This is a genomic window from Pseudarthrobacter sp. TRD_SC_9 (genome assembly GCF_055361265.1).
This window is the reverse complement of record NZ_CM143956.1, coordinates 1134636-1248239: the sequence shown is the minus strand read 5'-3', so window position 1 is coordinate 1248239 and position 113604 is coordinate 1134636. Positions and strand designations below refer to the sequence as shown.

Below are 113604 nucleotides of genomic sequence, written 5' to 3'. Positions count from 1 at the left end.
ACAACCGCGCCCGGTTTCACGTGCATCCGCACTCCTGCGCCGGCCTGGACAGCGTCTTCCTTCCGTGCCCGCCCTGCACCGAGGCGCCAGGCCGCGACGCCCACGGCCAAGGCGTCGAGTTCAACCAGGACCCCGTCAGCCGGTGCATAGATGGTTTCTGATTCCCGTGCCACCAGCAGTGCGGCCCGCGGATCGCCGCCCTGGGCTTCGATCATTCGGTTCCAGACGTCCATCGCCCGGCCGTCCTTCAGTGCCGCGGCAGGATCCGCGTCAGGCACTCCAGCGCAGGCCAGCATCTCCTCGGCCAGCCGGACGGTCAGTTCGACGACGTCTTCCGGACCGCCGCCGGCAAGTACCTCCACCGATTCCTCGACTTCGATGGCGTTCCCGGCCGTCAGGCCCAGCGGCGTATTCATGTTGGTGAGCAACGCAACGGTGTTCACGCCGGCATCCTTGCCCAGCTCCACCATGGTCCGCGCGAGTTCGCGGGCCATGGCTTCATCCTTCATAAACGCGCCGGAGCCCACCTTCACGTCCAGGACCAGTGAGCCGGTTCCCTCGGCGATTTTCTTGCTCATGATGGAGGAGGCAATTAACGGGATGGCTTCCACCGTTCCGGTCACGTCCCTGAGGGCATACAACTTCTTGTCCGCCGGGGCCAAACCGGCACCGGCAGCACAGATCACGGCGCCCACGTCCTGGAGCTGGGCCAGCATCTCGTCGTTGCTCAGGGACGCCCGCCAGCCCGGAATGGACTCCAGTTTGTCCAGGGTCCCGCCGGTGTGCCCCAGGCCGCGGCCTGAGAGCTGGGGAACAGCCACGCCAAAAACGGCAACCAGCGGCGCCAGCGGCAGCGTGATCTTATCCCCCACACCCCCGGTGCTGTGTTTGTCGCTGGTGGCTTTGACGCCGCCGTCGGGCCTGCGAAGGCTGGAGAAGTCCATCCGCTCGCCCGACGCAATCATCGCCTTGGTCCAGCGCGCAATCTCGTTGCGGTCCATACCGTTGAGCAGAATGGCCATGTTGAGGGCCGCCATCTGCTCGTCCGCGATCGCACCGCGCGTATAGGCATCGATAGTCCAGTCGATCTGGTCCGGGCTCAGAGTACCCTTGTCCCGCTTGATGCGGATGATATCGACGGCGTCAAAGGCCTCGTGGCCAGTCTTGCTTGATGATGCGCGGGCTGCGCTGTTGTCAGTCACCGGGGATCCTCCAGGTGTTCGGGACCGAAGGCGTCAGGTAGCACCTGGTCCATGCTCTTAATGCCTTGGGTGGTCATAAGCTCCATGTTGGGAGCCCGGAATTCGTACAGGAGTTGACGGCAGCGGCCGCACGGCATCAGGACGTTGCCGGCCCCATCCACGCAGTAGAAGGCCCGGAGCCGGCCACCCCCGCTCATGTGCAGGTTGCCTACCAGCGCACATTCGGCGCACAGCGTCAGGCCATAGCTGGCATTCTCCACGTTGCAGCCACTGACAATCCTGCCGTCAGTGGTCAGGGCTGCAGCCCCTACCGGGAACTTCGAATACGGGGCGTAGGCATACTCCATGGCGCTTTTAGCCGCAGCCTCCAGCGCCGCCCAGTCAACGGCGGTGGTCGAGTCGCCTTCCGCGACCGCACCGGAGACATGCTCTGCATGCTCGCTCGAGCCTGTCGAGACCTGGTTCCCCATGGCCGTCAACCCTTCACATAGGGAATACCGCTGGCCGCGGGTCCCCTGGATCTGCCCACCAGCCCGGCCACGGCCAGTACCGTGACCAGGTACGGCAGCATGGCCATGAACTGGCTGGGTACGGGAGTTCCAATGATGGTGACGATGCTTTGCAGGTTGTCTGCGAAACCGAACAGCAAGGCCGCAAAAAACGCACCGATGGGGTTCCAGCGGCCGAAGATCAGGGCTGCCAGGGCAATGAAGCCACGGCCACCGGAGATTTCCTTGGTGAAGCTGTCGATGGCCACCAGGGTGAAGAAGGAACCCCCGATGCCGGCGATGGCACCGCCAAGCGTCACGTTCCAGAACCGGGTGGCATTGACCTTGATGCCCATGGTGTCAGCAGCCTGCGGGTGCTCCCCCACTGCCCGGACCCGCAGGCCCCACCTGGTCTTGTAGAGCCCTACCCACACCACGGCCACCGCCACGTACATCAGGTATCCCACCAGGGACTGCTTGAACAGGATAGGTCCGATGATGGGGATGCTGGAAAGCACCGGGATATCGATGACACCCAGGCCCGGTGGCGAGTTGAAGCGTCCGGAGTTCTCCTGCATTACCGTGCTGAAGAGGAACCCTGTGATACCGGAAACCAGCACGTTGAGTACTACACCCACGATGATCTGGTTGACCAGATATTTGATGCTGAACAGTGCCAGCACCATGGAAACGATGGCTCCGGCAATGGCCGCGGCCAGCAGTCCAACGAAGGCGTTCTGCGTGATGCTGGCAACGATGGCGGCCGTGAAGGCGCCGCCCAAAAGCTGGCCTTCGATGGCGATGTTGACCACGCCTACCCTCTCGCAGAGCACTCCGGACAGGGAGCCGAAGACCAGCGGAACTGCCAGCGTGATGCTGCCGGCGATCAGCCCGGCCAGGGAAATGCTGGGAGTGCGGGCGCCGCCGACAACCCAGACAAGGAACGCGGCCGCGAACAGGACAACGAAGACAATGACCACCCAGACCGGCGTGGACCGGTCTTTGATTTTCAGGTAGACGGAATACGCGGCGAGCCCCAGCATCAGGGCGGACAGGACGATGCCGCCGGCAAGGGCATTGATGTCCAGCGCAGGCAACTGGAAAAAATCACTGCCCGTGGAGATCCCGAACGTCGCCGTCCGGTTGGGAGCCATCAGGCCGAAAAACACCAATGCCACGATGCCCAGCGCACCCAGCAGGACGGGGGTTTTCCAGGTGACGGGCTTGGCGGACGTGGACTGAAGCTTTCCTGCCTCAGCGGCCTCTGGCCGGGGTGTTCCCGGGCCGGGCGATGTTGCTGTAGTGCTCATGCTGCACCTCCGGTGGCTGCTGCCTTCTCTGCCTGGCGGGATTCCGGACTGAATCCGGTTTTGCGCGGCTTATTGCGCTTCTTACGCGGGTTCAATCCAAAGACGGCCCGGACCAGCGGCGGAGCCGCAATGAACAGGACGATGAGCGACTGGACCACGAGCACGATATCGATAGGTGTGCCCGTCTGAATCTGCATCTGGACAGCCCCGGCGCGGAAGGCTCCAAACAGCAGGCCTGCAGCAAAGGTTCCCCACGGCGTCGAACGCCCCAGCAGTGCGACGGTGATTGCGTCGAAACCGTAGGTTGCGGCAACGCCGTCCGTGAGCACTTTCTCCGTACCCGCTACCTGGGCTACGCCGGACATGCCCGCCAGGCCGCCGGCGAGCGCCATCACCAGGATGGTGGCCCGCGGAACATTGATGCCCGCAGTCTGTGCCGCCTGCGGATTTGCCCCCACTGCGCGGAACTCGAAGCCCACGGTGGAGCGGTTCAGCAACCACCAGACCCCTACAGTGGCGGCGATGGCAAGAACAAAGCCCAGATGCAGGCGGTACTGGGAGCCCAGGATCTGCGGATACACAGCGGACGCGTCCAGGATGGGCGAGATCGGGTTGGATACGCCCGGCCGCTGGAATGCCGGAGTGCTCAACAGGTAGCGCAGGAAGTACAGCGCGATGTAGTTGAACATGATGGTGAGGATGACCTCGTGGGCGCCGGTACGTGCCTTGAGCAGGCCAACCATGCCGCCCCACACCGCGCCGCCGATGATGCCCGCCACGAGGACCAGGAGAAGGTGCAGACCGGCCGGAAGATGCAGGGCGAAACCTACCCAGGCAGCCAGGATGCCGGCCATGATGATCTGGCCCTGGGCGCCGATGTTGAACAAGCCGGCCCGGAAAGCAAGGGCAACGCCGAGGCCCGCCGTGATGAGCGGCGTGGCAATGGTCAGTGTTTCCATCAGCGGTGCGAACTGCAACGCAACGCCATTGCCTCGGGGGTTGAAGACAGCTCCCTGGAAGAGCGCTATGTAGGACCGGGTAGCGGCGTTCCAGACAGCCCCCAGGAAGTCGGTGGGCCGGGCGAACAGGTAGCTGGCAGTCGCGGCCACCCTTGCATCGGTGCTCGCGATCAGGAGTCCGCCGATGATCAGTGCCAGGAGCACTGCCAGGACGGAAACCATGCCGCTGCCCGTAAAGATTTTCCGCATGAGGCGGTCATCACCGCCGGGCAGTTGCCCGCTCTGTGCAGTGGCAGGGACGGCGGAAGGTGCCATGGCACCACCGGCAGTGTCTACGGAAACGACGGCGGCCGTTTCTTCCGCTGTCGCACCGGTGTCCTGCGTTGTACCTGCATCGTCTGCAGCATCCTGGCGTTTCTCAGGCATGGTCGCCTCCTTCGGCGCTGGCGGTGGAGGTGGAGCTGCCCGATGGGGCAGCTCCGGACGGCGGGTTGGAGTGGACAGCGCCGGGGTGGACAGCGTGGGTGTGTGCCGCTTTGGCGTGGGCGGCGTCCTCGGGCCCGATGCCGGCCATCATCAGGCCCAGCACGTCGCGGCCGGTGCCGGCAGGAACAATCCCCACCAGCCTGCCTTTGTACAGCACGGCAATCCGGTCCGCCAACTCCATCACCTCGTCGAGCTCGGTAGAGATGATCATGACGGGTGTTCCCTGGTCACGCTCGGCAACGATGCGCCGGTGCAGGAACTCGATGGAGCCTACGTCCACGCCACGGGTGGGTTGGGAAGCAATAAAGAGTCGCAGGGGCCGCGACAGTTCACGGGCCATGACCAGCTTCTGCTGGTTACCACCGGACAGCGTGCCGGCCGCCGCTCCTGCCGAAGGGGTCCGGACATCGAACTCCTCGATGCGGGACTTGGCGTTCTCCAGTACCTTAACCGGGCTCATGCTGATGCCTTTGGCGAACGGAGCCTGGTCGTAGAGGTCAAGGACCAGGTTCTCGGCTACCGAAAAAGTCCCTACCAGCCCGTCCACCTTGCGGTCCTCCGGCACGAAGCCAACCCCGGCGCGAAGCACTTCCTTGACCGAGCAGCCCAGAAGTTCCTTGCCGTCCAGCGTGACAGAGCCGGTAACCCGGTCCTGCAGGCCCAGGATGGCTTCCGTGAGCTCGGTCTGGCCGTTCCCCTGGACACCGGCGATGGCCAGGATCTCACCCCTGGCGATGTCGAAACTGATGCCGTCCACCGTGTGGGTTCCGTTGGGGGCGATGACTGTGAGGTCGCGGACCTGAAACGTGGTTTCTTGCGGCTTTGCCGGGGCCTTGTCCAGGGTGAGGTTCACGGCGCGGCCCACCATCATTGACGCGAGCTCGGTGGTAGCTGCCGACGGATCAGCCGTACCCACCACCTTGCCGCGGCGGATCACCGTGATGGTGTCCGAGACCGCTTTCACCTCACGGAGCTTGTGCGAGATGAAAACGATGGAGGTGCCGTTGGATTTGAGCTGGCGCATGATGTCCAGCAGTTCGTCGGTTTCCTGAGGCGTCAGCACAGCCGTCGGCTCATCAAGGATCAGCACCTTGGCGTTGCGGACCAGCGCCTTGATGATTTCAACACGCTGCTGGACGCCCACGGGGAGGTTTTCCACCAGAGCGTCCGGATCGACGTCGAAGCCGTACTTGTTGGAAATTTCCCGGATCTTGCGCCGGGTGTCTTCCAGGTTAAGGAAGCCGCCGGCCTTGGTGGATTCGGCACCGAGTGCCACGTTCTCCGCGACGGTGAAGACGGGGACCAGCATAAAGTGCTGGTGGACCATTCCGATTCCGGCCGCCATGGCGTCACCGGGACCCCGGAAGGAAACCGGGGCCTCGTCAATGAGGATCTGCCCCTCCGTGGGCTCATACAGCCCGTACAGCACATTCATCAGGGTGGATTTGCCGGCCCCGTTCTCGCCCAGCAGACAGTGGATCTGTCCGGGTTCAACCACCACGTCTATGTGATCGTTGGCGAGCAGGGAACCGAAGCGTTTGGTGATCCCTCTGAGTTCAAGTTTCACAACTCTGACCATTCTCGAAGCGTCCGTGACCCGGACAGGATATGCGGCTGCAGCACCAGCCTAGTGGACTTGTTCCCAACGAAAAGCGCCACCGCCCGGTCGGTCAGTGACCAACCGGGGGTGGCGCCTGGCGTTGCTGGTCAGCCTTTAGGGCTGGCGGCTGACTCGACGGTCAGCTTGCCGTCGATGATGTCCTTTTTGATCTGCTCGAGTTCGGTCTTCAGTTCGGCGGGAACCTGGGACTCAAGGTCATGGAACGGGGCCAGGCTGACGCCGTCGTTCTCCAGCGTGCCAACGTACGGCTCGTTGTTGAAGCTGCCTTCCACGTCTTCCTTCACGACGTTCTCCACGGCGTCGCCCATCTGCTTCATCACGGATGAAAGCATGATGTCCTTGTACTCGGGAGCCGTCAGGAAGCCATCGGAGTCAACCCAGATGAGCTTGACGTCCTTACCGGCCGCCTTGGCTTCCAGGAGGGCTGCCCCTGCGCCGCGGCCCACCGGACCGGCAACCGGCATCACAATGTCAGCGCCCTGGTCCAGCAGGTTCTGGGTGAGCTGCTTGCCGACGTCCTGCTTCTCGAAGTCGCCTGTGAAGCTTCCGTCCTGGGATTCCTTGTTCCAGCCAAGGAGCTTGACGTCCTTGCCCTTCTGTTCGTTGTAGTACTTCACGCCGTCGGCGTAGCCATCCATGAAGATGGTGACCGTGGGGATTTTGATGCCGCCAAAGGTGGCCACGGTGCCGGTCTTGGTGGTGCCGGCTGCCAGGTAGCCGGCCATGAACGCTGCCTGCGCGGTGTCATAGATGATGGGCTTGACGTTCTCGATGGGCGTCTCGTACGTGTAATCGACGATGGCGAAGTGGCTGTCCGGGTTGGCCTCTGCCTGGGTCTTGGTGGCGTCGCCGAGGAGGAAGCCCACGGTTACCGTCAGGTTGCAGCCGGCGGTGACCATGGCTCGCAGGTTGGGCTCGAAGTCGTTGTTGGTCTTCGATTCGACCTGGTTGATCTTGATGCCCAGGTCCGCCTCAGCCTTCTTCAGGCCTTCGTAGGAGGACTGGTTGAAGGACTGGTCGTCGAACCCACCGGAGTCGGAGACGATGCAGCCGGTGTAGTCGCTGGCGGCCTCGGTAGGCCCGCCTGTCTCCGGGGCTGCGCCACAGCCCGTGAGCAGGAGTGCCGTAGCACCTACGGTGGCCATTCCGGCCGTTGAACCGCGTTTGAGGGTGGCACGCAGTGATGTCTTCAATTTTCCTCCATGATGAAGAGAGTGGCGCTACGACCTGAATTCAATGAGTGTCCGTTTCTGCACTGAAATTCTGTTTTCACTGAGGCTTCGCAGCACTGCGCCGAGGCGCACTGATGAATGCCACTGTAGTGCGCTGCGCCACGTGGCCTATCACACATTGCCGGGAATCCGCAGATTGATGAGAATTTGTTACCAAGCAGTAGGGCGCAGGCCGGTGGCCCGCGCCCTAAGGCTTAGAGGCGCACAAGCATCTTGCCCGTGTTAGCGCCGTCGAGGAGATCCATGAAAGCCTGCGGTGCGTTCTCGAGGCCGTCCACAATGGTTTCGTCGTAACGGACCGTCCCGTCCGCCAACCAACCGGCCATCCGCTCGGCGAATTCGGCGCGATGCTGGCGCTGTCCGCCCACCAGGAAGCCACGCAGCGTCAGTTGCTTACCGATCGCAAGTGCCAGGTTCCGCGGCCCCGGAGCGGGTTCCGTTGAGTTGTACTGCGAGATGGCTCCGCACATTGCTACCCGGCCGCCGACGTTCAGTGTGCTCAACGCGGCCTCGAGGTGGTCCCCGCCGACGTTATCGAAGTAGACATCAATGCCACCCTCGCCGGCGGCAGCTTTGAGCTGCTCCCGCACCGGCGCCTCCCGGTAGTTGAACGCCGCATCGAAGCCCAGCTCCAGGATCCTGGCAAGCTTTTCCGGAGTCCCCGCACTGCCGATCACCTTGGACGCGCCCATGGCTTTGGCAATCTGGCCAACCAGCGAACCGACTGCCCCCGCAGCGCCTGAAACGAACACGGCGTCGCCGGGTTTGAATTCGGCTACCTTAAGCAGGCCGGCGTAGGCCGTCAGGCCGGTCATGCCCAGCGCTCCAAGGAACGCCGATGCCGGGGCCAGGTCAGTCCTCGCCACGGTGGTGCTGCCGGCGTCCAGGACCGCATACTCCCGCCAGCCCAGGGCATGAACGACGGCGTCACCCACCTTGCGTTCCTCGGACCGGGACGCGATCACCTCACCCACAGCACCGCCGTCGAGCGCCGTATTCAGTGCGAACGGGGCCGAGTAGGACTTGACGTCGTTCATGCGGCCCCGCATGTAGGGGTCAACCGACATATAAAGGTTGCGGACCAGGATCTGGCCCTCCTCCAGCGCGGGAACCGGCGATTGCGCCAGCGTGAAGTTCTCCGGAACGGGACGGCCTACCGGACGTGAGGCGAGCCGGATTTCACGGGACGTGGCGGGCAACCCTGGTTTGGCGCTCATGCCGCGAATTCCAGGATCTTGATGTTAACAGTGATGTTGCCGCGGGTGGCGTTGGAGTACGGGCAGACCGCGTGCGCCTTGGCAACAAGAACCTCGGCCGTAGGAAGGTCCAGTTCGGGCAGGGCAATTTCCAGTTCGACTGCCAGGCCAAAGCCGTCACCACCGTCCAGGGCGCCGAGGTGGACACGTGCGGCCACGGCAGAGTCTGTCAGGTCCGCCTTCGCCTGTCGCCCTACCAGCCGGAGGGCTGAGTGGAAGCAGGCGGCGTACCCTGCGGCAAACAGCTGTTCCGGGTTGGTCCCATCGCCGTTCCCGCCGAGTTCAACTGGGCTGGCCAGCGCAACATCAAGTTTGCCGTCGCTGCTGCGGGCATTGCCGTCCCGGCCTTCGCCGGAAGCAAGGGCGTGGGCAGTGTAAAGAGTCTTCAAAGGAAAGTCCGTCCTGTAGGGATATGTGGAAGCGGCACTGCGGGGTTTGCAGGCCTAGCGTGAATGGTGCAGGGCGGCAGTGAGCCGTTCCAGGGTGCTGTGCAGCTGATCCAGTTCGGCGGCGGACAGCCCTGCTGCCTCCGCGAGGCGTTGGGGAATTCCGCCGGCTTTGCTGCTGAGGGCCTGGCCAACAGTAGTGAGGTGGATGGCCACGCGGCGTTCGTCCTCTCCGGACCTCCGCCGTTCCACCAAACCCAGGGCCTCGAGGCGTTTGAGCAAGGGTGACAGCGTGCCCGAGTCCAGGCCCAGTTCTTCACCCAGTTCCTTGACGCCCCGCGGCTGGTCCTCCCACAGAACCAGCATCACCAGGTACTGCGGGTAGGTAAGCCCCAGATCCTCCAGAAGCGGACGGTACAGGGCGGTTGCTGCACGGGATGCCGAATAAAGGGCAAAACAAACCTGGCGGTCCAGGCGGGGAGCTTCGGTCATGTCAAGAACACTAACGCGCAATTCAATTGTGCACAACTCAGTATGGGAGAAGTGTGCGGGGCAGGAAGTTCCCTCTGTCGTTGCTAGAGGTCGCGGATGGTGCGCAAGGCTGCGGCTGTGAGGACCTGGATGCCGTAGCCCAACGCGCGCTCGTCCACAACGTAGTCGCCACGGTGGAGGTCGAATTCCTCACCGCCGGGAGTCATGGTTCCCAGACGCATCATGGCACCGGGGCGTTCTGCCAGGAACCAGGCAAAGTCTTCGCCACCCATGGACTGCGGTGTGAGCACCACAGCCCCTTCTCCCAGTTCTGCACGTGCGGCGGCTTCGATGAGCGCGGTTTCGTGCTCGGAATTGACCACCGGAGGCACTCCCCTGGTGTGCTCCAGGCGCACTTCCACGCCATACGGCGCTGCGACCTGTTGTACAACTTCGTCCAAAAGTTCGCCGGCGGAATGCCAGGCATCGCGGTCAAGGCAGCGCATGGTGCCGGCCATGTAGCCAGTCCCGGGGATGGCGTTGGGCGCGGAGCCCGCAGATATCTGTCCCCAGACCACTGAGACACCGCTGCGTACATCAACGCGGCGGGACAGGACTGCCGGTACATTGACGGCGATCTGGGCCAGGGCGAACACCAGGTCCTCGGTCAGGTGGGGACGCGAGGTGTGGCCACCACGGCCGCTGAGTTCAATTTTGATAGTGTCCGACGCGGAAGTGATGGCACCAATACGCGTACCGATCCGCCCAACGTTGATCCTGGGATCACAATGCAGCGCCAGGATGCGCGGCACACCTTCCAGCACTCCCTGTTCGATGCAACTCAAGGCTCCGCCGGGCATGGTTTCCTCGGCGGGCTGGAAAATGATCCGGACACGGCCACGCAGCGGGGCTTCCAAATTTATGCGCTGCAGCACCAAGGCCACGCCCAGCATGGTAGCGGTGTGAATGTCATGGCCGCAGGCATGTGTGACGCCGTGGTTTCGGGAGGCGAAAGGCAGCCCGGTCTCTTCAATGATGGGGAGGGCGTCAATGTCGCCGCGGAGTGCCGTGGCGATAGGGCCTTGGCCGATGTCGACTGTAACGCCCGTGCCTTCAAGCCGGCGCGGCTTCAGGCCGGCGGCCGCGAGCCGTGCCACCAGCCTGTCAGTGGTGCGGAATTCCTTAAAGGACAGTTCAGGATGTGCGTGCAGATCCCGGCGGAAATCGATCAACTCGGACAGCAGTGGTTCCAGCCACGGGCCCACCAGGACGGTGGGTTCGGCTTCGGTAGTGTAATTGCGCACTAAGACACTCTAGCGAGCCGCCCGCCAATAGCGGCATCACCCGTGGTGCGTTACGGCGCGCTAGCCGGTTTTGCGGCCAGGCGGACCCGAGCTGGAACCTAACGATCCGACCTAAAGGACGTCAGTGTCGCCGCTGGCCTTAAGCGCTGCCACAGCCGCCTTCACGCGCTGCGAGTTTGCCATGGTGGTGACCAGAAGGGCATCGGGCGTATCCACGATGACTACGTCCTCGATGCCGATCAGCGCGATCACGCGCTTCGTGTCCGAAACCACCACGCCACTGGAGTTCTCGGTGAAGACGCGCGCGCCCACACCAAGGACCGTGACGTCGTCGACCTCGCGGGCACTGTTGAGGCGGCCCACCGAAGCAAAATCCCCGACGTCGTCCCAACTGAACGTGCCCGGCACCACGGCTACATCACCGGCGGCGGCAGCGGGTTCGGCGACGGCGTAATCGATCGCGATCTTGGGCAGCTCCGGCCAGACCCTGGCGGTTACTTCGTCCCGCGCCGGAGTGTCCCAGGCCTGGGCAATTTCCTGCAATCCGGAGAACAGCTCAGGCTGGTTAGCTTCAAGGTGCTTAAGCATGAGGGCCACCGGGGCTACGAACATGCCGGCATTCCAGACGTATTCGCCGCTTTCGACGTACTGGCGGGCCACGTCCTCATCGGGCTTCTCAACGAATTCGACAACCGCCTGCGCGCTGGGCGCCGAAGGCACGCTCAGGTTTACTCCCGAGCGGATGTACCCGAACCCGGTTGACGGGTGTGTGGGCATAATGCCGATGGTGACGATCTTGCCGGTGGCTGCGGTATGGATTGCTTCCCGCACAGCTTCCTGGAAAAGTCCGTCAGGGCTGATGACGTGGTCTGCAGCGAACGAACCCATGATGGTATCCGGATCGCGTTGGTGAAGGATGGCGGCGGCAAGCCCAATGGCGGCCCCGGAGTCCTTGGGTTCGCTCTCCAGCACCAGATCGGCGTCGTTAACCTCTGGAAGCTGCCTGCAGACCGCGTCACGGTGGGCGGTGCCGGTGACAACCAGCATGCGGCTGCCAGCCAGGGGTTCAAGCCGATCATAGGTAGCCCGAAGCAGCGTACTGCCGGAGCCCGTCAGGTCGTGAAGGAATTTGGGAGCCGCTGCACGCGAAAGTGGCCAGAGTCGGGTTCCCACGCCGCCCGCCGGAATAACCGCTATAAAGCGGTCCAACGGTGATGGCTGGCCTGTCGTGTTGTCTGTAGTCATCAAGGCATACTCTAGCCGACTCCCTGCTACGCCCCGGAAGTGAAGCTGCGCTCAGCCCATACCTCCTCACTGCCCGGCCACCAAATGTGTCTTTAGTCTCAAACCGCCGAAAAACCGGCCGCCAGCCAGTGACCAAGGGGTTCCTAAATTGAATAAGCTGTGAGCGAAGCCTAGATTTAGGCTTGAGCTACGAGTGCTCTCGCAGCAGGCGTTTCCCCGCGTGGATCCCATGCCAGCGCCGCTGTGTTGCAGGGAGGTTTATTCAGTGCCGACGAAACCAGCTGGCACCTTGTACCGCGGCCGTGAAGGCATGTGGTCCTGGGTTGGACACCGGATTACGGGTGTCGTGATCTTTTTCTTCTTGTTGGTCCATGTGCTGGACACATCATTGGTCCGGGTTTCCCCGGAGGCCTACAACGCCGTGATCGGCACCTACCAGAACCCGCTGATGGCGCTGGGTGAAACCGGCCTTGTCGCCGCAATCGTCTTCCATGCGTTCAACGGCCTGCGGATCATCGCGGTGGATTTCTGGAAGCAGGGCGCCAAGTACCAGCGCCAGATGCTTTGGGTTGTCCTTGGACTCTGGGTCGTCACCATCGCGGCGTTCGCGATCCGCCACCTGTCCCTCGCTTTCGGAGGTCACTAAGCCATGACTGCAACGATTCCCAACCCACGCAGCGCCCACGGCGGCAGTGCACACAACAAAAACGGACGGATCGATCCGCAGTACCGCCGGACCGGCGCCTCGAGGGGCAACTTTGAGATGTTTGCCTGGTTGTTCATGAGGCTCTCCGGCGTTGTACTGGTTGTCCTCATCTTCGGCCACCTGTTCGTCAACCTCCTGGTAGGCGAAGGTATCCATGCCATCAACTTTGGTTTTGTTGCCGGGAAGTGGGCGGATCCGTTCTGGCAGATCTGGGACCTCGCCATGCTGTGGCTGGCCATGCTGCACGGCACCAACGGCGTCCGCACGATCATCAACGACTACGCCGAAAAGGACGCCACGCGCATGTGGCTCAAGACCGTCCTTTACGCGGCCACCATCGTCATCGTGGTTCTTGGCACCCTGGTCATCTTCACCTTCGACCCCTGCCCCGTGGTGAATGGCGTGCCACTGCCGGGCGGCTTCTGCCCAGCCTAGGCTCGGGCCCCGCTGTCTCCATGCAGCGATTATCCGGGGAGTATTTTGCGGTGCCGGCAACGCCGGCCCGTGGTTTTATAGCGAATTTTGAGAGAAAGAGCGTCTGGTATGCAGGTCCATAAGTACGACGTCGTGATCGTTGGTGCCGGTGGCGCTGGCATGCGCGCAGCGATTGAATCCGGTCAGCGGGCACGAACAGCAGTACTGACCAAGCTTTACCCCACTCGCTCGCACACCGGTGCGGCACAGGGTGGCATGTGCGCGGCACTGGCCAACGTCGAGGAAGACAACTGGGAGTGGCACACTTTTGACACCGTCAAGGGCGGTGACTACCTGGTGGACCAGGACGCAGCTGAAGTCATGGCACGCGAGGCCATCGACGCCGTACTGGACCTGGAAAAAATGGGCCTGCCGTTCAACCGCACCCCGGAGGGACGCATCGACCAGCGGCGCTTCGGCGGCCACACCCGTGACCACGGCAAGGCTCCGGTCCGCCGCGCCTGCTACGCCGCCGACCGCACCGGCCACATGATCCTGCAGACCCTGTACCAGAACTGCGTCAAGCACAACGTCGAGTTTTACAACGAGTACTACGTCCTTGACCTGTTGACGGTTGAGGAAGACGCTGTACGCGAGGACGGCACCCCGTACAAGCAGAAGCGGGTTGCCGGCGTCGTGTCCTACGACCTCGCTACCGGCGAGTTGCATGTCTTCCAGGCGAAGTCCGTAGTCTTCGCCTCGGGCGGAGCGGGCAAGGTCTTCAAGACCACGTCCAACGCCCACACCCTCACCGGAGACGGCATGGGCATCGCCTTCCGTCGCGGCATCCCCCTGGAAGACATGGAGTTCTTCCAGTTCCACCCGACCGGCCTTGCCGGTCTGGGCATCCTCCTGTCGGAGGCCGCCCGCGGTGAAGGTGCCATCCTCCGCAACTCAGAAGGTGAGCGCTTCATGGAGCGCTACGCCCCCACCATCAAGGACCTGGCGCCGCGTGACATCGTGGCCCGGTCCATGGCCAACGAGGTCCGGGAAGGCCGCGGTTGTGGCCCGAACAAGGATTACGTCCTCCTGGACCTGACCCACCTGGAGCCGGCGCACATCGACGCCAAACTCCCAGACATCACCGAGTTCGCCCGCACCTACCTTGGTGTTGAGCCCTACACGGAACCCGTTCCGGTGTTCCCGACGGCGCACTACGCCATGGGCGGGATCCCCACGAACATCACCACCGAGGTGCTGCAGGACAACGACACCGTGGTTCCCGGCCTTTACGCCGCCGGTGAAGTGGCCTGCGTTTCGGTGCACGGCTCCAACCGCCTTGGCACCAACTCCCTGCTGGACATCAACGTCTTCGGCAAGCGGGCCGGTATCGCCGCCGCCGAATACGCCAAAACCGCAGACTTCGTCGAGCTTCCGGAGGACCCGGAGGCTTACACGATCGAGCTGCTGAACATTGCCCGCAATGGCACCGGCACCGAGAAAGTGGCAGCGATCCGCAAGGACCTGCAGGACACCATGGATGCCAACATGCAGGTGTTCCGCACGGCGGATACGCTTAACCAGGTACTCAAGGACATCGATTCCTTCGAAGAGCGCTACCGCAACATCAGCGTCCAGGACAAGGGCAAACGCTTCAACCTTGACCTGCTCGAGGCCGTGGAACTGGGGTTCCTCCTGGAACTGGCCAAAGTCATGACCGTGGCAGCACTTCACCGTGAAGAGTCCCGTGGCGGGCACTTCCGTGAAGATTTCCCGGAACGCGACGACGAGAAATTCATGAAGCACTCCATGGCGTACAAGGACGACCACGCTCCGGCAGACGGTTCTGCAGAAGCTATCGCGGGAATCCGGTTGGCCACCAAGCCGGTGGTCTTCACACGCTACGAGCCGATGGTGAGGAAGTACTAACATGACCGCTGAACTCGCTGAGCCAGCATCCAAAATCGAACTGCCCGCCGGCGTTGGCGGTGGCGGGGAGATCCCCACGTTCAACATCACGCTGCGTGTGCGCCGGTACAACCCCGAGGTTTCCGAGGAAGCCACGTGGGAGGACTTCGAGCTCACCATGTACGGCACGGACCGTGTGCTTGACGCCCTCCACAAGATCAAGTGGGAGCACGACGGCAGCGTTTCCTTCCGCCGCTCCTGTGCCCACGGCGTCTGCGGTTCCGATGCCATGCGCATCAATGGCCGCAACCGCCTGGCCTGCAAGACGCTGCTGAAGGACCTGGACACCTCCAAGCCCATCACGGTGGAGCCCATCAAGGGCCTGCCGGTGGAGAAGGACCTCATTGTGGACATGGAGCCGTTCTTCCAGTCCTTCCGCGAAGTGATGCCGTTCCTGATCAACCGCGGGCACGCGCCCACCAGGGAGCGCCTGCAGTCCGCCGAGGACCGCGAGCGGTTCGACGACACCACCAAGTGCATTCTGTGCGCCGCGTGCACGTCGTCCTGCCCGGTGTTCTGGACCGACGGCCAGTACTTCGGCCCTGCCGCGATTGTCAACGCGCACCGGTTCATCTTCGATTCCCGTGATGACGCCGGCGACATGCGCCTGGAAATCCTGAACGACAAAGAAGGCGTGTGGCGTTGCCGCACCACCTTCAACTGCTCGGAAGCGTGCCCGCGGGGCATTCAGGTCACCCAGGCCATTGCCGAGGTCAAACAGGCAATTCTTTCCCGCAAGATTTGATTCCGTCCCGGTGACGGGAAAGCACGACGGCGCCGCCCACCAACTATGGTGCGCGGCGCCGTCGTGCTTTCCACCCTTAGGGCCGCCGAGTGGCCCTGTATTGAAAGGCATGCAATGTCCCGTTCAGTGAAAGTACAGTTCGAAGGCACCACCGGCGAGATGCTGTCCGGCATTCTGGACCAGCCCGACGGGCCGGTCAAGGGCTGGGGGGTCTTCTCGCACGGCTTCACGTTGGGCAAAGACAGCCCCGCGGCGTCACGGATCTGCAAGGCCCTCGCAGACAGCGGCGTTGGCATGCTCCGCTTCGACAACCTGGGGCTGGGCGAATCTGCCGGCACCTGGGCGGAGGGATCGTTCAGCCACAAGGTGGCAGACACAGTCCGGGCTGCAGGCTTTATGCGTGACAGCGGCAAAGCCATCTCCATCCTCGTCGGACATTCCTTTGGTGGTGCCGCCGTCCTGGCAGCCGCCCGCGAGATCCCGGAGCTTGATGCCGTCGCCACCATTGGTGCGCCGTTCTCGCCCAAGCACGTGGCTCACGTGTTCGATGCAGCACTGGACCGCATCCTCAGCGAAGGCAGCGCCGAGGTAGACCTGGGCGGCAAGCGTGTGGAGATCCGCCGGCACTTCGTCGAGGACCTGGAGAATGCGGACCTGACCGAGTGCATCAAGGGCCTGCACAGGCCACTGCTGGTGCTGCACTCCCCCACTGACAACACCGTGGGGATCGAGAATGCCAGCACGATTTTCCAGACTGCCCGGCACCCGCGGAGCTTCGTCTCACTGGAGGGCAGTGATCACCTTTTGACGGGCAAAGGGCAGGCGGCGCGGGCTGCAAGAATTATTGCTGCCTGGACAGACCAGTACCTCGACGCCGGACAGTAGCCCACTCCGGCCGGTTTTCCGTACCCTTGTGTTCTCCGGCGGCACCACCCTGGGGCACTCGTCCGGGCTGGACCCGGCGTGCCCCCCAGACGGAGGCAGGTCCGCCGGCTGCGGACGTCAGGTCGGCTTGGCGGACAGCGGCCCAGGAACCGGCTACCAGGTAGACCTGGCTGACCAGATTGAACCAAATAAGCAGGCCAATGATGATCGCGAACGGCGCCAGCACCGGGTTCCTGCCCGCCCCTGCCAGCAGCTCAGTGCTGAAGATCTGCAAGACACTGGTTCCGATGGCAGCAAGGATTGTGCCCTCCAGCAGTGCCCGCATGGCCAGCTTCAGGCCGGCCACCAGCCTGAACATTAACAAGGCAGTGACCCAGCTAAGCACCAGCGGCACGCCGATCTTGATTGAGGTAGTCAACGGTCCGGCCACAGCGTCGTCCAAGGCCAGGAAATCTGCCACCCAGCCGGCCGCGGTCCCGAAGATCAGCGATGCGCCCGAACTGACAACCACAGCCATGCCCAGCAGCACCAAGATGCCGGCGTCGCGCAGCTTCAAGACTACGGGGTTCACTGTCAGCGGTGGCAGCTGCTGGACTCCGCGCAGGCCCTCCCGTACCCGGGCCAGCCAGCCGAGCGAGGTAATCACGGTAACGACGGCGGCAATTGCGGCGGTCCAGCCCAAGCCGATGGGATCAAGCAGTTCCTGCGGGTCCACGAGCCCCTGACCGCCATTCACCTTCAGCAGCCCGGGGGCCGCCTCTGCCACGCTGGCCACGACCCGGTCCAGCAGCACCTGCTGCCCCCGAAGGAGAAGCCCCGCAATCGAGAAGCCCGTGGTCAGGAGGCCGGTGATAGAGAAGAACATGGTGAAGCCGATTCCTGCGCTCATCAGCGGTCCGCGTTGCCTGGTGTACTGCTGCATGGCGCGCACTGGCCGGAGGGCGTTGAAGGACGCAAGGAGCCACTGCAGCAAGGACACGGCTTCACCGGCGAATCCCGCGCCTGACCTGCGGGCACGGCCCCAGTCAATCCTGCGCTGGATGACCGCCAGCCTCAGCTTGGCCCGCTCAGTGGGTAGTGGTGGGTTCGCCGCTGTCTGCGAGCCATGGCGCGTCGTCGTCCGTTTCTGTCCCAAAGTCCAGCTCTTCCCGTAACTGCCAAATTCCATCCGCGTCGTGCTCGTAGAGTCCCATGCTAACCACAGGGAACGTGGCCCTGTAGTCACGGAGCGCCGTTTCGGCTTCATCGAGGCTCTCGGGGGCAACGTCATGGGCGATGGTGACGTGCGGGTGGTATGGGAAGGGCAGCTCGCGTTCCAGCGGGCCGGACTGGAGCTTCTCATGGAGCTCCACGCACGCTCCGAAGCCGTCCTCTACGTTCAGGAACACCACCGGGGATACGGGCCGGAAGGAGCCCGTACCGGAAATGGTGACCATAAAGGGTTCCTGCTGGCGGGCAACCTCACGAACGTGGCGGTGCGTTGCTTCCCAGTCCTCGGTGAGCGTCGTGGTGACCAGCGTGATATGCGCAGGGATGACGTCCGCCATGGGATCGCCAAAGGAGGCCCGCCAGCGCTGCAGTTCTTCGGCGATGGCAGGCGGGAAACCCAGGATGACCCCTACATTCGCTCCCTCGCCGGCACTGCTGTTGGACGTCATGGGCCTAGCGGACTCCCAGGGTGCCGCCATAGGGAAGGAACCCTACCTTGGCATAGACATCACGAAGGGTGGCCGAAGCAATTTCACGGGCCTTGTCGGCACCGTGGGCCAGGAGCCGGTCCAGTTCCGCAGGGTCCGCCAGGAGCTCGTTGGCGCGTTCCCGGATCGGGGCGAGATGGCCGGAGACAAGTTCCGCCAGATCGACTTTCAGGTGCCCGTACATTTTGCCTTGATACTCCGCAACGATCTGCTCCACCGGCCGGCCCGCAATCGCGGAGTAGATGCTCAGCAAATTGGAAACACCGGGCTTGGCGTCACGGTCGAAACGAATCTCCGTTTCAGTGTCAGTGACGGCGGACTTGATGCGCTTTGCCGTGACCTTTGGATCATCGAGCAGGTTGATCAGGCCTGCGGGAGACTCCGCGGACTTGGACATCTTGGCCGTGGGGTTCTGAAGGTCATAAATCTTGGCTGATTCCTTCTGGATGAAGGGCTCCGGGACCTGGAAGGTCTCGCCAAAGCGGCTGTTGAACCGGTTGGCCAGATCGCGGCTGAGTTCCACGTGCTGGCGCTGGTCCTCGCCTACCGGAACTCCGTGGGGCTGGTAGAGCAGGATGTCGGCGGCCTGGAGGATGGGGTAGGTGAAAAGCCCCACGCTGGCGTGGTCCGATCCCTGCCTCTGGGCCTTGTCCTTGAACTGCGTCATCCGGGCTGCCTCGCCCATTCCGGTAATGCAATTCAATACCCACGCCAGCTGCGCGTGCTCAGGTACCTGGGACTGGACGAACAAGGTGCACTTCTCCACGTCCACTCCGCCGGCTATGTACTGGGCAGCAGTGATGCGGGTACGGCGAGCCAGTTCCACGGGATTCTGCGGCACCGTGATGGCATGCAGATCAGGGATAAAGAAGATGGCATCGTATTCATCCTGCATGCGGACCCAGTTGACCAGGGCGCCCAGGTAGTTGCCCAGATGCAAGGAGTCAGCCGACGGCTGCATGCCCGAAAGCACGCGGTGCTTTTGGCCGGCGGCCAGCTTGGTGGAAGATGCCGGCACGGGGGCGGCATCAGGTTCTGTAGTGGTGAAACTCGTCATGGAAGAGCCTTAAAACTAGAGCCGGTAATCCACTACCAGCGGAGCATGGTCAGAGAAGCGGGTATCCCACGACGGCGCCCTGTCAACAACAGCGGACAAAGCGGCGGCTGCGAGCCCGGGGGTGGCCAGGTGGTAGTCAATGCGCCAACCGGTGTCGGTGTCGAACGCCTTGCCGCGCTGCGACCACCAGGTGTAGGGGCCATTGACGTTCCCCGCCAGGCCCCGGTGCACATCCTTCCAGCCGATCTCTTCGCCGAAGAAGCGATCGAAGTAGGCACGCTCCTCAGGCAGGAATCCCGCTTTTTTGACGTTGCCCTTCCAGTTCCTGATGTCCAGTTCGGTGTGGCCAACGTTCAGGTCCCCCACAACGAGCGCGTGGTCGCTGTGCTTGGTCAGCTCCGGCAGGCGGGTGGTCATGGCATCCAGGAAGCGGAACTTGTCCACTTGTTTGGGCGTGCCGACCTCACCGGAATGCACGTAGGCACTCGCCACGGTCAGCTGGGCAGGGGTACCGGACATTGTGGGCACCGTGAAATCCGCTTCAACCCATCGGCCTGCCGTGGCGAAGTAATCGTCGCCGATGCCGTTGCGGGTCAGAGTCGGTTCCTGCCGGGAAGCGACGGCAACGCCGGCACGGCCCTTTGCCTCGGCCTCAGCGTGCAGGATATACCAGCCCTCGCCCAGCAGCTGGCGTACCACCGCGTCAGGCGCGCGGACCTCCTGAAGGCAGAGGATGTCAACATCGCGCGGCTCCAGCCACGCCGCCATACCGTTCTTGTAGGCAGCCCGGAGGCCATTGACGTTGACTGATGCGATCCGAAGGTGGTCCTTCTCCAATGCCGAGCTCACCCGCTCTACTCTAGTCGATGATGGTGCCGCTGACCGGCTCGTCAGTGCCGCCCGAGGACTTGATCATGTCCCTCGCATTGGTGGCCGTAATTTCGATGGTTTCCAATGCCCTGTTGATGGTGTCCTGGTTCGCGGCAGCACCCTTGGCCCGTTCGTCATTGATGACGCGGACCTGGACCTGGACGATCTTGAACGAGTGGTCCAGCTTCAGGTCCCGGACGCCGTCAGCGCGGGCCTCCGAGACCACACGGGTGCCGCCGTGGTCCGAGGACTCCGAGGACGGCGCGCGGCCGGCAGCACTGTTGAAGGCGTTCTGGGCCTCGCTGAACTTGGCGCCGGCCTTGCGGGCAGCTTTCTGGATGCTGAACACCACAAACGATGCCAGCAGCAGCCAGAACAGCGCGATGATGGCCACGACCCAGCCAACAACGTCGTTCTGGTTTGCGGCGAAGATGACCGCCACCAGGAAGGCGATGATAAAGACCGTCATGCCCAGTCCACCGATGCGGAACATGCCGCCCTTGGCCGAACCGGACGAAAACTTTGAAGTGCCCACAGATTGCATGGCTCTATTCTCTCAAACCGGCAGGCCTCCTCCGGCCACCTTCCACCCGGGGCGAACATGCCAAAGTCCGACGGCGGCACCCCAGCCGGGTGCCGCCGTCGGACTTCAATTCACTTCATTTCACGCAGGTGAGCGCTGGCCGGCTTGCGCCACCATGCGCTCTGCGGTTTCCACCACGTTGGTCATCAGCAGCGCCACGGTCATGGGACCCACACCGCCGGGGTTCGGTGAGATGAAGCCCGCCACCTCGGCTGCCGCGGGATCGATATCCCCGTACACCTTGCTCTTGCCGGTTTCCGGATCCACTTCCCTGGTCACACCAACGTCCAGGAGGGCTGCCCCTGGCTTCACGTCGGCAGCCTTGACGATGTGCTTGACGCCGGCCGCACCGACGATGACGTCCGCCTGACGCAGCAGTTCGGACATATTTTCGGTGCCGGTGTGCGTCAGGGTGACAGTGGCGTTCACGGCCCGGCGGGTGAGCAGCAGGCCAATGGATCGGCCGATGGTCACGCCGCGGCCCACCACCACAACATGCTTGCCGGCGAGGCTGTAGCCGTTACGCTCCAGCAGCTCGATGACACCACGTGGCGTGCACGGCAACGGCGAAGTGATTTCGCCGTTGACGTTGAGCACCAGGCGGCCCAGGTTGGTGGGGTGCAGGCCGTCCGCATCCTTCATGGGATCGATCCGTTCCAGGATCGCATCCGTGTCCAGGTGCTTGGGCAGCGGCAACTGCACAATGTAGCCGTGGCAGGCGGGGTCCGCGTTGAGGTCGTCAATCAACGCCTCCACTTCCGACTGCGTGGCATCTGCCGGAAGTTCGCGCTGGATCGAGTTCATACCGATCGCCGCGGACTGCTTGTGCTTCATGGACACGTACAGGTGCGATGCGGGGTCGGCTCCTACCAGGACGGTGGCAATGCCGGGCGTCACACCCTTGGCCTTGAGCGCCGCCACCCGTTCGGCGAGCTCCGTCTTGATTTGTGCTGCAGCGGCCTTGCCGTCAAGAATCGTGGCGCTGGGCACGGCTGCCCCTACCACTGCTCGTGCTGCGGGTAGAGCGGGAAGTCAGCGGCAAGCTTGTCCACCCGGGCCTGAAGTGCCTCAACCTCGGTGGCCTGGCCGGACTTCAGGGCGCTGGCGATGATCTCCGCCACCTCGGTGAACTCGTTGGCACCGAAGCCACGGGTAGCCAGTGCGGGGGTTCCAATCCGCAGGCCGGAGGTGACCATGGGCGGGCGGGGATCGAACGGCACGGCATTGCGGTTGACGGTGATGCCCACCGAATGCAGGAGGTCTTCGGCCTGCTGGCCGTCAAGCTGCGAATTGCGCAGGTCCACCAGAACAAGGTGAACGTCCGTACCGCCGGTGAGCACCGAGACTCCTGCCTCGGCCAGGTCCGGCTGGTTCAGGCGGTCGGCGATGATGCGGGCGCCTTCAAGGACGCGCTCCTGGCGTTCCCTGAATTCCTCGCTGCCGGCGATCTTGAAGGCCACTGCCTTGGCCGCGATGACGTGCATGAGCGGGCCGCCCTGCTGGCCCGGGAACACGCTGGAGTTGAGTTTCTTGGCCCATTCCTGCTTGGCCAGGATCACGCCGGAACGCGGACCCGAGAGGGTCTTGTGCACGGTGGAGGTGACTACGTCGGAGTACGGCACCGGGCTGGGGTGCAGTCCGGCGGCCACCAGGCCGGCGAAGTGGGCCATGTCCGTCCAGAGCAGTGCGCCGACTTCGTCGGCAATGGACCGGAAGGCCTCGAAGTCCAGGTGGCGCGGGTAGGCAGACCAGCCGGCGATGATGACCTGCGGCTTCTCGGCAATGGCCTGCTCGCGCAGCTTGTCCATATCGATGCGGAAGTCGCCTTCTTCAACCTGGTAGGCGGCGACGTTGTACAGCTTGCCGGAGAAGTTCAGCTTCATGCCGTGGGTGAGGTGTCCGCCGTGGGCGAGGGACAGGCCCAGGATTTTGTCGCCCGGAGTGATCATGGCGGCGAGCGCCGCGGCGTTGGCCTGCGCACCGGAGTGCGGCTGGACGTTGGCGTACTCGGCGCCGAAGAGATCCTTGACGCGGTCGATGGCCAGCTGCTCGGCAACATCGACATATTCGCAGCCACCGTAGTAGCGGCGGCCCGGGTAGCCCTCAGCGTACTTGTTGGTCAGGACGGAGCCCTGGGCTTCCATCACGGCGCGGGGGGCAAAGTTTTCGGAGGCAATCATTTCCAGGGTGCCGCGCTGGCGGCCAAGCTCCTGGTTAAGGACTGCCGCGATCTCGGGGTCCAGTTCGGCAAGCGACTGGTTGCTGACGGACGCGGACGTGGCGATAGTGGTCACGAATAACTCCTGGCTGGGGGTACGGGCACTGCTTAGGTCAGGCTACCGGTTGGCGCGTTTCCACGCCCGCTTGATGACGGGAATGGCGTTAAGAAGCGGCTGCCGCGGCTGCTGCAGGAATCCACCGGCAAAACATGACCCTCGGCCCAGGCGTACGATCCGTGGTCTTCGTGATTGCCGCTCCCTGGTGGTAAGCCACCCAACGCCAGTTGCGACGCCCCCAGACTACCAAAAACCGTCGCCGTGCGCGGGTACGCTGGTACGTGTGAGTGATGAGCAACTGAACGAAGCGTACGTACTGACCCTGTCCTGCCCGGACCGTCCCGGAATCGTCCACGCCGTGGCTGGTGCCTTGCTGGTTGCCGGTTGCAACATCGCGGACTCCCAGCAGTACGGCAGCCCCGCCACCGGAAACTTCTTCATGAGGGTGGAGGCAACCACGGCAGCGTCACATGCAGAGCTGCATGCCGCCGTCGAACCCGTTGCCCAGGCGTTCGGGATGCAGTGGAACCTGTTCCCGGTGGGGCAGAAAGTCCGTACTCTGCTGATGGCCAGCAAGTCAGCACATTGCCTCAACGACATCCTGTTCCTGCAGCGCTCAGGCACCCTGCCCATCGAGATTCCGGCGATCGTGGCCAACCACCGTGACCTTGCCGGCCTGGCCGAGTTCTACGGCATCCCTTTCCACTACATTCCCGTGACGCCGGATACCAAGGTGCAGGCGGAGGACAAGCTGCGGGCCATCATGGCGGAGCACGACGTCGAACTGACCGTCCTGGCCCGTTACATGCAGATCCTTTCCGACGAGCTGTGCAACGAGCTGACCGGCAAGGCCATCAACATCCACCACTCGTTCCTGCCCTCGTTCAAGGGCGCCAAGCCTTACCACCAGGCGCACGCCCGCGGCGTCAAGCTGATCGGCGCCACCGCTCACTACGTCACGGCAGCGCTGGATGAGGGGCCCATCATCGAACAGGAAGTCATTCGGGTGGACCACGCGCGCACGCCCGAGCAGTTCGTGCAGATGGGCCGGGACGTCGAAGGCCGCACCCTGGCCCAGGCTGTTCAGTGGCACTCCGAGCACCGGGTCCTGCTGGATGGCAACCGGACCGTGGTGTTCAACTAGCACCCTCCCCGGATTAGGGTGGGGACATGGCTCCCCTATACCCCTTTGCCGGCCACGCGCCGGAGATCCACGAATCTGTGTTCATCGCACCCTCCGCGTCGATCATCGGCAACGCCACAATGGCCGAAGACTCCAGCGCCTTCTACGGCGTTTCGGTCCGCGCAGATACCGCCGCCATCAGCGTCGGCCCCGGCACCAACCTGCAGGACAACGTGGTACTGCACGCGGACCCTGGCTTCCCCTGCAGCGTGGGCGCGCGCGTCAGTGTGGGACACGCCGCCGTCGTGCATGGCTGCACCGTGGAGGACGACTGCCTGATCGGGATGAGCGCCACCGTCCTCAACGGTGCAGTGATCGGCACCGGTTCACTCGTGGCCGCCGGAGCGGTGGTCCTGGAAGGCGCCGTCATTCCGCCGCGGTCCCTGGTGGCCGGCGTGCCGGGCAAGGTACGCCGTCAGCTCACCGACGAAGAGTACGACGGCGTACTCAACAATGCGGCCCGCTACCGGGAGCTGGCACTCGCGCACCGGGAACTGCACTAGGTTTCGACAAGCTCAACCACCGGGTTTCGACGGGCTCAACCACCAGGGTTCGACAAGCTCAACCACCGTTAGTCGAGGCTGATCGGGCCGATCTCGTCCAGCAGGTCGCCGGGACCGGGATTGCCCGGAGCCGAGGAGCCGCCGAGGTGGTTCACCACTCCCCAGACCGCATTCAGGCCGGTGGTGACGGCGCCTTCGGCCCAGCCCGCCGTGAAGGAGACGTCATCCCCGGCCAGGAAGATTCCGCGCTGGGAGTCCGGCAGTTTGTCCTGCTTGAAGTGCGTGAACAGCCGCTGCTGGTAGCGGTAATGGCCCGGTAGGTTGGCCTTGAAAGCACCCATGAAGTTGGGGTCCGCTTCCCAGGAAACCGTGATGGGCTGGCCAACAATGTGGCTGGCAATGTCCACACCCGGGTAGATCTGTTCCAGCGAGTGCAGCATCAGTTCCACGCGCTCGTTCGCGTCCAGCGCCAGCCATTTGAGGGCGTCATCGTTCCAGGTGTAGGAGAGCAGGATGACGGCCGGTTTGTCGGGACCGTCATCGAGCAGATACGTGGCGCGGTTGAGCCGGTCCGTGAGCGTCATGGACAGCACCTCGCGGCCGGTCTCCGGATCAATGTCCTTCCAGAACGGCCTGTCCACCATCACAAACGTCTTCGAGGACTGCATATAGTGCGAGCGCTCAATGGCCGTCCACAGCCCGGCCGGGAACAGCGCTTCCTCAGTGTGGATGCGGGTGGACAGCAGCCAGGACTGGCAGGTTGTCACCACCGCCGGGTAGCTGGCTTCGCGGCCCCAGCGCTCGGCGACCCGCAGGTCGCCGTTGGGATCGCGGCTGATCCTGCCCACTGCGCCGCGGGGTGCTCCCGAGTGCAGTGAGGCCAGGGAGGTGCCTTCCGGCCAGTGCACCATGTCCGACGGCGAGTGCTGCCAGAGTGCCTCGGGGAGCCGCTGCGCTCCCCCGCTGATGAGCCGGTGCTGGTCGTCCGCGTCGGTGTAGACAACGCGGAGGATTTCGAGGATGGAGTTGGGGAAGTCGGTGTCCCAACCGCCTGTTCCGAAGCCCACCTGGCCGAAGGCCTCACGGTGTGCGAAGCCGGCCTGCTTGAAGGAGTCGCTGCCGGCGATGAAGCCGTAGAAGGTCTGTTCGTCCATCAGCGGCAGGAGTTCGTTCCACAGTTCCTTGATCCGGGCGGCGTCCCGGGCGCGGATGGCTTCCTGCATTTCCTGGAACCTGGCGCCGTCATTGACTGCCGCCTTCCAGGCGTCAGCCACCTCGCGGAAGAAGGGCGGAAGGTCCTCGGTGGTGGCGGCGTAATGCTTTTGGCCGGCAAGTTCGATCACCGTGCTGGACGTGACGGGGGCCAGCGGGTTCGGGAAGTCCTGGGTGTCCAGGCCCAGCAGGTCCACATAGTGGTAGAACGCCTTGCCTGAGACGGGGAACCGCATCCCGCCGAGGTCCGCCACAACGCCCGGCGCGGAGGGGAAGCTCGCGGTCCGCAGCCGCCCGCCGATCTGGTCCGCCTCGTAGAGCACCGGGCGCAGGCCCAGCTTCATCAGCTCGTACGCAGTCACCAGCCCGGAAAGCCCTGCGCCAACCACTGCGACCTCGGTGCCGTAAAGCCCGGGCGGCACAGTGCCCAGTCCGTCCGGGTGGGCCAGGTAGTGGTCATAGCTGAACGGGAAGTCCGGATTCAGCATGGTGATGGGCGCGGCAGTCCCGCCGTCGAAGGGTTGCTCGGGTGCCAGCAGTGTTGAGGTGCTGGAGGGGTCGGAAGCCGGCAGTTCGGTGGCGATGGTCATGGAGTCTTAGCCTTTGTGGGGTTGGAGTTGGACGGTGTTGAAACTGCTTCTCCGCTCAGCTCACGGTATTCGTCATCACCCAGTGCCGCCACCCTGGAGTTCCGGCGTCCGTAGCCGAAGTAGGCTGCCACGCCCACCAGCATCCAGATGCCGAAGACGAACCAGGTGTCAGCGCCGAGGTTGAGCATGAGGTAGCCGCACATGATGGCGCCAAGGATTGGGGTCAGCGGAAAGAGAGGTACGCGGAACGTACGCTCCAGTTCAGGCCGGCTGCGGCGCAGGTAGATAACGGCCACGTTGACCAGGGCGAAGGCGAACAGGGTGCCGATGCTGGTGGCGTCGGCCAGGGAACCCAGCGGAACCAGGCCCGCGGTCAGTGCGACGGCGGTGCCCACCAGGAGTGTCCCGGCAACAGGGGTGCCGGTACGGCGGGAGACACGGCTGAAGACCTTTGGGATAAGGCCGTCACGGGACATGGAGAGCAGGATGCGGGTCTGCCCATAGAGGACGGTGAGCACGATGCTGGCGATGGCCAGGACGGCGCCCACGGCGAAGACCAGTGCGATCCACGGCTGTCCGGTGGTTTCCTCGAGGATCTTCACCAGGGCGGCTTCGGTGCCGTCGAACCAGCCCCAAGGGCGGGCACCGATGGCGGCAACGGCCACCAGGACGTAGATGGTGGTGACGATCAGCATGGACAGCATGATGGCCCGGGGCAGGTCCTTCTTCGGGTTGCGGGCTTCTTCACCGGCGGTGGAGGCGGCATCGAAGCCGATGTAGGAGAAGAATACGCGGGAGGCTGCGGCGGAAACGCCGGCAGCACCCATGGGCAGCAGCGGCTCAAAGTTGCCGGCGTTGAAGGCGGTGAACGCGACGGCGCAGAAGAAGAGCAGGATGCCCACCTTGACCACAACGATCGAGGTGTTGATCCAGGCGCTTTCCTTTGCGCCTCGCACCAGCAAGATGGTGGCCAGCAGCACGATGACAACTGCCGGAAGGTTGAAGACGCCGCCGTCGCCCGGGGGCTGGGACATGGCGTCCGGCAGGACCTGGCCGAACACGGCAAGGCTTTCGTTCACGTATTGCCCGGCACCGACGGCAACCGCAGCAACGGACACGGCGTACTCAAGGACCAGGCACCAGCCACAAATCCAGGCCATACCCTCACCCATGGTGGCGTACGTGTAGGAGTAGCTGGAACCGGAAACCGGGACCATTCCGGCCATTTCCGCGTAGGACACAGCTGAGAGCAGGGCGGCGAGTCCGGCGATGGCGAAGGAGATCCAGATGGCCGGTCCGGCAAGCGGGACTGATTCGCCCAGGATCACCAGGATGCCGGTCCCCAGGGTGGCGCCAACGCTGATCATGGTCAGCTGCAGGACTCCGAAGCTGCGGACCAGCCGCGGTCCGCCGTGTCCGCTGTCGGCTTCCCGGACCATTTGGGCGATGGGCTTACGGCGCAGCAGCTGGGCGGCCAGTCCGGGACGGCCTGTAGGTCCGGTCGCGTTGCCCGGTGCCGGCCCGGTGAGTGTAGGCACAGTCATCGTTGACGTCCGTTCGTGAGTAGTTGGTCGAATTCCCCTCATCAACAGTAGGGCTGTGACCCGAATCTCAAAGAGGTGCAAAGTGACCTATAGTTTTCAGTCATGAGACAAAATGCACCAGCTGAGGGTGGGCTTCGCGGTGGGCCTGCCGCCGCTCCGGAACCTTCTTCTCCGCCCTCCGGACCGCTGGACGCTGTGACCCTGGGGCAATTCCTGGACGCCCTGCCGCCGGACCTTTCGGTGCTTGTCGACGGCGGCAACGGTGCGATGCCGCTGCGCTGGGTGGAACCCAGCGAACTTGAGGACCCTACGCCCTACCTGCTGGACGGCGAGTTTGTGCTCACCGCCGGACTGCCCTTCCTTGATGGCTCCACCGGGCCTGTTGTTGCCCCGGCGGACACTGCCGATGCTTACGTGCGCAGGCTCGTGGAAGCCGGAGTGGCGGCCCTCGGCTTTGGGCTGGAGCCGTATTTTGACGATGTGCCCGAACCGTTGGTGTCCGCCTGCCGGAAACACGGCCTGACCCTGGTGCGAATCCCCCACACCGTGCCGTTCGCAGCATTGGGACTGGCCTTTTCACAGCTGCTGGAATCCGGAAATGCGCGGGTCTTCCGGCAGCTGGCCGAGACCAACAGGCAACTGATGCGGGCAGTGCTGTCAGCCCGGCCCGAACACGAACTCTTGTCTGCACTGGCCCAGCGGGTTCCGGTCTGGGCGCTCCTGATCGGGGCAGACGGGCGGGTGCGGGCCAGGGCGGCAGCGGCCGCAGCGCCACCCGGAACGGTTGCGCGGGGCATCAGCGCAAGTTCCGGCGTCGAGCTTTCCGCTTTGCAGCCCCTGCTCAAACGGCTGCTCACCGGCAACGGCCCGCGCGTGGAGACAGAATCCTTCGATGCTCCTGGTTCCGCCCTGGTGTACGGCCACCCGCTGCGCAGTGCCAAGGACGCCACGTTGGGCGGACTGGTGCTGGGCACCGATGTGCCCCTGACGCCCGCACAGAACAGCGTGGTGTCCTCGGTTGTGGGACTGCTGGAACTACTGGTACGCCAGCGCACCAGTGGATCGCTGGCGCCCAGCCAACTGGCCACGGCACTGCTGCTCCATCCGGAAAGCCTCGCCTCGGGCGGCAGCAGGGAGCTGAACAACCTGAAGGATCTGCTGGCCCAGAGCGTCTCCGGTACCAGGTCGGGTGCGCTCAGGGTGGTTCAGGGCGTGCGTGCTGAGGAACAAGGGGCCGCTGCAGCTGATGGCCCCGTCCGTGAACTGCTCCAATGGCGGCGGCTCTTTGATACCAAAATGGTGGAGCTGACGGACTACGGGTTTGCGGCCGTGACCAGGCTGAAGGTGGATGATGCCTTGCTGCACGAGGTGGAGCAGCTTGGCTGGCGCCTGGTGGTGGGGGAACCCGCCGAGCTGGCAGACCTGCCTGCCGCGTACAAGCGGGCCACGTCGTTGCGGTCCAGGGTCAGGGCCACCGGCAAGAGCCTGCGGGTGGATGAGGTCACGTGGACTGTCACGGGATTATTGGGGCAGGAAGCCGGCGCCATGCTGGCCGGCCGGTTGCTGGAACCGGTCCTGAACCAGGAGCCCGAACGCCGCTCAGCCCAGCTTAAGGTGCTGAAGTCGTGGCTGGGCGAGAACGGAAACTGGGACGCCACGGCCAAGGCCCTGGGCCTGCACCGGAACAGTGTGCGCCGCCAGATCACCGCCCTGGCAGAGTTGCTAGAGCTGGATCTTGGTCAGGCCCAGGCGAGGGCAGAACTGTGGATCGCCTTGCAATACGTTGACGCACTGCTTCCGGAATAGCCGTTCTCCTCAGTGCTCCCAGGCGCGGTAGAGATCCGGGCGGCGCTCGGCCAGATATGGAACAGCCGCACGGGCCCGGCCGGCCATCTCGGCGTCCACCTCGGCGAACAGGAGCTGGCCGCCTTCCCCCGCCGCTGCCAACAAGGCGCCATCCGGACCGGCAATGACGCTGCCGCCGAGGAATCTACAGCCATCTTCAACACCGGAATGGTTGGCGTAGGCGATGGCCAACTGGCTTTCCAGCGCTCGCGCCCGCAGCAGGATCTGCGGCACGGACTCGAAACCGTGGGCGAGCGCCGTAGGGACCAGGAGCAGTTCCGCTCCGCCGTCGGCTGCTGCCCTGACCGCCTCCGGGAACTCCACGTCGTAGCAGATCACCATGGAGGTCCGGATTCCGTTGAAATCCACGACGGCGGGGCGTTCCGTTCCGGGGCTGAACGCGGAACGCTCGTCCTCACCAAAAAGGTGGACTTTCGCGTAGTGCAGGAGCGTGTTGCCCTGCGCGTCCAGGAGCGTTGAGCTGATGTTCCACACTCCACCGTTGGTTACGGCAGGAAGACTGTAGACCAGGCCGATATTGTGCGTTCGGGCGATCCTGGTAAGGGTGTCCCTGATGGCAGGAAGCCGGGAGGGGTCAAGTTCGGCGCGGAGCCGCCGCGGAGCGTAGCCCACCGGGAAGAGCTCGGGCGTGACCAGCACGGAGGCACCTGCAGCGGCCGCGGTCCGGGCAGCCTCGTCAAGTGCGGCACAGTTGGCTTCAATATCCAGTACGGCAGAATTTGCCTGCATCAGCGCCAGCAGCACCGTAACCACCTCACGACATCGGGGCGGGCGCAGGAAAAGCGTCCGCTCGTCACAGCCTAGCCACTGCGTTCGGGCTTCTTCCGGGTCCATTTGCACCTGGAATGTGGCCGGGCAGGACGTTTTACCCACCACAGGACGCCTTCCCGTCCCGCTATGCGTTAACTTCTTGACTACAAGCTGCTGAATAGGGCACGCTTCTTTTCATGGCCGCCACATCACGCCCAACGAGGAGCAAGGCCGGGAATCCCGGATCCCAGTCCGCGCTGCGCCATCTCAACCAGCAACGGATCATCGAAGCGCTGATGGGCGGGCCGGCCACCCAGGCGGAGCTGGCCCGGCAGACAGGGCTGTCCACAGCGACGGTCTCCAACATCGTAAAGATCATGCAGGAATCCGGACTGGCCTCCACCGAGCCCATCACCAGTTCGGGGCGGCGGGCGCTGAACGTCCGGCTCAACAGCAATGGTGCAGTAGCGGTGGGCATCGACTTTGGAAGACGGCACCTCCGGGTGGTCCTGGCGTCCATGAGCTACCACATCATCGCCGAGGACTCCGTAGACCTGCCGCTCGGCCACCACGCCGAGGAGGGCATCCGGGCGGCAGTACAACTGCTCTCCCGCCTGCTCTCTGATTGCGGTGTGGAGCGGAACGCCCTGGTGGGTGCCGGCGTCGGCATTCCCGGCCCAATCGACAGGCGAACGAGTACTGTAGCCCAGGGCGCCATCCTGCCGGAATGGGTTGGCATCAACATCCTGGACCACCTCGAGGAAACCCTGGAGATGCCGGTGTATTTGGACAACGACGCCAACCTTGGCGCCCTGTCCGAGGTCACTTGGGGCAAGCACGGATCGGTCAGCAACCTGCTGTTCATCAAGATCGGATCCGGCATTGGCGCCGGGCTGATCCTCAACGGCGCACCGTACTACGGAACAGTCGGAATCACCGGCGAAATAGGCCATGCGACGATCAACGAGCAGGGCCTGATCTGCCGTTGCGGCAATCGGGGCTGCCTGGAAACAATCGCGTCGACAACCACCATGATCGAACTCCTGAACCGAAGTTCGGGCGGACAGCTAACCCCTGCGGACCTCGTCAGGCTTACCCTGGCCCGTGATCCCGCGACGCTGCGGGTGCTGGACGATGCCGGGCTTGCCGTTGGCCGGTCCCTGGGCAATGTCGCCAACCTGATCAACCCGGAAGTGATTGTGGTGGGAGGCCCGCTGGCGGACCTGGGCGACCTGCTGCTGGACCCCATCCGGCGCGGTCTGATCAGGCATGCCGTGCCCGTGATCGGGGAATCCACGATCCTCACCATGTCATCGCTCGGGGACCGTGCGGAGGCCCTGGGAGCAGCTGCCCTGGTGTTCCAGCACGCGAAGTTCCGAACGTCCTGACGCCAGATCGTTATCCAGGCATTGCGTTCAAGAGTTGACGACAATCGTCCTGATCAAGTTTACTTTTTCCTCAGACGGCCTTCGCGACCTGCGGGGCGACAACGAAGTCATACATTGGAGGCGCTACGGCAATGTCCCAAGGAACCCACGGAGACCCCGTCATCCTGGAGATGCGTTCCATCACCAAAGAATTCCCCGGCGTGAAGGCCCTCGCGAACGTCAACCTTCAGGTGAAGGCGGGCGAAGTCCACGCCATCTGCGGCGAGAACGGGGCCGGGAAGTCCACCTTGATGAAGGTGCTCTCCGGCGTTTACCCCTACGGAACCTACTCGGGTGACATCGTGTACCAAAACGAGGTTCAGCGGTTCAAGGACATCCGTGCCAGCGAGGCCGCAGGCATTGTGATCATCCACCAGGAACTGGCACTCATCCCGGAACTGTCCATTACCGAGAACATCTTCCTGGGCAATGAACCCGCCAGGCGCGGGGTCATCGACTGGGCGGAAGCCCGCCGTCGTTCCCTTGACCTGCTGGCACGGGTGGGACTCCGCGACGACCCCGATACCCCCATCAAGGAAATCGGCGTCGGCAAGCAGCAATTGGTGGAAATCGCCAAGGCGCTGAACAAGTCCGTGAAGATCCTGATCCTGGACGAGCCCACGGCAGCGCTGAACGAATCCGACTCCCAGCACCTGCTTGACCTGATCCTGGGCCTGAAGGCCAAGGGCATCACCTCGATTATCATTTCGCACAAGCTGAACGAGATCGAACAGATCGCTGATGAAATCACCATCATCCGGGATGGCAAGTCCATCGAGACCCTCAACGTCAAGGCTGACGGTGTGGACGAGGACCGGATTATCAAAGGCATGGTGGGCCGGTCCCTGGAGTCCCGGTTCCCCGAGCACGTCCCCAACATCGGGGAAGTCCTGTTCGAGGTCCGTAACTGGACAGTGGGACACCCCCAGGTGCCGGATCGGCTGGTCTGCAAGAACGCGAGCTTCACGGTACGCCGGGGGGAGGTTGTTGGCTTTGCCGGGCTGATGGGGGCAGGACGCACCGAACTGGCCCGGTCCTTGTTCGGCCGGTCCTACGGCAACTTCATTTCCGGCCAGGTTTTCAAGAACGGCAAGGAAATCCACATCCGGAACGTACCGCAGGCCATCAAGGCCGGACTCGCCTACGTCACGGAAGACCGCAAGAGCCTGGGCCTGAACCTGCTGGATGACATCAAGACCACCACTGTGTCCGCCAACCTCAAGGCCATCACCAAGGGACTCGTGGTGGACGAGCGCGAGGAATTCACCGTTGCCGAGGGTTACCGGAAGAGCCTCCGGACCAAGGCCCCCACCGTCAACGAAGGCGTTGCCAAGCTCTCCGGTGGAAACCAGCAGAAGGTTGTGCTGGCCAAATGGATGTTCACCGACCCGGATCTGCTCATTCTCGACGAACCCACCCGGGGCATCGATGTTGGCGCCAAGTACGAGATTTATGGCATCATCCAGCAGCTGGCCCAGCAGGGCAAGGCCGTCATCGTGATCTCCTCCGAACTACCCGAACTGCTTGGACTCTCAGACCGCATCTACACGATCTTTGAAGGCACCATCACAGGGGTCCTGGATAAAGAACAGGCCAGCCAGGAAAACCTGATGCGCCTGATGACCTCAGTTCCCCGCAACGGCACCAACGCTGCTCCCACTGCGCACATCGCATAAGCCCCAGAACGGAATCATTATGAATGCACTAAAAAGGATCTTCGGCGGTGACACCCGCCAGTTTGGCATGATCATTGCCCTCGTGACGCTTGTCTTGTTTTTCCAGTTCTTCACGGGTGGAAAAGTCCTGACGCCGACCAACATGATCAACCTGTTCAACGGCAACTCCTACATCCTGGTGCTGGCTATCGGGATGGTTCTGGTGATCATCGCCGGCCACATCGATCTTTCGGTGGGGTCCGTCGCGGCCGCCGTCGGAATCGTCGTGGCCATTGCCATGCGTGACTGGGGCATCCCCTGGTACATGGGCATCGTGCTGGGGCTGGTGCTCGGCGCCGTCATCGGGGCATGGCAGGGCTTCTGGGTTGCCTACGTCGGTATCCCCGCCTTCATCGTCACGTTGGCGGGCATGCTCCTTTTCCGTGGCCTGAACCAGTTCGTCGGCAACTCCCTCACGGTTCCCGTGCCTGATGAGTTCCGGGTCATGGGCGCTGGCTTCCTGCCTGAAATTGGTGAGTTCGCCCGGTACAACGCTCCCACTGTGATCCTCGGCTTCCTGCTGATCGCCGTCGTGGTGTTCTCTGAGTTCCGCACCCGGCGCATTGAGGCCCGCACGGGATCCATCACGGATCCGATCTGGGTTCCCGTCACCCGGCTGACCCTCCTGGCAGCTGCCATCCTCTACGTCACGTGGCTGTTCTCGACTGGCCGTTACGGAACCTCATTTCCCGTCTCCGGACTCATCCTTGTGGGCCTGGTTGCCCTGTATGTCTTCATCACCACCAAAACCGTCCTGGGCCGGCATGTTTACGCAGTGGGTGGCAACCGCCACGCGGCGGAGCTTTCCGGCGTCCAATCCAAGAAGGTCAATTTTATGGTGATGATGAACATGTCGATCCTGGCGGCACTGGCCGGCATGATGTTCGTGGCCCGGTCTACCAGTTCCGGCCCGGCCGACGGCGTCGGCTGGGAACTTGATGCGATCGCAGCCGTCTTCATCGGTGGCGCGGCCGTCAGCGGCGGCGTCGGCACCGTCATCGGTTCAATCGTTGGCGGCCTGGTGATGGCCGTCCTCAACAATGGCCTCCAGTTGCTCAGCGTCGGGGCGGACATGCAGTCAATCATCAAGGGCCTCGTCCTGCTGATCGCCGTCGCCATCGACGTGTACAACAAGAGCCAGGGACGCCGCTCGCTGATCGGCATGATGATGAACGGTCTGCGCTCGAACCAACCGGCCACCACAGCCACGGAAGTCACCAAGACCTCCGAGGTCATCGTTCCCGAACCCGCAGGGACCACTAAATAGACCGCGACGGCGGCCGTACAGCTGGTCGCCATTGGACCGAAGAAAGAGAAATCCACATGCGTAAATTCGCAAAAACCCTGACCGTCCTCGCGGCTGTCACCACCTTGACGCTGACAGGCTGCGGCCGGTCCGACGTCGACGCTGCAGCGGCGAAGCCGGGAACCGCGCTCTCCGGATTCCCGCAGGATTCCGTGATCGGCGTCGCGCTGCCCAAAAAGACCAGCGAGAACTGGACCCTGGCGGAAACCCTGTTCAACGAGGGCCTCACCTCGGCCGGATTCAAGCCGAACGTGCAGTTTGCCAACAATGGCGTGTCCGAGCAGCAGAACCAGATCTCCACCATGATCACCTCCGGCGCGAAGGTTATTGTGGTCGGTGCCGTGGATGGCGCGCAGCTGGGAACCCAGCTGCAGCAGGCCAAGGACGCCGGCGCCGTCATCATCGCCTACGACCGCATGTTGACCAACACGAAGGCGATCGACTACTACGTCGCCTACGACAACTTCAAGGTTGGCGAACTGCAGGGCCAGGCGCTGCTTGAGGGGATGGCAGCCAAGAAGGCAGGCCCCTACAACGTTGAACTCTTCGCCGGCTCCCCGGATGACGCAAACTCGAAAGTCTTCTTCGACGGTGCCATGAGCGTGCTCCAGCCCAAGATCGATGACGGCACACTCAAGGTTGTGTCCGGGCAGGACGATTTCACGACCGCCGTAACCCAGGGCTGGACGCCGGAGAACGCCCAGCGCCGGATGGACTCGCTGCTCTCAGGCAGCTACGCCTCCGGTGAGCTGGACGGCGTGCTCTCCCCCAACGACACCTTGGCACGGGCCATCATCACCTCGGTCAAGAGCGCCGGCAAGTCCGTCCCAGTGGTCACCGGACAGGATTCGGAAGTTGAATCCGTCAAATCCATCCTGGCCGCCGAACAGTACTCCACCATTAACAAGGACACCCGCAAACTGGTGGAGCACGCCGTCACCATGGTGAAGGACCTCCAGGTTGGCCTGGCCCTGGAGATCAATGACAACCGCAACTACAAGAACGAATTCAAGCGCGTTCCGGCCTACCTGCTGGAACCGGTGATCGTCACCTCGGCCAACGTGAAGACGGCCTACGTTGATGATCCGATCCTGGGACCGCTGACCAAGTAGCAATCAGCCCTTAGGCAGTACCCGGAGAAGAGCCCGGCCTCCCCGTCGTGAATTGTTCACGGGGAAGCCGGGCTCTGCTGCTTGAAGTAGGCGGCAGGGCTAGCTGCCCGCCGGTGCCTTGACCTTCAGCACACCGGTGCCGGCAAATTTCAGTGCGTGGTCCTTTACTGATTCATACTCCGTGAAGGCCTTGTAGTCGTAGAAGGAGGCCGGGTCCCAGCCCACGTCCGTGCTGAAGTCCCAAGCGGCCCAGTCCGGAGCCACGGTGCCGTCTTCCGCGGCTTCGGCAAGGGCCTTGGCCTTGTTCGCTTCGAATGATGACTCTGCGATCGCGTTCAGGTCCACGTCGTCGCCGTTATACCAGGACCCCTGGTCGAAGAACCGGTGGCCGTTATAGCTGCTGACAGCCACTGACGGATCTGCACCGGGGCCGGTGTAGTCGAATGCGTTGTTCTCAGAGAAGATCCGGGAGTCGTAGCCGGCACCGAGGAAGTAGCTGCTGCCGCCTTGGGCCTCACTGATCATCGGATAGTCCGGGTGGTCCGTGCTGCCCACGAAATAGTTGTTGAGCACGTGCACCTGGCCGAAGCGGACCCGCGGCCCGCGCTGCTGGATGTTCTCCATCAGGTTGCCGATGTAGCTCACACGCAACTTCCCGCCGTCCTTGCCCACGTGCTCGTCGCCGGAGCCCAGCAGCATGGTCTTGTCGTGGTTCATGATCCGGCTGTTGGAGACGGTGACGTAGTCCGTTCCGTCCTTGAGATCCAGGAGACCGTCGTGCCGGTTGGCTGGCTTGCCGTGGAAGCCGATCGGCGCTTCACTGTCCGGGTACCGGCCGTCGCTCAGCGTGACGTGGTCAATCCACAGATGATTCGAGGTCACGGAAGAGACGGCGTCGAACCGTGCATTCCAGGCACCGAGGGCGCCGTCGTCGGGTGACCAGCTGGTGAAGAAGTCCACGGGCGCCTCCACGCTGACGTTGCGCAGCACCACATTGGTGGCACTGAGGATCACGATATTCGCCCCCACGAATCCGGCGTCGCCGTCGAGCCCGATGATAGAGGTGTTGGAGGGCAGGCTCACTTCGATCTGCCGTTTCATGTTGTTGCTGCCGGTCTGCCGGAGCTGGCGTTGGGACTTACAGTAATCGAAGGTCTGGTCGCTCCAGGTCTTTCCCTCCGGCCCGAAGCAGGACATGTATTTGTGGATGTCGTAGCCGGGCGCGTAGTCCTGCTCGCCCATGATGCGGCCGTCCGGCCGCTGGTTTCCATCGATGGTGCCGCGGATGTAGATGATCTTCGGAGCCTTGGGTTCGCCATGGTTGGCCAGGGCGGTCTTCAGTTCGGCGAAGGTTTCCACCACATACCGGTTCGCGGCAGGTGCGCCGGCACCGCCGTTGGTGACACCGTCGACGGCGGCCCAACCGGTAGGTGCGGCGTCGTCGGGACCAATGATGCCCCCGCCGGGCCAGGCAGCCGCGGGCGCTGCGAGTGCCAGCCCGGCGGCGAGGGCTACGGTGGTGCAGGCCGCTCCCCAGGCCGCCGTCTTTTTGCGGAACGTCGGGAGGGAAAGCGGCTGTGGGGATGGTGGAGTTTTGCGGATCAGGGACGTCATTGGCCTTTTTTCCGGCATGCCAAATAAACCACATGCCTTGTGGGTGCGGGTGTTCGGGTTGGAGACCTGTCGGTGAGAAAACGCTTTCTCTGGTGACGCTTCATTTCTACGTCCGTTGTGACAACTATGTCAAGGGGTTTCCAGCGCCGCTTCTTACCGTTCCGGGACAACCCGGCATGTAGTGGCAAGATAAGCGCATGACTTCACCTATTGCAACGCCATGGCTTTCGGGCCAAGCGGACCAGGACCCGCGTTCCGCCACGGGCCGTACCCTCCGTTGGGGCGTAATCGCCACCGGGAGCATTGCCAATGCTGTGGCTGCGGATCTGGCACTGCTGTCCGACGCGGAACTCTACGCTGTCAGCTCCCGCAGCCAGGAGAAGGCGGACGAATTCGCCTCGAAGCTGGGCTTCACAACGGCGTACGGGAACGACGGCGGCGTGCACGGCTATGACAGGCTCCTCGCCGATGACGCCGTAGACGTGGTCTATGTGGCGTCACCGCACGCCCAGCATTACGAGATTGTCCAGGCCGCGCTTAACGCCGGAAAGCACGTGCTCTGCGAGAAGGCTTTCACCATCAACGGCCGGGAAGCCGGTGAGCTCATCGACCTGGCCAGGGCCAGAAACCTGTTCCTGATGGAGGCGGTGTGGAGCCGGTTCGTGCCCGGCATGCAGCGGGCCTTCCAGATTGCTGCCTCCGGCGAACTGGGCGATGTGCACTGGGTAAGCGCGGACCTGGGCTTCCCTGCGCCGTACTCCCCTACCGCCCGGCTGTGGGCCAAGGAAGACGGCGGCGGAGCGTTGCTGGACATTACGGTCTATCCGCTGCTGTGGGCGGTTGGCACTATGGGCTTCCCCCAGACGGTCAGCGCCTCCGGCTTTGTCAACGATGACGGCGTGGACGCCCAGAATGCACTCACACTCGGCTACCACCACGGCGGCCAGGCGCAGCTCACGTCCTCACTCCTGGCGCACGGCCCGCGGACCGCCACCGTGTCCGGCAGCCAGGGCTACCTGCAGGCGATTGGCTCCATCAACAACCCCAGGGAAATCCATGTATCCATCGGCTGGGACGGCGACCGGCGGACTGAAAAGTTCGACATCGTGGGCAAGGGCTACACGTACGAACTCCGTGAAGTCACCCGGTGCATCCAGCAGGGGCTCACCGAAAGCCCGGTGATGCCGCTGGAGGACACGTTGGCCACCATGCGCCTCTTCGACGGCGTGCGGGCCCAGCTTGGAACCAGTTACCCGAACGACCAGCACTGATGGCCCGGCGCTGACTGCGGCTGCGTTCATCCGCGCACAAAGCACCCCGGCACACGCAAAAGCGCTGGCGGCTCCCGGAATTCGGGCGTCACCAGCGCTTTCGCGTGTCACGGAGGAATATCCGCGCCGACTACCTGCTAGCTGAGCGTTGCGAGGACCTTGTTCAGGGTCTCCGACGGACGCATAACGGCGGCTACCTTGGCAATGTCCGGGTGATAGTAGCCCCCGATATCCACCGGGGATCCCTGGACCGCTGCGAGCTCGCCGACGATCGCGTCTTCGTTGCTGCCCAGTGCCTCGGCGACCGAAGAGAACGCGGCGGCCAGGCCGGCGTCGTCCGCCTGCTTGGCCAGCTCTTCGGCCCAGTAGCGGGCCAGGAAGTAGTGGCTTCCGCGGTTATCCAGCTCGCCGGCACGGCGGCTTGGTGACTTGTTTTCCAGCAGGAAGGTGCCGGTGGCCTTGTCCAGTGTGTCGCCGAGGATCTGCGCGCGGGCATTGCCCGTGGTGCTGGCCAGGTGCTCAAAGCTGACGGCCAGCGCCAGGAACTCGCCCAGGCTGTCCCACCGAAGGTGGTTTTCCTTCAGGAGCTGCTGGACGTGCTTGGGTGCGGATCCACCGGCACCGGTTTCGAACAGTCCGCCACCGTTCATGAGCGGAACGACGGAGAGCATCTTGGCACTGGTGCCCAGTTCCAGGATGGGGAACAGGTCCGTGAGGTAGTCCCGGAGCACGTTGCCCGTAACCGAAATCGTGTCCTGGCCTTTGCGGATGCGTTCGAGGGTGAAGGCTGTGGCATCCACCGGGGACATGATCTCGATCTGCAGGCTCTCGGTGTCGTGGTCCTGCAGATACTCGCGGACCTTGGCGATCAGCTGGGCGTCGTGCGCGCGGGTCTCATCCAGCCAGAACACTGCGGGCGTCGCGGAGGCGCGGGCGCGGGTTACGGCCAGCTTGACCCAGTCACGGATGGCGGGGTCCTTGGTCTGGCAGGCGCGCCAGATGTCGCCCTCGAAGACCTCGTGCTCCACCAGGACGTTGCCGGAACCGTCCAGGATCTGGACCTTGCCGGCTTCCTGGATCTCGAAGGTCTTGTCGTGGCTGCCGTATTCCTCTGCAGCCTGAGCCATCAGGCCAACGTTGGGGACGGTACCCATGGTGGTGGGATCGAAGGCACCGTTGGCACGGCAGTCGTCGATAACAACCTGGTAGATGCCCGCGTAGGAGCTGTCCGGGAGGACCGCCAGGGTATCGGCTTCCTTGCCGTCCGGGCCCCACATGTGGCCGGAACTGCGGACCATGGCAGGCATGGAGGCGTCCACAATGATGTCGCTGGGGACGTTGAGGCTGGTGATGCCCTTGTCCGAATCGACCATGGCCAGGGCGGGGCCTTCTTCGAGGCCCTTCTTGATCAGCGCCTGGACACCTTCGCGGACGTCTTCGGGGAGTTCCTCCAGGCCACTGAGGATGGCGGCCAGGCCGTTGTTGGGGCTGAGGCCCGCAGCGGCAAGCTGCTTGCCGTAGGTCTCGAACAGCTCGGAGAAGTAGGCCTTGACCACGTGGCCGAAGATGATGGGGTCCGAGACCTTCATCATGGTGGCCTTCAGGTGGGCGGAGAACAGCACACCCTCTTCCTTGGCGCGGGCGACCTGGGCCTTGAGGAATTCATCCAGGGCAGCGGCGCGCATAACGGTGCCGTCGATGACTTCACCTTCGAGGACGGCGAAGTCCTTCTTGAGCACCTTGACGCTGCCGTCCTGGCGGACCAGCTGGATGGAGATGGTGCCATCGGCCGGGATGACGAGCGACTTTTCGTTGGAGCGGAAGTCGTCTTTGTTCATGGTGGCCACGTTGGTTTTGGAGTCCGGGGTCCAGGCGCCCATGGAATGCGGGTTCTGGCGGGCGTAGTTCTTGACGGACAGTGGCGCGCGGCGGTCCGAGTTGCCTTCACGCAGGACCGGGTTCACGGCGGAGCCCTTGATTTTGTCGTAGCGCGAGCGGATGGCCGTTTCCTCGTCCGAGGACGGGTTGTCCGGGTAGTCCGGGAGCTGGTAGCCCTGCGACTGGAGTTCGGCGATCGCTGCCTTGAGCTGCGGGATGGAAGCGCTGATGTTGGGGAGCTTGATGATGTTGGCTTCCGGCGTCTTCGCCAGCTCGCCAAGTTCGGCCAGGGCGTCGCCCAGCTGCTGCTCCTTGGTCAGGTAGTCACCGAAGACGGCAATGATGCGTCCAGCCAGAGAAATGTCCCGGGTCTCCACCGCCACACCCGCAGTGGAAGCAAAGGCCTCGATGATCGGAAGGAATGAATACGTGGCGAGCATCGGCGCTTCATCGGTGTGCGTATAGATAATCTTGGACATGCGCGGGCGTCTCCCTGGAGGTCGGCTGTAGATGGAAATCCGGTCTTAATGCACCACGTATAACTTACCCGAGCGGGCCCCGCAGACGCCCGTTCGATGGCCTTAATCACGTGACGTTACTCGCGTTCCGAGGCCGCTCAGCGTCCGGTCCAGCCCACCCACATGCAATTACATGAGATGTCACTACTATTTACAGGCTTGTCACACTGGGATAGATTCTGTCCATCACGCGGCGGTCCTACCCATCCAGATGGCCGCCGCACCTAACAGTCAGGAAACCTTATGACTTCCAAGATGCTGGCAACCAGCCTGCTCAGCCTGTCCACTGCCGCGATCCTCGCCTTGTGTTCGGCAGGTGGCGCCACGGCGGCACCCCCAACAACGGACAAGCAACCCTCCGTCACCAGCACCACTGTTGAAAGCACGACGGCGGCCGCGGACTATTGGACGCCGGAGCGGATGAAATCCGCCGTTCCCGGCGATGTCCTGGCAGCCAAGGCAGTGGAGCGCAGCCGGGGATCTTCTGGTGGGACAGCAGTCGAGAAGGGCACAAACAGCAAGGTGGACGGCAAGGCAGCCCCCGGCAAGACCGTGCTGAACGCCAGTGAAAGCCCGGTTTCGCACATCGGCAAGGTGTTTTTCACCCTGGGCGGCCAGAACTACGTCTGCTCAGGCAACTCAGTGGCGTCCACGAATGAGAGCACCGTGTCCACCGCCGGACACTGCCTCAACGAAGGCCCGGGAGCGTTTGCCAGCAACTTCGTTTTCGTCCCCGCCTACCTCAACGGCGCAGCCCCCTACGGAAAGTGGGCCGCACGAGCGCTCTACGCCCCCACGGCGTGGAGCTCCAACGGTGACATCCAGTACGACACCGGGTTCGCCGTCGTCGCGCCCCTGAACGGCCAGACGCTTTCCGATACCGTTGGCGCCTCCGGAGTCCAGTTCAACGCCGCCCGCGGCCTGACCTACAAGGCGTACGGCTACCCGGCCGCGAGCCCCTTCGATGGACAGTCACTGAAGAGCTGCACCGGCAAGGCGATTAACGACACCGTGAACCCCGGCGGCACCACCCAGGGCATCCCGTGCGACATGACCGGCGGTTCCTCAGGCGGCCCGTGGTTCATCGGAACCAACTCCTCCGGCTACCAGAACTCCGTCAACAGCTACGGCTACGGCACCCGGTCCACCACCATGTACGGCCCGTACTGGGGAACGGCCATCCAGCAGGTTTACGCCAATGCAGCCGCAGCCTGACCACCAGCGACGCAAGCCGTTCCAGCGCAATGTCCCTGCCGGTTCCAGCGATGTGACCTCCAGCGAGACAGACCAGGACCCGGACGCTGTACGGGAGTACTGGACGCCGGAACGGATGGCTCAAGCAGTGCCCCGCGAGGTGCGGCCCGAAAACCGGGACCGGCCACGCACGGAAGACGGTCCGGACTCCACCGGAGACTGAACCGCTTCCCATAATGCCCGACGGCGGCTGTCCCCTTCTCGGGGGCAGCCGCCGTTGACGTGTGGGCTGGGCCCACGCCGCCGAGGGTTCCCTGACCGAGCAAAGCGAGGTGAGGGAGGCGGTGGTGGGCCCACGCCGCCGAGGGTTCCCTGACCGAGCGAAGCGAGGTGAGGGAGGCGGTGGGGTCAGTGGAAGAAGTGCCGGGCGCCGGTGAAGTACATCGTGATGCCGGCGGCGTTGGCTGCAGCGATGACTTCGTCATCACGGACGGAACCGCCAGGCTGAACCACTGCGCGGACACCGGCGTCGATCAAAATCTGCAGGCCGTCTGCGAACGGGAAGAACGCATCGGAAGCGGCAACAGCACCGCGGGCGCGCTGGGGAGCATCGGTGGCGTCGGCATTGGACGCACCGCCCGGGGTGTCGCTGCCGGCAGCAGCATCGGACTCAACGCTGACGCCCAGCGTGTTGGCCCGCTCAACGGCGAGGCGGCAGGAGTCCAGGCGGTTTACCTGTCCCATGCCGATGCCAACAGCGGCGCCGTTGTTGGCCAGCAGGATGGCGTTGGATTTGGCGGCCCGGCAGGCGGTCCACGCGAAAGCGAGGTCTGCGAGGGTCTTCTCGTCCGCCGCTTTCCCGGCTGCGAGGGTCCAGTTGGCGGGGCTGTCGCCGTCGGCGTCCACCTTGTCCGTCATCTGCACCAGCATGCCGCCGGAAACCTGGCGCATTTCAGCCGGGTAGCGGCCGTAACCCTCGGGCAGGGCCAGCAGCCGGATGTTTTTCTTCTTGGACAGGATCTCCACGGCTTCGGGCTCGAAGTCCGGGGCAATGACAACCTCGGTGAAGATGCCGGCCACCGTGCGGGCCATGCCGGCGGTGACTGTGCTGTTGGCGGCAATGACGCCACCGAAAGCGGAGACAGGATCGCAGGCGTGGGCTTTGGCGTGTGCGTCAGCGATCGGATCCGCGGCGTCCGCGGAACCAACAGCCACACCGCACGGGTTGGCGTGCTTGATGATCGCAACTGCAGGCTCGGAGAAGTCGAAGGCGGCACGGAGGGCGGCATCGGCGTCGACGAAGTTGTTGTAGCTCATGGCCTTGCCGTGCAGCTGCTCGGCCTGGGCGATGCCAACCGGAGCGGCCTTGTCCACGTACAGTGCGGCCTGCTGGTGCGGGTTTTCGCCGTAGCGGAGAACCTCGGAGCGCTCCAGGGACAGGCCGGCATAGGCGGGCCAGTCGATAATGCCGTCGCCGTCTTCGTCCAGGAACTGGGTGGCGGTCCAGGTGGCTACGGCGGTGTCATAGGCTGCGGTGTGGGCGAAGGCCTTGGCTGCCAGCCGGCGTCGGGTCTTGAGGTCAAAGCCGCCCTCTTGTGCGGCAGCTATCACATCGCCGTAGAAAGTGGGGTCCACAACAATGGCGACGGCGGCATGGTTCTTCGCGGCCGAGCGCACCATGGCCGGGCCTCCGATGTCGATCTGCTCGACGACGTCGTCCTGGCCTGCGCCGGACTTGACGGTCTCCACGAACGGGTACAGGTTCACCACCACGAGGTCGAAGGTTTCGATCTCCATACCGGCCAGGGTTTCCATGTGCGCAGGGACGCGGCGGTCCGCCAAAATGCCGCCGTGCACGCGCGGGTGCAGCGTCTTGACACGGCCGTCCAGCATTTCCGGGGAGCCGGTGACTTCTTCGACTTCCTGGACCGGGATCCCGGCCGCGGCGATCTTCTTGGCCGTGGAACCGGTGGAAACAATTCGAACGCCAGCTGCGTGCAGGCCCTGCGCGAGCTCCTCCAGACCGGTCTTGTCGTAGACCGAGATCAAGGCCCGGCGGATGGGAACACGGTCAAGCTGCGTGAAGCTCACAAAAGTCTCCGTCGTTTTACGCGGTTGCGGCCGCGGGTGGTGGGGATGCGCCCAGTTTATCGTGTTGCCGGGATCCCCCGGCCCACACCCCCTAAGGTGGGTGAATGACAAGCGAACCCCTGGTGCTGGTGGCGGACATTGGCAAGAGCCGCTGCCGCGTGGAGCTGCGGGTTGTTGATGCCGCAGGCTCCTCCACTGGTTCCTCCACGGTGCTGGGCAGTGCAGGCGCTGAGGGCTTCGCCGGGCTGGGAATCTCCGGCGGCGCCGGGGCCGCGTTCCGGCTGATTGCCAGTGCCGCCGGGCAGCTGGACGGCGCCGGCTCTGATACTGGTTCTTTGGCCGGGAGGCTTGCCGGGGTGGGTGCCGCGGTGGCCGGCGTAGAGGCCAGCACGCCGCAGTCCCGGGAACTCGCCGGCCTGCTCGCCTTGCATTTCCAGGCCCCCGCCGCGGTGCTCTCCGATGCAACGGCCGCTCATCTGGGGGCGCTCGACGGCGGAGCCGGCACCATCCTGATCGTCGGCACCGGGGCAGTGTCCTTCCGCTTCGAGGGTGATCCGCAGCAGGGCAATGCCGGGGTACTGCACCGCGGCGACGGCTGGGGTCCGCTGCTTGGTGACCGCGGCAGCGGCCGCTGGATCGGCCAGCGGGGCCTGTCCGCGGCGCTGGAAGCATACGACGGCGGCCCGGCCACTTCTCTGGAGCGCCTCGCCGTGGAGTATCTCGGCTCAGCCGTAGCAGGCTCCGGTCCTGAAGGCTCCGGGATACCCGGCCCTGAACGCCCGGCGCTGAGCCAGCTACCAGGTTGGCTGGCCGGCCAGGAAAACCCGTACCGGGCCATGGCCGGCTTCACACCTTTTGTCCTGGCCGAAGCAGAGTCCGGGGATGCTGTGGCCGGGCACATCATCTCCGAAGCCTGCCGGCACCTCACAGAAACTGTCGGCCGGTCCATCGCGGACAGCACTCTGCGGCACGTAGCGCTGTTGGGCGGCGTCGTGGATTCCCCTTACTTTGCCCAACGCTTGGCCGCCGACCTTAATAACGCGGGAATCGGCGTCATACCAGCCCAGGGCGACGGACTGGCCGGTGCTGCCCTGGCCGCGACCCGGAACGAACTGCTCCACGAAAGGTACATCCACCGTGACCGAAAATCCTGAAACCGCTGGCTTCCCTGAGCGAACACCCGTTGCCCCGGCCGACGGGCTGGCCGCATTGCGCGCCGAGCTCGCCGGGCTGCAGACCGAGGCCGCCAACCCGGAGCTGAGCCGGCTGGACACCATGGACACAGCCCAGCTGGTGGCATCGATGAACGCGCAGGACGCCGGCGTTCCTGCCGCCGTCGGGCTGGCGGTGCCGGACATCATCCGTACCGTGGACGCCGTCGCCGCTAAGCTGGCGCAGGGCGGACGGCTCTTCTACATCGGTGCCGGGACTGCCGGGCGCATGGGCATCCTGGATGCCAGTGAGTGCCCGCCCACGTTTGGAACCCCGCCGGAGATGGTGGTGGGGATTATCGCCGGTGGCCGCAAGGCCGTGGAGCAGGCGGTGGAAAACGCGGAAGATGACGCCGACGCGGGGGCTGCGGACATAACCGCGGCGGGTGCGGGACCAGGCGATGCCGTCGTCGGAATCTCCGCGTCCGGAAGGACTCCGTACGTGATCGGCGCGCTCAGGGAAGCGAACGCCCGCGGTGCTTTTACGGTTGGGCTGGCGTGCAATCCCGGCTCGGCAATAGGGCAGGAAGCGGACGTTGCGATCGAGGTGGTGGTGGGTCCGGAGTTCGTGGCAGGCTCCACCCGGCTGAAATCCGGCACCGCACAGAAGCTGGTGCTGAACATGATCAGCACGCTCTCCATGGTGAAACTCGGCAAGACCTACGGCAACCTCATGGTAGATCTGCAGGCCACCAACGCCAAGCTGCGGGCCCGGTCCCAGCGCACCGTCCAAGCAGCGACCGGCGTAGATGCGGGTGCTGCCGCAGAGGCGCTGGACGCCGTCGGAGGTTCAGTGAAGGCGGCTATCCTGGTCCTGCTGGCGGACGTCGAGCCCGAACAGGCAGTTTCTGCGTTGGAACGGGCGGGCGGCTTCCTGCGCCAGGCCATCGAGCAGAATCCTCGCATCTAGGGCTTCGCGCTAGGGTTTTCTCAGGAGGCTTAGATGAACACATACACCGCGGTTCCCAGTGGTGAGCAGGTTGTCCAGGAATTGCCGTGGCGCTGGAAGGTTCAGGGGCGGATTTTCCTGATCGGCGGGCTCGGCTTTATGTTCGACGCCTGGGATGTGACGCTGAACGGTATCCTCATTCCGCTGCTGTCCAGCCACTGGTCGCTGACCCCGGGTGAGGCCGGCTGGGTCGCGACGTCCAATCTGATTGGCATGGCTCTGGGCGCGTTTGTGTGGGGCACCATCGCGGACACCATCGGGCGCAAAAAGGCGTTTTCGGCCACCTTGCTGATCTTCTCGCTCTTCACCGTGCTGGGCGCGTTCTCCCCGGACTTCGTCTGGTTCTGCATCTTCCGGTTTATGGCCGGCGTCGGGCTGGGTGGCTGCATTCCGGTGGATTACGCGTTGGTGGGTGAGTTCACCCCGCGGAAGCAGCGCGGCAAGGTCCTGACAGCCATGGACGGCTGGTGGCCCATCGGCGCTGCTCTGGCTGGCTTTGTGTCGGCCGGACTGATGGCCGTGTTCGCCGACTGGCGGTACACCATGCTGGTCATGGTGCTGCCCGCGCTGCTGGTGTTCTGGGTCCGCCGCAGCGTCCCGGAATCCCCGCTGTTCCTGATCCGCAAGGGCCGCCGGGAGGAAGCGGCCGAGGTCATTGACGGCTTGGTCAAGGCAACCGGCGCCACTCCCCGCGCGTACAGCCTGCCGGACGCACAGTCTGTCCCCCGGCTCTCGCCAGGAAGCGCCTGGACGCAGCTGCGGGCTGTATGGGCGTTCAACTGGAAAATCACCGCCGCCTCGTGGGGCCTGTTCTTCAGCATCCTGCTGGTTTATTACCTGGCCCTGACCTGGATGCCGCGGATCCTGATTGGCGCAGGCTTCGCCGAGTACAAAGCGTTCATCACCACGGCGTCCATGGCCGCCGTCGGCCTTCTGGGTGTAGTGGTTGCTGCGCTGCTGGTGGAGCGGGTTGGCCGTAAATGGATTCTTGCCATCACGGGCCCGCTCTCCGCGTTGACCCTGGTGATTGTGGCCTTTGTGGTGGACATCCCCTCGGCCGCAGTGTTCTGGCTGCTGGTGTTCGGCTTTGTGGTCCAGATTGCCATCCCGGTGCTCTACACCTACGTCTCCGAGCTCTACCCCACCGAGCTGCGCGGTTCCGGCTTTGGCTGGGCCTCCACGTTCTCCCGGATCGGGGCCGGCATTGGTCCCCTGGTGTTCGCCAACTACTTCTGGCCCGAGCTGGGGCTGGCAACATCCTTCGCGCTGGCGGGCGGACTGGTGGTCATTGCCGTTTTGTGGATGGCATTCTTCTCGCCGGAAACGAAGCAGCGGCGGCTGGAGTAGCGCCCGTCCCCCTCCCCTCCCTCCTCTCCCAACTAAGTAGCAGTAGGTGCCCTTTACGGCCCTGTAAACGGCACCTAATGCTACTTAGTTAGCTTTCCAGCCGCGGCTGACCAGCGCGCTGACCACCTTGGCCACGGCCGCGCGGGCATCGTTGGCCATGTGCCGTTTCGAGACCCGTACCAGGAACCAGCCAGCCCTTGTGAAGTCTTCCTCCCGCTCAATGTCGCGGACGATTTGTGCAGGCGCCGAATGCACCTCACCGTCGTACTCAACGGCAACCCGGTACTCGCGGAAAGCCAGATCAGGGTGACGTACGACGTCGACACCGACTTCCACGGCCCGGTTCAGCTCAGGTTCCGGCAGACCGGCACGGCCCAGTGCAAGCCGAAGTCGTGTTTCCTGGGCGGATTCGGATCCCACACGTGCGTCTTCCAGTGCCAGGCGGGCCTTACGGATTCCAGGGGTTCCCTTGTGCCGGTCCAACATCTCCGCGAGGTCCTCAGGCGTTGCCCAAGATTCGGATCTGCTTTCGAAGTCTGGCCTGGGAATCCGAAGCAGGTGATCTGCAACCACCGTGATTTCGTCGATAGCCATCTTCCGCGCGCAGTCCAGCCACGTGCGGACCGGGCTGGTCACTAGAAGCCCATTCAGGGTAACAATCTCGTCGGCGAAAAACTGGCCGCGGTGTCCTCTGACCCCGGTACGGCGTGGAATTGCCATATGGTCCGGGCGTGAGATGTGGATGAGCGGCTCGTCAAACCCGCCCAGCAGACCTGGGAACTTCCACAGCCTGAACGCAGTGGCGTGGGATGCAGCAGAGAATTCGGTGATCAGCGTATAGGGCCTGACCAGCGGTCCGATGTCGGACCCAACAACGCCGCCGACGCTCCTTGTGCTCATGTCCAGAACCGCAGGATCCGGAACCCGGATACCCCGGCTCGGTGCCGGGATACTCCGGCGCCGGATCCGCCCTGGTGTGATGCCGGCGTCGAGCGCTTCAGCGTAAGTGAAGGGAACGTCAGCGAAGGCAGGAGGCAACGACTGCGGGACTCTCATACGCCCATGGTGGCAGGAGGCGAACTCTCCGGCAGAAGTTATCCACAGCCATTCGGCTCCCACCCCAACTAAGTAGCAGCAGGTGCCCGTTACAGCGCTGTAAAGGGCAACAAATGCGACCTAGTTGGGAGGGGCGGCGCTGGCAGTGGGAGAGGCGGCGGCGAGGGCGGCCAGCGTCGAAACCAGCAGGCGCCGCTCCACCACCTTGATGCGTTCGTGCAGGGTTTCCTCGGTGTCGTCCGGCTCAACCGCCACAGCTTCCTGGGCGATGATTGGCCCGGTGTCCACGCCGGCGTCCGCCCAGTGCACCGTGCAGCCGGTCACCTTCACGCCATACGCCAGCGCATCGCGGACGCCGTGCGCGCCGGGGAACGCCGGCAACAGGGCCGGGTGGGTGTTGAGATACCGGCCTTGGAAAGCGTCGATGAACGCCGGGCTGACGATCCGCATAAAACCTGAAGACACGACGACGTCCGGGGCGTACGCTGCGACGGCCTGCGTCAGCGCGGCGTTCCAGTCGGCCCGGTCCGGATGATCCTTGAAGTCCACCACGAATGTGGGGATACCGGCGGCGGCAGACCGTTCCACACCGTATGTGCCGGGCCTGTCTGCTCCCACAGCAGCGATCTGCACAGACAGTTCCCCCGACTGGACGGCGTCGATGACGGCCTGGAGATTGGAGCCGGTTCCGGAAACAAGGACTACGATGCGCATTGGTCAAGCTTAATGGCAGGCTCGCGTAGGCTGGAAAACATGAACAACACCCCGGACCCAGCCGGTTCCCCGCGCACTAAAGAACCGCTCAGCGAAGCTGCCAAGGCGTCCCGGATGACCACCCACAGCCTGTTCCGGGTCTTCATCCTGACAGTCCTGGGCTCGTTTTTCATCTTCCAGCTGGACGTAAATTACCTGTGGCTTTCGGCCCTGCTGACGGTGGTGAGCATCGCCCTGGGAATCGTCCTGCTGGTGCGGTCGGCCAGGTTGAAAGAGTCCCGGCTGGTGCTGTTTGGAACGATCGCCGGCCTGGTGCTCTCCGCTGTTATGGTGCTGCTGGTGCTGGTATCCGCTTTGTTCTTCACGGCGATCACCGAATACCAGGAGTGCGCCCGTTCGGCACTGACCCAAAAAGCCGCGTCGACGTGCCGGATCCAGCTGGAAGACGCGCTGCCCGCGCAGGTCCGCTGACTTTAGAGACCTGTACGACGGCGGCTCACGCGTTAAGTAGCCCGGCCTCCTGGACCAGTTGCCGGCGTTCGAGCCACGGCCCGGCGGCATAACCAATGACGACGCCGATACCCACTTCCGCGGCAATCCAGATCCCCATCCACACCGGGTCCGGGCCGATCTGCGTCAGCCGGCCGATGCCCACCGAGCCGCCGGCGATCCAGGCCAGCAGCGCCGACAACGCGCCGGCAACCACCCCGATGATCGCCCCGAGGGCAAGGGTGGACGCGGACGCAGTGAACCAGCGGGCATCCACCTTGATAGCCAGCCATTCGTCAAAGTGGTTCTCACCTTCGCGCAGGAACCACCAGCCGGCAAGCATTCCGGCCAGGACCGGCACCACCAGAGCCACGAAGCCGTAGTCCAGGCTTCCTGCCGGGATCGCGGCCAGCAGCGGAATGGACGGGAGTGGTCCCGTTGCGGTTTCAAGCGCCCCGAGTTGCGAGCCCATGCCCAGGGCGAACCCGGAACCGGACACCCACGCCAGCGCATACACGGCAAGGTTGGGGAGGAAGCCGAGTTGCGCCATGGTGAGCACGGCACCTCCGGCAACACCGGCGTCGAGCGCTTGATAGACCGAAATGATCAGGTTCCAGTGGACAAACAGGTCCACGACCAGCAGGGCCGAGGACAGTGCCAGCGCCGCCATGACCGCGACGAAACCGGCCTTTGCCGCGGAGGCAAGGTAGGAACCGGCCCAGCGTGAATGCTGGCTGGTGGCCGCTATCCAGTCCACGGCATCGACGCCGATCAACCGGCTCCACGAGCCGGCTTCGCGGCGGGCGCCCACAACCATCCCCAGGGCGAACGGGATGAGCGGCGTCAGCATGGCGTACCAGAGATTGATCATGACGTCGGACGTCCGGCAGACAAATCCGGTGGCGGCCCCGAAGGCGGAATAGATGGCCCACGAGCCCAGGAGCGCCTGCCACAGCTGGTCCGTATAGGACGCGCGGGCCAGTCTGCGGCCGGCGCGCCATGCCAGCAGGAACGGAATGAGGGTGAGGCCCAGCGGAACCAGGGACAGGGTTCCGGCGGTCCCTTGAGCGGTGGCCGCTCCACCAACGGACGCTCCACCAACGGCCGCGAGTTCCATCGGCACCGCGTGGATCAGCAGCCACGCCTGGCCTGCCAGCCGGGCCACAACGTCCGGCTGCTGGCTGGCGAAGCCGCCGGTCAGCCAGACGAGCGCGATCGGGGCAGCAACCAGAATGGCTGAAATGATGGCTGCCTGCGCGGATTCGAGGGCTCCCTGCAGCCACAAGGGCATGGGCAGGCCACGGTCTCCGGTTTGATCAGCACGCAGTTTCATCGGTTTCCATGGTGTCACGGAAGACGCCCCGGCCGGGGCTTCAACCCACCTCTTAGGAGAGCCTCTTGGCTATCGATCGATCTACCACAACTCGTAATCCGAGGCGCTGATCATGAAACCACGGCCGGTCCGAAGGTGGGCACATTTCATGGACTCCGGGGCGCGTTCACACACCATGTTCCCGATCCGCACAGTCTGGCCATCGTCAATCATGGGCCCGGCAAACGTCTCCCCTGCGGCAGCTTCCCGCTCCATGGGCGATACCCCGTGCCCGCAGATGCCGTATTGTGACCCGGCCTGGCCGGTGACTACTGCGTAACCGCCGTAGTACTGCTCCCCTCCCGTGCACAAACCCTTCAGGTCGGCCGGCCGCGGCGCAACCTCGGTCAGCAGGTAGCAGGCGGCCCCGTCCCTGTCGATGGAACACTGCATGTCCTTGGCCGGCGACTGTACCACTACCGGCAGGCTCCCTGCCCACGGCTTCATGTTGACCTGCGGCAGCATCTGCTCGGCCCGGTTCAGCGGCCGGGAGGCGGGCGGTGTTGAACCAGCCGCGCCGGACGGACTTCCGGAAGGAATGCCCGACGGCGGGACGGCACCCGGGTCTCCTGCCGCCGCCGGACCTTCCGCTGTTGTGTCCCCGCGGCCGTCCGTTTCCGCTGGACTGGCAGCCGGTGCCGGGACTGCTGCACGCTGGTCGCTGAGCTGGAGCATTCCGACTGAGTCGTTGGCCGGCATCGGGACCTCGACGCTGCAGCCGGCGGCCAGCAGCACGAGGGCTGGCGCCAGCAGGAGGCGGAGGATTCGGCGGGTTGTCATGGTCGTCCCAGTCCACCAGAGAATTCCCTGTTTGTCGGTGGGGAGAAGTGCCCATAGGCCCCTTGGAAGGACAGCGGAAACAACGCGCATGCTGGCCGGCCGAGCCAGCTGTTCACCGAAGCTTTCCCTCGGCGTCACGCCCTTTCCCCCACCTCGTCAGCCCCGGATCGCACCGTGGAGGGGTGAGGATCGCAATTGTTGCCGAATCATTCCTGCCGCTGATGAACGGGGTTACGCACTCCATCCTGCGGGTACTGGACCATCTGCAGGAACGGGGCGACGAAGTCCTGGTGATCGCACCATCCACCCAGGATTCAGCCGCTTCCGATGTTGTTACCGGGGCCTTCATCCACCGGGTGCCCGCTGTTCCGCTGGCCGGGTATACGAACGTGCGCGTGGCGATGGGTGGTGTGAGCCGGGTCAAGCGAATCCTTGCCGACTACGCACCTGATATTGTCCACCTGGCGTCACCGTTCGTGCTGGGCTGGCGGGCAGTCCAGGCCGCCCACCAGCTGGGCATCCCCAGCGTGGCCATTTATCAGACCGAGGTGCCCAGCTACGCGGCCCGCTACGGCGTTCCGTTCCTGGAGAACTGGGCGTGGAACCGTGTGGAGAACATCCATCTGATGGCCACCCGGACGTTGGTGCCTTCCACGTTCGCGCTGAACCAGCTGCGCGGCCGGGGGATCCTGCGGGTGGGAATGTGGCGCCGGGGGGTTGATACGGAGCGATTCAGCCCGGACAAGCGCGACGACGGCTGGCGGGCTTCGGTGGCCCCTGACGGTGAGCGGATCATCGGCTACGTAGGCCGGCTCGCCGTCGAAAAACAGGTGGAGGACCTGGCCGCCCTGGCCGGGATACCTGGCACCAAACTGGTCATCGTGGGCGACGGGCCGCAACGTGCTGCCCTTGAGGAAGCGTTGCCAGGGGCGGTGTTTGCCGGCTTTCTGGGCGGGGAGGCGCTGGCCAGAACCGTGGCGTCGTTCGACCTCTTTGTCCATCCCGGCGAGCTTGAAACGTTCTGCCAGACCATCCAGGAAGCCATGGCATCGGGCGTGCCCGTGGTGGCGACCGGGCGCGGCGGGCCCCTGGACCTCGTGGAGAATTCGCGCACCGGCTGGCTTTACGAACCTGGGAACCTCGCTGCGTTGCGCGGCCATGTGGAAGACCTGATTGGAGATGACGCCAAGCGCCGGGCTTTCGCGGCTGCGGCCCATGATTCGGTTCAGGGCCGGACCTGGCCCGCCCTCAGCGCCGACCTGGTGGAGCACTACAAGGACGTGATCGCCGGACGCGCCCTGCAGGAGCACGTGGCCGGATTGGGCGGTCCGGCAGCTCGAACGGCCATATTCCCTAAGCCGGCCTTCCCTGGGCCGGCCTCCCCTAAGGCGGAGGCAGCCTCGCGGCTTGCCCGGCAGGACGTGAGGAACTGACATGAGGATTTCCGTTATCGGCTGCGGCTACCTGGGTGCCGTCCACGCGGCAACACTGGCCTCGATGGGACACACCGTGGTGGGCATCGACGTCGACGCCGGCAAAGTGGACCACCTGGGCCGCGGCTTCGCACCGTTCTTCGAGCCTGGGCTGGAAGAGCTGCTCGGGGAAGGACGTGCCACCGGCCGGCTCCGGTTCTCCACCGACTTCGCCGACGCTGCCTCCGCCCAGGTGCACTTCCTGTGCGTGGGGACGCCGCAGTCCAAGACGTCCGACGGCGCCGACCTCAGCTACTTGTTCTCCGCCACAGAGGCGCTGCTCCCGCACCTGGCCGCGGGCGCCGTCGTCGTGGGCAAATCAACGGTGCCGGTGGGCACGGTGGAGCGGTTGCGCGGGGTCCTGGCGGCGCGGTCGGACGTGCGGCTGGGCTGGAACCCGGAGTTCCTGCGGCAGGGCACAGCGGTGAAGGATTCCCTGGTGCCGGACCGGCTGGTGTACGGCGTCGACGGCGGGAAGGACGCCGGACTGGATCCTGTAAGCGGCGCGCCGCGCGGTGTCACCGCGGCACTGGACGCGGTCTACGAACCGCTGCTGCAGGCCGGAATTCCCCGCCTGGTGTGCAATTTCGCCACGGCCGAGCTGATTAAGTCGGCGTCGAACGCGTACCTGGCCACGAAGGTCAGCTTCATTAATGCAATGGCCGAGCTGTGCGACGCGTCGGGCGCCGATGTGACCGAACTGGGCGAGGCGATGGGTATGGATCCGCGGATCGGCGGCCGGTACCTGCACGCCGGTCTGGGCTTTGGCGGTGGCTGCCTGCCAAAGGACATCCGCAGTTTCCGTACCCAGGCCCTTGAACTGGGTGTGTCGTCGGTGGAGGAGTGGATGGGCGTGGTGGATGCAATCAACCTGGGCCAGCGCTCCAAAACGGCCGGGATTGCGGCCTCGCTGTGCGGCGGATCAGTCTCCGGGCGGACCGTGACGGTGCTGGGCGCGGCCTTCAAACCAGATACCGACGACATTCGCGATTCCCCCGCCCTGGACGTTGCCCTGCAGCTTGCCGAGGCCGGCGCCCACGTGACGGTGACGGACCCGAAGGCCATCAACCACGCGTGGATGCGCTTCCCGCAGCTGCGCTTTGAGCAGTCAACGCAGCGGGCGCTTGACGGTGCCGAGCTGGTGCTGCTGCTGACGGAATGGGATGAATACAGGGCGCTCTCCCCCGTCACCGCCGGCAATCTGGTGCGACGCCGGACGATACTGGATGCCCGCAACGTCCTGGATGCCGCTGCCTGGCGCGCCGTCGGGTGGACAGTGCGCGGCCTGGGAACCGGGGCTGGTGTTACTGCGCCCCTTCCGCGGACCTCTGCGGCGCTTTAGGGTGAAGCTGACCCTTGATCCCGTCCGTAAAGGATGCTTATGCGTAAGTTAACAGCTGGCCTGTTCCATTCGGTGGACGGCGTGGTGTCCGATCCTTTCCTGTGGCAGTTCAATTCCTTCGACGAAGAACTCGGCAACGGCATGGACGAGATGATGCGCCGGGTGGACGGTGTGGTGCTGGGCCGGGTGAGTTACCAGGAGTGGGCCGAATACTGGCCTACGGCTCCTGTGGACCAGGACTTTGCCGGCTTCATCAATCCTGTTCCCAAGTACGTTGCGTCACGCAGCCTGACCGGCCCGCTCGAGTGGGAGAACTCGCACCTGATGGATGCCCCCTTGGAAGAGTTCGTGGCCAGGTTGAAGGAGTCCGACGGCGGCGAGATCGCTGTGTGCGGGAGCATTTCAGTGACGCGCCAACTCCTCTTTGCCGGGCTGCTTGATTCACTGACGCTGATGACGCATCCGGTGATCGCCGGCAGTGGACGCCGGTTGTTCGAACCCAACGATCCGCAGACCCGGCTGGCCCTGCATGATGAGTACCGCACCAGCAACGGGAACCTCGTCAGCACCTACGGCCTGCTGGCCCCCTGATCATTCCCTGGGCGCCAGGCCCTGCGTTTCCTGGCGTGGGGTCAGGCCCTGCGTTCTCTGACGTGGGGTCAGGCCCTGACCAGCTCGGCGCTGCGCTCCCACAGGAGGCGGGCGAGGTCGGCGTCGTAAGCCTGTTTGTTTGCCTTCGCCAGGGCACACTTCGCGTAGTACGCGCCGGACACCCAATCCTTGCCGGCCGTTCCGTTGACCAGCCAGATCAGGGTGTCCGCTCCCTCATCCGGGCTGAGCATGAAGCGATTGAGCAGCGTGGTATAGATATGCCGCATGGCGCTGCTGGACTCACTGGCAAAACTCGTGCGCACCACCCCGGGGTGGAAAGCCGCCGTCGTAATTGAGTTTCCGCCCGAGGTTCCCGGACCGAACCTGCGGTGAAGCTCGGAGGTGAAGAGGATGTTGGCCAGCTTGCCGGTGCCGTAGGCGCGGTTGGTGCTGTATTTGCGTTCGGAAGCGAGGTCCGACAAGTCCAGGTGGCCGAAGCCGTTGGCGGCGCTTGAGGTGTTGATGATTTTGGCGGAGCTGGCGAGCAGCTTATCCATCAGCAGCGTGGTGAGCAGGAACGGTGCCAGATGATTGACCTGAAAAGTGCTTTCGTGGCCATCGATGGTGAGCTGGTGCTTACCCATGATGCCTCCGGCGTTGTTGGCCAGGACGTCGATCCGTGGGTAGCTTTCCTGCAGTTGCGTAGCCAGGGCACGGACCTGGGCCAGCTCAGAGAAATCTGCCAGGAAGTAGTCGGCATTGAGTTCGGTGGCGATGGCCTTGGTCTTGTTCTCAGAGCGGCCTACGATCACCACCTTGTCGCCGGCCTTGGAAAACGTGCGTGCAGCTGCTGCTCCGATGCCGTCGCTGGCTCCGGTGATGACGATGGTTCTCTGCTCCATGAACTTCCTCTGCTAGGCCGGTAGCCGCAGCATCCGCACACGGACATCTGCTGGTTTCAGCCACCTGCTGGTACAACGCAGGATGACCGGACGGTGTTCCGCTGCGTCCACGGGACCCGCGTGTGGACGCAGCGGTGACGCCTAACGCTCGGGGTTCAGCGACTTGCCCCAGAGGACGGCGCCGGTGGCATCGCGGAGGGTGACGGTGAAGACGTCGTCTTCGTCCAGGTCGACGTGGCCGAAGTACTGGCTGGTACCCGTGCGTGGCGACTGGTTCGCATAGGCGCCGGCTTTGAAGAATGCAACCTCGGGACCAAAGGTGCCGTCCAGGCCGCTTGGGCCAAAGGTACCTGCGTTGATGGGCCCGCCCACGAATTCCCAGAACGGATCGAAGTCACGGAACGCGGCGCGTTCAGGTGCATAGTGGTGGGCGGCACAATAGTGGACGTCAGCGGTGAGCCAGACGATGTTCTTAACCCGGTTGCGCTTGAACGCTGCGAGCACCCGGGCGATCTCCAGTTCCTTGCCCAGCGGCGCACCGTCGTCCGCGTTTGCCAATGATTCCTGGGCAGCGCCGTCGGGCACAATCAGCCCGATCGGAAGGTCCGCAGAGATCACCTTCCACGTTGCCTGCGAGCGGCTGACCTCCTTGATCAGCCAGTCGGCCTGCTCCTGGCCCAGGATGGCGGTGAGGTCCGCTTCCTTGCCGTCCGTGTTGGGGTCTTTGAAGCTGCGCATGTCCAGGCAGAAAATGTCCAGCTGGGGGCCGCGTGAGACCTTCCGGTAGATGCGGGCCGGTTCGAAGCCGGTGCTGCCGTCGCTGAGCTGAGCGATCGGCTGGTACTCCTGCCAGGCCTGGCGGCCGCGTGCGGCGAGGACGTCCACGTTCCGCTCGGTGTAGCGGGCGTCGGCGATGATCTCGCCCGGGTACCAGTTGTTGTGGGTCTCGTGGTCGTCCCACTGCGCGATGACCGGAACCTCCGCGTACATGGCCCGCACGTTGGCATCCATGAGGTTGTAGCGGTGCCGGCCGCGGAACTCGTTGAGGGTTTCGGCCACCTTGGACACTTCCTCGGTGACCAGGTTGTGCCAGATCTGCCCGTCCGGCTCGATGACCTGGGCAGAGATGGGATTGTCTGCGTAAATCGTGTCCCCGGAGTGGATGAAGAAATCCGGGCGGGTGGCGTGCATGGCAGCGTAACCGCGCATGCCGCCGATGGCTTCATTGATGCCCCAACCCTGGCCGGCGGTATCGCCGGACCAGACGAAGCTCTGGCGCCGGGGTGTCCTGTCCCGCTTCATCGCGGACATGTCCGGCGCGGTGGTGAACATGCCCTTCACAGTTTCGCCCGCGTAGCCGTCCGCGTCCTCAAAGCTGAGGGAGAGGTCGAACCGGGTGCCGCCGGGCAGCCGCTCGGCCAGGATTTTGGAGGTGAAGTCCGTTGCCTCACTGGCCCTTGTGCCACGAAGTACCCGGTGGAAGGCGCGGCCTCCGCGGAGGGGCGTACCGCCGTCGTCAACGGCCAGAAGGTTCGCCACCAGCCTGCCCGCACCGGACGCCCGCGACCAGAGCACACCGGAACTTGTGGTGACGTCGCCGGTGGCAATCCCGAACGGAAGGGTGAGCCGGTTGCGGACCAGCGGAACGGCCGACGGGCCGTTGGCTGCGGTGGCGGCAGCGGCAGCGGCAGGAACGACGGCGGCACCGGCGGCTGCCAGTGCCCCCTTCAGGACGGTGCGGCGATTGAAAGCAGTCATGCACCTATCGTGGCCGGGCCCGGTGAACCCGTGGCGACGGCAAGGTGAATAGGCGGAGGGGATTGAAGGCTACCTGGTTCGGCAGCCTTCCCCCAGCGGATTGGCGTTGCAGTCGTCCGCGTAGTTCTTGGTGACTGAGCGCCAGACCTGAAGCGTCTGCGGCGCCGAGGTAAACTCGCCCGTGCCCGTGATCGGGAGGGCTGGTCCGTTGTTCACGGAGTACGTCCCCGTAAATGACGTGGTGACGGTGACGTCGAAGTTTCCGGTGGTGCTGTAGGCATGGCTGGTACGGGTTTTGGTTCCCCATTCAGCTTCCGGGAGGGGGCCGCCGTGCGTTGCACTGGGCCCCAGAGTGGTGCCGTCGCCGTAGTTGAACGTGTACTGGGCCGGTGTTGCTGTGAGGTGGACCTGCTGGCCGAGGATGGTGATGTCGAACTGCTGCTCAGCCGCGCTGGCAAAGACGTTGGTCTCGGCACCTACGAGGGTGTGCGGGGACGGCTGGGCTGAAATGACGCCAGCCGCTACTGGAAGATTGCGGAAGTCCTCCAAGATTCGGGCGGCGATGCGGGGCAGGACGTCTTCAGGATTGGGGTCATACAGACAGGTCGGGCCACCGATGGGTGTCCATTGGGACCAAGTGGGGTCCGGGATCGTCTTTGGCGCGTATCTCCATACGATCGCTTGCCCTTCGGTTCCATCTTCACTCGGAGGGCAAGTGATCTGACCAGGAAGGCAATGATTCCTGACAGAGTTTTCATCAAGCTGGCACTGCAGAGCGTACGAATATTGATTTGGATCGTGGGGCATCGTCTGCGAGTGCGCAACTATGGCATTAGTTGCCTCTTCAACAGTCCACCGCGACTGGACCTCAATAGTCTCTTTACCGTATGAAATCTCAGGCGCCTTTGCCGCCTGAGCGGCTGGAGTGCCAACTGCGATCAGCAACAATGCTAGAACGGAGAGCGTAGCGAAGAGCTGCCGCACGGCTACACCAATTGACCGATGTCTGTAGCTACCCAAGATCCATCTGCATAAGTGGCAAAGAAGGCAGCAGCAACATTAGTTTCGTCAAGCGGGGGAAAGGGCTGGACATTGGGCGGGCCGTAAAACTCAATCCTGTCCTGAATGACCTGCACCGCAACTGATTGTTTGGCAGCTCCCTCCTGCCAATGCGCCTCGATGCTCGGTGTAGACAGGCGCCCGCCCACTACCCAGTGCTCCCCCGCGTAGGACTCCGCAAGGCCCTTTTCAAAGGTGTCGCAGAGTTCGCATCCAGGTTGGGTCGCCGCCACCCACAATGACGTGTCGCCGGTTTCATACCCGTAGTCCAGCAATTCGTACCAGTACTTCGTGAACGCCTCCAGGCCTTCCTTCGAGTTCTCGTCGGCCAGGGCAGGCTTCACGGGAACCGGAACGTTCTGGGCCTTGCCGGAAGCGTCGGCCGGCTTGTAGGCAGCTGTCGGAGTTGGCGTAGGCGTCGGAGTCGCCGAGGGAGCAGTTGACGTCGATGTCGGCTCCGCTACCGGGCCCTCTCCGCCCTGGCAGCCCGTCAGCACCAAGGCGCCGGCGGCGAGGAACGCCACAACCAGGCCTCTTGGTCGTGACGAAAGCGCAGTACGGATATTCATGAATGTCCCCCAGACATTATTGAGAACGGAAGGGCCGCTGAAGCAGCGGTATGAAAAAGCGAAAGCTGCTGAAGTAAGGGTACCCGTGCCCCTGCTGGGCCCCTCAAAGTTATCCACAGCTAAGGCGCTGCGCGCAAGTCAAGTAGACAAGAATGGTGATGGCCGCAGTTGTCCTGTGCCGCATCCAACACACCTACGGGTTAAACAAAAAGCAGGGCCGGTTCGCAATGAACCGGCCCTGCTTAGAAACCTTACGGTTCCAGAAGATCTAGGAAATTAGATAGCCTGGATGTTCGTGGCCTGAGGACCCTTGGGGCCCTGCTCGGTTTCGAAGGAGACCTTCTGGTTCTCTTCGAGGGAGCGGAAGCCGGAGGAGTTGATCGCAGAGTAGTGTGCGAAAACGTCCTGTGAGGAGTCATCGGGGGAAATGAAGCCGAAGCCCTTTTCAGCGTTAAACCATTTGACGGTGCCAGTAGCCATTATTTTTGTCCTTCTTGAAGGTGGAGGGAAAGTCCCGACTTTCGGGCCCTCCGGCGTGGGGTGTTCAAAACCGCTTCTTCAGAAGAACGCGGGCTTTCGACCGCGCTTACTGCCTGAATTACTCACTGCATAAACACAACAACAAATACGACTATACAGGACTTACTCCCAGAAGCCATAGCCGGGAAGGTTAACTTCCGGGGTCGGTGCTGAGGAGGGTGTGCCTATTCCCGTACCGGCAGCTTCGGCATACTCTTCTGGCAGGTCAGTAGCGGCAGCTGACGGCGGCACACGAAGGAGTTGGCGATGGACATGCCCAAGGCGTCCGAGGCAGACAAGAATCGTTTCCTACGGGCCATGCCTAAGCATCCGGATGTCATGGTGAAGCCGATGTTCGGCAACCTGGGCGCCTTTGTGAACCGCAATATGTTTGCCGGCCTTTTCGGGACGGTAGTCGGCGTCAAGCTGGCTCCCGCCGACAGGGCAGAGCTTGAAAGCAGCGAAGCTACAGTTCCCTTCGGCCCTGAGGAGCGGCCCCTGGGAGAGTACACCGGCCTGCCGGAAGCGTGGCAGGACGAGAACCACAGCGAACAGACGGCCGATTGGGTGAACAAGGCTTTCGCCCATGTCGCGACCCTGCCACCCAAGGCCAGCAAACCACCCAAGGCGCCCAAAACAACAAAGGCACCCTACGCCCGTAAGAACACCACATAGCACCAATACGTGCCTCCTCAATTTCACAAATCGCGCCATCCCGATGCTGGTCAGCCGTTCATTTTCGATTCACTTAATGGTCGGCAGGCGTCCAATCTGCCTGCATACGGTCGAATGCATGGAAAACATTTCACGCAGGTCCCTGCTCTCTGTTGGTCTCGGTGCCGGCATCGTCGCCGCGGTACCCGGTGCCGCCGTCGCGGTTTCCACCGCCGATGACGCCGGCCTCAAAAACGATCCCTTCCTGCTCGGCATTGCCTCGGGCGAACCGTGGCCCGACGGCTTTGTCCTCTGGACCCGCCTCGCCCTGAACCCGGTAGCTGAAGACGGCCTAGGCGGCATGCCCAATCGCAACGTTGCAGTTGCGTGGGAAGTCGCCGAAGACGAAGGAATGCGGAAAGTCGTAGTCCGCGGGGTGGAGCACGCCCGTCCCGAAAATGCGCACTCAGTGCACGTGGAATTGCGCGGTTTGCAGTCCGGCCACGAGTATTACTATCGGTTCCGCGCCGGACGGCACCTCACCGCCGTCGGCCGCACCATGACCAGCCCCGCGCTGCACGAAACACCCGCGGCCCTCGCCATGGCCTTTGCCAGCTGCGCGCACTACGAGCAGGGCTACTTCACCGCGTACCGCCACCTCGCCCAGGACCACCCGGACCTGGTCCTGCACCTGGGCGACTACCTGTACGAGTACAAGAAAAACGCCGGCGACACCCCGCGCAAGCACGAAGGCCTGGAGACCACCACGCTTGCCGGCTACCGCCAGCGCCACGCGCAGTACAAGTCCGACGCCGATCTGCAGGCCGCGCACGCCGTGGCACCGTGGCTGGTGGTGTGGGATGACCACGAGGTGGACAACAACTGGGCCGATGAGATCCCGGAGAACCGGGACGCCAGCCAGCTGAACGACACCACTGAGCGTTTCCGCCAGCGCCGGGCGGCGGCGTTCCAGGCTTACTACGAGAACATGCCACTGCGTGCCTCCTCGGTGCCGGCAGGTTTCGATATGAAGATCTACCGCACTCTCCAGTGGGGCCAGCTGGCCAACTTCCACATGATGGACACCCGCCAGTACCGTGATGACCAGCTTGCCGGCGACGGCTGGAAGAAGAACGTGGCCGAACGCCTGGCGGAGAACCGCACCATCACCGGCGCCGAGCAGGAACAGTGGCTGCTCAACGGCCTGCAGAACTCCTCCCAGCGCTGGGACATCCTGGGCCAGCAGGTGTTCTTCACCGAGCGCGACCGCGCCCAGGACCTGGCCATCGATGACGTTTCCATGGACGGCTGGGACGGCTACGCCGCTTCCCGGCGGAGGATCACGCAGGGCTGGGTGGACGCGAACGTCCGCAACGCCGTCGTACTGACCGGCGACGTGCACCGTAACTGGGCTGCCGATGTCAAACTCGACTACAAGGACCCTGCCTCACCGGTGGTCGGCTCCGAACTGGTGTGCACGTCCATCACCTCCACCGGAAACGGCTCCGGCTCCACCGTGGATCCGATCATGGCATGGAACCCGCACCTGAAGTTCTACAACGACAACCGCGGCTACGTGAACACCACCATCACCAAGGACTCCATGCAGGCTGATTTCCGGGTGGTGAGCCAAGTGACCGCCCCCGGTGCCCCCGTCTCCACCAAGGCCAGCTACCAGATCCTCGACGGCGTCCCGGGCCTACAGGCCAAGTAAAAGGGCCAAGCCTTAAGGCAGGAAAGCACGACGGCGGGCGGCCGGTTTTCGAACCGGTCGCCCGCCGTCGTGGGCAGACCATTCGCAGGGACACCGGGCTATCGGCGTCGTCAGTGGCCCCCGCGCCGAACCGTGGAGCAGTTTGAGGAAATTCGGGCCCTTGAGCCGCTGCATGGCGTCCACGCGGACACCACTGAACTGGAAACCTGGCCCAGCGGGGAGTGAATCAGAGCGCAAACCCTACGGGTGCTCTATCCAGCAGCCGAGGATGGTGGTGGACAGCTGGTACGCGAAGGCGTTCTTGGTAATCTTCTCCGGACCCAGATCGTTGGGCAGGTCGGAGGCGTTTACCTGCAGGATCATCCGGTCCTTCTGGAACACCGCAGAGCCGTCAGCGGTTTCGTAGGCCGGGAAGCCCAGGTTCGCCAGCCCCTTGATGGGCTCGGCGTCCTTGGCAAGGGCCTGCATCGCGTCGAAGTATTCAAGGGCTGCTGCCTCATCCTTGGCTTCCTGAACGGTGATGTCCAGGTCGCCCTGGTCAAGGTGGTACGTGCAGCTGAAGGTGCTGTTGGCCCAGTCATTGATGGTGTGCGGGTCTTCGGGGAGGCCCAGGATGGACACTACATTGCCCATCACCTGGTCCCCGCAAACCATCTTGGAGGCCTCGGTGGGGCCGTCAGCCGTGGTGGCTCCTGCAGGGGTGAGGCTTTCGGAGCTGGCACCGTGGCCGGCGTGGCCGCCGTCGTGGGCGCCGCCGTTACCGCCGGCCCCTGCTGCACAGCTTGTGAGCAGCAGGGACGCGGCGGTCAACAAGACCAGTGCGTGCTTACGGTTGTTCATTTCCATGTCCATCCTTTGCCGCACACCCTAATCAGGGGGGACAGTGTGTTGTCAGGCCTTGAGCTTGGCGTAGATCACGTAGTTGTCGTTGAAGAGGCCGGTTGCGGCGTCGTAGCCGTCACAGGTGATGAGCCGCAGCTCGGATCCTGGCGTGTTGCCGTAGACCTCGAAGGTGGGGAAGCTGTTTTTGCTGTACAGAGCCCCGCGGTCCACGGTGAACACCGCCACGCTGCCATCAGCGCGCGTCACGTTGATCTCGGCCCCCGGCGTCAGCTGCCGCAGGTCCGCGAACACACCTTTGGCTCCGCCAAGCGCATTGACGTGGCCCAGCAGTACGGAGGGTCCGCGCTCCCCCGGGGTGGGGGAACCGGTGTACCAGCTGGCGGGTGCTCCGCTGCCGGTATCCTGCGGAACCTCAAGGGAGCCGTTTTCCCGCAGACCCAAATGGATCAGGTCGTTGCGAAGGCCAATCGAAGGAATTGCCACCGTCACCGGTGCCGATTCCGCCAGAACAGGCGGCTTAGCCTCAGCGGGGGCGGCTGCCGGAGCAGGCGGCGGGGTGGTGGGTGCGGGTGCCAACGGCGTGGCCGGCTCCGCAGAAACTGAAGCGGAGGCGCTGGGTGCGGCTCCGGCGTCGGGCATTGCGCTGCCGCAACCGGCCAGCGCCAGCAGGAGCAGAGCCCCGGCCGCCGCGGAGGCAACAGGGCCTCCGCTGCGGCCGGGAATCTTCCTCATGGTAACCAGTCCTGGGAAGGGCTTAGGCTACGGCGGTGCGGCGACGGATGACGTAGGCTCCGCCGGCAAGTGCGGCGAGAACCAGTCCGCCACCCAGTGCCAGGGCACCGGTGTCGGTACCGGAGGTGGAAGCAACGCCCGTATCAGCGCCGCCTACCGGCATGGCCATGCCCTCGGTCAGGGTCCCACACAGAGCGGGCGAGGTAGCGGCCAGGGGCAGTTCCGGAACCAGATCGCTCTTGGCTTCGGCACCGGCCTTGGTCAGCGTGGCGGGGTCAAGACCGTGGACAACGACGACGGCGGTGCCGGCTTCGAGTGCGGCCTTGGTTTCGGCGTTCAGCTCGAACGTCCTGTCAATGGTGTAGCTGCCGCCCTGTCCGGCGACCTTGAGATCAAGGCCGGCTGCGGGGCTGGTGTCACCGCTGGTGGAGAGTGTGGTGACGATGCCGCCGTAGTTCGGTGCGCCTTCGGTGGTGGAGATGACGCCGTTGCCGTCTGCATCAACGGAAGGGTCCGGGCAGGTGCCCTGTGCTCCGCCGTGGATGTGCTGGACGTGGGGGTACGGCGCGTCCATGAAGGTTTCGGCCAGGCCGGAGACCTTCAGCACCGCGTGGGCTTCATTGCCGTTGACGTCCACGGTGATGGTTCCTGCTGCGGAGCTGCCGTTGATCTGCCCCAGGGTGGACTGGTAGGAGTGCGGACCGTCATGAGCCATGGCCGGAGCAGTGGAGAGAGCCAGTGCGCCGAGGGCCAGGGTGGGGACTGCCATGTAGCGAAGTGTCTTGTTCATTTGAAAATCTCCTCATACAACTGCATGTGATGTGGTCGCTTCCCCGGAAGGGGACACAGAGGTGCTTCGGATCACGTTTCCGGTCGGATGGGTCGGATGGAAATATATTTTTCCCGGCCGCCCGGAACTGCCTCGAAACTGCGACGGTGCTTGTCCCCCGCCTAGATTCGTAACTGCACGCACACCGATCCAAACGGCCCGCGGCACCGAATACCCTGTACAACCCACAAGACACATGGAGCGGCAGGTGAAATAAGTGAGTACGTTACAGGCGAGCGTCCTATGCTGGACAGTGATGGAAACTCCCAACGCTCCAAACTCTGCGCCCGCACCTGGCGCCGTCCCCGCCGCGCCAAGTGCCGGCCCGGATCTGAACAGGCAACTGGGCGTGCTGTTGGCCCGGGTGGCCGACGGCGACACGGCAGCGTTTGCTGAGTTTTACCGGCTGACCTCCCGCCGCGTCTTCGGCATGGCCCGGCGCGTCCTGGTGGACCTGGAACTCAGCGAAGACGCCACCCAGGAGGTTTACCTGCAGGTGTGGCAGAAGGCAACAAGCTACAACGCGGCAGCGGGCAGTCCGCTGGCCTGGCTCATGACCATTTCGCACCGCCGCGCCGTGGATAAGGTCCGCTCTGCGCAGGCTTCCACGGACCGCGAGGCCAAGTACGGAGCCAACAGCCAGGAGATCGACCACGATTCGGTCTCCGACGAGGTTGGCAGCCGGCTGGAGGCCGAGGCCGTGGTGCGCTGTCTGGGGACCTTGACGGAGACGCAGCAGGAATCCGTCCGGCTGGCGTATTACGGCGGCCTGACCTACCGGGAAGTTGCCGAACGTTTGAATTCCGCAATACCAACTATCAAATCCCGGATCCGGGATGGACTGCTCCGGTTGAAGACCTGTTTGGAGGTGAGTTGAGATGAACAGCATGGACGCAAACGACGGCGGCACAGCCTTCCGCGGTTTCGCCGCCGACATTGCCACTGACCTTGAGGCCGGCCGCGCCGTAGAGCTGGCGGAGATTTATGCGCTGGACGCCATTGGCGACGACGAGCGGGACCTGATTGACGGCTATATCTCGGCCGCCCCGCAGGCTGAGCGCGATGCTTTTGACGAGCGGGTCCGCCAGGCAAGGGAAACGCTGTCGCTGGCTTTTGCTGTGGAGGAAGAGCCGCCCGCCGGACTGTTGGATCGAACCCTGGCGCAACTGCCGGACGCCGCCTCAAGGGCGCCGGTTGCGGCGGCACCGGCCGACGCCCCGCCGTCGGCCGCCCGATCGCAGCCAAGAGATGACCTGCAGGCTGCCCGGCACCGCCGGGAGGAACGACGCAACCCGTCCGCGGCCAGAAAATGGCTGATCGGCGCTGTTGCTGCCGGCGTGCTGACCCTGGGCGGGCTGGGTATTGGCTCCTATGTGGTCACCCAGAACGATCCGGTGAACCAGATACTGCAGGCGCAGGATGTGCGTGAAGAGACGGTGGCAGTATCCGGCGGCGGTACCGCGACGGTGACGATCTCCGAATCCAGGGACGCCGTGGTGTTGCGAATGAAGGACGTCCCGCCGCCGCCCGAGGGCAAGGTCTACCAGATGTGGCTGATCCCCGAAGACGGCTCCGCGCCGGTGTCCCAGGGGTTGATGGAAGCCGAGGCGTTGTCCACGCCGGCCGTAGTCACCGGAATCAGCTCCGCCGCCGCGCTGGGAATCACGGTGGAACCTGATGGCGGATCTCCATCACCCACGATGCCGACGGTTGCCGCAGCCCCGCTGGGCGCCTAGCCTGCCGTCCGCCTGACCGCGGACGACTGAACCTGTATCAGGTTACGAAGCCCGGGTACCAGAGCCTTCCAAAGAGGTTCAGGTACCCGGGCTTTTTTGCTGTTCCGGGTAAACCCTGGAACACCACGGGAGAAAGTTCTCCTCGATGACCCATCCGTTCTACGGTGTGCCCCGAATGAAAGGCGTAACCCTTTGGAACAGCGGGCAAACACAAGCCGCTGCTCCATAAACAGCTATCGCATCCAGGAGAACACCATGGCTACTCACACGCATTCCCGTACCACCGGCCGCACCAACGTCCAGAAGGCATCCATGGCCGTCGGCGCCGTGTTCCTGCTGGTCGGCGTACTGGGCTTCATCCCCGGCATCACCGCCAACCACGACCAGCTGCACTTCGCCGGCGCCCACTCGGAGGCCCTGCTGCTGGGCCTGTTCCAGGTATCGGTCCTGCACAACATCGTCCACCTGCTCTTCGGTGTCGCCGGCCTGGTGCTGGCCCGCAGCGCAGGTGGTGCCAGGTCCTTCCTGCTCTACGGCGGCATCATCTACCTGGTCCTGTTCGTCTACGGCCTGGTGGTCCCGCAGGATTCGGTCGGAAACTTCGTGCCCCTGAACAGCTTCGACAACATCCTGCACCTGGCGCTCGGCGTCGGCATGATCGCCCTGGCCATGATCCTCACCCGGGGCCGCAGCAGCCTTCACCCGTAACCCCCGCGGCAGGTCCCGCGCAGGAAAAGCCCCGGCAGGTGGCGGCAGATGCTCCTCGGAGCGTTTGCCGCCACCTGCTTTTGTCATGAATTCGGTGGCTGCCCGTTGACTGACGGCTGTTCGACGGCGGTGCGAAGCGGCACGGATGGGCGGCAGTACGCGCTCGCCTGGATGGACAACTCCGCGAACCCGTGCGCCTGCGCCTTCTGCGTGCGTGCCGCCTGCGGGTTCAGCCCGCTGCACCACGCAGGGTAAACCCGGAAACCGCATTTGCCCCCGCCGGCCGCGGAGCTGGAGACGCCTAGGCGGGCGAGCATCTCCCGCGGAAACCGGAACACCCCAGACCTGCCCTCGTGCTCAACAAACACCAGCAATCCGTGCACCGGTTCATCAAACGGGAATGGCTCCGTCGAGCCATCCTCGGCCCGACGCCAGACCGAAACGAATGCTCCCGGCTTGGTGGGTGTGACTTTTGCCGTGCGGATCCGCCAACGCTGCCCGCCGAGAGTGGCAATCCCGGCCTGGTACTCCGCATTCTCCAGCTCCGCTTCGACGCTGTGCCGGATGTTGGCGGGATTTAGTACCAAGCGGGCGTAGGCGGCAAAGGAAGCGAATGGCACCGGCCCATCCTGCCACAGCCGCAGCGGGCGTGGCCGCCTCGGGCCCGTTCGGCAGCGGTTGATGATGTTGTCCAACAAACGCGTCACACCGGTAGGCTGGGAATCCCTGAGACCAGCAGCAAAGCGAGGCATAACGTGCACGAGGACGCCGCGAGCTTCCTGTCCCGGCCGGTGGCCGCCCAGCCCGGCTCACCCCTGCGCGTGGCGGTGTATTCGAGGATTGCCGAGGCCATCCGGAACAACTTTCTGACCCCCGGTTCCATGATCCCCACGGAGACCGAGCTCGGCGCGGACATGAAGGTCAGCCGCACGGTGGTCCGCGAGGCACTGATGCTGCTGGAGGAGGACGGCCTGATCCGGGCACGGCGCGGGGTAGGCCGGTTTGTCTCGGACACGCTCCCCCGCATTGGCATCGAGCGGATTCGGCCTTTCGAGGAGGTCCTGGGCGGCCCCGGGCAGCACCTGGAGATCAAACGCATCCAAAAGGAACTGCAGCCGGCCTCGGAATTCGTCGCCCCGGGCATCGGCGTGGAGCCGGGCACTGATTGCTGGCTCTGGGAATCGGTGCTCATCCGCGACGGCGAGGCCATCGCCCACCTGCAGGAGCATGTCTCCGCCCAGCCGGTCAGCCTGGGCACCAGCCCCGCCGCGCCCCTGGACCTGGAGGACGACGGCGGAGCCACCTTGTTTGCCACGCTCAGCACTGCGATGGGCCGGGTTCCGGGCCCGGGCGAGTGCCAGATCAGCCTCAGCCAAGTGGGCCCGAGCCGCGCCAAGCTGCTGGACCTGCGGCCCTCCGATCCGGTGCTGGTACTCACCCAGTACGTCCGGCAGGGCAACAGGCCCTTCTACCTGGCAAAGTGCCTGATCGCGGCGCGCGCCGGGCACCTTTCGGTGATGCAGCAGTTCCAGGCCTGACCCAACCCCAACACAGCCCTGGAAAGGCCCGGGTACCCCGGGACCTAGGCGACCGATTCCGCGGAGGCGAGTGCCGCCGTCGTGGTTTCGGCAGGCTCAACCACCGAATAGGCCAGCAGGGTCTCCACCAGGTGCGGCGCGAAGTCGTCCGCCAGCTCCAGCACTACCCGGCAGCGCGCGCCGGTCTGCTCCGGGTAGCCCAGGTAGCGTCCGCGGAGGTCGAAGATGGTCTGGCCGCGGCCGGGGCCCTGGGTGGTGTCGACGTCGACCCTCACCACCGGGGCCAGTGACGCGCCCACGCCGCCCATGGCGATTGCCGCGGCGAGGGGATCGTGCATGGCGGAGCAGGCGCGGCCGAACTGGCTTTCGTAGAAGCGGAAGTAGTAGCCCAGCATCTCCCCCAGCGCCTGCGGCACCGGCCCCGGCGCGGCGAGCAGCTGCTGCCGGTGGCTCTCCTCCAGGACAGATGCCATGGTGACATCCAGCGGTACCAGGGTCACGTCCCAGTCGGCCGCGAGGACCTCGGCGGCGGCCTCGGGATCGTTGGCGATGTTGGCTTCGGCCACCGCGGTGATGTTGCCGGGGGCGTAGGCGGCACCGCCCATGATGGTGACGTCCCGGACCAGCCGCGGCAGCTGCGGATCCAGCCGGAGGGCCTCGGCAACGTTGGTCAGCGGGCCCACGGCCAGGATCCGGAGCGTGCCGGGGTGTTCGTGGGCGAGCCGGACCAGCATCTGCGCCGCGGAATCGGGCGCGAGCCGGGCGCTGGATGCCTCCAGCGATACCTCGCCGATGCCGTTGGCGCCGTGGACGTGCGGGGCGCCGCCGCGGAAGCCGCCCACCAGGGGGTCGTGCGCACCGAGTGCGACGGGGATGTGCGCGCGGCCGGCGAGCTGGAGCAGGTCCAGGGTGTTGCGGGCGCCGTCGGCGGCACTGACGTTGCCGCTGACGGTGCCGATCCCGCGAAGGTCCGCCTGCGGGGAGGCGAGCAGGTAGGCCAGGGCCAGGGCGTCGTCGATTCCGGTGTCGCAGTCGAGGTAGATCGGGCTGCTGGGAGGGATGGTCATGCTGTGTTTCTCGTTTCGGTTGGTGCGGGGTTTGGAGGTCAGAGAGTTTCGCCCTTGGGCGCGGCCACGAAGAGGCTGACAATGAAGGCGGCCGCTGTAATACCCACCGAGATCCAGAGGGCGGTGGCATAGCCGGCGGACGTTGCCTGGGCGGCGAACGGCGCAACGACCACGACGCCGAGGCTCGCCCCGATGCCGAAGGAGGCACCGTTGATGCCGGGCAGCGCGGCCGGAGCTTCCTTGGGCGAGAGCAGGACCGAGAGGCCGTTGATGGCGGTGAGGAAGAAGCCGTTGTAGAAGATGCCCAGGGCGGCGATGGCGATCAGGACGCCTACCTGGTTGTGGGAGAACATTGCGGCGGTGATGGCGCAGGCCAGGCTGAGGCCGGTGCCGATCCGGAGGGTCTTGATCCAGCCGCGGCGGTCAGCCAGCCAGCCGGCCAGCGGTGCGGCGAAGACGCCGATCAGGGCGGCGGGCGTCAGGAACAGCAGGGCGGAGACGGACGCGCTGAGGCCGAAGCCGTTGAGGGCGTCCTGGCTGAGCAGCACCACGGTGAAGTTGATGATGGCGAAGATGCCGGCGAGGGTCAGCACAGTGGTGGCGATGACCGGCCAGACCTGGCGGGAGCGCAGGTGGTGGACGGCGATCAGCGGGTGGCTGCGCTTCTTCTCGATCATCCAGAAGGCGGTGAAGGAAGCGATCGAGCCGGCCAGCAAGGTCAGGGTGCTGGGCGCGGTCCAGCCGGCGGCCGAGCCGTCAGAGACGAAGTAGGTGATGAACACCAGGAACACCGAGAGGGATCCGGCGCCCCACCAGTCCATGGCGCCGCGGACGCCCTGGGGCCGTCCGGCGGGGACCATTTTGAGGATGCAGCCGGCGGCGATGGCCGTGAGGACCAGGACGACGACGAAGATGGACCGGAAGCCGAGCGTTTCAGCCATCAGCCCGCCCACGTAGCCGTCCACGCCGCCCACTCCGCCGTTGATGGCGGCGATGATGCCCACCGAGGTGCCGAAGACGCGGGCGTTCAGGTTTTCGCTGAGCACAATGTAGGCGAGGGCGAAGACGGCGCTGGAGACGCCCTGCAGGAACCGGCCGGCCACCAGCAGCGGCAGGGTGGGGGCGACGATGCACAGGACGGTGCCGGCGCCCATGATGCCCAGGACCAGGAGCAGGGCGGCGCGGCGGCCGATGAAGTCGCTCCAGCGTCCGATCACCGGCCCGGCGATGGCGCCGGCCAGGAAGAACATGGACTGGACCGGGGCTGCACTGTCCGCGCCGAGGCCGAAGGAGGCTGCGATCTGCGGCAGGGCCGGGGTGACCATGCTGGCATTGAGCTGGAAGGACAGGACGCCCAACAGCAGGGTGGAAATCAGGAGCGCGGCGCGGCGGCCGACGAATTTGGGGGTTTCTTTTTCGGTCTCCGGCGGCGGTGCGGCAACCGAGGTGGGGGTATTCACATCAAACTCCTTTGTTTGGCAGGCAGGATCCTGCAACTGGGACGTGAGTTGTTATACAACCATGTATGACACACAAGTACAACCGTGCCGTACACTATTTCTTACTCAGACCCCTGGCCCGTTAGGACTTTCATGAGCACCACACTTCCTGCCGTCACCGTCGTCGGCAGCATCAACCTGGACATCATTGCCACCACGGACCGGCTTCCCACCGCCGGTGAAACCATTGGCGGCGGCGTCCTGCAGCAGCAGCCGGGCGGCAAGGGCGCCAACCAGGCCGTGGCCGCAGCAAGGCTGGGCGGCAGCGTGCGGATGGTCGGCGCGGTGGGCGCTGACGCCTCCGGCCAGCTGATGCTGGATGCCCTGTCCGCTGCCGGCGTGGACGCTTCCGCTGTGGCAATGCTCGACGGCGACGCAACAGGGACGGCGCTGATCGTGGTGGACGCCGAGGGCGAAAACCAGATTGTGGTGTGCCCCGGCGCCAACTCCCGGCTCTCGCTGGAGGGCCTCGAGTTCGGGCCTGAGGAGACCGTGCTGTGCCAGCTTGAGGTGGGCGTGCCCGTGGTGCTGGAGGCGGCCAGTCGGTCCGAGGGTTACTTTGTGCTGAACGCGGCGCCGGCCATGGACCTGCCGGTTGAGCTGCTGGAGCGCTGCGACCTGGTGATCGTCAACGAGACCGAATACGCCCTGATCCCGGCCCTGGCGAAGGCGAAGCTGGTGGCCGTCACCTACGGGAAGGACGGCGCGGCGATGTTTGAGCACGGACGCAAGGTGGCCGAGGCTCCGGCCGCCGCGGTGACCGTGGCGAATACCATCGGCGCGGGCGACGCGTTCTGCGCCGCCCTGGTGCTGGCGCTTGGCTCCGGACTCCCCTACGCCGAAGCGCTGGCCGTGGCCAACGCGGTGGGTGGGGACGCGGTGGGCGATGACTCCTCCCAGCCGGCACTGGCCCCGCTGGCGAAGTACGTTGCCCGAATCGGTGGTTGAGCCTGTCGAAACCCGGTGGTTGAGCCTGTCGAAACCCGGGGGCGGATAACAGCCCAAATGGACCCGCACCAAACTTCGTGAGAGACTTCACAGGTTTTGGTGTGGTGCGCGCCACCGAGTCAACCGACTGCGCGCAGCACCTGGCATCCACCGCATCACCCGCGCTCTTCATGGAGGGACCCCACACTTATGAGCGATGTTTTATCAGCCATCAATGGCGTGATCTGGAGCGATTGGCTCGTCTATCTCTGCCTCGCCTCCGGCGTCTACTTCTCCGTCCGTTCGCGCTTCCTGCAGCTGCGGCACGTCAAGGGCATGATCCAGCAGATCATTGGCGGTGAGAAGTCCGCCGCTGGCGTCTCCTCCTTCCAGGCTCTGGCCATGTCCCTGTCCGGCCGCGTGGGCACCGGCAACGTCGCCGGCGTCGCCACCGCGATCGCTTTCGGCGGACCTGGCGCCCTGTTCTGGATGTGGGCAGTGGCCTTCCTGGGTGCATCGACGTCCTTCATCGAGTCCACCCTGGGCCAGATCTACAAGACCCGCGACCCGCTGACCGGCGAGTACCGCGGCGGCCCCGCTTACTACTTCTCCCGCGCCTTCGCCCACACCAAGGGCGCCGGCTTCTTCAAGGTATACGGCTACGTCTTTGCTGCCGTGACGGTCCTGGCCTGTGGCGTCCTGCTGCCGGGTGTGCAGGCCAACTCGATGGCCACCGCCATTGATGGTGCCTGGGCCCTGGAGCCGTGGGTCGTAGCCGTCGGCTCTGTCATTCTCCTGGCGTTTGTCATCATCGGCGGCGTGAAGCGCATCGCCAGCGTCGCGGCGTTCGTCGTGCCGTTCATGGCCGTCGCTTACATCGTCCTTGCCCTGATCGTCGTCTTCGTGAACGCCGCCCAGCTGCCGGCGATCCTCTCGCTGGTGTTCCGCAGCGCCTTCGGTATGGATTCGGCGCTCGGCGCCGTCATCGGTTTGGCCGTGATGTGGGGCGTCAAGCGCGGCGTGTACTCGAACGAAGCCGGCCAGGGCACTGGCCCGCACGCCGCTGCTGCGGCCGAGGTCTCCCACCCGGCGAAGCAGGGCCTCGTCCAGGCCTTCGCTGTTTACATCGACACCCTGTTTGTCTGCTCGGCCACCGGCTTCCTGATCCTCTCCACCGGCGCCTACCGCGTCTTCTCCGGTGGCAGCGAAGAAGGCGGCATCCTGGTGGAGGGCGGGCTGCTTTCGGCCACGGCCGTCGTGGGCCCGCAGTACGTGCAGACCGGCTTCGACTCCGTCTTCCCAGGTTTCGGCGCCTCGTTCATCGCGATCACGCTGATCTTCTTCTGCCTGACCACGGTCATCGCCTACTACTACATGGCGGAAACCAACCTGCGCTTCCTGGTGGGCACCTCGTCCAAGAAGCTGATCCCGGGTCTCCGGGTCAGTATTGGCCGCGCGACCACCATGGTCCTGCAGGTGGCGATCCTGATCGCCGTCGCCTACGGCTGCGTGAACACGGCTACGGATGCTTGGGCGATGGGCGACATCGGCGTGGGCCTGATGGCCTGGCTGAACATCATCGGCATCCTGATCCTGCAGAAGCCTGCATTCAAGGCGCTCAAGGACTTCGAGCGCCAGCAGAAGCTGGGCCTGGATCCGGTCTTCGACCCGAAGCCCTTGGGCATCGTCGGGGCCACCTTCTGGGAGTCCTACAAGCCGGCCGAGCGCGAGAAGGAATCTGTGCGGAGCTAATGCCCCGGCAACATCTGCACTAAACGCACGACGGCGGTGCGGCTGGCTTACCTGCCAGCCGCACCGCTGTTGCGTTAAGGTGGCGCGAGAATTGGCAGCCGACGACGGCGCGTACTCTTCCGCTGATCGCCCCGCCGCTGTTGTTCAATCGGCCGTGGCTGGTCAACCGACCATTGTGCGGTATGAGGGCCAGGGATACGATGCTGCCGGGGAGTGGTCGTGGTCTCGCATGTCGACCGTTAGGGGCAATCCAATGACTGATTTTTTCACGATGCAGCCCGGCGAGACCGCAGCGCCTTTGCCTCCGGGACCCGTCCTGTGTGCAGGAACGGCTGGCATGCGGCGCATCCACCGCTTCTTCCTGTGGGCGTACGACGAGGCGCCTGGACTGGTGCGCTCCGCCGCAGCCGGCGACACCGCCCGCGCTGCCTATGTGGGCGAAGTGCTGGGGAACTTCGACAAGGTGCTCCACTTACACCACGAGGGCGAGGACCAGACCATGTACCCGCAGCTCGCTGAGCGGGCGCCGGCGTGTGCGTTGCACGTAGCTCAAATGCTTGAGCAGCACCGGCAGGTGACGGACCGGCTGGAGAGCATCGAGCCGGTCCGCCTTCGCTGGATGGAGACGGCAGACGCAGAAGTTGGCCGGGAACTCGCTGATCGCTACGAGGACTTGAAGGCCGTCCTCAACGTTCACCTGCGCCGCGAAGTGACGGAGGTAATGCCCGTCGTGGACAGGGTGCTGACTGAGAAGGAATTGCAGGAGGGCGCGAAGCACGGGATCGATCAGCTCGACAAGAAGTTCCTGGTCGGCTACCTCGGGATGGTGCTGGCCACGAATCCGCTCCAAGACCAGAAGGAAATGTTCAAGGAGATTCCCCCGCCGGTCCGCCTTGGCTACCGACTCGTGGGCCGCAGGATGTTCCGGAAACAGTACGCGACGCTCTTCCCGGGGCGCGAGGTTCCCCAGACACTCTAGTCGGCTGGCTTTCGGCTCAGCTGATGCGGATCCCGCGCGGGGAAGTCACAGCGGAGGGCTGTCGGTAGCTCTACGGATCAGGGCTCGAGCCGTTTGCGCAGGAGGCAGAACTCGTTGCCTTCGGGATCGGCCAGGACGTGCCATTGCTCGTTGCCGGTTTGCCCGACGTCGGCGGGACTGGCTCCCAGGGCAAGCAGGCGTTCCAACTCGGCGTCCTGGTCCCGATCGACGGGGTTCACGTCGATGTGCAGGGGAAGCCGTCCGGGCCGGGGGTTACTGCTGGGGCTCAGGATGATAGTTGGTTGCAGGCCCCCGAACCCGGTACCTGGCGGGCCAATCTCGATCGCACCGTCCTCCCGGTCGAGCTCAACATAGCCGAGGACGCCGCACCAAAAGCGGACGAGCAATTCAGGGTTGGCACAATTGAGGACCAGTTCGCTTATACGGGAGACCATGAGACCAGTGTACGAAGAGGGCGGGCGTGCACCCTTACGGATGCAGAAAGCATTATCACGGACGTGCCCTCCCCACTGATTCATTGCTGTGAGTGTGGAAACCACCAACCTGAAAGGCTTTCCCTATTTTAGATGTAACAAACGTCCCAGCTCAGTACAGTTAGGCCGCTTGTGCCTGCATGCTAGATGCTGGCCTTAGTGCTCGTTGCATTCGTGGAGTCTTGCTGGGTTGCGGACGCCCAAATGAAGACCGGCATCATCGGCAGGTTGGCTGAGATCGGCTTAATTACGCCTTCGGCCTCAGGAAAACAGCCTCCATACGTGTGGACTGGGTATCCTAACTGAGACGAAGAGCAACGTGGCAGTACGAGCGGAGATATTAATGACCAGCACTTATCAGATGATGGAAGGCCCGGCGGCTCCCGTCGCGTCGCCCACCGCCGACGCTTCTTGGTTGGACGAAGCTTCCCTTGAGACCGACGAAGTTGAGGTGCAGGACTACGATCTCGTCTCTTCTCCTAACGATTGGAACTTCTCCACAATCGTTAGCTTCATAGGTTCCGGCGCGATGAAGGTTCCGAGTTTCCAACGAAACTATATTTGGGATCGCAAACGCGCCTCCAAGCTCATTGAGTCTTTGCTTATCGGGCTCCCAGTTCCCCAGGTATTTCTCTATGAAGAAGAGAGAAATAGCTTCCTCGTTATAGATGGGCAACAGAGACTTCTTACACTATACTTTTTTTCTAAAGGTCGATTCCCAAAGCCAAAAATTCGCGGTGATCTTCGCGTACGCCTCCAGCAGGGATTTATTGACGACGACTTTCTTGAGGATGATGAATATTTTGAGCCCTTCAAGCTTTCACTACCAAAATCACCGTCAGGTAATCCAAACCGGTTTCATGGCTTAACTTACAGAGGGCTCAAAGACGACAGGACATCGCTCGACTTACGAACGATCCGAAACATAGTCGTTAAACAAACGAGCCCAGAAGGAAATTCTGCCGTCTTCGAACTCTTCAATAGGCTTAATACTGGCGGCGTGAATCTAACGCCGCAGGAGATTCGCGCCAGCTTGTACCATTCAGATTTCTTTATTGAAGTGATTAATCTTAATGCTGATCCTTCATGGCGTCACATCGTTGGAACTGAGAAACCGGATGCGCGAATGCGCGACACCGAGTTCCTCCTCCGGGCTCTCGCTCTTGCCGGCTCCGCCGAGGGATTCAGCGGCTCAATGGCAAACTTCATCAACAACTACTGCGTCAAAGCGAAGAAGTTTTCAAAAGAAGACGCGCAAACTGCTCACGACGGACTAACTCGATTTTTCGAACTGTTCAGCGACACAGCCTCACCATTTCTACGGGCGGGGAAGTTTAGTGGAGTTCTGTTTGAAAGCGCCTATGCTGCATGGCAACAAGTCGGACGACCCTCGCTAGACCACGACAAAATTGCAAAAGCAGTCAGCCAGGCAAAACAAGCTGAAGCATTTGCGGAGACCCTGCAGGAAGGATCAACAAAGCCCGTTAACATACGAAAACGCATTCGACTGCTCCGCAGCTTCATCGAGGGCGCAGCATAGCAGGTGGAAAAGATAAGTGATGCGGTGGACCTTTTATATCGCGATTACGAGGAACTGGTCTCGGACCTTAGCATGAGCCCTTCAGGTCTCTCTTCTCTAAACCGCAGTTATCACAAACATCTTCTCGTTGCGGCCGCGAGTAGTTTGGAGGATAAGGTCAAAGCCCTTGTTCCAGAGATTTTCAATCGGCATGGAACTGACAGGCTAGCCGCTTTCGTTGCCAAACAAGTTATGGCGCGTGGTTATCATGCGTTGTTCGACTGGAAGGCCGGAACTGCCCAGGGGTTCTTCACAAGCTTCGGAGAAGAATGTGGCCGTGCATTCAAGGCTGCACTAAGGACTGACGACCAACTAAAGACTCAGCATAATGCTTTTATGCAACTGGGAGACCTTCGTAACCGAGTAGTTCACAACGATTATGCTAGCGCCCTCATAGAGTTGACTCCGAAAGAGATCATTGATCGGTACAAGCTCTCCCTCGAATTCGTGGAACGAATTGAGATATTTGTTCTAGCGGAGGCCTGAACGCCCTAAGCAGGTTGCCGGGACAAGTGAGTCAGGCCCAACCTGCTGCTACGGCACTAGACAGCCTGTATCCGGAGTCTTCTGAGCGCAGTGGCGAAGGAAATGTGCCTCGTTCCCGACCACAAGCCCCACCCAACCGGTGCAAAGCAAGCAACTGAACACACGGGCCGGATTATCTGTCCGTTTGATTGGCGCCACCATTACGCTGAGCGATACGTGGCATTGCCGCCTTAGGTGACTTGCGGGTTCAGGTCGTCGTCGTCGTCAAGCAACATTCCACCTGGAGAATGTATGTGAGTTGGGTTGTGCAAGTTCCCACCGTTCTGGACGGTTGCTCGTTTTCTTCTGTTGATACCTCGAACGACCCGCCTTCTCGTTGCAACCCTGGCTGCAACCCGGAAAATTTGTAGTCCTGATGCTGCGTACCCGCAAGCAGGATATGGCCAGTAGTCAGCAGGAAATTTCCTCTAACTCGTTAGCCCAAGCCCAAGTTCTGCGACTGTCTGACTGTGCAATAAAGTGAGGGCATGTTGCCCTTTGAGCTGGAGTCAGTTGCCCCTAAAGATGTTGGACTCGATGAAGTAGCCACGGCGATACTCTATATGGACCCGGACGGTAGCCGTTTCGCACAGGTTTTCCGATCTACATTCGACCAGTTGTATGACGGCCAGCGGACGGGTCGTTACCGCTGGAATCAGCTCTACAAGACAGAGAAGACGCACTACGGCACCCTCATTGAGATCAACTTACAGCGTGAATTCGGCTTCGCGGACGGCCTCGTCTTGGATTACAAGATTGCAGGACATGAGGTGGACAGCAAATACTCTGCATCAGCTCAGTGGATGCTGCCGCCGGAGAGCATGAACCACCTCATCTTGGGCTCGGTCGCAAGCGACCAAACGTCTACGTGGAGCGTAGGCATCGTTCGCGCGACGCCGGAGAACCGGAACCTAGGCATGAACCGCGATCAAAAAGGCAGCCTGAACGCCCTGGGTAAATCGCGTATTCAATGGTTATTTAAAGATGCCGCAATGCAGCCAAACATCCTGTTACAACTATCGGAGGCGCACGTTGCTCGGATTTTTGCACCGAAGAGCGGCCAAGCCAGGATCAATGAACTGTTCAGGGTTGCAACTAACATGAGGATCTCACGCAACATCATTGCGACCGTCGCCCGACAAGACGATTTCATGAAGAGGGTCCGCGAGAACGGTGGGGCGCGTAGTGGGCTCCGGCCGGAAGGCTACCTAATCCTCGCAGGTGACTACAGCTCGCAAACGGCGATCGCTCGCTCTCTCGGCTGCGTCGTACCAGAACCCGGCGAGCTGGTAAGCGTTCGAGTAGGACCTGTGGACTTTGCGATGGCGAACTCCGTCCATCTCGAAGGGAGGTACTGGCGCAGCATCGAAGGCGAGCATGCGGCAACGCCGCCGGCACCGAAAGTCCTCAACCAATGATCATTGACTTTCTGCTATTGCCGCAGCCGGGCAGCCCCCAGCTTCATGATCTGGTTGCATCCCGGCCGCATCAGGTGCTTTACAACTTCCTCTATGTCCGAAGAGAGGATCCCCCAACGATGGTGGAAATTCGGGCTCACGCTGCCGCCGTCGCCGGCGCCAGTCATTCCCAAACAGACCGTCGAGTTCGCGACCTCCGGGACATATATGGGATTGAGGTGGCTTGTCGACGCATCAACGGCAAGCCGAAGTACATTCTGGAAGGACTTCGAGATGCCACTGCGCCTCGAAGGATCGGAATCTCACGTCGGCTTCGGGCTCAGGTCCTCCTCAGCCAACGGTGTGCGCAGTGCGGCAAGACGCCGAATGAAGACGGCGTCAAGCTTGAGGTTGACCACAAACTTCCCCTTACCTGGGGCGGGGATAGCGACATAGATAACCTCCAGGCCCTATGTCACGAATGCAACAACGGCAAGCGCGACTACTTTGCGTCTATCGATCAGCACACGGACAAGATCCGGGCCGCCGCGACCTGGCTCGAGCCGCACAAGCGCATAGGCGAAGCGCTGAAGGCCTTTCAGGCAGCCGGTGAGCTGGCGCCGAGCCAGATTATCGCCGTCGTCGCCTGCATGCACCAATTCCAAGAAGACTGGCAGAAGCGGATGCGCGAACTAAAAGTCCTCGACTGGCAGTATAGGGTCCACTATAGGTACGAGGACGGACGCAAGCGTAGCCACTACGAGCTAACAGCATGGACGCCATGGCCGCATGGCGATATCGCAGCGGAGATTCGCCGACGCGAAAAGGCACGTAAAGCGGATAAGGGGTTCAGCCTCTAGCTAGCAGCGCGTAAGTGACGCTCCACCGACTGTTCAAACTGCTTGTTGGCAGGAGCCTTGACGCCCAGGGCAGTGGCAATCGAAGTCCCGATGGCGGCAGCGACTGGCGGCGGGAACGCATTCCCAATCTGTCGATAGACGGATGTCTTCTTGCCAGAGAACTGCCAGTCCAACGGGAATCCTTGGACACGGGCCACCATTTCGTTAGTCAGACGAGGAATGTGGTCCAGGGGTGTTTCGATCCCCGGAACTTCGTTGGCGATGCCCTTGCCGTCAACTCCGAGCTGAAGCCAAGCTGCTTTGGCTCGCGTCGGACCGAGGTCAGCCCCGCCGTGCTTCTTAGACCCGCCGACAACAGTCGGGGCAATGCCGTTGGCTTTCTTCGCCCATGCTGTGGCACCGACCCAGCCTCCGCTCTCCATCAGCGGCAACAATACTTCGCCAACCGTCGGCGGCGTGCCATGTGCAGCGGGCCAATCAAACTTCTTGTGGTAGCGCTTCTTTACGGCCACGAGAATAAACCGGGGTCGGAGCTGAGGGACTCCAAATTCGCTCGAGTAGAACAGCTGCCAGTCAGCCTTATAGCCAAGGGCCTCTAGGGCATCAAGAATCGACTGACGGTAGGCCGAAAACCTCGCCGATGCCAGACCCTTAACGTTTTCGAGCATGACTGCCGACGGGTTAGCTTCCTTCACGAGGCGAAGCGCTTCTGGGAAAAGATCGCGCTCGTCGTCGGCGCCAAGTTGCTTTCCAGCGATACTGAACGGCGGGCAGGGTACTCCCCCGGCGAGCAGATCAATGCCCTTGTAGTCCCTGCCGTTGACGTCACGGACATCACCATGGTGAACATCCCATGAGGGTCTATTGAGACTGAGGGTAGCGGCGGCATCTTTGTCGATCTCGACCGCCAGAGAATGACCAAAACCCGCCTGCTCCAAGCCAACCGACTGTCCTCCAGCTCCGGCGCAGATTTCGAGCACAGTAAGTTTGGAGGTCGTAGTCATGTCGTCCATCATCTCATTTCGAAGGGTCTGGTCTTCGCCGCTTGGGCCTGTGTGTCTGATGCTGCCACGAGCCACTGACAATTGCGGGGAGCCAAGCGCGAAGCGCCCATCCGGAACACTTCGCGCAGCGCGCTCGGCTTCCGCCAGATCAAGCAGGGGGTCGTCGGCAGCAAGCACCAAGGTGGGCGCCTGCAGCCTCGTCGGGACAGGGCGGAGGTCCGGGCGGCGCAGCATGACGGACTGCATGGACCAGTACTTCCCCACCTTGTCTCCCCGCCGGAAGCTCTCGGTGATGGCTGCAGCACCCTCGGCTGCCGTCTTTGCCGCACCCCGCCCTGCCAAGGCATCTACGATCATCGAGCTAAACGGCTTAGGACCCAAGAAGCGGAAAAGGTACACCAGCAAGGCCGACTGCCGACGTTCCGCTTTGGTAAGGGGGTACGGCGGCGTGCCAGTGGTGGTCAACGTCCGGCACCCTAACGGGAAGCTGTCCGCAAACACTATCCCCACATGCCCGCCCCAGGCATTGCCCACCCAGTCCACCGGTCCCGGACTCCCGCCGTGCCCAAGGATGCTTCCCTAAACCCGGGCACCCGGCCTGGAGCTATGGTGTTCCGCTAGCCTAGCCAGTCCCTCATCGATCGAGACAGCTGGCACCCAGTCGAGATGCTCACGGGTTTCGCGCTGGTCGAACCAGTGGGCGGTGGAGAGCTGCTCGGCCAGGAACCGGGTCATCGGCGGCTCCTCCTGGCGCCCGGCAAGAGTCCACAGTTTCTCCACTACCGCTCCTGCCGCTCGTGCCACCGCACCGGGCACGGACCACGACGGCGCGCGGACACCACCGGCTGCGCAGATGCCCGCCAGCAGCTCGCCCACGGGGCGGGGCTCGCCGTTGCTTACTACCAGGGCCCTGCCATGGACGTGGTCCATGCGGTGCAGCGCGGCGACGATGGCTGCGGCGGCATTGTCCACGTAGGTGGTGTCGATCAGGGCCCCACCGGCATCAAGCAGTGGCAGGCGTCCACGGCCTGCGCGGGCCAGGACCCGCTCCACCAGTTGGGTATCGCCCGGGCCCCAGACGATGTGGGGGCGCACCGCTGCTACCCGTATTTCCGGACCGTCGGCTGCCAGTGCCAGCAGCTCCGCCTCGGCCTTGGTGCGAGAGTAGTCGCCATGGGCGCGTTTTGGGTCCGCCGGCTCCGCGCCCAACCCGGCGATGGCGGCGCCGGAATTGGCCACGGATGGTGAAGACACGTACACCACGTCCCGTACCCCGGCCGCCCGGGCACAACGGAGCAGACGGCGGGTGCCTTCGACGTTCACCTCGTCGAACTCGGCGGCCCGGCCGGTAAAGGAAACCTTCGCGGCGAGGTGGATGACCCCTTCGGCGCCGTCGACTGCTTCCCGCAGCGCATCCTCGTCGGTGACGGACCCGCGGACGTCCGTGGCGGCGTCGACCCCTGACGGACGCCGCTGGAAGGTGGTGACGTCGTGGCCCTGGCGCACCAGCAGTCGGGCGACTTCTCCCCCAAGTAGCCCGCTGGCGCCGGTGACCAGGACTTTCACGGCTTTCCTGACCGGCCGCCGGCCAGCACCCGGGTAGCCCACCGGGACAGGCGGGTCCTGTCGATCTTGGCGTTGTGCCGGATGTCCGTGGGCTGGGCGGGAACTGCCAGCACAGCGGAGACCTGAACACCCGCTTCGAGGGCCGCCCGGCGTACTCTCCCGGCAAGCTGCGGCGCGGCAGGGCCGGCCTTCCGGGCGGGCGGAACGGTCTCGACGATGGCGACCACGGCCTGGGTGCCTGCCGGTCCGACCCCGGTGATCGCGGCCAGCCCGATGCCGTCCAGGCGTTCGATGGCCTGTTCGGCGCCGACGGGCGTCACCACAGCGCCCGGAGCTGTGACCAGATGCGCGAGGCGTCCCTCCACCCAGAGCCGGCCGGCGGCGTCGAAGTGCCCCACGTCTCCGGTGCGGTGCCAGCCGGGAACGCTTGAACTCTCCCGCTGGGTCAGCCAGAGCCTGCAATACGCTTCCTTGACGTGTGGGGAGCTGACCAGGATCTCGCCGGTCACGCCGGGCTCGGTGACCGGTTGGGACCCTGGTGCGGTGCCGTCGGCAGCCAGCGGGATGACGGCCACGCGGGCGCCATGCACCGGCCACCCCACGCACACACCGTTCCCTGCTCCCGCCACGCCGCCGGGAGTCCCAGTGCCGGCGGCAGCATCGGCGTCGGCGGCCTGGATCTGGTCGAGGCTGATGTCGGTCACCGGCAGCGCCTCGGTCATCCCGTATGGGGTGTGCAGCGAGGCCTGGGGCAGCAGCCGTTGCACCTCCGCCAGCAGCGGTTCCGGAACGGGCGCGCCGGCAGAGAACAGCAACTCAACACGCCCCAGTGCTTTCTGCCCCTCAGCGCTGACGCCGTCCCGGGTGGCAAGGACGTTGCGCAGCGCGGCCGGCGAAGCGAAAACCACCGTGGCGTCGATGGCCGCGGCGGCGTCGGCCAGGGCACTGGCCGTCAGGGTGCGGGGGGCGGTGACGTCCATGGCCGGCGTCACGGACACCGCGCCAAGCGCCGGCCCGAGCAGGGCAAACGGGGCGAAGCCCGCCACCAGCCGGGCACCGGGACGGATCCCGAAGGTGGCAGCCACTGTGTCCCGCATCGCCGCCAGCTGCCGATGTGTGTACAGCACGCCTTTGGCGGGGCCGGTGGAACCCGACGTGAAGAGCACGGCGGCCGGAGCCTCCGGATCGATGCTGACCCCCGGTTGCGATGAACCGCGGCCGGCACTGGAGCGCGCCAGGGCGTCGAGGGAGGTCTCGACGCCCAGGACTCGACGGCGGGCGGCCGGGAGATCCCGCACGCTGATCCGCCGCCCCGGCCAGCCAAGCACAGAGGCAGCCGCGAGCGCCTTGTCGATGCCGATGAGGAAGTCAGGAGTGGCACCTTTCACGGCGCGGCTCAGGCCCTGGGTTCCCAAGCCGGCGTCGGCCACCACCACCACGGCGCCCAGCCGCAGGCAGGCGTAGAGGGCTACGGTCAGGTCCACCCCGGGCGGAACCATCAGGCTCACCCGGCTGCCGGTTCCGACGCCGGCCTCCCGCAGCCCAGCGGCGAGGTTCAGGATGTCCCGATCCAGCTGCTGCCAGCTGAGCGAGCGGGCCACCGTGCCGTCCGGCGCCATTTCCGCGACTGCGGTATCTTTGCCCGCGGGCCCTTCAGCCTGCTGAGCGAGCGAGTCCCAGAGCGGCCGGAAGGCCGACGGTGCATCCTCGGTCGCGTGGTCCAGCTGCTTGCCTTCCGATGGTGCGTCTTCAGCGTCGGCGGATCCGCCGTCGCCGGCACCAACCTTCGCGGCAAGCCACTGGAAGGTCGGCGTGGCAATATCCCGGTCTTCCGCCACGAGGTGGCCGGCGCCTTCGAAGCGGTGCACGTCTGCATGAGGAAGTCGGGTGATCAGGTCCTTGAGGTACCGATCCGAGAAGATCGGGTCCCGGGGGCCCCAAAGCATCAGCGCCGGGACCTCCAAGGCGCGCAGCCCTTCCGCCACGGCAGTAAGCCTCGAAAAGCTGGGGTGGGCGGCGTCCACGGGGATGTCCGCGACGAAGTTCCCAACCCCGATGCGCCGGGAGGCTCTGCGGTAGGGAGCCATGTAGGCCTCGCGGACTTCAGCGGGGAGCGGCGGGTGGGCGAGTGCGTGCGTCACCCGCAGGAACGCGTCCGACGTCGTCGTTCCCCAGCCGTGGATGGCAGGGTGCAGGGCAAGCCGCAGGGCCGGCGGGATAGCCGAATCGGCGGGCTGGTGGACGGCCGTGTTGGTCAGCACCACTCCGGCGAGGTGCTGCGGGTGCGCCAGCGCCCAGCCCAGGCTGATCGCGCCGCCCCAGTCGTGGCCCACCGTCACCACAGGTCCGGAAAGGCCCAGTGCGTCCGTCAGGTCACCCAGATCGTTGATCCGGTCTGCCAGGCGCCGGAAGGTGCCGGTGCGTTCCGAGTAGCCCATGTCCAGCTGGTCCACCGCCACAACCCGCCACGGATGGGCGGGGTCCGAACCGGCGGCCAGCAGCGTCCGCCACAGGTAGGACCAGGTGGGGTTGCCGTGGACGCACAGCAGGGTGCCAACCGGAGTCAGGCCCAGGCGGTCGAGCTGGGCACCGTTGTCCAGCAGGTGCCAGCGGCGCACTGTCCGGTGTCGGGATGATCCGGGCGCATCGGCGTCGGACGTTGACGGCACCTCAATCTCGCGCGACCATTCCGGGTCCACGCCGGGCCAGTTGGCGGTTACCAAACGATCTCCATCATGGCGGTGTTCAGCCCGGAACCGACGCCCATGCACAGGACCCTGTCCCCCGCTTCGAGGGACTGCGCCTCGGCGGCGAGGGTCATGGGAAGGGAGGCCGGGCCCACGTTGCCCCAGTGCGGGAACGTGATGGGCACCTTGGCGGGGTCCAGGCTGATGGCGTCGATGATGGCCTGCGTGTAGGCATTGCTCACCTGGTGCGTGACGTAGCGGTCCATGGTGGCCCAGTCCCACTCCGGCCCGGCTTCAGTCCAGGCGTCGACCACCAGCTGGAGGCCGCCGTCGAGCAGGCCCTTCGTGTCCGTAGTCATGCCGTCCAGGCCGCCCACGCACAACTCGTGGTGTTCGGTACCGGCGCGCATCACGCCTCCCACGATCCGGTGCGCTCCGGGGTGCTGGTCCGCCGGACCCAGGACGGCGGCAGCGGCGCCGGAGCCCAGGGTGAGCGTGGCGAACTCCCGGTTGAAATCCTCACGCGTGGTTTCGGGCCGCAGGAGGCGGGCCAGGGTGGCCTCCTGCGTGGCCTCGGCGTCCTCGGCGTTCACGATCACCGCGTATTTGATCTGCCCCGAGTCGATCATGCTGGCCGCCAGGGTCATACCGTTCACAAACCCCAGGCAAGCGTTGGCCAAGTCAAAGTTCATCGCCGACGACGGCAGGTTCAGTCCGTGATGGATCTTCACCGCGACGGACGGTTCAAGATTGCGCCGCGTCACCGAGGTGTTGATCAACAGCCCGACGTCGGCCGCTTCCACGCCAGCCTCGGCCAGGGCTTTCGCACCGACCTCGGTGGCAGCATCATCAAAGGAGGTCCCGGCCGCCCACCAGCGGCGGTGCGTCACGCCGGCCACGCGTTCAAGCAGCCGGGGCGGGAAGTTCAACCGGCGCAGGGTCGGAGCCAACCTGCGATCGAAATCCGCAGAACTCACGATCCTCGGAGCCTCGACACTGCTCACCGACAGCAGCGCGGTGTTGCTATGCCGGAAGGTTGCATTCCCTGCCAATGAAAGGCCCCTGTTCGTTCCGTCCTACCTTTGTTGCGGTGACTTTACCCGCTAGTAGGCGTTCGATAAGCATACTGAGGAGACCGGCACGAGCGTTAACCTGCACGCCAACTCCCCGTACCCTGCCTGCCATCTGTCCTCACTAGCGTTGACGGGTCACCGGCCTCACCGGCCGCGCCGATGTTCTCTGGAGGAAACACGCATGCGCACCATCCTGACTGCAGCGGCAGCCGCCGCGCTCATCGCAACTATGGCGAGTCCCGCCGTCGCCGCCCCGAACGCCGAAGCCGGCACGCCGTCGTCGAACGCTGCCGGAACCGCCGCATCCGCCCTCAAGACGAACGAACGCAACGGATCCTTTGACCTGCAGAGCCACCGCGGGGGCCGCGGCGAGTGGACCGAGGAGTCCCTGGCCGCGTTCGCCAACTCGCTGGCACTCGGCGTGACCACCCTGGAACTGGACACCCACCTGACCGAGGACGGCAAGGTGATCGTCTGGCACGATGGCACCATCCAGGCCGCCAAGTGCGTGGACACCGCCCCTGCCACCGCTGGCGACCCCGAGTTCCCGTACGTCGGCGACCGGGTGGCCAACCTGTCCCTGGCGCAGATCAAGACGCTCAACTGCGGCTACGTGCAGCTGCCCGGCTACCCGGAGCAGGACGTCATCGAAGGCAACCGGATCGCCGAACTCAAGGACGTGTACCAGCTGGTCCGCGACGCCGGTGCCGCGAAGGTCCGCTTCAACGTCGAAACCAAGGTGGAAAGCAGTGAGATCGGCGGCGCCGGCATGGAGTCCCTCACCCGCGCCGTGGTTGCCGAGATCCAGGCTTCCGGCATGGCCGACCGCACCACGCTGCAGTCCTTCGACTGGTCATCGCTGAACCTCACCCAGGAGATCGCGCCGGAACTGCCGCTGGTAGCCCTCTCCAGCGGAGACGCCTGGATGGGAGTGGGGCAGCCCGGCGCCAGCCCCAACCTGGGCGGCATCGACATCGACGACTACGACGGCTCCCTCGCCAAGGCGGCAGCCGCCCAGGGGTACGACGTCGTCTCCCCCACGTTCCGTTCGGTCACCCCACAGATGATCGCCGAAGCGCACGAACTGGGCCTGCCCGTCATTCCGTGGACCGTCAACACCACCGCGGACATGGCCCGGCTCATGGACCTGGGCGTGGACGGCATCATCACCGACTACCCCACCCGGCTGCGGACGCTGATGGAAGAACGCGGCCTGAAACTGCCGAAAGCGTACGAGGCCCGCGGGTAGAGCTCGCGTCCCCCGGGTCTGGGGCGGCCCTCTCCAGACCCGGCGCCGCCGTCGTACGCCTCCGCGATAGGAAACGCACAGGTCCGCCGCCTAGCATGGCCCACATGGAAGCTGCCCGGAACGCCCGCTCTGCCGCCGTTGTGATCAACGCCGGTTCACGCCGGGCCGGGGCCCACGAACTTGCGGTGGACACCATGCGGAAGGCAGGTGTGCCCATCTCCGCCGTGCACCACGTGCAGTCCGGGGCAGACCTGGCCGGGACGCTTGACCGGGTGCTTGCGGATAGGCACGACCTAGTGGTTGTGGGCGGCGGCGACGGGACAGTGTGCTACGCCGCCGGTCGCGTTGCCGGCACCGACGTGATGCTCGGCGTCCTGCCGCTGGGCACCGCCAACGACTTCGCCCGCACGCTGGAGATACCGAACAACCTTGCCGAGGCGTGCGCCACCGTCGCCGACGGGAAAGTGGTGGACATCGACCTCGGCCGGGCCAACGGTGAGCCGTTCCTCAACGTCGCATCCGTGGGCCTGTCCGTCGCTGTAACGGAGGCACTGAGCCCCCGCCTGAAGCGGTACATCGGGCCATTGGCGTACAGCATCGCCACGCTGGGGGCTTATGCCCGGCACAAGCCGTTCCGGGCCCGGCTCGAGTTCCCGGACGGGGACCACGAGGCGATGGAGCTCGAGGACCTGCTGCAGGTGGCCGTGGGCAACGGCAGGCACTATGGCGGCGGGAACACGGTCTCCCCCACGGCCGGGATCGACGACCACACCCTTGATATCTATGCGATCCTGGCGGGGCCGCTCCGGGAGCACGTGAACATTGCACGGTTACTCAAGGACGGAAGCTTCATCGAACACGACAGGGTGCGCCACCTGACCAGCCGGTGCGTCCGGCTGGTCACCGACGAACCACTGCCGGTAAACCTCGACGGCGAGATCGCCACCACTACCCCCACCGACTTCACCATCCAGCGCAACGCCGTGCACGTGGTGGTGCCCCAGGGCAGCACCGGCGCGTTGTTCGACGGGCCGGGCGCCGCGAACTGGCCGCCTGTTTGATGGCCTGTCCGCTCCCTGGTCCCTCTGCTGCCCCGGACTACCGGGGAACAAGCCGCCACAGGGACGTGACCTCGGCCGCGCGGGCCTCGAACAGGGGATCGTCGCGGTCCGCCGCCTTCGGATGCGTCGGCTTGGTGTCCAGCCGTTCCGTCACTTTCAGCCCGGCCGCGTCGATGGCGGCCAGCAGATCGTCACGCGACCGCAGGCCTAGGTGCTCGGCCAGATCGGAGAGCACAAGCCAGCCCTCACCGCCCGGCTCCAGGTGGTCAGAAAGCTCGTTCAGGAAGCGGAACAACATCCTGCTGCCGGGATCATAGACGGCGCTGTCCAGGGAGGAGTGCGGCGTGGCAGGGATCCAAGGCGGGTTGCAGACGATCAGCGCTGCACGTCCGGGCGGGAACATGTCCGTCAGGACGGCCTCGGCATGGTCCTGGACGCCGAGGTTCCGGAAATTCTCGGCGGCGCAGGCGATGGCACGCGGTTCGTTGTCCGTCGCCACCACCCGCTGGACGCCGCGGTGGGCGAGCACGGCGGCGAGCACTCCGGTGCCGGTTCCGACGTCGAACGCGAGCGTGTCCGAGGGCAGCGCAGCGGTGGCCACGAGATCCACATACTCACTGCGGGTGGGGAAGAACGTGCCGTAGTGCGGGTGGATGCGGCCTTGCAGGGCATCGACGTAGACGCCGTTCTGCCGCCATTCGTGGGCGCCGATCGCCCCGACCAGTTCGTGCAGGGACACCACGGAAGGTTCGCTGATATCGCCATACGCTTCAGCGGCGGCCTCCCGGACATCCGGTGCACGGCGCAGCGGCACCACCGGGCCCGGATCAAGGGGAATCAGCAGCAGGCCAAGAACGCGTGCACGATGCGAGCGGGACTGCCGGTGCCGGTAGAACTTTTCGGCCGGAGTTCCTGCGATCTTCTTTCCGGCGCCTATCCGCCGGTCCAGGGCATTGAGGATCTGCCGTGCGTTGTGGAAGTCACCGTGCCAGAGCATCGCGATCCCCTGTGACGCCATCCGGTTCGCATCATCGGCTGTGAGAGAGTCGTCCACTACTTCCACGCGTGCCGGTGCCGGCCTGCCGTTCGCCGAACGCCATCGCGCGCTCCTGCTCTCACCGGCCTCGAGCCAGGTCACGACGGCGGGTTCAGCCACCGCAGCTGGGCGCGAGGAGTTGGGGACCGGCGTCGGGATTTCCATGGGAGCTGGTGTGCGGTGAGGGATAGAAATCCATTCCAAGAATTTGGGGCCGATAGATTACGGCAGTTATTCCACGACGTGGAAGGCGACGGCCCACGGCTCCGGGGCGTCATACGGCGGTGAACCGCGCTTGGTTGAGGCTGCTGGAACCATTCAACCTGCCTTGTCAGGATACAGGGGCGCCGTGGCCGCCCCCTTCCCACCGGCGGCACATCAAGCAATTTGAGCGATAGTGCCCCTGTGAATCGTGAACCTGCGCTCGACCTGGACCTGACGGGTGACCCTTGTCACGAACCCCGGCAGCAAGCTATGCTTGTGCAACATACACAGCGTTGTTGCAACATATGCAACATAGGAGAAAGAGGACGAAGATGTCCCCAGCATTTACACGTCGATGGAGCACTCTTGCAGGCGCCGCCGCCCTTACCGTTCTACTAGGCGTCACAGGATGCGCAGACCGCAACGGAGCAGCAGCGGCAGGAGGTGACTTTCCTTCGAAGACGATCACCTTCATGACGCCAACCTCAGCCGGAGGCGCGACTGACCTCACCGCACGAACCCTGGCCAAAGAGATGGAAAAGGACCTGGGCGTTTCCATCGTTGTGGAGAACCGCCCCGGCGGTTCCGGAAGTGTTGGCATGGAGCACCTCGCCGGACAGGCCTCGGATGGCTACACCATTGCTGTCCTGCCCGTCGAAGTAAGTCTCCTGGGCCACCAGAACTACGAGATCAAGCCCTCCGACTACACCTTCCTGGGGCAGGCGAATTCCCAGCCGGGAACCATTGCAGTCCCCGCCGGCAGCCCGTTCCAGACTCTTGACGACCTGATCAACGCGGCCAAGGACCGTCCGGGCGGCGTTTCGATTTCCAACGCCGGGCCCGGTTCAATCTGGGAGCTGGGGGCTACCGAGCTGGGCAATGTCGCGAACGTAGAATTCAAAAACGTCCCCTTCGATGGTGGGGCTCCGGCAGTAACGGCCGCGACAGGCAGCCAGGTTGATGCAGTCGTTGCGGGGATCGGCGAGACCGGCCCCGCCCACAAGGACGGCCGGCTGCGGGTCCTGGCTGTCTTCACGGAAGAACGCGCCCCGGCCCTCCCTGATGTGCCCACTGCTGCCGAGCAGGGACACGACGTCGTCATCGGCAGCTGGGCAGCAGTAGCCGGCCCGGCCGGCCTCCCGGCAGAGGTCAAGCAGCGTCTGGAGGAGTCCCTGGAAAAGGCCGTTGCGTCCGAGTCCTACACCTCATTCATCGAGAAGGGCGGCAACCTGCCCCTCTACCGCTCCGCGGACGAGACAACCGAGTTTGCTGACGCCGAGAGCAACCGCTTCGCCAAATTGCTCGGAGGTGCTTCGTGAAGGGCGTGCCCGTGCTGAGAACCGTTGAGGGGCTGCCCAACGACGCATCCGCTGGCACCGCCGGTCAACCGAATGCGGAACAGAGCAACGGAACCAACATACGGGGCCTTCTCGTGGCCCTTGCTGTGGCGGTGGTCGGAGGCGCCTTGATGCTGCCCGCGCACGGCCTGGAACTGTCCGCTTCAGCTGGGTCCATGGGGCCGGGGTGGTGGCCGACAGTGCTGGGAGGCACCTTGGTGGCAGGTGCGGTGGCCATCGCTTTGGTTTCTTTCAGGCAACCCGATCCAAGGCCCGAGGACCGCGTCAGCTCACACGGCCTCACCCGGCTGGGGTCCGTACTGGCTGCCATAGTTCTCTACGGCCTTGCCTGGCAATACCTCCACTTCCTTCCGGTCACCGTGGTGTTCCTCAGCGCCCTGATGTTCATCACCGGCGGGCGGGGAGTTAAGGCTCTGCTGGTCTTTCCGGCGCTGACCGCACTGGTGCTTTACGGACTGTTCAAAATGCTGCTGCAGGTGCCGCTGTGAACGAGCTTATTGAGGGCGTCGGGGCCCTGCTGGACCCCACCATCGGATTGTGTCTGCTGGCCGGCGTGCTTTTAGGCACCCTTGTTGGTGCGGTCCCCGGCATCACAGCGACGATGGCCGTCGCGCTGGCAGCAGGCTTCACCCTGACACTCGAACCGCTACAGGGCCTTGCCGTCATGCTGTCCATCTATGTGGCAGCACAGTTCGGGGACCGCGTCCCTGCCATCCTCGTCAACACTCCGGGTACGCCCGCTTCCATCGCCTCCACCTTCGACGGCTACCCACTGGCTAAACAGGGCAAAGCGGGCATCGCGCTCACCAGTTCGGCCCTGGTCTCTGCCGTGGGTTCCCTGGCCGGAATCCTGATCCTGGTGTTTGCCGCCCAGCCCCTCGCCTCCGTTGCTCTCCAGTTCGGTCCTCCGGAACTTTTTGCCCTGGTTGTCTTCGGACTCACCATGATGGTTGGTGTCTCCGGCGGAAACGTTCTGCGTGGGCTCGTTGCCGGGGCGGCCGGCCTCCTGCTGGGCACGATCGGACGTGACCCCATCACCGGGGACCAGCGCTTCACTCTTGGATTCTCGGAATTGAGCTCCGGAGTCCCCTTCATTGCGGCGATCATCGGGCTGTTCGGCATCGCGGAGCTCTTCAACCAACTTGCCGAGACCCGAACCAAAAGCATGCCTGCGCCCATCACCCAACTGGGTGAATGGTGGCCGAACAAAGCCCAGCGGCGTGAGCTGATCAAGCCGTCAGCCATCGGAACGGGAGTCGGCGCCGTCGTCGGTGTTGTCCCGGCAGCCGGTGGTGACATCGCCGGCGTCATCGCCTGGGCACAGGCGAAGCGCGCATCCAAGCGTCCGGAAAAGTTCGGGCGAGGATCGCTTGAAGGCCTGGCAGCAGCTGACAGCGCCAGCACCGCAACCATGGGCGGCGCCGTCACCACCACGCTCGCCCTCGGAGTACCCGGCGATTCCGTGATGGCCGTGATGATCGGTTCGATGATCATTTGGGGGCTGCAGCCCGGTCCGGCCCTGTTTGTAGAGTCGCCTGACCTCGTTTACAGCCTGGCAACGATCATGGCGGTGGCGACGTTCCTGGCCCTGGCCCTTGCCCTTGTACGGATGCAGGGCGTGGTGAAGCTGCTGGCCCTGCCCCAGCAGTACCTGACGACAATCATCATCGCCTTCTGCATCGTAGGCACCTACGCGGTGCAGAGCAGCGTTTTTGATGTGGTCCTCATGCTGGCCTTCGGCGTCATCGGTTTGCTCATGCGCAGGTTCGGATTCCCTGCAGGGCCCATGGTGCTGGGTCTCATCCTCGGCCCCCTGGCGGAAAGCAATCTGCGCCGTTCGCTCGTCATTGACGGTTTCGGTGCAATTTTCACAAGTCCAATCGCCGTCGGGCTCATTGTCCTTAGTCTCGGCGCCGTGCTGCTGCCTTGGCTTCGTTCCACGTCAAAATCTAGGAAGCTCCGTGCTCAAGCTGATGAAGTCCTCCGGTAACGCCCCCTCCGTCCTGTGCCTCGGCGAGACCATGGCCCTCGTGGCACCAGCCGGCGCCGAGCCCCTGGAGACCGCCGACCGTTTCGTCGTCTCGGCCGGCGGCGCGGAATCAACCGTGGCCCTCTACCTCGCCGGCGAAGGCCACCGGGCGGCCTGGTTAAGCCGGGTCGGCGATGACCCGCTGGGCAGGCGCCTGCTGCGGCAACTTACGGCCCATGGAGTCGACACCACACTGGTCGAGACTGACCCCACCGCACCGACAGGCGTGTACTTCAAGGACCCCGGAAACGCCTCCACCACCGTCTACTACTACCGTTCGGGCTCTGCCGCCTCGGCAATGGGTCCCGCCATTCTGCAGAAGATCGACTGGACGGCACTGCCGCTGCTGCATCTGTCCGGAATTACCGCCGGACTGTCCTCCAGCTGCCGCGGCCTGGTCGACGAAGCTTTCACGGCAGCCAAAGCCCACGGCACCCTCGTATCCTTCGACGTCAACCACAGGCCAGGCCTGTGGGACGCGAAAGAAGCGGCGCCTGTCCTGGCCGAGTGTGCCCGGCGGGCCGACATCGTGTTCGTGGGCAGGGACGAGGCTGAAACACTCTGGGGCACCGGGGATCCCGACGAGCTGTATGCCGCCTTCAGCCCACAGCACTTGGTGGTCAAGGACGGCGCTGTAGGTGCCACGGACGTTTCGGCGTCAGGGTCAGTGTTCATTCCGGCTCACGCCGTTGACGTTGTGGAGGTAGTTGGAGCCGGTGATGCTTTCGCTGCCGGATACCTCTCAGGTCTTCTCGCCGGAAACCCGGCCGGCGACCGGTTATCCCTCGGCCACACGTTTGCAGCACGGGCGCTTTCCAGTGTTCACGACTTCGATCTGGTGTAGTTGGGCTATGTCACAAAGCATTCAGCGCGCCATTGAGATCCTCGAATACGTCAGCGTCCAGCCCCGCACGCCCAGTGATGTTGGCGCGCACTTCGCCATTCACCGGTCCACCGCCCTGCGCACCCTGCAGACTCTCACCGAGAGTGGCCTGACACGGCGGCGCGAAGACGGCCGCTATGGCGTGGGATACCGGCTCGCGGGGCTGGCCAACGTCGCTTTGGAGCAGTTCGACCTGGCCAACATCGCGCATCCTCACTTGCAGGCCCTCGGAGCCAGTTGCGGGCACACCGTGCACCTGGCCGCCGTCGAAGGACAGTCCATCGTGTACGCGGACAAAATTGAACAGGCGGGCATGGTGCGGTTGTACTCGCAGATCGGCCACCCCGTCACGGTCCACACCTCCGGTGTCGGCAAAGCGATCCTTGCCTACAGGGAACCCGCCTTCGTCGAGCACCTTCTAAACAGCACCGACTTCGCCACCTACACCTCCACGACGATCAGCTCACGCGAAGAATTCCTCAAGCAATTGGCCGACGTCCGGAAACAGGGCTACGCGGTGGACGACGGCGAATACGAGGACTTCGTGAACTGCGTCGCCATGCCGCTGAGGGACGCTACCGGTCAGGTCACCGGAGCGGTGTCCATCACAGCACTTAAAGCACGGGCAACCATGCCCGACCTGGTCCAGCTACTGCCAGCACTTGAAGCAACTACAACTACGATCTCCGAGGAGTTGGGATGGCGTCGATAGACGACTTCTTTGACCAAACATTCACCGGCACGTCCGTCATGGCGATCCTCCGCGGCTACACGCCAGAGCGGACAGTCGAATTGGCCAACCGGGCATGGGAGCTCGGTATTGACTGTGTGGAAGTTCCGATTCAGTCCCCGTCCGCAGTCGAGGCCCTGGCTGCAGCCGTCGCCGAGGGACGTGCCAACGGCCGGGTCGTGGGAGCGGGAACCGTCACCACGCTGGAACGCCTGGAGCACGCAGTCGCGGCCGGCGCCGGCTTCACCGTGGCACCCGGTCTCGATCTCACTGTCGCAGCGGCCAGTATCAAGGCCGGCCTGGCGCATCTGCCCGGCGTCGCTACCGCCTCAGAAGTCCAGCTCGCCGCCAACCATGGAATGTCCTGGGTCAAGGCCTTCCCCGCTACCACCCTCGGTATCTCGTGGTTCCAGGGCATGCGCGGACCCTTCCCCGACATCCGGATTGTCGCCACCGGCGGCATCAACGGGCACAACGCCCCCGACTATCTGGCAGCTGGCGCCAATGTGGTTGCCGTTGGCTCCGCGCTCGAGGACCCGGCCCAGTTTGAACTGCTGGCCAAACTCATGCCGTTGGCATCCACGCAGACACTTTGAGCAGTCGAATTTATCCGTAGCAATCAGTACAAACAACCAGTACAAGGACATATCTGTGCAGAACACAACAGGGCAATACGTCCCGGCCCCCGACCGCTACGACACTATGCAGTACCGCAGAGTTGGAAATAGTGGCCTCAAACTGCCCGCCATTTCGCTGGGCATGTGGCACAACTTCGGCGATGACACTCCTATGGAACGGCAACGGGCCATTGTCCGGCGTGCGTTCGATCTGGGCATTACCCACTTCGACCTCGCGGACGGATATGGCCCTCCCGCAGGTGCTGCAGAGCGAAACGTCGGCCGGATTCTGTCCGAGGACTTCGCCGGTCTTCGCGACGAGATCGTGGTGTCAACGAAGGCCGGCTATTCCTTCTCTCCCGGCCCCTATGGTGGCGGCAGCTCCCGTAAGCACCTGTTGGCCGCGCTGGACCGGTCTCTGGACAACCTCGGGCTGGATTACGTGGACATCTACTACAGCCACCGCTTCGACCCGGAAACCCCGGTCGAGGAGACGGCCTCGGCCCTGGACACCGCCGTCCGTCAAGGCAAGGCGCTTTATGCCGGCGTCTCCTCCTACTCCCCGGCGCGCACCCTCGAGATCGCGGCCGCTTTGAGGGATTTGGGTACGCCTCTGCTGATCCATCAGCCCTCCTACTCACTCCTGAACAGGTGGGTCGAAGAGGGAAGCCCCAGCCTCCTCAAGGTCCTGGCCGACGAAGGCGTGGGTTGCATCGCCTTCTCGGTACTGGCCCAGGGTTTGCTGACCGGCAAGTACCTCAACGGCGTGCCTGCCGGTTCCCGGGCTACCCAGGGCAAGACGTTGAAGGACGGCATGCTCTCCCAGCAGAACCTCGACTTCTCCCGCGAGCTGGCCGCTATAGCCGAGGAACGGGGGCAGTCGCTGGCGCACATGGCCGTTGCCTGGGTACTGAAGGATCCCCGAATCTCATCCGTGCTGGTGGGCGCGAGCCGGCCCGAGCAGCTGGACGATACGGTAAAGGCCCTGCAGAGCCCGCCCTTCACGGAGGAGGAGCTCGCGCGCATCGAAGAATACGCGCGCGACGGCGGGCTCAACCTGTGGACCGTTTCGAGCGAGGCCTAAATGACAGGCAACGCCTTCCTCGAGCAGATCGAAGCGGACGAGCACGACCTGCAGTTCGCTCACTTTGACCGCCACGAAGCCTGGCGTCTGGGCTGTGAGTTGCGGGCCGCAGCGCTGAAAAGGAATCTGCCCCTGGTCATCGGCATCACCTTAGGCGAGCAAAGGGTCTTCCACACTGCATTACCGGGGGCTACCCCTGACAACGACGCGTGGCTTGAACGCAAGGCGGCCGTCGTCACGCACTTTGAGCGCAGTTCCATGGGCGTCGGTGAACACTTCCGCGCGCTCGGCCGTGTGTTCGAAGAAGATTCGCGGCTGCCGTTGGACCGCTATGCGGCCAACGGCGGTGTATTCCCTGTGACGCTCAAGGACTCGGGACTGGTGGTCGGCTATGTCGGCGTCTCCGGATTGCCGCAAATTGACGATCACGGTTTTTTGGTGGAGCAACTCAGGGCATTTTTGTCTGGAGGATCCGCGCCGGCGGTTGCCTAAGCCCCTGGCTGCATGCCCTGAAAAGTCCGCAAGCCCTTGGGCGCAAAAAGGAGGCCGACGGCGGCATTGAGTGCCGCCGTCGGCCTCCTTTTGCTTACGCCTTGTTGGGCGCCGGGTGACCCTGGCTTTATGCCGCGGCCGGGAGCGTGAGGTAGCTGCCTTCGATTGCCGAGGCATCAACAACAGGGGCACCCGCTACGGTGACATAGCTGCCACGGGTGCGGGGGGCGGCGTTCCGGTTGCCGGAAACCGTGACGTAGCTGCCCTCGGTGCCGGTAGAAACGCGGTCACCGGGCAGGGTGACGTAGCTGCCGCCGCGCGGGGCTGTGGTGGTGGCAGGCACGGAGGTGATGGTTGGGGTTACGGGGCGTTCGATCAGCAAAGTCATGTGATTCTCCTAGGGGGTACAGGATGAGGGGGCCATGTCCGGTTGTTGTGCCGCCCATGCAGGAGGATCAGGGATTCTGTCGCCAGCCCTGCTGGCCCGGGGGATGTTCACCCGGCGCGGCACTCAAGGTCTTCGGCGGCCTGTAACCAGTCTACGGAGTTATTGTGAGCTACTCATAATAAAGTGGGCAGACTCACGGTTGCGGTCGGCCGGGGTCGTCGAGGCAGAGCCACCATTGCTTTGGAAATCCCGCTACCAACCCGCCGTAGAGACCAGCAGATCAATGGTGCTTGGGCGCTGCGTCTTTGCCCCCTCGATTGGCCCGGAACTGCCTCCCGTGCGGGATCCGGGCAGACCGTCGATGTGACTTGCAAACCGATAGCAAGCTATGAATACTCGTGATCCGCGGTGCTTACCGTGGATCACTATCGATTTGGGGAAGAGTATGAAAAGCAGGAACGTGTTCATAGCTGGGATGGGCGTGCTGCTGGCCGCAACGCTTTTGGCGCCAGTACCAGCGAGGGCTGCCAAGCATCAAGCCACAACCGTCGCGAAATCTGATGTCAGGGCCAAAACCGCGCAGACTTCCGAAGCTGGTGACGCTTATGTTTCCTCGTCTGTAGAGAATGTCCAGGGACAGAAAGTTATCCGGTTGAACGCTGTCCGTGCGTCGTTCGAAGTTGCAGCTGACGGAAGCCTTATCGCAAAGGACGCCCAAGGGAATGTCTTGGAAACCATGTCGCCCAAGATAAGCCAGGGCGGCATCGACTACACCCTGAACTTCGAGGTCACCTCGAATCGGAAACAGGTTGATGTTTACTTCCACAGCACCAACGAAGCACCAGCCACCACACCAACTCTTCTCAGCGTGAACCAGGGATGCGCGTTCAATAACCTGCTCTGGGGACTCGGTACTGGCGCGCTCACTGGAGCCGGCGCCGGTGTCCCCGGCATCGTTATTGGCGGTCTAACCGGAGCAATTTTCTCCGGGATTCAAAGCGCAACAAGCTGCTGATATGAATCTGCGAACCACCAATCCAGTGAAACGGCGTCTGGCATGGGTCGGGTGGGGGTTCTTGGTCGGGGTGCTTACCCTTGGGATCAGATACCTGATCGGAGACTCCCAAAATGCTCTCAGTGCAACGATAACGGTACTGATACCCACTGCTGCGGCGTTCTTTGCCTCTCTCATCGTTATGAACAGCAACGACAACCAACAAAAGTAGCCCCTGGCGACAATTTGCGGACAAGAGCGTGTCCCCTTTATTCGGCAGACACGCTCTTGTCCCGATTGGGCGTTACTCAACTGGACATCTGGCATTGGACTGAAGTCGATATGTCACATTCCTAAATTCTCAGGGTAAGTCTTTCCGCTATATCGGCGGTCTAGACAGGTGACCAAACAGTCACCTATCCTTGGACTGTGGACGCCGTATTCAAAGCCTTGGCCGACCCCACCCGCCGGGACCTGCTCGATGAGCTCTTCCGGGAAGACGGGCAGACGCTCCACGCCCTTGAGGCGCACTTCGAGATGACCCGTTACGGGGTCATGAAGCACCTCAAGCTGCTGGAGGAAGCCGGGCTGGTGGTCACCCGCCGTCGTGGCCGGGAGAAACTGCACTTCCTGAATCCGGTACCCATCCGCCTGGTCCATGACCGCTGGGTCAGCAAATACGCAGAACCCTGGGCCGCTGGCCTCAGCGACCTCAAAACCAGATTGGAAAGTCCCATGGAAAAGATCTTCGAAATCTATATCAAGACCACGCCGGAACGGCTCTGGGAAGCCATCACGGACAGCAGCATCCGCAGCAAGTACCAGTTCGGCAACACCATCGACACCGACTGGTCCCCCGGCAGCAGCTACACCATGAACAACGTCAACGCCGGGGCACCCCTGGGCGAGGGCGAGAACCTGGAAGTGGACCAGCCGCGGAAGCTCGTCCAGACCATGCGCGCCCTCTGGGGTGATGACGTCAAAGCTGAAGGAACCAGCCGTATCACGTGGGAAATCGAACCCGTCGGCGACTCCTGCCGCCTGACCGTCACCCACGACCAGCTCCGCGAAGGCGCCAACGAACAGCTCTACGGCGGCTGGCCGATGATCCTCTCCGGTCTGAAAACCTGGCTCGAAACCGGCGAGAAGCTGACCACGCCGGGCTCGCTGATGTACACCTAGGAGTACATCAGTGAGGTACGTGGAGACTCGTATCTATTGGATGGCCCAATAGATACGACTCTTGTCCCCTAAAGCAAAGTTCTCCTCAAGGAAAATCTTGCCGCCCTCGATAGCTGCAGGGGGAACATCCATGCAGACCTGGTACGAGGCGTTTCCCCCATTTTCCAACGTCGGAACGTCCATGGCGCCCTGATCCAGAACAGCCCTGCAATCGCTGGCATCGTACTGGCGCGCATCGGAGCCTACGAACGTGGGTGCCAAATCGATCCATGGAGTTCCTTCTTCCGCGCCAACGTAGGTTGCACTGAGCTGAACCAGCACGTACTGGCCAACCGGCGGTTCGTTAAACTGATTTGCCCCCAAGACTTGATCGTTGGCGTTCAGGATCACGCCCGTTATGGCCACTTCGTAGTCCTCGCCGAGGGGGGCCGCGGTGCCGAGGCTGAGCGGCTGTTCAGCGGTGCCTGTAGTCGCGGGAGATGGCTCGGCCCCGCCGCCAGCGCCTTCATCCTGTTCGGGTTGGACACCTTCCACGGTCTCACCACCAACCGCGTCAGAAATTCCGCTCAGCATTGATGAGTAGATGGCTTGGGTAGCGAGGACCCCAACAATGGACAAGACTCCGATAACCAATGAGGCTATGGCCATTCCTCGATAAGTCGACCTGCCGCGTACCGTCTGGACAATTGCGATGACGCCAAGAATTACAGCGATGGCTCCGAGGAAGAAAACTGCATTGTTGACAATAGGAATCCAACAAAGAAGTAACGCTATACCAGCCAGGATCAGTGCGGTAATTGCTATCGCCTTGCCGTGCTGCGTTGGACCACTGCCGGGTTCTTCCTCGTCAATCCAGAGTTGGTGGCCCGGAGGAGCAGGCCCCCACGATGGATCGGGCTGCCAGTCAGGTCCCGGCTGCCATCCCTTAGGCGGCGTCGGCCAATTGCTGGGCGGGTTATAACGCTTCACTTGAGCCCCCTATTTGATTGCAGGCGCACCAACCCAACGCTGATCAGCCTGGGAATAGAAGCATGTCCCCCAAAAACCGCGTCGGCTGAAAAACGCAGGCAGATGACGCTCAACAGTTCCATGAAGCTCGTTCCTGCCTACCGAGCACATTCGATGCTGGACACCCGTTTTCAGGTTTTCGAGCTTCAATTGAAAGTATGAACTCAAAATCCACCAACTGGAATAGGCAGATCCCGGAGATCAGGAGTTCCACTACGCGGGATAATTAACCCATGACCGATCAGGACCGGGATCTCTGGGATGAGTTCGACCGGCTCAGGCCCGCGGCCCCCGACCGCGTCGCAGGCCTGCCCGGCGGCGAGCCGCAGGGCTTCGGCTTCCGGACCGGAGTGCGCAGCGCCAGGGTGGCCCTTGGCTTCGCCCTCTACACGCTGATCCTCGGCAGCGCCCTGACGGTCACCGGAGCAGTCATCTTCACCATCCAGCGTCAGTGGCTGCTGTTCGGGCTGATGGTGTTGATCGAGGCAATCTTCGTGCTCGGCTTCCTCCGGCTCGCCAGGCTGGCCCGCAACCGCAAGCACTGAAAGGCATTGTGTTCCATCTGCCCACGCCCTACCGTGAAGGAACGGTCGGCCGAAGCGCAGGGGTGGCATGCAAACTATTTCCCGGTCAGCGCGCTGCCTCCTGATCTGCCTTCTAACCGGCGGCGTCCTCGGCGGCGCCACCCCGGCACCTGACCCCGCCAATCCCCCGCCCGCCCCCGCGAGCGCCGAACAGACCTACGAAACCCTCGATTCCTTCCTCCGGGAGCAGATGGACGCCCTCGGGATTCCGGGAGCTGCCGTCGCCGTCGTACATAACGGCACCCAGGTGCACTCCGCCGCCTTTGGCCGCGCGGACGATACCGGGCGGCCGATGACCACCCGGACACCCGTCCTGCTGGCCTCCACCAGCAAGTCCCTCACGGCGATCGCCGTGATGCAGCAGGTGGAGTCCGGCCGGCTGCGACTGGACGAGCCCGTGCAGACCTACCTGCCCTGGTTCACGCTGGACAGAAGCCGCTCGTCCGCCATTACGGTGCGCCACCTGCTCCACCAGTCCAGCGGCATGGCATCCAAGGACACCGCCTTCGAAGCCTCCGACGCGCAGGACCCCGACGCCCTGGAACAAGGGGTCCGCGCCCTGTCAGATTCCGCGCTGGCCGGCGAACCGGGCCAGGCCTTCCACTACGCCAGCGCCAACTTCAACATCCTTGGCCTCCTGGTACAGACGGTATCCGGCCAGCCGTTTGGCGAGTACCTGGAGCAGCACGTCTTTGGGCCGCTGGACATGACGCACAGCCACCCGACGCGGGCCGAGGCACGCGCGGATGACGTAGCCGCGGGTTACTCGCTGTGGTTCGGCCGGTTCTGGCGCCAGACCGACGTCCCCGCGCCCACCACCGGCATGCCGTCCTCCACCCTGTATGCCTCTGCCGAGGACCTGGGCCATGAACTCACTGCACTGCTCGACGGCGGCCGGTATCGCGGGGAACGGATCCTCCAGCCGGAGAGCGTGGCGGCGATGCTGGAACCGGCTGTGCAGGTGGACGGGTCCAAGTGGTACGCCATGGGCTGGTTCACCCGGCCGCTGGTGGAGTCCACCAATCCTGCGGATTCCGTCCCGGAGGAGGAACTGCCGCTGCTGGCGGAGCATCAGGGCGAATGGGGCAACAGCCACACCTACCTGGCGATGGTTCCGGAGTCCGGCCTGGGCGTCGCCCTGGTGATCAACGGCAACGACACCGCCGCCCCGTCGCGGCTGAAGGCCATCGACACCAACCTCTTGCGGATCCTCCACGGCCAGGCCCCCGTTCCCACGGTCATCCAGGAGGACTGGCTGCAGCGCTACAGCTGGCTGGTCGCCCTGGGGCTCCTGCTCGCGGAGCTATTGAGCCTGTGGCTGGCGTTCAGGGTCCTGCTCCGACGGCGGGAAGCGTCCCGAAAGCGGCGGGTTCTCTTGGCGTGGGGTGCCGCCGCCCTCGCCCTCGACGGGTTCGCGCTGTGGCTCTGTTTCATCTACGCCCCAGTACAGTTCGACACCCACCTGTTGGTGATCCTCCGGCAGTTCCCCGACGTCGGCATCTCGCTGGTGCCGGTACTCATCCTTGCCATTCTCTGGCCGATCCCGCGGACCATCTGGCTGCTCACCCGGCTGCGGGCGGGCACCGGCACTGGCCCCAAGACGCGGCACAGGGCGAAGTCCGCCGCTCCCTAAGGTGACCGGAATCGCCCAGCCGGGTGCCGCCGTCGTACCCGGCGTACCCTGAGGCTATGGACTCCGAAGTCCGGTATCTCAGGCTGCGCACCGGCATCACTGTGCCTTGCTTTATCCACGGCGACGCCGGCCGGAAGCCTGTGCTGCTGCTGCACGCCTGGGGCGAATCCGCCGGCAGCTTTGACAGGCTGATACCCGCACTGACCGGCTTCACGGTGCATGCACCGGACCTCCGCGGGCAGGGCGGGGCGGACAAACCGGAGGGCGGTTATTCCCTGGCGCAGCAGGCCGAGGACGCGGCAGCCATCCTGGATGCGCTCGAGGTGCCGCGTGCCTACGTCGTCGGCTCCTCCAGCGGTGGTTACGTCGCCCAGCAGCTCGCGGTTGCGCACCCGGATCAGGTCGCGGCACTGGTTCTGGTGGGCGCGCCTTTGAGCCTTCAGGGACGCCCGCCGTTCGCTGACGAAGTTGCCAGGCTGAAGGACCCGCTCGATGAACGCTGGGTCAGGGACTCACTGGCCTGGTTTCCGCTGCTGCAGGAGGTCCCGCACTGGTTCGTCGAGGACCGCGTGCGCGACGGCCTCAGGATGCCGGCCCACGTCTGGAAAGGAATCCTCAACGGCCTCTGTGAGGCCACCCCTCCCACGGAATCCGGGACCATCCACGCGCCGACGTTGATCCTCTGGGGCGCACAGGACGTCCTGCTGCCCCGCACGGACCAGGAAACCCTGGCGCGCCGGATCGCCGGATCCGTGCTGAAGGTCTATCCCGACGTGGGGCATCTGGTGCTTTGGGAGTGCCCGAACCAGGTGGCAGAAGATACGACGACGTTCCTCACCGTGCTGGGGCTGGTCACCCCCGCGGCGGAGTAGGTACAGGCGGCGGGGGCCGGACCCAGGCCTACTATTCCCCTATGGACCAGAAACTGCACTTCATCACCTTCGCCACCGAGGACCTCGACCGCGCCCGCCAGTTCTACTGCGCAGGACTGGGCTGGGACCCGCTGATGGACATCCCGGGTGAGATCCTCTTCTTCCAGGTCGCGCCCGGGATAGTTCTCGGCCTGTTTGACGCCGTGAAATTCCGGCAGGACCTCAACAGCCCGGAAACAGCCGGGGTCAGCGGTGTGACCCTTTCGCACAACGTCGGCAGCGCAGCCGAAGTGTCCAGCACCATTGACAAGCTCGCTGCGGCGGGCGGCACCATCCTGAAGCCGGCGCAGGCCGGCGAGTTCGGCGGCATCTTCCATGGCCACGTCAAGGACCCCAACGGCATCGTCTGGGAAATCGCCCACAACCCCGGCTGGCGCATCGAGGACGACGGTACGGTCGTCTTCGGCTAGCCGGCACCTGGCTCACCCAGCCGCGGCGACGGCTTCCTCCGGCTGGACAAGCTCCAGATAGCCGGTACCGTTGCGGCGCCAGGTCTGGTTCTGCGCATCACGGAACTGCAAACGCGTCACGCACCAAGTGGCCTTGCGTGTAATAGGCCTCGTGAAGCCGCCCAGTGTCTGGAGGTGGTCTGGCAGCGCCCAACCGCTCCGGTCCTTGTTCGCCGTTACGAAGTACTCCCCTGGTGGCAACATCTGCAACGTCAAGGGCCGCAGTGTTCCCCGAAGGTCTTGGGCGTTCAGCTCAATGGCAAAGATCGGGGTCGATGACTGATTGTTGACCACCACGCCGTAGGACACTTCGTCGCCTTCAAAGTATGCTGCGCTCCAAGCCGAAACCCCGCTGGCGTTTTCACGCCGCCGGGCTTCTTCCGCCATCTGGTCCCGATTACTCTCGATCCTGAAAACCCGGGCAGCCGTCCAGGCCGCCCACCCCGCCGCAATCAACGCCAGTAAGCTGCACAATGCAGAAATCCACTCAGCCATTACATCCCCCTCTAGTGACCGGACTTAGCCACGGTAAATCCACGAGGGGGCCACCTGTCCAGTCAAACCAATTCCGTAACGTCAGACCGAGGAGTCCGTAACGTCAGACCGAGGAGTGAGGCGAGTGATCAAAAGGCGGCCGCCGCACAAAACCATCGCCCGCCCTGATACGCCACCCGGGCGTCATCAACCCGCTCTAATTCCGAAACCAAACGTTCACTGTGATAATCCGTTAGCTATGTCTTCTTCATCCAGTTCGTCCGCGACGGCGTCCGCCGCCGAAGAACGCAGCGCCCGCGTCGCCGTCACCCTTTTTCCCATCCTGATCCTGGCCGGTGGTGCCGTGGCGCTTGCCGCTCCCTCAGCCTTCACCGGCCTGGCCCCCTGGATAACTCCGCTGCTGGGCGTCATCATGTTCGGCATGGGCCTGACCCTCACGCCCCCTGACTTCGCCGTCATCGCCAGGCGCCCTGTTCCGGTGGTCATTGGCGTTGTGGCACAGTACGTGGTCATGCCGCTGTTGGGCTGGGCGATCGCGGCGGCACTGGGGCTGCCGCCTGCACTGGCTGCCGGCGTCATCCTGGTGGGTTGCTGCCCGGGTGGAACGGCGTCCAACGTGGTGTCCTACCTGGCCAGGGGCGATGTGGCGCTGTCCGTCGCCATGACCACCGTGTCAACGCTGCTTGCTCCGCTGCTGACCCCGGTGCTGGCGCTGTGGCTGGCCGGCCAATACATGCCGGTCGACGCCGGTTCCATGGCCTGGTCTATCGTCCAGATCGTGCTGTTGCCTGTGCTGCTGGGGCTTGTGATCCGGTTCTTCCTGCCACGCCTGGTCACCCGGGCGCTGCCTGCCCTTCCCTGGATTTCCGTCATCGCCATCACCATTGTGGTGGTTGCTGTGGTTGCCGGAAGTGCTACCGCCATCTTCTCGGCCGGGCTGCTGGTCCTCCTGGCTGTCATTCTGCACAACGGCCTGGGCTATGCCCTCGGGTACACCGCGGCCCGCCTGTTCCGGCTGCCGATCCCTTCCCGGCGTACTACAGCGATTGAGGTCGGCATGCAGAACTCAGGGCTTGCGGCAGGCCTGGCCCGCCAGTACCTGACTCCCGAAGCGGCCCTGCCCGGCGCTATATTCTCCGTCTGGCACAACGTTTCCGGGGCCGTACTGGCCGCTTACTGGCGCCGCAGCACTCCTGGCGTGCGCAGTGGTGACGCGGTGCCAGCGGCCGTTACCGAGTAAAGCGGCACGTCGCGCCAGGGTTTCTTCACAGGGTCCGTCAGGGATGATAGGGGGATGTTCGAAGATTTCATCGTTGAGAAAGTTGAAGTCGGAGACGCAGTGTTGCACGTCCGGCATGGAGGTAGTGGGCCCGCGGTTTTGTTGCTGCACGGACACCCCCGCACTGGAGCGACCTGGCATAAGGTAGCCCCGCAGCTGGTCCAGGCTGGCTTCACTGTGGTGTGCCCGGATCTGCGCGGATACGGTTTGTCAACGGGACCGGCGCCGACCCCGGACCACAGCGCTCATTCGAAGCGAGCCGTGGCCGGCGACATGGCCCAACTGATGACCGCGCTCGGGCACGAACGTTTCCATCTGGCCGGGCACGATCGAGGGAGCTACGTAGCGCTGCGCCTTGCGCTCGATCACGAGCACCGCATCGACCACCTCGCCTTGCTGGACTGCATTCCGATCAGCGAGCACCTCAACCGCGCAGATGCCCGTTTCGCAACAATGTGGTGGCACTGGTTTTTCTACGCACAACCTGAGATCCCCGAGCGTGTCATCAACGCGGACCCGGATACCTGGTACCAGGGTGACCCCCAATCAATGGGTGCCGGGAACTACGCCGAGTGGCGCAACGCCATCCGCAAACCGCAGGTTGTGCGCGCCATGCTGGAGGACTATCGTGCCGGACTCACCATCGACCGAGCCCACGAGGAAGCCGATAGAGCTGCAGGGCGGCGTCTTACCGTTCCCCTGCTCGTGCTGTGGTCACTGCGGGACGACCTCGAACAGCTCTACGGCAATCCACTAACAATCTGGCGGGCATGGGCCGAAGACGTCCGAGGGCACGGCATTGATTCCGGACACCACGTCGCCGAGGAAGCACCCGATGCACTAAGCCGAGCTCTCGCTGACTTCCTACCTGACCATTGGAACCAAGGCACTCGCTGACCAGCCAGGCACGGATACTAGAGGGGATCCTGCACGGTCAGGTTCGAACCTTCGGCTCGGCCGAAGTCTGTGCGTAGCCACGTGGAGAGGTCGGCAGCGGGCGGATCACGTCGCGATGCCGGGCGGCCGTCAAGCACTTCGCTTATCCGGTCGAGACGGAACACTCTCCAATCGTCGCGGTCCAGATCGTAAGCCAGTACGTTCCACCGCCCACGGACAAATAGGCACCGCACGGAGTCGACCCGTCGGCTCGAGGTGACCCCGTGCTGGTCCGTGTAGGAAAAGAAGACACTGAGGTCGGCGGCGGCTGCGGTCGTCAGCGGCCCGAGGACGCCATCTGCCGCTGACCCGTCGAGCTCAAGGGTCTCGCTGTTAGCTGCGACGCCGCCGGCAATTGCCGCCAGTCGACGAGGAAGGACCTGGTGCAGCTTGACCAAGGCTCGTGCGGCGGCCTCCGCTGTTGCACCCTGCTCGGCCATCCGCAGCCCTACGACCAGGGCGATAACCTCGTCGTCATCGAAGACCATCGGCGGCAGCCGGGATCCCGCTGCGAGCCGGTAATAACCGCCGGGCCCGGGCTTACTCACCACCTCGTAACCGAGGCCGGCAAGTCGACGCAGGTCACGGCGTAACGTGCGCGGGCTGGTGCCAGTTCGTTCGGCGAGCTCCGCGGCGGACCACGAGGACCGCACCTGAAACAGGGTCAACAGGCGCAGGGTGCGAGCGGCGACATCGGACTCCATAACATTGACCAGAATAGGCCAAGATGTGGCCGTGATGAGTCCACATCTGGGGCTAGCGTGATTCCTATGAAGATTGCCACCACCGCCCCGTCCGGAAACGTGGGCCGCCACGTCGTACACGACCTCATCCGAGCAGGGGTGAAACCTCGTGTCCTGGGACACCGTCCAGAGAGCCTCGACCCCGCTCTGCGAAACCACGTTGATCTGAACATCGTCGACCTCGCCGACAGCCAAGCCGTAAAGGAAGCTGTTCAGGACATCGACGCGCTCTTCGTCACGGTCCCGTCCGTGATGTCAGAGGACCCCCTGGCCGAGTACGAACGCTTCGGCGTCTCAATCGCCGAAGCCGTGACCCGCGCCCGAGTGGCCCGGGTGGTGCTGCAGAGCAGCGTGGGCGCAGAACTGCGCCAGGGCGCCGGTGACATAGACGGACTGGCCAGGGTCGAGGAACTGCTCGACGGCACCGGCGCCTCAGTGCTGCACCTGCGCTGCGGGTTCTTCTTCACCAATCTGCTGCTGCAGATCGATGAGATCCGCGCCGGCGAAGTCTCAGTCGTGCTTCCCACGGATCAGCCGATGGCATGGGTTGCTCCCATCGACATCGCCCACGTCGCCACATCGTGGCTGCTCAGAAGCGACTGGTCCGGCCGCCATGTTCGGGCCGTACACGGACCCCAGGACCTGAGCTGGGAAGACGCTCTAGCCGCTGTCACGCAGTCAACCGGACACTCCGTGCAGGCCCGGCGCATTCCTGACGACGACATGCGCGCCATCCTCGCGAGTGCCGGGATGAGCGTGAAACAGATCGAGTCAATCCTCGGAATGTCGACCGGGCTGCGTGAGGGGTTCACCCCTGAACAATCCCGCGATGCCACCACCACTACGACAACCACGCTGGCGGCCTGGTCCTGCGATGTCCTCCGCCCCCTGCTCAGCAGCACCTTAAGCTGATCTGCAAACCGTGGGCGGCTTTCGCCTCGCGGTACTCGGGAAACGGGTTCCCCTGGACCGACCCGGGGAGAAAAAATGGCCCGTCTTAGACTGGGCGCATGAAAGCGAAGGCTCTATCTGACCCGCAGCCGGTTGCGACCCCTCCACGATTCGCGGACCCACGGAGAATGGGGGCACTAATCGGCCTCGTTGGGGCTTGCTTATTCGTCTTCTCTTACGCCGGAGGGCTGGAAGAACCTATCCCGATCGTCGCGTATGTCTCCGTCGTCGTGCTGGTTTTGGCCACGCTGTGGTACCTGTTCGTACAAACTCGATGGATCGGCCCATTTCTGCCCGCGAAGGTCTGGCAGATCGGGGTCTATGTAGCCTGCGTCGTGGCCGAATTTGTACTGATCGGTGTTGGAACCCAGTGGCTGATTGCCATGGACAGAGCTGAACTGCGCCCCGCCCTTATCGCTCTTGTGGTCGGTATGCATTTCGTGCCGTTTGCCTGGGCCTTCCGCGAACGAATGTTTTATCTCCTCGGAGCCTCTTTGGTTCTCCTCGGCGGCACCGGACTGCTCATCAACGAGAGCACAGGAGCCTTGGCGGCAGCGGTAGGGTCCGGACTGGTCATGCCATTACTTCTCTTGGCTTACAGTCGCGGCGCTTTCGCGAAAGGACACCAATGAGGTGGTGAAACCCGGCAAGTCCCGTCGTCCACAGCCTAAGTTCGTCATACACGCTTGGCGTCTGCACCCCGCCGTGGGATGCCCACAGCGGGATGCAGAACAGCTCCGTGTGGAGCTGGCCCTACACGAACCGGCCAGGCCGGAACGTCTCAAGCATCGGGTGCTTGTCCCCGGTGAGGATTTCGCCGGCCAGCAGCTCACCGGCAATGAGTCCCAGCGTCGCCCCGGAATGGGTAAAGGCCAGAAAGCAGCCGGGGACACTTTCAAGTTCACCGAAAACCGGTTCCCCGTCCCCGGGGATGGGCTTGTAGCCGATCTTCCAGGATGCCGGCTTAAGCTCCGGGTTGCCTGCCAGGAGCTTCGACGCCTCATCCGCGAGTTCCTGAACCACCTCATCGGGAATGCTGAAGCTTCCGTCAGCGTGTTGGGTGATGCTCTCTTCGTACCAGTCGTGATCCAGGGCCAGGGTGTTGCCCGGGTTGGGCCGCACGGCGGCCCGGGGAGTGTTCAGTACTGCAGCCAGGCCGTGCTCCACCGGCTTAGTGGTAACCAGCATGGACACTGGCGAGCCGTTGGGGATTACGACTCCCAACGGGGCCACAACGGCCGGAGTCGCCGCGCCGCAGGCAACCAGGACGGCGTCGGCGGCCTGCACCGCACCGGTGGCGAGCTGCACACCTGCTGCACGCCCGCCGTCGACCATCACAGTGGCCTTCCCGGCGTTGAGGACCAGTTCCCCACCCAGACCGTGGAACTCCTCCATCAGGTAGTCCACCAGGTGCGGCAGGCTGACCCAGCCTTCGCCAGGATTGAAAATCGCGTTCTCGGGGACTGCGGTGGCGTCCACACCGGGAACAACTCCGCTGATATCTGCCGGGTCCAGCAGCTTGGAGTCGTAAGCAATGCTGCGCTCGTAGCGGTGCCGGGCAGTGGTGACATCAGCCTGGCCTGCCAGGTTCCACGTCAGGCCGCCGCCACCGAACTGCAGCCATTCCCGGGATGGGTCCGCGGCAAACAGGGTCCGGTACCGGTCAACGCCGGCCAGGCGCAGCTGGTGATAGGGCGTGCTGCGTTCACCTGCAGAGTTCAGCCAGGACAGTGAGCGGCCGGAGGCCTCACTGACCAGGCCGTTCTCGGTCACCAGGACCACTGCAGCGCCTTCGCGGAGGAGATGGACGGCAGTGGAAACGCCAAGGATTCCGCCACCGATGACGGCAATTCTTTTGGCGGAGCTTGCGGAGGACATGGATGCTCGCTTTCGTGGGTTGGAATATGCGCCGGAACGGGATGCGTCAGGCAAGAGCGTGTACTTCTTCGATGATTTTCAGGACGTCGACGGCGTCTGCCGGGTCAACCGGAAGGGCCGCTCCGTGCAGGAGAGCCGCAGCGAGGAGCCGGTAGAACTCCGGATAGCTTCCACGTTCGGCCGGAACAGCTGTGGTGGCGCCGTCGACGCCCAGCACGCCCCACGCTGAAGGAGGTTCGACGCCGTAGCTTGGGTCCGTGGGGAGGGTCCCGGCGTCGAGGGCTGGTTCCTGGCCGTCCAGTCCCTGCTTGCAGTAACCGGCGGAGGAGCCCAGCACGTGGAACCGTGGCCCGGCCAGGGCCGCGGCACCGTTCATCCACAACCGGGACCGCACGCCGGAGTAATGCAACAGGGAGACAAAGGCTTCCTGCTCCGCTGCGGGCCCGTCTGCGTCGGTACCGGCAACTTCCCCGTAACTGCGTGCCACCGGCCCGAACAACTTGATGGCCTGGTCGATCAGGTGGGCGCCCAGGTCATGCAGGATTCCGCCGCCCTCGGCGGTCGTGGCCGCATCGCGCCAGTTGCCGAAGCCTTCCGGGCGCCACCACTCAAAGCGGGACTCAAATGTCCGCACCTCCCCCAGGCCGCCGGCGTCGATAAGCTTCTTCAGCGTCAGGAAATCGGCGTCCCAGCGGCGGTTCTGGAAAACGGTCAGCTTCACGCCGGCTTCTGCTGCCTGGGTTATCAGCTCCTGTCCGTGGTTTGAAGTGGGTACAAACGGCTTATCCACCACCACATGCAGCCCGTGCCCGATGGCCGCCGCTGCCAGCTCGACGTGGGTTGCCGGCGGGGTCCCCAGTACCACCAGATCCAGCTCACCGGCCAGCGCAAACAGGGCCTCCGGCGTCGGAATAATGCGGGCCTTGGGATAACGCGCCGCAGCGGCGGCAGCGCGATCCGGGTCAGCAGTGACAATCACATCCAGCGAGAAGGCGGGATCGGCATGGATCAGTGGTGCGTGGAAAACCCGTCCGCTGATCCCGAAGCCGACGACGGCAGTTCTGATGGGTGCCGTTCCGACAGGTGACTGCCCTGCTGCAGCCATCACAGGACCTCGGAGAGGAAGCGCTGGAGGCGTTCACTCTTGGGGTTGTCGAACAGCTCCGCCGGTGAGCCGGCCTCAACCACTTCCCCCTCGTCCATGAAGACGACCTGATCGGCCACCTTCCGGGCGAAGCCCATCTCGTGCGTAACCACCACCATGGTCATCCCCCGTTTGGCGAGCGAGGCCATGAGCGTCAGGACCCCTTTGACCAGTTCCGGGTCCAACGCGCTGGTGGCTTCGTCGAAGAGCATCACCTCCGGCTCCATGGCCAGGGCACGGGCAATGGCGACGCGCTGCTGCTGTCCGCCGGAGAGGTCCCGCGGGCGGTGGTCTGCGCGGTCTCCGAGGCCTACCTCCGCCAGGCGCCGGCCCGCCCGTTCCATGGCCTCGGCCTTGGGCATCTTCTTGACACTCCACAGGGCAAGGGCCACGTTCTCCAGAGCGGTGTGGTCCGGGAAGAGGTTGAAGTGCTGGAACACCATGCCGATCCGGCTGCGCAGGATATCCGGGTTGACCTTCAGGGCACTCTCGCCGGCCAGTATCACATCGCCGCTTTTGGGTTCGTGGAGCCGGTTGACGCCGCGGAGCAGAGTGGACTTGCCCGAACCGGACGGGCCGATGATGCAGGTGGTGGTGCCCGGCGCCACCGTGAGGCTAACGTTGCGGAGCACCTCAATGTCCCCATAGGCCATGGTCAGGTTCCTCAGCTCCAGGCTGGAGCCCTGGAAGGTCTGGATGTCCGCAGTGGCGGCGTTGCCCGGGACGGTTTTCTGGCTGCTGGCGTTGTGACTGCTGGCGGTGGTGATCATGTGTTGCTTCCTGTAGTCAGCGGCGAGGCCGCATCGAGTTCCTTGACTTCGTTCAGTCCGCTGCTGGGTGCCGTAGGCCGGCGTTTTCCTGCCCGGAAGCGGTTGTCAAAGTAGTTCACCAGGTGCGTAAGCGGCACGGTGATGATGAGGTAGAAAATGCCGGCCATAACCAGCGGGGACAGGTTGCCGGAGAGCACGGCGGCGTCCTGGCCCACGCGGAAGAGCTCACGCTCGCTGACCAGCAGGCCCAGGAAGTACACCAGCGAG

108 protein-coding genes and 1 riboswitch (2 of these 109 running past the window's edge) are annotated in these 113604 nt (G+C 64.0%); of the genes, 55 read left to right on the top strand and 53 right to left on the bottom strand.

Annotated elements, in window-relative coordinates:
• The 11 genes from ACWA13_RS05950 to ACWA13_RS05900 form a co-directional block, all read right to left on the bottom strand.
• On the bottom strand, positions 1-1202 hold the 5' portion of the coding sequence (locus ACWA13_RS05950; RefSeq protein ID WP_463937234.1) for a thymidine phosphorylase. 145 nt of this gene lie to the left of the window's left edge; only the first 1202 of its 1347 coding nucleotides appear in the window; the start codon lies at positions 1200-1202; the stop codon falls past the left edge of the window.
• Positions 1199-1672: a cytidine deaminase gene (locus ACWA13_RS05945; RefSeq protein ID WP_463937233.1), complete on the bottom strand. Its 474-nt coding sequence runs from the start codon at positions 1670-1672 to the stop codon at positions 1199-1201. The genes ACWA13_RS05950 and ACWA13_RS05945 overlap by 4 nt, the downstream gene beginning before the upstream one ends.
• Before the next feature lie 5 nt (positions 1673-1677).
• Positions 1678-3000 (bottom strand): ABC transporter permease, encoded by a 1323-nt coding sequence (locus ACWA13_RS05940; protein ID WP_463937232.1) that lies wholly within the window; start codon positions 2998-3000, stop codon positions 1678-1680.
• Complete coding sequence (locus tag ACWA13_RS05935) at positions 2997-4385, bottom strand: ABC transporter permease (protein ID WP_463937231.1); 1389 nt, start codon at positions 4383-4385, stop codon at positions 2997-2999. The genes ACWA13_RS05940 and ACWA13_RS05935 overlap by 4 nt, the downstream gene beginning before the upstream one ends.
• The gene (locus tag ACWA13_RS05930) at positions 4378-6012 is read right to left on the bottom strand and encodes an ABC transporter ATP-binding protein (RefSeq protein ID WP_463937230.1); all 1635 of its coding nucleotides are present in this window, start codon (positions 6010-6012) and stop codon (positions 4378-4380) included. The genes ACWA13_RS05935 and ACWA13_RS05930 overlap by 8 nt, the downstream gene beginning before the upstream one ends.
• A gap of 140 nt (positions 6013-6152) precedes the next feature.
• Positions 6153-7259, bottom strand: coding sequence for a BMP family lipoprotein (locus ACWA13_RS05925; protein ID WP_463937229.1), 1107 nt, complete (start codon positions 7257-7259; stop codon positions 6153-6155).
• A gap of 233 nt (positions 7260-7492) precedes the next feature.
• Positions 7493-8515 (bottom strand): NADP-dependent oxidoreductase, encoded by a 1023-nt coding sequence (locus ACWA13_RS05920; RefSeq protein ID WP_463937228.1) that lies wholly within the window; start codon positions 8513-8515, stop codon positions 7493-7495.
• Entirely contained in the window at positions 8512-8943 is a 432-nt protein-coding gene (locus ACWA13_RS05915; RefSeq protein ID WP_463937227.1) for an organic hydroperoxide resistance protein, read from the bottom strand. The genes ACWA13_RS05920 and ACWA13_RS05915 overlap by 4 nt, the downstream gene beginning before the upstream one ends.
• A 54-nt stretch (positions 8944-8997) precedes the next feature.
• Positions 8998-9432: a MarR family winged helix-turn-helix transcriptional regulator gene (locus ACWA13_RS05910; protein ID WP_463937226.1), complete on the bottom strand. Its 435-nt coding sequence runs from the start codon at positions 9430-9432 to the stop codon at positions 8998-9000.
• A gap of 83 nt (positions 9433-9515) precedes the next feature.
• Positions 9516-10715: an amidohydrolase gene (locus ACWA13_RS05905; RefSeq protein WP_463937225.1), complete on the bottom strand. Its 1200-nt coding sequence runs from the start codon at positions 10713-10715 to the stop codon at positions 9516-9518.
• Between the two features lie 111 nt (positions 10716-10826).
• Positions 10827-11960, bottom strand: coding sequence for a mannose-1-phosphate guanylyltransferase (locus tag ACWA13_RS05900; protein WP_463937224.1), 1134 nt, complete (start codon positions 11958-11960; stop codon positions 10827-10829).
• A gap of 265 nt (positions 11961-12225) precedes the next feature.
• Here ACWA13_RS05900 and sdhC point away from each other — a divergent pair, with 265 nt between their 5' ends.
• The 5 genes from sdhC (at position 12226) to ACWA13_RS05875 (ending at position 16678) form a co-directional block, all read left to right on the top strand.
• Positions 12226-12606 carry a succinate dehydrogenase, cytochrome b556 subunit gene (sdhC, locus tag ACWA13_RS05895; protein ID WP_463937223.1) on the top strand — a complete coding sequence of 127 codons (381 nt, stop codon included), beginning with the start codon at positions 12226-12228 and terminating at the stop codon, positions 12604-12606.
• 3 nt (positions 12607-12609) lie between these two features.
• Complete coding sequence (locus tag ACWA13_RS05890; protein WP_463937222.1) at positions 12610-13101, top strand: succinate dehydrogenase hydrophobic membrane anchor subunit; 492 nt, start codon at positions 12610-12612, stop codon at positions 13099-13101.
• 108 nt (positions 13102-13209) lie between these two features.
• Complete coding sequence (gene sdhA, locus ACWA13_RS05885; protein WP_463937221.1) at positions 13210-15009, top strand: succinate dehydrogenase flavoprotein subunit; 1800 nt, start codon at positions 13210-13212, stop codon at positions 15007-15009.
• A 1-nt stretch (position 15010) separates the two neighbouring features.
• Positions 15011-15793: a succinate dehydrogenase iron-sulfur subunit gene (locus ACWA13_RS05880; RefSeq protein ID WP_463937220.1), complete on the top strand. Its 783-nt coding sequence runs from the start codon at positions 15011-15013 to the stop codon at positions 15791-15793.
• Positions 15794-15907: 114 nt separating this feature from the next.
• Complete coding sequence (locus tag ACWA13_RS05875; RefSeq protein ID WP_463937219.1) at positions 15908-16678, top strand: alpha/beta hydrolase family protein; 771 nt, start codon at positions 15908-15910, stop codon at positions 16676-16678.
• On the opposite strand, the gene ACWA13_RS05870 is transcribed toward ACWA13_RS05875, so the two are convergent.
• The 7 genes from ACWA13_RS05870 to glyA form a co-directional block, all read right to left on the bottom strand.
• Positions 16635-17708: a YihY/virulence factor BrkB family protein gene (locus tag ACWA13_RS05870; RefSeq protein ID WP_463937842.1), complete on the bottom strand. Its 1074-nt coding sequence runs from the start codon at positions 17706-17708 to the stop codon at positions 16635-16637. The two genes, ACWA13_RS05875 and ACWA13_RS05870, sit on opposite strands and share 44 nt — an antisense overlap.
• 37 nt (positions 17709-17745) lie before the next feature.
• Positions 17746-18336 carry a 2'-5' RNA ligase family protein gene (locus ACWA13_RS05865; RefSeq protein ID WP_463937218.1) on the bottom strand — a complete coding sequence of 197 codons (591 nt, stop codon included), beginning with the start codon at positions 18334-18336 and terminating at the stop codon, positions 17746-17748.
• A 4-nt stretch (positions 18337-18340) separates the two neighbouring features.
• The gene (gene trpS, locus ACWA13_RS05860) at positions 18341-19432 is read right to left on the bottom strand and encodes a tryptophan--tRNA ligase (protein WP_463937217.1); all 1092 of its coding nucleotides are present in this window, start codon (positions 19430-19432) and stop codon (positions 18341-18343) included.
• Positions 19433-19447: 15 nt separating this feature from the next.
• A complete protein-coding gene (locus tag ACWA13_RS05855; protein ID WP_463937216.1) occupies positions 19448-20281 on the bottom strand; it encodes an exodeoxyribonuclease III in 834 nt (277 codons plus the stop codon).
• A 10-nt stretch (positions 20282-20291) separates the two neighbouring features.
• Positions 20292-20846, bottom strand: a complete 555-nt coding sequence (locus ACWA13_RS05850; RefSeq protein ID WP_463937215.1) for a hypothetical protein — start codon at positions 20844-20846, stop codon at positions 20292-20294.
• A 120-nt stretch (positions 20847-20966) separates the two neighbouring features.
• Positions 20967-21875 (bottom strand): bifunctional methylenetetrahydrofolate dehydrogenase/methenyltetrahydrofolate cyclohydrolase, encoded by a 909-nt coding sequence (locus tag ACWA13_RS05845; RefSeq protein ID WP_463937214.1) that lies wholly within the window; start codon positions 21873-21875, stop codon positions 20967-20969.
• Positions 21876-21883: 8 nt separating this feature from the next.
• Entirely contained in the window at positions 21884-23179 is a 1296-nt protein-coding gene (gene glyA, locus ACWA13_RS05840; protein WP_463937213.1) for a serine hydroxymethyltransferase, read from the bottom strand.
• Positions 23180-23316: 137 nt separating this feature from the next.
• A riboswitch (ZMP/ZTP riboswitch) is annotated at positions 23317-23402 on the bottom strand.
• 42 nt (positions 23403-23444) lie between these two features.
• Here glyA and purU point away from each other — a divergent pair.
• Entirely contained in the window at positions 23445-24305 is an 861-nt protein-coding gene (gene purU, locus ACWA13_RS05835; protein ID WP_463937212.1) for a formyltetrahydrofolate deformylase, read from the top strand.
• Positions 24306-24331: 26 nt separating this feature from the next.
• Positions 24332-24847 (top strand): gamma carbonic anhydrase family protein, encoded by a 516-nt coding sequence (locus ACWA13_RS05830; RefSeq protein WP_463937211.1) that lies wholly within the window; start codon positions 24332-24334, stop codon positions 24845-24847.
• Between the two features lie 68 nt (positions 24848-24915).
• Here the strand turns inward: ACWA13_RS05830 and ACWA13_RS05825 are convergent, their stop codons facing one another.
• Complete coding sequence (locus ACWA13_RS05825) at positions 24916-26649, bottom strand: flavin monoamine oxidase family protein (protein ID WP_463937210.1); 1734 nt, start codon at positions 26647-26649, stop codon at positions 24916-24918.
• Entirely contained in the window at positions 26646-28193 is a 1548-nt protein-coding gene (locus tag ACWA13_RS05820; RefSeq protein ID WP_463937209.1) for an amino acid permease, read from the bottom strand. The genes ACWA13_RS05825 and ACWA13_RS05820 overlap by 4 nt, the downstream gene beginning before the upstream one ends.
• Positions 28194-28295: 102 nt before the next feature.
• Here ACWA13_RS05820 and ACWA13_RS05815 point away from each other — a divergent pair, with 102 nt between their 5' ends.
• The gene (locus tag ACWA13_RS05815; protein ID WP_463937208.1) at positions 28296-29999 is read left to right on the top strand and encodes a PucR family transcriptional regulator; all 1704 of its coding nucleotides are present in this window, start codon (positions 28296-28298) and stop codon (positions 29997-29999) included.
• A gap of 9 nt (positions 30000-30008) precedes the next feature.
• On the opposite strand, the gene ACWA13_RS05810 is transcribed toward ACWA13_RS05815, so the two are convergent.
• Positions 30009-30803, bottom strand: coding sequence for a carbon-nitrogen hydrolase family protein (locus tag ACWA13_RS05810; RefSeq protein WP_463937207.1), 795 nt, complete (start codon positions 30801-30803; stop codon positions 30009-30011).
• A 203-nt stretch (positions 30804-31006) separates the two neighbouring features.
• On the opposite strand from ACWA13_RS05810, the gene ACWA13_RS05805 reads away from it, so the two are divergent.
• From ACWA13_RS05805 to ACWA13_RS05790, 4 genes are all read left to right on the top strand, one after another.
• Positions 31007-32197: an ROK family transcriptional regulator gene (locus ACWA13_RS05805; RefSeq protein ID WP_463937206.1), complete on the top strand. Its 1191-nt coding sequence runs from the start codon at positions 31007-31009 to the stop codon at positions 32195-32197.
• A gap of 131 nt (positions 32198-32328) precedes the next feature.
• The gene (gene mmsA / locus ACWA13_RS05800; RefSeq protein WP_463937205.1) at positions 32329-33912 is read left to right on the top strand and encodes a multiple monosaccharide ABC transporter ATP-binding protein; all 1584 of its coding nucleotides are present in this window, start codon (positions 32329-32331) and stop codon (positions 33910-33912) included.
• Between the two features lie 19 nt (positions 33913-33931).
• A complete protein-coding gene (gene mmsB / locus ACWA13_RS05795) occupies positions 33932-35218 on the top strand; it encodes a multiple monosaccharide ABC transporter permease (protein WP_463937204.1) in 1287 nt (428 codons plus the stop codon).
• A gap of 56 nt (positions 35219-35274) precedes the next feature.
• Positions 35275-36369, top strand: coding sequence for a substrate-binding domain-containing protein (locus ACWA13_RS05790; RefSeq protein ID WP_463937203.1), 1095 nt, complete (start codon positions 35275-35277; stop codon positions 36367-36369).
• Positions 36370-36468: 99 nt separating this feature from the next.
• On the opposite strand, the gene ACWA13_RS05785 is transcribed toward ACWA13_RS05790, so the two are convergent.
• A complete protein-coding gene (locus ACWA13_RS05785) occupies positions 36469-37983 on the bottom strand; it encodes a pectate lyase family protein (protein ID WP_463937202.1) in 1515 nt (504 codons plus the stop codon).
• A gap of 197 nt (positions 37984-38180) precedes the next feature.
• Here ACWA13_RS05785 and ACWA13_RS05780 point away from each other — a divergent pair, with 197 nt between their 5' ends.
• Complete coding sequence (locus tag ACWA13_RS05780; protein WP_463937201.1) at positions 38181-39254, top strand: Gfo/Idh/MocA family protein; 1074 nt, start codon at positions 38181-38183, stop codon at positions 39252-39254.
• Positions 39255-39391: 137 nt separating this feature from the next.
• Here the strand turns inward: ACWA13_RS05780 and ACWA13_RS05775 are convergent, their stop codons facing one another.
• Complete coding sequence (locus ACWA13_RS05775) at positions 39392-41611, bottom strand: NADP-dependent isocitrate dehydrogenase (protein ID WP_463937200.1); 2220 nt, start codon at positions 41609-41611, stop codon at positions 39392-39394.
• 282 nt (positions 41612-41893) lie between these two features.
• Here ACWA13_RS05775 and ACWA13_RS05770 point away from each other — a divergent pair, with 282 nt between their 5' ends.
• Positions 41894-42865, top strand: coding sequence for a trypsin-like serine peptidase (locus tag ACWA13_RS05770; protein WP_463937199.1), 972 nt, complete (start codon positions 41894-41896; stop codon positions 42863-42865).
• A complete protein-coding gene (locus tag ACWA13_RS05765; RefSeq protein ID WP_463937198.1) occupies positions 42849-43067 on the top strand; it encodes a hypothetical protein in 219 nt (72 codons plus the stop codon). The genes ACWA13_RS05770 and ACWA13_RS05765 overlap by 17 nt, the downstream gene beginning before the upstream one ends.
• Before the next feature lie 185 nt (positions 43068-43252).
• On the opposite strand, the gene purH is transcribed toward ACWA13_RS05765, so the two are convergent.
• The gene (gene purH / locus ACWA13_RS05760; RefSeq protein ID WP_463937197.1) at positions 43253-44935 is read right to left on the bottom strand and encodes a bifunctional phosphoribosylaminoimidazolecarboxamide formyltransferase/IMP cyclohydrolase; all 1683 of its coding nucleotides are present in this window, start codon (positions 44933-44935) and stop codon (positions 43253-43255) included.
• 104 nt (positions 44936-45039) lie between these two features.
• Here purH and ACWA13_RS05755 point away from each other — a divergent pair, with 104 nt between their 5' ends.
• From ACWA13_RS05755 to ACWA13_RS05745, 3 genes are read left to right on the top strand one after another with little or no spacing between them, the layout of a single operon-like run.
• On the top strand, positions 45040-46089 hold the full coding sequence (locus ACWA13_RS05755) for an N-acetylglucosamine kinase (protein ID WP_463937196.1): 1050 nt from the start codon (positions 45040-45042) through the stop codon (positions 46087-46089).
• A complete protein-coding gene (murQ, locus tag ACWA13_RS05750) occupies positions 46073-47056 on the top strand; it encodes an N-acetylmuramic acid 6-phosphate etherase (RefSeq protein ID WP_463937195.1) in 984 nt (327 codons plus the stop codon). Before ACWA13_RS05755 ends, murQ begins: the two co-directional genes overlap by 17 nt.
• A 33-nt stretch (positions 47057-47089) precedes the next feature.
• The gene (locus ACWA13_RS05745) at positions 47090-48442 is read left to right on the top strand and encodes an MFS transporter (RefSeq protein ID WP_463937194.1); all 1353 of its coding nucleotides are present in this window, start codon (positions 47090-47092) and stop codon (positions 48440-48442) included.
• A gap of 84 nt (positions 48443-48526) precedes the next feature.
• On the opposite strand, the gene ACWA13_RS05740 is transcribed toward ACWA13_RS05745, so the two are convergent.
• Together ACWA13_RS05740 and purN are read right to left on the bottom strand one after the other, a co-directional pair.
• Complete coding sequence (locus tag ACWA13_RS05740; protein WP_463937193.1) at positions 48527-49498, bottom strand: DUF559 domain-containing protein; 972 nt, start codon at positions 49496-49498, stop codon at positions 48527-48529.
• A gap of 120 nt (positions 49499-49618) precedes the next feature.
• The gene (purN, locus tag ACWA13_RS05735) at positions 49619-50212 is read right to left on the bottom strand and encodes a phosphoribosylglycinamide formyltransferase (RefSeq protein ID WP_463937192.1); all 594 of its coding nucleotides are present in this window, start codon (positions 50210-50212) and stop codon (positions 49619-49621) included.
• A gap of 39 nt (positions 50213-50251) precedes the next feature.
• Here purN and ACWA13_RS05730 point away from each other — a divergent pair, with 39 nt between their 5' ends.
• Positions 50252-50683: a hypothetical protein gene (locus ACWA13_RS05730; protein ID WP_463937191.1), complete on the top strand. Its 432-nt coding sequence runs from the start codon at positions 50252-50254 to the stop codon at positions 50681-50683.
• 25 nt (positions 50684-50708) lie between these two features.
• Here ACWA13_RS05730 and ACWA13_RS05725 read toward each other — a convergent pair whose 3' ends face one another.
• Together ACWA13_RS05725 and ACWA13_RS05720 are read right to left on the bottom strand one after the other, a co-directional pair.
• Positions 50709-52034 (bottom strand): cell division protein PerM, encoded by a 1326-nt coding sequence (locus tag ACWA13_RS05725; protein WP_463937190.1) that lies wholly within the window; start codon positions 52032-52034, stop codon positions 50709-50711.
• 81 nt (positions 52035-52115) lie between these two features.
• Positions 52116-52853, bottom strand: a complete 738-nt coding sequence (locus tag ACWA13_RS05720; protein WP_463937189.1) for a hypothetical protein — start codon at positions 52851-52853, stop codon at positions 52116-52118.
• Between the two features lie 182 nt (positions 52854-53035).
• Between ACWA13_RS05720 and ACWA13_RS05715 the strand changes: the two genes are divergently transcribed.
• Genes ACWA13_RS05715 through ACWA13_RS05705 form a run of 3 tightly spaced genes read left to right on the top strand, consistent with a single transcriptional unit; the run spans position 53036 to position 56258 of the window.
• Positions 53036-54286, top strand: coding sequence for a glycosyltransferase family 4 protein (locus tag ACWA13_RS05715; protein WP_463937188.1), 1251 nt, complete (start codon positions 53036-53038; stop codon positions 54284-54286).
• Between the two features lies 1 nt (position 54287).
• Positions 54288-55667, top strand: a complete 1380-nt coding sequence (locus ACWA13_RS05710) for a UDP-glucose dehydrogenase family protein (RefSeq protein ID WP_463937187.1) — start codon at positions 54288-54290, stop codon at positions 55665-55667.
• Between the two features lie 39 nt (positions 55668-55706).
• Complete coding sequence (locus ACWA13_RS05705) at positions 55707-56258, top strand: dihydrofolate reductase family protein (RefSeq protein ID WP_463937186.1); 552 nt, start codon at positions 55707-55709, stop codon at positions 56256-56258.
• 68 nt (positions 56259-56326) lie between these two features.
• Here the strand turns inward: ACWA13_RS05705 and ACWA13_RS05700 are convergent, their stop codons facing one another.
• The 5 genes from ACWA13_RS05700 to ACWA13_RS05680 form a co-directional block, all read right to left on the bottom strand.
• Complete coding sequence (locus ACWA13_RS05700; protein ID WP_463937185.1) at positions 56327-57160, bottom strand: SDR family NAD(P)-dependent oxidoreductase; 834 nt, start codon at positions 57158-57160, stop codon at positions 56327-56329.
• Between the two features lie 141 nt (positions 57161-57301).
• Positions 57302-58918, bottom strand: coding sequence for an alkaline phosphatase D family protein (locus ACWA13_RS05695; protein WP_463937184.1), 1617 nt, complete (start codon positions 58916-58918; stop codon positions 57302-57304).
• Positions 58919-58987: 69 nt separating this feature from the next.
• Complete coding sequence (locus ACWA13_RS05690; RefSeq protein WP_463937183.1) at positions 58988-59467, bottom strand: hypothetical protein; 480 nt, start codon at positions 59465-59467, stop codon at positions 58988-58990.
• Between the two features lie 437 nt (positions 59468-59904).
• On the bottom strand, positions 59905-60546 hold the full coding sequence (locus tag ACWA13_RS05685; RefSeq protein WP_463937182.1) for a DUF6318 family protein: 642 nt from the start codon (positions 60544-60546) through the stop codon (positions 59905-59907).
• A gap of 276 nt (positions 60547-60822) precedes the next feature.
• Positions 60823-61026 carry a cold-shock protein gene (locus ACWA13_RS05680; protein ID WP_011690916.1) on the bottom strand — a complete coding sequence of 68 codons (204 nt, stop codon included), beginning with the start codon at positions 61024-61026 and terminating at the stop codon, positions 60823-60825.
• Positions 61027-61332: 306 nt separating this feature from the next.
• Here ACWA13_RS05680 and ACWA13_RS05675 point away from each other — a divergent pair, with 306 nt between their 5' ends.
• Positions 61333-61740 (top strand): TfoX/Sxy family protein, encoded by a 408-nt coding sequence (locus tag ACWA13_RS05675; RefSeq protein ID WP_463937181.1) that lies wholly within the window; start codon positions 61333-61335, stop codon positions 61738-61740.
• A gap of 118 nt (positions 61741-61858) precedes the next feature.
• On the top strand, positions 61859-63433 hold the full coding sequence (locus ACWA13_RS05670) for an alkaline phosphatase D family protein (protein ID WP_463937180.1): 1575 nt from the start codon (positions 61859-61861) through the stop codon (positions 63431-63433).
• Positions 63434-63673: 240 nt separating this feature from the next.
• Here ACWA13_RS05670 and ACWA13_RS05665 read toward each other — a convergent pair whose 3' ends face one another.
• Genes ACWA13_RS05665 through ACWA13_RS05655 form a run of 3 tightly spaced genes read right to left on the bottom strand, consistent with a single transcriptional unit; the run spans position 63674 to position 65798 of the window.
• Positions 63674-64279 (bottom strand): hypothetical protein, encoded by a 606-nt coding sequence (locus ACWA13_RS05665; RefSeq protein WP_463937179.1) that lies wholly within the window; start codon positions 64277-64279, stop codon positions 63674-63676.
• A gap of 45 nt (positions 64280-64324) precedes the next feature.
• A complete protein-coding gene (locus tag ACWA13_RS05660; RefSeq protein WP_463937178.1) occupies positions 64325-65008 on the bottom strand; it encodes a sortase domain-containing protein in 684 nt (227 codons plus the stop codon).
• 22 nt (positions 65009-65030) lie between these two features.
• A complete protein-coding gene (locus ACWA13_RS05655; RefSeq protein WP_463937177.1) occupies positions 65031-65798 on the bottom strand; it encodes a hypothetical protein in 768 nt (255 codons plus the stop codon).
• 295 nt (positions 65799-66093) lie between these two features.
• Between ACWA13_RS05655 and sigK the strand changes: the two genes are divergently transcribed.
• The 3 genes from sigK (at position 66094) to ACWA13_RS05640 (ending at position 68281) form a co-directional block, all read left to right on the top strand.
• Positions 66094-66714, top strand: coding sequence for an ECF RNA polymerase sigma factor SigK (gene sigK / locus ACWA13_RS05650; protein WP_463937841.1), 621 nt, complete (start codon positions 66094-66096; stop codon positions 66712-66714).
• Position 66715: 1 nt separating this feature from the next.
• The gene (locus ACWA13_RS05645) at positions 66716-67573 is read left to right on the top strand and encodes an anti-sigma factor (RefSeq protein ID WP_463937176.1); all 858 of its coding nucleotides are present in this window, start codon (positions 66716-66718) and stop codon (positions 67571-67573) included.
• Between the two features lie 255 nt (positions 67574-67828).
• A complete protein-coding gene (locus tag ACWA13_RS05640) occupies positions 67829-68281 on the top strand; it encodes a DUF4383 domain-containing protein (protein WP_463937175.1) in 453 nt (150 codons plus the stop codon).
• Positions 68282-68364: 83 nt separating this feature from the next.
• Here the strand turns inward: ACWA13_RS05640 and ACWA13_RS05635 are convergent, their stop codons facing one another.
• The gene (locus tag ACWA13_RS05635) at positions 68365-68901 is read right to left on the bottom strand and encodes a MepB family protein (protein ID WP_463937174.1); all 537 of its coding nucleotides are present in this window, start codon (positions 68899-68901) and stop codon (positions 68365-68367) included.
• Positions 68902-69036: 135 nt separating this feature from the next.
• Here ACWA13_RS05635 and ACWA13_RS05630 point away from each other — a divergent pair, with 135 nt between their 5' ends.
• Entirely contained in the window at positions 69037-69819 is a 783-nt protein-coding gene (locus ACWA13_RS05630) for a GntR family transcriptional regulator (protein WP_463937173.1), read from the top strand.
• A 44-nt stretch (positions 69820-69863) separates the two neighbouring features.
• Here ACWA13_RS05630 and ACWA13_RS05625 read toward each other — a convergent pair whose 3' ends face one another.
• Together ACWA13_RS05625 and ACWA13_RS05620 are read right to left on the bottom strand one after the other, a co-directional pair.
• Complete coding sequence (locus ACWA13_RS05625; protein WP_463937172.1) at positions 69864-70886, bottom strand: nucleoside hydrolase; 1023 nt, start codon at positions 70884-70886, stop codon at positions 69864-69866.
• Between the two features lie 38 nt (positions 70887-70924).
• The gene (locus ACWA13_RS05620) at positions 70925-72346 is read right to left on the bottom strand and encodes an MFS transporter (RefSeq protein WP_463937171.1); all 1422 of its coding nucleotides are present in this window, start codon (positions 72344-72346) and stop codon (positions 70925-70927) included.
• A gap of 132 nt (positions 72347-72478) precedes the next feature.
• Here ACWA13_RS05620 and ACWA13_RS05615 point away from each other — a divergent pair, with 132 nt between their 5' ends.
• The 3 genes from ACWA13_RS05615 (at position 72479) to ACWA13_RS05605 (ending at position 76043) form a co-directional block, all read left to right on the top strand.
• Entirely contained in the window at positions 72479-73333 is an 855-nt protein-coding gene (locus ACWA13_RS05615; protein WP_463937170.1) for a ribokinase, read from the top strand.
• A gap of 189 nt (positions 73334-73522) precedes the next feature.
• Positions 73523-75064, top strand: coding sequence for an alanine/glycine:cation symporter family protein (locus ACWA13_RS05610; RefSeq protein ID WP_463937169.1), 1542 nt, complete (start codon positions 73523-73525; stop codon positions 75062-75064).
• A 253-nt stretch (positions 75065-75317) separates the two neighbouring features.
• On the top strand, positions 75318-76043 hold the full coding sequence (locus tag ACWA13_RS05605) for a hemerythrin domain-containing protein (RefSeq protein WP_463937168.1): 726 nt from the start codon (positions 75318-75320) through the stop codon (positions 76041-76043).
• Between the two features lie 77 nt (positions 76044-76120).
• Here the strand turns inward: ACWA13_RS05605 and ACWA13_RS05600 are convergent, their stop codons facing one another.
• The gene (locus tag ACWA13_RS05600; protein WP_463937167.1) at positions 76121-76498 is read right to left on the bottom strand and encodes a VOC family protein; all 378 of its coding nucleotides are present in this window, start codon (positions 76496-76498) and stop codon (positions 76121-76123) included.
• 382 nt (positions 76499-76880) lie between these two features.
• On the opposite strand from ACWA13_RS05600, the gene ACWA13_RS05595 reads away from it, so the two are divergent.
• The 4 genes from ACWA13_RS05595 (at position 76881) to ACWA13_RS05580 (ending at position 80898) form a co-directional block, all read left to right on the top strand.
• Positions 76881-78077 carry a GmrSD restriction endonuclease domain-containing protein gene (locus ACWA13_RS05595; protein ID WP_463937166.1) on the top strand — a complete coding sequence of 399 codons (1197 nt, stop codon included), beginning with the start codon at positions 76881-76883 and terminating at the stop codon, positions 78075-78077.
• Positions 78078-78080: 3 nt separating this feature from the next.
• On the top strand, positions 78081-78602 hold the full coding sequence (locus ACWA13_RS05590; protein WP_463937165.1) for a HEPN domain-containing protein: 522 nt from the start codon (positions 78081-78083) through the stop codon (positions 78600-78602).
• Between the two features lie 527 nt (positions 78603-79129).
• Entirely contained in the window at positions 79130-80059 is a 930-nt protein-coding gene (locus ACWA13_RS05585; RefSeq protein ID WP_463937164.1) for a NaeI family type II restriction endonuclease, read from the top strand.
• Positions 80056-80898 (top strand): HNH endonuclease, encoded by an 843-nt coding sequence (locus ACWA13_RS05580; protein ID WP_463937163.1) that lies wholly within the window; start codon positions 80056-80058, stop codon positions 80896-80898. The genes ACWA13_RS05585 and ACWA13_RS05580 overlap by 4 nt, the downstream gene beginning before the upstream one ends.
• Here ACWA13_RS05580 and dcm read toward each other — a convergent pair.
• The 4 genes from dcm to ACWA13_RS05560 form a co-directional block, all read right to left on the bottom strand.
• Entirely contained in the window at positions 80895-82148 is a 1254-nt protein-coding gene (dcm, locus tag ACWA13_RS05575; RefSeq protein ID WP_463937162.1) for a DNA (cytosine-5-)-methyltransferase, read from the bottom strand. The two genes, ACWA13_RS05580 and dcm, sit on opposite strands and share 4 nt — an antisense overlap.
• A gap of 333 nt (positions 82149-82481) precedes the next feature.
• Positions 82482-83468, bottom strand: a complete 987-nt coding sequence (locus ACWA13_RS05570) for an NAD-dependent epimerase/dehydratase family protein (RefSeq protein WP_463937161.1) — start codon at positions 83466-83468, stop codon at positions 82482-82484.
• On the bottom strand, positions 83465-86191 hold the full coding sequence (locus tag ACWA13_RS05565; RefSeq protein ID WP_463937160.1) for an alpha/beta fold hydrolase: 2727 nt from the start codon (positions 86189-86191) through the stop codon (positions 83465-83467). Before ACWA13_RS05565 ends, ACWA13_RS05570 begins: the two co-directional genes overlap by 4 nt.
• Positions 86185-87207 (bottom strand): 3-oxoacyl-ACP synthase III, encoded by a 1023-nt coding sequence (locus ACWA13_RS05560; RefSeq protein ID WP_463937159.1) that lies wholly within the window; start codon positions 87205-87207, stop codon positions 86185-86187. Before ACWA13_RS05560 ends, ACWA13_RS05565 begins: the two co-directional genes overlap by 7 nt.
• Before the next feature lie 202 nt (positions 87208-87409).
• On the opposite strand from ACWA13_RS05560, the gene ACWA13_RS05555 reads away from it, so the two are divergent.
• On the top strand, positions 87410-88477 hold the full coding sequence (locus ACWA13_RS05555; RefSeq protein WP_463937158.1) for a glycerophosphodiester phosphodiesterase family protein: 1068 nt from the start codon (positions 87410-87412) through the stop codon (positions 88475-88477).
• A gap of 104 nt (positions 88478-88581) precedes the next feature.
• On the top strand, positions 88582-89538 hold the full coding sequence (locus ACWA13_RS05550) for a lipid kinase (protein ID WP_463937157.1): 957 nt from the start codon (positions 88582-88584) through the stop codon (positions 89536-89538).
• A gap of 37 nt (positions 89539-89575) precedes the next feature.
• Here ACWA13_RS05550 and ACWA13_RS05545 read toward each other — a convergent pair whose 3' ends face one another.
• Positions 89576-90739 carry a methyltransferase gene (locus ACWA13_RS05545; RefSeq protein ID WP_463937156.1) on the bottom strand — a complete coding sequence of 388 codons (1164 nt, stop codon included), beginning with the start codon at positions 90737-90739 and terminating at the stop codon, positions 89576-89578.
• Between the two features lie 512 nt (positions 90740-91251).
• On the opposite strand from ACWA13_RS05545, the gene ACWA13_RS05540 reads away from it, so the two are divergent.
• Genes ACWA13_RS05540 through ACWA13_RS05505 form a run of 8 tightly spaced genes read left to right on the top strand, consistent with a single transcriptional unit; the run spans position 91252 to position 97971 of the window.
• Positions 91252-92097 (top strand): tripartite tricarboxylate transporter substrate binding protein, encoded by an 846-nt coding sequence (locus ACWA13_RS05540; RefSeq protein ID WP_463937155.1) that lies wholly within the window; start codon positions 91252-91254, stop codon positions 92095-92097.
• Positions 92098-92108: 11 nt separating this feature from the next.
• Complete coding sequence (locus ACWA13_RS05535; protein ID WP_463937154.1) at positions 92109-92624, top strand: tripartite tricarboxylate transporter TctB family protein; 516 nt, start codon at positions 92109-92111, stop codon at positions 92622-92624.
• Positions 92621-94126 (top strand): tripartite tricarboxylate transporter permease, encoded by a 1506-nt coding sequence (locus ACWA13_RS05530; protein WP_463937153.1) that lies wholly within the window; start codon positions 92621-92623, stop codon positions 94124-94126. The genes ACWA13_RS05535 and ACWA13_RS05530 overlap by 4 nt, the downstream gene beginning before the upstream one ends.
• Positions 94098-95009: a sugar kinase gene (locus ACWA13_RS05525; RefSeq protein WP_463937152.1), complete on the top strand. Its 912-nt coding sequence runs from the start codon at positions 94098-94100 to the stop codon at positions 95007-95009. Before ACWA13_RS05530 ends, ACWA13_RS05525 begins: the two co-directional genes overlap by 29 nt.
• A gap of 7 nt (positions 95010-95016) precedes the next feature.
• A complete protein-coding gene (locus ACWA13_RS05520; RefSeq protein ID WP_463937151.1) occupies positions 95017-95760 on the top strand; it encodes an IclR family transcriptional regulator in 744 nt (247 codons plus the stop codon).
• Positions 95748-96374, top strand: a complete 627-nt coding sequence (locus ACWA13_RS05515; protein WP_463937150.1) for a bifunctional 4-hydroxy-2-oxoglutarate aldolase/2-dehydro-3-deoxy-phosphogluconate aldolase — start codon at positions 95748-95750, stop codon at positions 96372-96374. Before ACWA13_RS05520 ends, ACWA13_RS05515 begins: the two co-directional genes overlap by 13 nt.
• Positions 96375-96429: 55 nt before the next feature.
• Complete coding sequence (gene mgrA / locus ACWA13_RS05510) at positions 96430-97479, top strand: L-glyceraldehyde 3-phosphate reductase (RefSeq protein WP_463937149.1); 1050 nt, start codon at positions 96430-96432, stop codon at positions 97477-97479.
• Complete coding sequence (locus tag ACWA13_RS05505) at positions 97480-97971, top strand: heme-degrading domain-containing protein (RefSeq protein ID WP_463937148.1); 492 nt, start codon at positions 97480-97482, stop codon at positions 97969-97971.
• Positions 97972-98098: 127 nt separating this feature from the next.
• On the opposite strand, the gene ACWA13_RS05500 is transcribed toward ACWA13_RS05505, so the two are convergent.
• Positions 98099-98359, bottom strand: coding sequence for a hypothetical protein (locus ACWA13_RS05500; protein ID WP_463937147.1), 261 nt, complete (start codon positions 98357-98359; stop codon positions 98099-98101).
• 475 nt (positions 98360-98834) lie between these two features.
• Between ACWA13_RS05500 and ACWA13_RS05495 the strand changes: the two genes are divergently transcribed.
• Together ACWA13_RS05495 and ACWA13_RS05490 are read left to right on the top strand one after the other, a co-directional pair.
• Positions 98835-99374 carry a hypothetical protein gene (locus tag ACWA13_RS05495; protein WP_463937146.1) on the top strand — a complete coding sequence of 180 codons (540 nt, stop codon included), beginning with the start codon at positions 98835-98837 and terminating at the stop codon, positions 99372-99374.
• A gap of 408 nt (positions 99375-99782) precedes the next feature.
• A complete protein-coding gene (locus ACWA13_RS05490; RefSeq protein ID WP_463937145.1) occupies positions 99783-100535 on the top strand; it encodes an ArsR/SmtB family transcription factor in 753 nt (250 codons plus the stop codon).
• Positions 100536-100568: 33 nt separating this feature from the next.
• Here the strand turns inward: ACWA13_RS05490 and ACWA13_RS05485 are convergent, their stop codons facing one another.
• Positions 100569-101504, bottom strand: coding sequence for a DUF4190 domain-containing protein (locus ACWA13_RS05485; RefSeq protein ID WP_463937144.1), 936 nt, complete (start codon positions 101502-101504; stop codon positions 100569-100571).
• A gap of 272 nt (positions 101505-101776) precedes the next feature.
• On the opposite strand from ACWA13_RS05485, the gene ACWA13_RS05480 reads away from it, so the two are divergent.
• The 4 genes from ACWA13_RS05480 to ACWA13_RS05465 all read left to right on the top strand — a co-directional run bounded on the left by ACWA13_RS05480 (position 101777) and on the right by ACWA13_RS05465 (position 105102).
• Positions 101777-102088 carry a hypothetical protein gene (locus ACWA13_RS05480; protein WP_463937143.1) on the top strand — a complete coding sequence of 104 codons (312 nt, stop codon included), beginning with the start codon at positions 101777-101779 and terminating at the stop codon, positions 102086-102088.
• A gap of 67 nt (positions 102089-102155) precedes the next feature.
• Entirely contained in the window at positions 102156-103760 is a 1605-nt protein-coding gene (locus ACWA13_RS05475) for a serine hydrolase domain-containing protein (protein WP_463937142.1), read from the top strand.
• Positions 103761-103816: 56 nt separating this feature from the next.
• Positions 103817-104632: an alpha/beta fold hydrolase gene (locus ACWA13_RS05470; protein WP_463937141.1), complete on the top strand. Its 816-nt coding sequence runs from the start codon at positions 103817-103819 to the stop codon at positions 104630-104632.
• Positions 104633-104673: 41 nt separating this feature from the next.
• A complete protein-coding gene (locus ACWA13_RS05465) occupies positions 104674-105102 on the top strand; it encodes a VOC family protein (protein ID WP_463937140.1) in 429 nt (142 codons plus the stop codon).
• A 12-nt stretch (positions 105103-105114) separates the two neighbouring features.
• Here ACWA13_RS05465 and ACWA13_RS05460 read toward each other — a convergent pair whose 3' ends face one another.
• Complete coding sequence (locus tag ACWA13_RS05460; RefSeq protein WP_463937139.1) at positions 105115-105636, bottom strand: hypothetical protein; 522 nt, start codon at positions 105634-105636, stop codon at positions 105115-105117.
• A gap of 238 nt (positions 105637-105874) precedes the next feature.
• Here ACWA13_RS05460 and ACWA13_RS05455 point away from each other — a divergent pair, with 238 nt between their 5' ends.
• Entirely contained in the window at positions 105875-106876 is a 1002-nt protein-coding gene (locus tag ACWA13_RS05455; protein ID WP_463937138.1) for a bile acid:sodium symporter family protein, read from the top strand.
• A gap of 54 nt (positions 106877-106930) precedes the next feature.
• Entirely contained in the window at positions 106931-107812 is an 882-nt protein-coding gene (locus ACWA13_RS05450; RefSeq protein ID WP_463937137.1) for an alpha/beta fold hydrolase, read from the top strand.
• A 17-nt stretch (positions 107813-107829) separates the two neighbouring features.
• Here the strand turns inward: ACWA13_RS05450 and ACWA13_RS05445 are convergent, their stop codons facing one another.
• On the bottom strand, positions 107830-108555 hold the full coding sequence (locus ACWA13_RS05445; RefSeq protein WP_463937136.1) for a helix-turn-helix transcriptional regulator: 726 nt from the start codon (positions 108553-108555) through the stop codon (positions 107830-107832).
• 66 nt (positions 108556-108621) lie between these two features.
• On the opposite strand from ACWA13_RS05445, the gene ACWA13_RS05440 reads away from it, so the two are divergent.
• Positions 108622-109506 carry an NAD(P)H-binding protein gene (locus ACWA13_RS05440; protein ID WP_463937135.1) on the top strand — a complete coding sequence of 295 codons (885 nt, stop codon included), beginning with the start codon at positions 108622-108624 and terminating at the stop codon, positions 109504-109506.
• 98 nt (positions 109507-109604) lie between these two features.
• Entirely contained in the window at positions 109605-110177 is a 573-nt protein-coding gene (locus tag ACWA13_RS05435; protein WP_463937134.1) for a DUF7010 family protein, read from the top strand.
• 121 nt (positions 110178-110298) lie between these two features.
• Here ACWA13_RS05435 and ACWA13_RS05430 read toward each other — a convergent pair whose 3' ends face one another.
• The 4 genes in view from ACWA13_RS05430 to ACWA13_RS05415 are tightly spaced (at most 46 nt apart) and all read right to left on the bottom strand, a layout consistent with a single transcriptional unit that may run on beyond the window.
• Positions 110299-111423 carry an NAD(P)/FAD-dependent oxidoreductase gene (locus tag ACWA13_RS05430; RefSeq protein ID WP_463937133.1) on the bottom strand — a complete coding sequence of 375 codons (1125 nt, stop codon included), beginning with the start codon at positions 111421-111423 and terminating at the stop codon, positions 110299-110301.
• A 46-nt stretch (positions 111424-111469) separates the two neighbouring features.
• Entirely contained in the window at positions 111470-112528 is a 1059-nt protein-coding gene (locus ACWA13_RS05425) for a Gfo/Idh/MocA family protein (protein WP_463937132.1), read from the bottom strand.
• The gene (locus tag ACWA13_RS05420) at positions 112528-113337 is read right to left on the bottom strand and encodes an amino acid ABC transporter ATP-binding protein (RefSeq protein ID WP_463937131.1); all 810 of its coding nucleotides are present in this window, start codon (positions 113335-113337) and stop codon (positions 112528-112530) included. The genes ACWA13_RS05425 and ACWA13_RS05420 overlap by 1 nt, the downstream gene beginning before the upstream one ends.
• Positions 113334-113604, bottom strand: the 3' portion of a protein-coding gene (locus tag ACWA13_RS05415) for an amino acid ABC transporter permease (RefSeq protein ID WP_463937130.1). The gene runs 518 nt beyond the window's last position; the window shows 271 of its 789 coding nt (coding positions 519-789); its start codon lies beyond the right edge, outside the window — the gene reads right to left on this strand; it ends in the stop codon at positions 113334-113336. The genes ACWA13_RS05420 and ACWA13_RS05415 overlap by 4 nt, the downstream gene beginning before the upstream one ends.

Coding starts and splice junctions, on each gene's coding strand:
- ACWA13_RS05465 (WP_463937140.1), top strand. CDS start 104,674: ATGGACCAGAAACTGCACTTCATCACCTTCGCCACCGAGGACCTCGAC.
- ACWA13_RS05660 (WP_463937178.1), bottom strand. CDS start 65,008: ATGAGGAAGATTCCCGGCCGCAGCGGAGGCCCTGTTGCCTCCGCGGCG.
- ACWA13_RS05935 (WP_463937231.1), bottom strand. CDS start 4,385: ATGCCTGAGAAACGCCAGGATGCTGCAGACGATGCAGGTACAACGCAG.
- ACWA13_RS05830 (WP_463937211.1), top strand. CDS start 24,332: ATGGCTCCCCTATACCCCTTTGCCGGCCACGCGCCGGAGATCCACGAA.
- ACWA13_RS05695 (WP_463937184.1), bottom strand. CDS start 58,918: ATGACTGCTTTCAATCGCCGCACCGTCCTGAAGGGGGCACTGGCAGCC.
- ACWA13_RS05675 (WP_463937181.1), top strand. CDS start 61,333: ATGGACATGCCCAAGGCGTCCGAGGCAGACAAGAATCGTTTCCTACGG.
- ACWA13_RS05740 (WP_463937193.1), bottom strand. CDS start 49,498: ATGAGAGTCCCGCAGTCGTTGCCTCCTGCCTTCGCTGACGTTCCCTTC.
- ACWA13_RS05425 (WP_463937132.1), bottom strand. CDS start 112,528: ATGGCTGCAGCAGGGCAGTCACCTGTCGGAACGGCACCCATCAGAACT.
- ACWA13_RS05515 (WP_463937150.1), top strand. CDS start 95,748: ATGGCGTCGATAGACGACTTCTTTGACCAAACATTCACCGGCACGTCC.
- trpS (WP_463937217.1), bottom strand. CDS start 19,432: ATGACGAGTTTCACCACTACAGAACCTGATGCCGCCCCCGTGCCGGCA.
- ACWA13_RS05445 (WP_463937136.1), bottom strand. CDS start 108,555: ATGGAGTCCGATGTCGCCGCTCGCACCCTGCGCCTGTTGACCCTGTTT.
- ACWA13_RS05440 (WP_463937135.1), top strand. CDS start 108,622: ATGAAGATTGCCACCACCGCCCCGTCCGGAAACGTGGGCCGCCACGTC.
- ACWA13_RS05805 (WP_463937206.1), top strand. CDS start 31,007: ATGGCCGCCACATCACGCCCAACGAGGAGCAAGGCCGGGAATCCCGGA.
- ACWA13_RS05710 (WP_463937187.1), top strand. CDS start 54,288: ATGAGGATTTCCGTTATCGGCTGCGGCTACCTGGGTGCCGTCCACGCG.
- ACWA13_RS05520 (WP_463937151.1), top strand. CDS start 95,017: ATGTCACAAAGCATTCAGCGCGCCATTGAGATCCTCGAATACGTCAGC.
- ACWA13_RS05940 (WP_463937232.1), bottom strand. CDS start 3,000: ATGAGCACTACAGCAACATCGCCCGGCCCGGGAACACCCCGGCCAGAG.
- ACWA13_RS05640 (WP_463937175.1), top strand. CDS start 67,829: ATGGCTACTCACACGCATTCCCGTACCACCGGCCGCACCAACGTCCAG.
- ACWA13_RS05700 (WP_463937185.1), bottom strand. CDS start 57,160: ATGGAGCAGAGAACCATCGTCATCACCGGAGCCAGCGACGGCATCGGA.
- ACWA13_RS05725 (WP_463937190.1), bottom strand. CDS start 52,034: ATGAAACTGCGTGCTGATCAAACCGGAGACCGTGGCCTGCCCATGCCC.
- ACWA13_RS05820 (WP_463937209.1), bottom strand. CDS start 28,193: ATGACTGTGCCTACACTCACCGGGCCGGCACCGGGCAACGCGACCGGA.
- ACWA13_RS05755 (WP_463937196.1), top strand. CDS start 45,040: ATGACAAGCGAACCCCTGGTGCTGGTGGCGGACATTGGCAAGAGCCGC.
- ACWA13_RS05595 (WP_463937166.1), top strand. CDS start 76,881: ATGACCAGCACTTATCAGATGATGGAAGGCCCGGCGGCTCCCGTCGCG.
- ACWA13_RS05500 (WP_463937147.1), bottom strand. CDS start 98,359: ATGACTTTGCTGATCGAACGCCCCGTAACCCCAACCATCACCTCCGTG.
- ACWA13_RS05850 (WP_463937215.1), bottom strand. CDS start 20,846: ATGCAATCTGTGGGCACTTCAAAGTTTTCGTCCGGTTCGGCCAAGGGC.
- ACWA13_RS05670 (WP_463937180.1), top strand. CDS start 61,859: ATGGAAAACATTTCACGCAGGTCCCTGCTCTCTGTTGGTCTCGGTGCC.
- ACWA13_RS05555 (WP_463937158.1), top strand. CDS start 87,410: ATGCGCACCATCCTGACTGCAGCGGCAGCCGCCGCGCTCATCGCAACT.
- ACWA13_RS05745 (WP_463937194.1), top strand. CDS start 47,090: ATGAACACATACACCGCGGTTCCCAGTGGTGAGCAGGTTGTCCAGGAA.
- ACWA13_RS05455 (WP_463937138.1), top strand. CDS start 105,875: ATGTCTTCTTCATCCAGTTCGTCCGCGACGGCGTCCGCCGCCGAAGAA.
- ACWA13_RS05505 (WP_463937148.1), top strand. CDS start 97,480: ATGACAGGCAACGCCTTCCTCGAGCAGATCGAAGCGGACGAGCACGAC.
- ACWA13_RS05785 (WP_463937202.1), bottom strand. CDS start 37,983: ATGACGTCCCTGATCCGCAAAACTCCACCATCCCCACAGCCGCTTTCC.
- ACWA13_RS05865 (WP_463937218.1), bottom strand. CDS start 18,336: ATGACGTCCAACAGCAGTGCCGGCGAGGGAGCGAATGTAGGGGTCATC.
- ACWA13_RS05730 (WP_463937191.1), top strand. CDS start 50,252: ATGAACAACACCCCGGACCCAGCCGGTTCCCCGCGCACTAAAGAACCG.
- ACWA13_RS05625 (WP_463937172.1), bottom strand. CDS start 70,886: ATGACCATCCCTCCCAGCAGCCCGATCTACCTCGACTGCGACACCGGA.
- ACWA13_RS05705 (WP_463937186.1), top strand. CDS start 55,707: ATGCGTAAGTTAACAGCTGGCCTGTTCCATTCGGTGGACGGCGTGGTG.
- ACWA13_RS05765 (WP_463937198.1), top strand. CDS start 42,849: ATGCAGCCGCAGCCTGACCACCAGCGACGCAAGCCGTTCCAGCGCAAT.
- ACWA13_RS05580 (WP_463937163.1), top strand. CDS start 80,056: ATGATCATTGACTTTCTGCTATTGCCGCAGCCGGGCAGCCCCCAGCTT.
- mmsB (WP_463937204.1), top strand. CDS start 33,932: ATGAATGCACTAAAAAGGATCTTCGGCGGTGACACCCGCCAGTTTGGC.
- ACWA13_RS05815 (WP_463937208.1), top strand. CDS start 28,296: ATGAGACAAAATGCACCAGCTGAGGGTGGGCTTCGCGGTGGGCCTGCC.
- ACWA13_RS05605 (WP_463937168.1), top strand. CDS start 75,318: ATGACTGATTTTTTCACGATGCAGCCCGGCGAGACCGCAGCGCCTTTG.
- ACWA13_RS05600 (WP_463937167.1), bottom strand. CDS start 76,498: ATGGTCTCCCGTATAAGCGAACTGGTCCTCAATTGTGCCAACCCTGAA.
- ACWA13_RS05920 (WP_463937228.1), bottom strand. CDS start 8,515: ATGAGCGCCAAACCAGGGTTGCCCGCCACGTCCCGTGAAATCCGGCTC.
- ACWA13_RS05655 (WP_463937177.1), bottom strand. CDS start 65,798: ATGAACAAGACACTTCGCTACATGGCAGTCCCCACCCTGGCCCTCGGC.
- ACWA13_RS05430 (WP_463937133.1), bottom strand. CDS start 111,423: ATGTCCTCCGCAAGCTCCGCCAAAAGAATTGCCGTCATCGGTGGCGGA.
- purN (WP_463937192.1), bottom strand. CDS start 50,212: ATGCGCATCGTAGTCCTTGTTTCCGGAACCGGCTCCAATCTCCAGGCC.
- ACWA13_RS05790 (WP_463937203.1), top strand. CDS start 35,275: ATGCGTAAATTCGCAAAAACCCTGACCGTCCTCGCGGCTGTCACCACC.
- ACWA13_RS05685 (WP_463937182.1), bottom strand. CDS start 60,546: ATGAATATCCGTACTGCGCTTTCGTCACGACCAAGAGGCCTGGTTGTG.
- ACWA13_RS05470 (WP_463937141.1), top strand. CDS start 103,817: ATGGACTCCGAAGTCCGGTATCTCAGGCTGCGCACCGGCATCACTGTG.
- ACWA13_RS05825 (WP_463937210.1), bottom strand. CDS start 26,649: ATGACCATCGCCACCGAACTGCCGGCTTCCGACCCCTCCAGCACCTCA.
- ACWA13_RS05720 (WP_463937189.1), bottom strand. CDS start 52,853: ATGACAACCCGCCGAATCCTCCGCCTCCTGCTGGCGCCAGCCCTCGTG.
- ACWA13_RS05585 (WP_463937164.1), top strand. CDS start 79,130: ATGTTGCCCTTTGAGCTGGAGTCAGTTGCCCCTAAAGATGTTGGACTC.
- ACWA13_RS05770 (WP_463937199.1), top strand. CDS start 41,894: ATGACTTCCAAGATGCTGGCAACCAGCCTGCTCAGCCTGTCCACTGCC.
- ACWA13_RS05680 (WP_011690916.1), bottom strand. CDS start 61,026: ATGGCTACTGGCACCGTCAAATGGTTTAACGCTGAAAAGGGCTTCGGC.
- ACWA13_RS05460 (WP_463937139.1), bottom strand. CDS start 105,636: ATGGCTGAGTGGATTTCTGCATTGTGCAGCTTACTGGCGTTGATTGCG.
- ACWA13_RS05550 (WP_463937157.1), top strand. CDS start 88,582: ATGGAAGCTGCCCGGAACGCCCGCTCTGCCGCCGTTGTGATCAACGCC.
- ACWA13_RS05775 (WP_463937200.1), bottom strand. CDS start 41,611: ATGTCCAAGATTATCTATACGCACACCGATGAAGCGCCGATGCTCGCC.
- ACWA13_RS05545 (WP_463937156.1), bottom strand. CDS start 90,739: ATGGAAATCCCGACGCCGGTCCCCAACTCCTCGCGCCCAGCTGCGGTG.
- ACWA13_RS05910 (WP_463937226.1), bottom strand. CDS start 9,432: ATGACCGAAGCTCCCCGCCTGGACCGCCAGGTTTGTTTTGCCCTTTAT.
- ACWA13_RS05900 (WP_463937224.1), bottom strand. CDS start 11,960: ATGACTACAGACAACACGACAGGCCAGCCATCACCGTTGGACCGCTTT.
- ACWA13_RS05615 (WP_463937170.1), top strand. CDS start 72,479: ATGAGCACCACACTTCCTGCCGTCACCGTCGTCGGCAGCATCAACCTG.
- mmsA (WP_463937205.1), top strand. CDS start 32,329: ATGTCCCAAGGAACCCACGGAGACCCCGTCATCCTGGAGATGCGTTCC.
- sdhA (WP_463937221.1), top strand. CDS start 13,210: ATGCAGGTCCATAAGTACGACGTCGTGATCGTTGGTGCCGGTGGCGCT.
- ACWA13_RS05610 (WP_463937169.1), top strand. CDS start 73,523: ATGAGCGATGTTTTATCAGCCATCAATGGCGTGATCTGGAGCGATTGG.
- ACWA13_RS05945 (WP_463937233.1), bottom strand. CDS start 1,672: ATGGGGAACCAGGTCTCGACAGGCTCGAGCGAGCATGCAGAGCATGTC.
- ACWA13_RS05435 (WP_463937134.1), top strand. CDS start 109,605: ATGAAAGCGAAGGCTCTATCTGACCCGCAGCCGGTTGCGACCCCTCCA.
- ACWA13_RS05880 (WP_463937220.1), top strand. CDS start 15,011: ATGACCGCTGAACTCGCTGAGCCAGCATCCAAAATCGAACTGCCCGCC.
- ACWA13_RS05645 (WP_463937176.1), top strand. CDS start 66,716: ATGAACAGCATGGACGCAAACGACGGCGGCACAGCCTTCCGCGGTTTC.
- ACWA13_RS05890 (WP_463937222.1), top strand. CDS start 12,610: ATGACTGCAACGATTCCCAACCCACGCAGCGCCCACGGCGGCAGTGCA.
- ACWA13_RS05780 (WP_463937201.1), top strand. CDS start 38,181: ATGACTTCACCTATTGCAACGCCATGGCTTTCGGGCCAAGCGGACCAG.
- sigK (WP_463937841.1), top strand. CDS start 66,094: ATGGAAACTCCCAACGCTCCAAACTCTGCGCCCGCACCTGGCGCCGTC.
- ACWA13_RS05475 (WP_463937142.1), top strand. CDS start 102,156: ATGCAAACTATTTCCCGGTCAGCGCGCTGCCTCCTGATCTGCCTTCTA.
- ACWA13_RS05495 (WP_463937146.1), top strand. CDS start 98,835: ATGGGCGTGCTGCTGGCCGCAACGCTTTTGGCGCCAGTACCAGCGAGG.
- ACWA13_RS05665 (WP_463937179.1), bottom strand. CDS start 64,279: ATGGAAATGAACAACCGTAAGCACGCACTGGTCTTGTTGACCGCCGCG.
- dcm (WP_463937162.1), bottom strand. CDS start 82,148: ATGCAGTCCGTCATGCTGCGCCGCCCGGACCTCCGCCCTGTCCCGACG.
- ACWA13_RS05450 (WP_463937137.1), top strand. CDS start 106,931: ATGTTCGAAGATTTCATCGTTGAGAAAGTTGAAGTCGGAGACGCAGTG.
- ACWA13_RS05420 (WP_463937131.1), bottom strand. CDS start 113,337: ATGATCACCACCGCCAGCAGTCACAACGCCAGCAGCCAGAAAACCGTC.
- ACWA13_RS05875 (WP_463937219.1), top strand. CDS start 15,908: ATGTCCCGTTCAGTGAAAGTACAGTTCGAAGGCACCACCGGCGAGATG.
- ACWA13_RS05540 (WP_463937155.1), top strand. CDS start 91,252: ATGACGCCAACCTCAGCCGGAGGCGCGACTGACCTCACCGCACGAACC.
- ACWA13_RS05480 (WP_463937143.1), top strand. CDS start 101,777: ATGACCGATCAGGACCGGGATCTCTGGGATGAGTTCGACCGGCTCAGG.